Source organism: Bradyrhizobium sp. 25ACV, from assembly GCF_054863005.1.
Genome location: NZ_JAVAYO010000003.1, coordinates 565636 through 651180 on the forward strand (window position 1 = coordinate 565636; position 85545 = coordinate 651180).

Consider the following 85545-nt stretch of genomic DNA (forward strand, 5'->3'; position numbering starts at 1 on the left):
ATGCCCGTGCGCCAGCGCGCCGCATTGCACCAGCTGTTCGCGACGAATTTCAGCAACAGTTCGACAGCATGCCGGGCGTTATAGAGGATCGGCAGCGCCAGCGTGTCGCGCTTGCGGAGCATGTTCTTCTGTAAGACCGCGTCAGCGAGTTCCCACGCCACCTCGATGTAACCGTCGAGATAGTGCAGCTCATCGCCCTGGCGACCGATGCAGGCGTTCCAGGTGCCGTCGCCCGACAAGGTCCGTGAGGATAGACATTTTGGCTTGCAAGTTGAGGCCGAACTTCGGCCGAGACGCCCACGGAGCCCACAAAGCTCGCGTCATCCTGCTTCTTCGTATTTGGCTTGCGTTTTCGGGCGCTCACTGGGCGCCTGGCAGGCCTTCGGTGCGCCGCCGTGTCTCCCGGTCGATCCACAGGCGCATGCCGTTCGACAGGTCGTTGCGCAGATCGAGCATCAGTTTTGCGCGGACTGCGAGTGCCCAGTCAGGCGTCGATGCGAGGTCGGCGCGGATGCGATCGCGATGAGACGCCATGCTGCTGAAATTTGCGGAGAAAAAGGTTGGCATCAACAGCGCCGGAGTGGCCTGCGCGGCAACATCAACGAGATCGTCACGGAAATCTAGGTAGTCGACCGCGGTCGCACGGATATCCGATTGGGGCGAAGCTAGCCTTTCGGCAACTTGTGCCTTGGTTCCAAACAAAGTGATGAGCGCGGTGCGCCGGGCCTCGTCCGAGACCGCACCCGTCAAGGCGCGCATGATGAGGGAGCGCGAGTTTGCGTCCGTGTCCAACAGCGTCAACAATCCGGGTAGGAACTCGGCTGCCGGATCATTCAACCGCGCAAGCGCTGTGCGCAGCGCCCCATCGTGGTCGCTCGCCGCCTGCCACAGATAGGCCTCGACCTGAAGCTCCACCTCGCCGCGGCTGAAGAAGGGTTCGATGGGCGCGGCAGGTATCTTCAAGAGGCGCAGCTTTCGTACGATCCGCGACTTCCAGTAGCCGTCGAGATTGCCAGTAGCCAACTGCAGAAGCGGCGTTGCCTGATCCGGCGCCGTGATGAACTCGGCCAATTGAACGGCATCAATCGGTATGTTGCCGGCATCGAGGGCAAATTGTGTAACGATATGCCGTTCCATTCCTTGCACGAGCGCTATCGACCATTGGGCGCCGGCTTGCTCTGCGGGTATCAGGACCACCGTGACACCTTTGCAGGTCGCAGCCAGGTACGCAGCCAAACGCGTGCGCTCGTGGCGGAATGACGTCGGACTGGAAACCTTGTCGAGAACCGCCATGAGTTGGCGGAAACGGCCAACGACGCTGGCACCGCCCGGTGCGGCCGTCGCATCCACGGCAGGTACGGGACAAGCAGTCGTTGGCAAGGCAAGCCCCATCTCGACGAGGCGCTCCAAGATTGAGAAATCTTTCTGCGCCGCCCCGGCTTCGTCGGCAGCGATCCGTGTAATCGCGGTCCCGATCTCGCCCTGAATAGTCCGGGCAAGCGCCGCTGGGGTCTCGCCACCCTGCGTCGCCCAGTACGTTGCGACCGCGCCGAGATAGGCCAGGTCCGCGGCCAGTAGCGGGTCGAGGTCGACGACGCAATGCGCCTCAAAGGCCGTCACGAGTGTTGCGCGTACGAACTGCGAATAGCTGCGAGCCCGCTCGAATTTGTTCAGATAGTCGCGTAGCGCGTCGTCGCAGGGCCGATCCCAAAGCTTCAGTGCTTCGAGATGGATGCCAACTTGGTTCATCTCAAAGCCGCGCCGGGACAAGGCCTTGAGCGCTTCGGTCCGATCCATGCGGACCAGCGCCTGCAGCGCGGCCTGGACCACTGAGGGATTCTGATGCCCGCTCAGCTGGTCCAGCTGCGTCAGGTCTGCAGAGGTTGCGTTTGCAGCGAAGAGCTGCGCCAGCTCCGCCCACTCATTCGGTCGACCCGCACCGACGCTATCCATTCCTGCCTTGGCGCGTTGCCTTGCGTCTTCCTTCCGGCCAGCCCACACCCACATTAGCGACTGGCCGGCCGGAGATAGTTCATTGAAGAGCGTCGCGAAGACAGGCTGAGTGCGCCTTGCAACGACGACCTCGCCGTTGGCCAGCGTGCTGTCAGGTTTTATGAAATTGCGCTGCACCTCGGCTGCCCAAAGTAGCTTGGGATAGCCGAGCCCGCTCAAGCCCGGATAGCCGTGATAGACGGCCGTCGAACGGTCGCCCGCCTGAAGATAGTAATGTTGATCGAGCACGAGCCAGAAGCCTCCAAGGCCGATCAGCAAGAGGCTGGCGATAGCGAGAACGGTGAAGCGAATGCGCGCGCGCACGTAGGATTGCGAATAGCGTTGAACCTTCACCCGGATCTGCTTCAGCGTCTCACCGGTGTGAACGAAGATCAGCGGGTCGTCGACGTAGCCGCCGTTGAACACTGGCTCCTGCGGCGGCAAGCTCCCGCCTGCGTTGGCAATCTCCTCACCCACAGAATTGCGCAAGTGGCGCAGCAGATCGTTGAAATAGACTTGGCCGGGCGTGGCGGATATCTGCGCGGTGCCTTCCACAACATCGATCAAATGCGTGGTAAACACCGACCCGCGGGAGGTCTCCCACGACGACTGATCGGCGCGCGAAGCGCTCAGCAGGATACGAAAATCATGCTGGCCGACCTGCTGCATGAAGGCAGGTGCATTTTCTGCCAGCGCTGCGCCACCGCAGCAATCCAGGACCATCAGCAGGCCGCGCGCCTTGCAGCCCGAAAAAATGCCGTCTAGCTGCGCGCTGGTCAGCGCCGTCCGGGAGAGGTCGACCTGTCGCGTGTCATGCAGAATCAGCGCAAACCCACCTTCGATCTTCTCACCGTGCCCTGCAAAATAGACAATGAGGATTTGATCCGGGGTCGCGGCCGAGCTCGCCGCCTGCAACAACGGGATGACTCGATCGACGGTGGCGTCGTCGTCAACGACGACATCGACGTTGCGATCGGGTATGCGGCATCCAGACGGGTCCTTAAGCGCCGCGCCAAGACGTTCCGTCTCCGGCGCGCAAGCCTTGAGTTCTCGAAACGCGACGTCTTCAAAATGGCTGACGCCGACAAGGACGGCGCGCGTTAGATCCCCGAACGCCGTTGCCTGGACGGACCCACTTACCACGCTGGTCAGAACCAGGGCGTGAGAAGCTGCCGGTGACCAGGGGCCGGTGCGGCCTCGCGCGCAACGTTGCCTGATCGCGCGCTTGCATCACGCGCAGGCGCCGCCCCCGAGGCCGCACCGGCCGCGCCGGTGGCTCCGGCGGCTGAACAATAGACCAGGAAACCGTTGATCACGCCGATCACATAGTCGCTGCCGACGCCATGCGATTGATACACCACGCCGAGACAGACCAGCTGCGCGATCAGGAGCGCGAGCCAACGCGGATTGTAGTCGAAGGCGCGTTGAATGCCGTTCGCAACGACAAAGGTTGCACCCGTGGCGCCGCCGAGCGTCATCATGCTCTGCAGCGTAAAAAAAGCGTTCGTAGACGCACCGACTGGATCTGCCACACACCCTCCTGTACTTTCGCGAGCAGACCCGACGACCACAACAGTCCACCGTCGCCCGCCCGCCTAGCGTAACCAGCAATATAGCCGCTTGACCGGCCGCCGGTATCGTCAGAGCAGACGGTGCACAGCTAGTTCGAGCAGCTATATCCTGGGGGGCCGCACTTGCAGGTCACTTTCTGGTTGCCCGGGCAGCTCGCCTGGAAAGGGATCCCATCACATATGCAGGTCGCCGTATCGACCCGCGTATAGGGTACTGGCGTCGCGTTCTCGAGGGTTTTCGGCGGTAACAACAGTGCCTCGCGTAGCCGCTGCGTCCCGCTGCCGTCTGCAGCGCAAGCTGGCGACAGCGCCCCAGCGACAAGAACCGTGAGCAACAAACTTCCGGATCGCTTCCACATCTTAAGCCTCCCGAAACGTATGGCCTGACGATCAATTTAGAATTGTATCAGGCGACTTCAGCTCGCGTCAACTTCCGGATGTGCCGTCGAAGGGTAGCCTTGGAAGTCGCTAGCGGCCCTCATTCCGCCCCCGTCGGTAACGATCCGTTCGCTTGTGATGCGTCCGGATCACGCCGCGAGACAGCCCAGGATGTTTGCTAGTTCGAGCGACTTGCGGAGAGCATCGTCGGACACGTGGGTGTAGATTTCGGTCGTGGCAATCGTCGAATGTCTGAGAAGCCTCTGGACGATCCTGATGTCCACTCCGTTTTCGATCAGCAGAGTTGCCGCCGTATGGCGCAGCACGTGCGTGGTTAGATCAACCACCACGAGAAAGGCAGTCACCATCGTTGCCGCTCGGATCGTGAAGAGTGCATTCGTGCGCGAGTGACAGCGCGGCAAATCGGTTGGCCAGCGCGTCGGAAGCAACGATCTCTCAACGGTGGAAGAACGCGATGAAAAGCGCGCGGCTGAGCCGATTGACCGGCGACGTTAGTTCGCCCACGTTCGCCAATGCTTATTCGACGGATATTCGACGACTTTCGGAACGCGGAAATAAGTCATTGATATCATTGGCGCTCCCTAGGGGAATCGAACCCCTGTTTCAGCCTTGAGAGGGCCGCGTCCTAACCGCTAGACGAAGGGAGCGTGGGGGCTAGCCAATAGCCTCGAAATTTGTCCGCCGCAAGGACCCCGAGGAGCCTTTTACGGCTCATTGGCGAATTTCAGCCGTCCGGCCGGCTTGAGGGTATGGGCGTCGAAGGTGCGGATCTCGATGACACCGCCGACATCCAGGCTGACCACGAGGCGGTCGCCGGCGAGGCCGGTCGAGACGATTTTGGCGCCCTTCGGCAGGATGGCGGTGACGTCACTGGCCGCCTCGGCCGCCCTTCCCTCGGACTTGAAAAGGCGGTAGCCCACCGCGATCAGCACGGCGCAGATCGCCAGCGCCGTGGTCAACCCCGCGATCAGCATCATCCGCCGCACCCGCGCGAACAGCGCGGCCTGCTCGGGGCTCGGTTCGGGAACAGCGGTATCAGTCGTCGTCATGGAAAATTCTGGCTCTGCGCAAAGGTTGGAGGTTGTCGTCGACGGCAACGAGGGCTCGGCCCGGCTCGACCGCGTGCTGGCGGCCCACCTCACCGACCTGTCGCGATCGAGGCTGAAAGCCCTGATCCTGGCGGGCGCGGTGAGCCTGAAGGCCTCCGCGGTCCGCGACCCCGCTTATCACGTCACATCCGGCGATACGATCACAATCGACGTGCCGGAAGCGGCCGCGCCGGAGCCGAAGGGGGAGGACATCGCCCTCGATATCGTGTTCGAGGACGATGACATCGTCGTCCTCAACAAGCCAAAGGGGCTGGTGGTGCACCCCGCGGCCGGCCACGAGACCGGCACGCTGGTGAACGCGCTGATCGCCCATTGCGGCTCTTCGCTGTCGGGCATCGGCGGGGTGCGCCGGCCCGGCATCGTGCACCGGCTCGACAAGGACACCACGGGGCTGATGGTGGTCGCCAAGAACGACCTCGCCCATGCCTCGCTGACCGCGCAATTCGCCGACCACGGCCGCACCGGTGCGATGCGCCGCGGCTACATGGCCTTTGCCTGGGGCGTCCCTGGCCGCCATCGCGGCACCGTCGACGCGCCGATCGACCGCCATCCGCATGCGCGCGAGAAGATGGCGGTGCGCCAGGGCGGCCGCGAGGCGGTGACGCATTGGGAGATCCTGGAGAGTTTTAACGGACGCGACGGCAAGCCGATCGCGACACTGCTGGCCTGCGAGCTCGAGACCGGGCGCACCCACCAAATCCGCGTCCACCTCGCCCATGTCGGTCATCCCCTGATGGGCGATGCCGTCTATGGCCCGCATTTCAAGACCAAGGCGAACCAGCTGGCGCCCTCGTCGCAGGCCGCTCTGGCCGCGCTTGGGCGGCAGGCCCTGCATGCGTATTTGCTGGTATTAGAGCATCCGAGGACTGGAGAATTACTCCACTGGGAGGCGCCTTTGCCAGAGGATTTGCTTCTCCTCCAGAGCACCCTGAAAGCGGCGGTATGACGCAGGCCCTTTAAGAAAAGCGTTACATTACAAAACATTATAGCTGCCACACGGGGTCGTGACGTCAGCAATCCTTCCCTTTTTGCCCCCCCATGGGGTATATTGCGCCTGCGTTGGAAATGACCAACGGAACATCGCAGCTACGGCCGGCTTTAACACAGCGGTCGTCTGCCTGGCCCGCCGCTATCGGGGGCCTGAACCTTTGGAGGGCTTCAGTATGGCCCGTACCGCTGCTTTGCCGGTCCTCAATGGAGAATCCGGCCTTTCCCGTTACCTCGCCGAGATCCGCAAGTTCCCGATGCTGGAACCCCAGCAGGAATACATGCTCGCCAAGCGTTGGCGCGAGCATGACGATCGCGACGCGGCGCACCAACTCGTCACCAGCCATCTCCGGCTCGTGGCCAAGATCGCCATGGGCTATCGCGGCTACGGCCTGCCGATCTCCGAGGTCGTCTCGGAAGGCAATGTCGGCCTGATGCAGGCGGTGAAACGTTTCGAACCCGAGAAGGGGTTCCGTCTCGCCACCTACGCGATGTGGTGGATCAAGGCGTCGATTCAAGAGTACATTCTGCGTTCCTGGTCGCTCGTGAAGATGGGCACCACCGCGAACCAGAAGAAGCTGTTCTTCAACCTGCGCAAGGCGAAGAGCAAGATCAACGCGCTGGACGAGGGCGATCTGCGCCCCGACCAGGTGAAGATCATTGCCAAGCGCCTCGGCGTCACCGATCAGGACGTGATCGACATGAACCGCCGCCTCGGTGGCGACGCGTCGCTCAACGCACCGATCCGCGACGACGGCGAAGCCGGCGAATGGCAGGACTGGCTGGTCGACAATACGCCCAACCAGGAAGCCATGCTGGCCGAGCACGAGGAGTATGACGAACGCCGTGACGCGCTGAACGGCGCCATGGGCGTGCTCAACCCGCGCGAACGTCGCATCTTCGAGGCGCGCCGCCTCGCCGATGAGCCGATGACGCTGGAAGACCTCGCTGCCGAGTTCGGCGTGTCGCGCGAGCGCGTCCGCCAGATCGAGGTCCGCGCCTTCGAGAAGGTGCAGTCCGCGGTCAAGGGCACGATCGCAAGGGCCGAACAGGCCGCGCTGGAAGCCGCGCACTAAGCGGGGCTTCGCCACGAACAGAGATTGGTGGATCGAAAGAGACAGAAAGCCGGCGGCAACGCCGGCTTTTTTGTATGTATGAGCTGCGGCACGTTCGTAAAGCCGCCGGCGGGGCACCTTGAACGCGTGTGAGGGTTCGCCCGACACATGATGGTCGGGTCACATCCTCAAGAACGGACACGCATCGTGTCGATCATCCTGCAATCCACCGTCGGTGGCTTCTCTCCCCAGTTCATGCGCAAGCTGCCGCTGGTCGAGCAGGCGATGCGCGAGCATGGGCTGGAGCCGTCGGAGTTCGTGATCTCCAAGGACTATGCGTCGACCGCGACCATCCCGCTGATGGGGCCGTTCTTCTTCAGTTACAGCGTGTTCTTCGGCGAGGAGACATTCACCGTCACCGAGCCGAACGACATGGTGTTTTTGGATTACTTCTTCAAACGCGTGCTGGCTGTCGATGATCCGCCGGAATTGCCGCAGCGGCCGGGATTGATGCGACGGTTCTTCGGTTGGATGGCGCAGGCGGTCTAGCTCGTCGCTCGCGCGCGGCACGCGGACTCTCGTGCTTGCCGCGGAACGCTTGCGGGTGTATGTGCTGCGGCCCCGGCGCACTATCGCGCCGATTTGTTCACGCTCTCGAGGGAGGCGGCATGAAGTTGACATCGACACGTTCCGACCGCCGCCCACCGATGACCGGCGACCGGTCATGAGCTGAACGCCGCTCCGCGGCTGTTCCTCCATTCATCCTATCTGATTACGAGGAGCGCGACGCAAGACCGCGTCGCGCCGTGCGTCATGTATTTGCGGTTCGTTACGCCGCTCATCCACCCGCGCAGTCGCGTGGAGAGCGGATTCTTCCGCGCGTCCTGGTACATCCAGCGGACCAACTGTCCCGGTTGGATTCGGCAGGAGCTCTCGGACCAGTTCGACTGGTTCGCGGAGCATCTGCCGCTGCCCGGTCGCATCGCGCGGCACTTCAAGCGGCGTGACTCGATCTGGGGCATTTGCTGGTTCGATGCCCGAGCCCGCGAGGCGATCAGCCGCGCGCGTTACTGCGCCTGGCTGCTCGAAGAGGGCGGCCTGCCGGTGCGCACGATCACGACCTCGCACCAGCGCGAAGTGATCTGGCGCGATGCGCATCAGATCGTCACGAAGCCTTCGGCTGACCTGCCCAAGGCCTTCTCCTGAAAGGAGACAAGCCTGCTAAAGCGCGACGGGATTCGATCAATCGTCGTCGCGCTTTAGCCCTATTCCCCCCACATCCGCGCAAGCGTTGCGAGCCAGCAACCTTCGCAATAGCGCGCATCCTTGTAGTCGATCCAGTTGTGCGCATAGACGCGGTCGAGCGGGATGTCGTAGCGCGCGCGCAGGACCTGGACGAGCACGCGCCACGCTGCGACCTGCGCGTCGGTCGGACCAGTCGCGACGTCGGGATAATTGCCGGCGAACTCGACGCCGATGGAATTGTCGCGCACCACTTGCCGATAGGTCGCGCTGTTGTCGATGTACTTGTTGTCGTTGCGGTTGGCGCCGTCGCCATGGGTCGGCACCAGGTTTTCCGCGACCGCCCAATAGACGGTGCCGTCGGTCTCCACCCACACGGTGACGCCGCGCCGCGTCGGGGTCTTCGCTTGCGCTTGCGCACCGCCGCGCGCCGAGCCCGCCGGCCCTTCGGTCTGGTGCACGATGATATTGCGCCAGGGTCTTGCGCTCCGGACGTCCCCCCATGGCGCCAGCCAGACCATCTTCAGGCCGGGAATGTCGGGCGTGCCGGAGGCGCGTGCGAGCTTTGCGAGCTCGGCATCCTCGGCAGCGGCGGGGGCGATCAGAAAGAAAGCAGCCAGAACGGCCGCGAGCAGGCGAGCGATCATCATGCGGGTCCAACAGAGACCAAACCTAGCATGGCCTCAGGCGAAATGGCGCGCGGTCTCGCCCCGGCCGATCGGCTCAGGCGAGAGCGGCGGCGACGGATCGTAGACGGCAAAATCGTTCTTGCCGTTCTTCTTGGCGGCATAGAGGGCGTGGTCGGCATTGGCCATCAGGCGATCCGGGAATTCTCCGATGCCGCGATCCCACTGCGCGACGCCGATCGAGATCGCGATCGGGATCTCGCTGCCGGTGCAGGTCTCGGCATCCTGACGGCAGACCTCGAGCACGCGGCGGGCGATCGCGGCGGCCTCGCGCAAGGACGAGGACGGCAGCACGACGCAGAACTCGTCGCCACCGGTGCGGGCCAGCATGTCGCCGGGCCGAAGCCGCGTCTGCGCCATCAGGGTGAAGTGCTGCAGGCAGGCATCGCCGGCGGCATGGCCGTGGGTGTCGTTGATGGTCTTGAAGCCGTCGAGATCGATCACCAGCAGCGAGAACGGCCCGCCGCTGCGCTCCGAGCGGGCGCATTCCTCGGTCAGGCGCTGCAACAGATGGCGCCGGTTGGCGACGCCGGTGAGATCGTCGAGCAGCGCGAGGTCGGCGACCTCGCCCCGCAGCCGGTCCATCGCCATCAGCAGGAAGCCGAAATTGAGCGTCATCGACAGGAACAGGAGTCCCAGCACCATGACGGCATGGGGCTGGCCGCCGGCCTTCGCCGAGAGATCGTGGCCGAGCAGATTGCCGATCGTGCGGGCAATGAGGATCGCGATGATGGTGAGGATGACGATGCTGGACAGCCGCGCGCCCGGGCTGACGCGCCCTTCCGGCGGCGACAGCAGCAGACGCAGCGCCAGCACCAGCGGCAGGGCCTGACCGAGCGTGTAGCTGAGCATGCGCAGCTGCATGTGCTCGAAGCCGACCATGAAGACCACGACGCCGGCAAGGCTCAAGCCTCCCGTCGCCGTCATGAGGCGCCAAGAGACCGGCCGGCCATAGAAGCGCTCAATGCCCATCGCGGCGAGGCAGCTCGCGGCGATCACGCCGGCCGCGCCGAGCAGAAGGGGCAGAGGAGAGGCCACGAACAGGCGGACCAGCGCCGTCATCGCCCCGATCGCACCGACAAAGGACGATGCCATCCAGAACCGCGCGGCGGCGAATTTCGGATAGGAGCGCGTCACGTAGGCCCAGATCACGCCGAGGGCCAGGAAGTTGACGACGAAGACGGTCCAGAGCGTCGGTACGTTCAGCATGACGCGCGCGGCATGCGCAGCCTCGCGCCCCCCGTCCCTGGCAGCCGTCCGTCCATGACCCATCCCCGTTTTCTTGCGGAGAAGAATGCGGCCTTCGCGCTTAATGGAGTCTCACCGCGTTCCGGCAAAACGCGCCTTTGGTTTTGGATTCATGAACGGCGCCGCTCCGTTGTCGGATCGTTAGGGATGTCGGCGGCGACGCTGCTTCGATGCCGCGATGCGGATTCGCGCACCAAAATCACCCGAAAATGCATCTGAGCTGTGGATAACGCGATGACACGGATGTGACAGCGCGGGGCAGGAAGGCGCGAATCTGCTGAGTTTGTCGTCGAGGATGTTGCGAGGCTGGCCCTCCGCCGAGCATCCCTCGTGTCGCGTTCCACCATTAACCCTTAAGAGGATCCTATGGCTAAGAAAGCGAAGAAGGCGACGAAGAAGAAGGCGAAGAAGGCCAAGAAGGCGAAGAAGAAGTAACGAGGCTTCTGTTTCTTTGCCCGGGTGGAGCTCGCTCCGCCCGGGCTTCGGGTCAGCGTTGAGAGAGTATGAAGATGGCGGGCGCGAGGCCCGCTTTTTTATTGGCTTGCTCTCTCAATCGTACGACCGAGCAATGGCCAATAGCGGCTGCACCTGAACGCACGCCTCGTCCTTCGAGACGACCGCCTCCGGCGGTATCCTCAGGATGAGGCTAAGCGGCACTGTGCCCGTTGAAGCAGCCGCTACGCACTCCGTCCTCATCCTGAGGAGCCCGCCTAAAGCGGGCGTCTCGAAGGATGGCGGCAAGTGCAAATGCCCTAGCCACGAGCGACCTGAAGAAGAAGCTATCGCTCCGCGAAGGCCAGCTTGGCGCCGAGCGCAGCGAAACCGGCGGCGAAGCTGCGGCGCAGCCAGGCCATGATGCGCGGGCGGGAGATGACGTGCTCGCGCACCGAGGCGGCGCAGAGGCCGTAGACCACGAACACCGTAAGGGTCATCGCCATGAGGGCGCCGCTCAACTCAAGCATGCGCGCCAGCACATGGGCCTCGTCCGCGGCAATGAACTGCGGCAGGAAGGCGAGGAAGAAGATCGACAGTTTTGGATTGAGGATGTTGATCAGAAAGCCGGTCACGATGACGCGGCCCACCGAACGCTCGCGGATCTCGCCCTCGACCGCCAGCGCCCCGCTCTCGCGCAGCGCCTGCCAGGACATGTAGAGCAGATAAAGCACCCCGCCCCATTTCAGCGCGGCGAAGGCGAGCGCGCTGGTGTGGAGCACGGCGGCGAGCCCGAGCATAGCCGCCATCATGTGCGGCACGATCCCAAGCGTGCAGCCGAAGGCGGCCGCCAGGCTGGCGCGCGAGCCGCGCGTCAGCGCCGCAGCCAGCGTGTAGAGCACGCCGGTGCCGGGGGACGCGACGACGATGAGCGAGGTGAGCAGGAAGGACCAGGACATGGGCGGACTGTATCAGCCCGCCTCGCGGCGAGAAAGCGAGACCTTCCGCATTCGGTGCCTGACACCGTCACCCTGAGGTGCTCGCCCTCTGGGGCGAGTCTCGAGGGGCGACGGGCGGAGGAGCGGACTGCGTTGCAAGCAAAGCAACTTAGTCGCCCTTACGCCAGTTGCGCGAGCTCGGCTTCGCGCAGCACGTCGAGCGGCGCCCAGGGTTTGGCCCAGAACTTTGCACCGTCGGGCAAGGGCTGCATCAACGGACGGCCGGAGGTGACGACGACGTCGAGCCTGGGATTGCGGTCCTTGGCGACGTGCGCGAGCTCGACGCCGTTCATGCGCCCCGCGAGCTGGACGTCGGTCATCATCAGGCAGAGCGCGCCGGCGCTCTTGTCGAGGACGCGCTCGGCGGCCTCGGCACTTTCGCACTGGATGACCTGGTAGCCGCTCTCCTCCAGCAGCAGGCTCAGCATCTCCCGCTGCATGACGTCGTCTTCAACGATCAACGCAGTTGCACGAAATGGCTGTGCTTGTCCCATCGGCGTCTCCCAACGATCGCTTGCGTAACGTATGTTAAGGAGCCAATGCGCCTGCGGTTCAGTTCCATTCTGAAAAAATGTAAAGCATAGTTCCCGCAGCAGAGGCTTGACGGGGAACATCATGACCACGATTCGCGGCGCCGCCGCCATCACGGGAGCCGCCAGCGGCATCGGACGCGCGCTGGCGATCGAGCTTGCACAGCGCGGCTGCGATCTTGCGCTCGCCGATCGCGACGAGGCCGGGCTGAAGACGCTCGCGGCCGAGATCGGTGCGGGCCGCAAGGTCAGCGTGCACCGCGTCGACGTTGGCGAACCCGACGACATCGCGCAATTCGCGAATGCGGCGATCTCCGCGCATCCCGCGCTCGGCATCGTCGTCAACAATGCCGGCGTGGCGCTGATGGGCTCGTTCGAGGAGATCGACCAGGCGCAGATGGACTGGCTGTTCGACATCAATTTCTGGGGCGTGGTGCATGGCACGCGCGCCTTCCTGCCGCATCTGAAGACGAGGCCGGAGGCGCACATCGTCAACCTCTCTTCGATCTTCGGCATCATCGCGCCGCCGGGGCAATCGGCTTACGCGGCGGCGAAATTCGCGGTGCGCGGCTTCTCCGAGAGCGTGCGGCACGAGCTCGCGGTGGCGGGCAGCCCGATCAGGCTGTCGGTCGTGCATCCCGGCGGCGTCGCCACCGCCATCGCGCGCAACTCGCGCACCGGGGTCGGCCTCACCGACAATGCCCGCCGCGCGCAGTCGATCGAGCGGTTCGAGAACGCGGCGAACACCACGCCGAAGGACGCTGCGCTGCGCATCATCAGGGGTATCGAGAAGAACGAACCGCGCATCCTGATCGGCAACGACGCCCGTTTCATGGACCTGTTGCAGCGCTTCCGCCCGGCAACGTATTGGGCGCCGCTGCAGCGGCGGCTGGAGAAGATGGCGAAGGGAACGTGAATTCGTAGGATGGGTAGAGCGCAGCGAAACCCATCCTACAAGCGATGCGCCCTTTACTGCCCCGGCTGTCGTAGGGTGGGCAAAGAGAAGCGTGCCCACGACTTCGTACGACGACGCAAAGGTCGTGGGCACGGCGCGTTGCGCCTTTGCCCACCCTAAGAGACTGAGTATGTGGTCACTGCCCCGCCAGGCGATCGGCGAAATACCCGATCGTCTTGCGATACACCACCGCCCTGTTCCACTCGCGCATCGCCTCGAAATTGGCGGTGCCTTCGCCGTAGGGCTGGCCCATCTTGAAGCCGCTGGTGTGGAGCAAATTCGCGGTCGAGGCGAGCACGTCGGGGACGCTGTGGCGGAGATCGACATGGCCGTCGCCGTCGAAATCGACGCCGTATTTGATGTAGGACGACGGCAGGAACTGGGTCTGGCCGATCTCGCCGGCAAAGGCGCCGATCAGGTCGCGCAGTGGCAGGTCGCCGCGCTGCACGATCTTCAGCGCGGCGAGCAGCTCGCCCTGGAACAGGTCGGTGCGGCGGCAATCATGCGCGAGCGTTGCCAGTGTACGGACCACCGGCATCTTGCCGATGTCGCCCTTGCCGAAATCGCTCTCCAGTCCCCAGATCGCGACCAGGATATAACGCGGCACGCCGAACTGCTGCTCGATGCGCGAGAGCAGCGCGGCGTGGCGCTGCAAGAGGGCGCGGCCGCCATTGATGCGGCCGGGGCCGACGCGGGTCGAGACATACTGCTCAAAACTCTTGTTGAAGGTGTGGCGCTGGCGCCGGTCGAAGGCGAGCACCGCGCCATCGGGGGTGACGCCGCTGAGCGCCGCGTTGGTCACGCTTGCCGAGACGCCGGCTGCTTGCGCTTCCTGGGCCATGGTGGCGACGAAACTGTTGAAGTCGCCGCCGCAGCGCGCGGCCTGCGCCGACCCGCCGGCCAGACAAATGACGGACGCGGCGGCGAGAAGCAGTCTCAGCATGTGGAGCAATCCCCTTAAAAATCCTGGCTGCGAAGCAGCGCGCGGATCATGCCCGGGAAAGAAGCGAGCGTCAAAGCGCAGGGCTGGAAAGCACAAGGCTTGCACATCAAACTGTCTCACCGCCCAGATAGCAGCGAACGGGAGGTCATCACCTCGCTCGGCCTTGCGGCGCACGCGATTTCCGGGACAATCGGATCGGGAATGCTCCGTCGGTTAGAACCGGCAGGACGCCGCGCGAGACTAACGTCTTGCGACCCGTCCCCGCAACCGACAGCCCGCAACCGAGAGAGTGCCGATGTCCGTGCCGCAGAACATCCCGGGAATGCTCGTCCTTGCCGCCCTGCTCTTCCTGCACGCGATCCCCGCCTCCGCACAGACGCGCGACGTGGCGGGCGCGCGCGACTATCCCGGCATCGGCCGCTTCGCCGGCAGCATCGTCACCGGTTATGTCGTGAAGGATTTTGACGCGACACGGATGCAGGCGGCAAGCTTCAGGGACGGCCAGCCGACCGATGCGCGGCGGCTCGAGGGCCGCATCGTCCGCATCGCCTATCGCACCAATCCCGGCCCCTCGATCCTGGAAGTGTCGCGCAATTTCGAGACGCAGCTCGCCAAGGCCGGCTTCGAGACCTTGCTGGCCTGCGACACCGACGCCTGCGGCGCGATTCCCTTCACCGAAAGCATCGACACGCTGCCGATGCCGCAGATGTGGGTCGACGGCTTCAACTACCGCTATGTTGCCGGCCGCAAGGCCGAGGGCGGACGCGAGACCTATGCCAGCGTCATCGTCAGCCAGAACAACCAGGACATCACCGCGCAGGTCACGATCGCCGAGTTGGGAGCCATCGCGAACAAGATGGTCGACGCCGCCGCGATGGCGAAGGGCCTGGGGGAGACCGGCCACATCGCGCTCTATGGCATCTATTTCGACACCGACAAGGCGGTGCTGAAGCCGGAAAGCCGCCCGACGCTGGAGCAGATCGCAAAACTGCTCGCGAGCCAACCGCAGCTGAGCGTCTTCATCGTCGGCCACACCGACAGCCAGGGCGCCTACGAGTACAATCTCGACCTCTCCAAGCGCCGCGCGGAGGCGGTCGCAGCCGAGCTGGTGAAGAGCTTTCGGATCGTGCCGACACGCCTGCGCACCGCCGGCGTCGGATTGCTGGCGCCGGTCGGCCCGAACGCGACGGATGCCGGCCGCGCGCTGAACCGGCGCGTGGAGCTGGTGGCGCCGTGAAACGTCGCGCGGGAGTTTGATGCGGGTCAATATCGGAGCTTGGACGGCGTGAGATGGATGCCGCAGACATCCTCTCTCTCGTCATTCCCGGGCGCGACAAAGTCTGAGGCAACCAGCCATGCCCGACCAGCAGAACAAGCCGGCCCGCCCCCCGCTCCTCCGCATTCCCCTGTTTCGCCTGCTCGCCATCAACTTCGCGATCGGCGCCTGCGCCGCGACGCTTCTCGTCGGCGGGCTGCTCTGGCTCAACCCCGGACATCTGCGCGAGCTGATCTTCGCCGACAGTTCGCCCGGCATCGCGCTCGCGCTGCTGCTGGCATCCTTCCTCATCACCTTCGGCTCGGCTGCGATGGGCAGCGCGATCATGGCCCAGGGACTTGAGGAGCACAGCGACAAGGGCGGCGGACACGGATCGCGGCTCGCGGTGCAGGAGCCGGCGCGGCGCAGGCGCGCGCATTGAGACATGAGCGGCGAACGATGGAACTCGCTTTTACAAATCGAGATCACACTGTCTGCACGCAGGCGGGAAGAAGTGCAGGTTGGCGCGCCTCCCGACATAGTGCGCCACGCGCGTTGCATCGCGAAGGCCGGCAAGATGAACAAATTGGTTTGACGGTCTAAACAATTGCTTCGATGTGAATCGAAACCACATGTCGCGACCATCGCATATCTGATCCGCTCGCTGCGACATCAACGCCGTCACGATTTGCCTTGCCATCGCAGGGCGCCTTCTATAGCCTTCTATTTTAGGTTGTCGCCCTGCCAGCCCCGGGCGACACTGAAGACCAAAAATAAACGGCGGGCTTTGGCCCGCCGTTTATTGAGGCAAGCGTTGCCTGAACAAGGGTTGTTGAGCAAGGGTCCCCTCGAAGGGCCGCCGCAGATCGCAGGCAGGCGCCTGCCCCTCTCCAGCAGCCGGATTTCGACCAGCCGCATCTAGTGCCGTCGCGTTCGGGGCAGGACTGGCGTCGGTGAGCGCCAAAGTCATTTGACTGCGGCCCGCCAATCGACGACAAGCCGCCATGGCCAAAAAACCCGGAACCAATCCCAAAGGCGAATTCGCCTTTTTCAACGTCTTCTATGAAGACGATTCCCAGCGCTCCAACCGCCGCGTGCCCTCAGAGCTGCTCGGCGGCCTCGACGGCGACGAACCCGCCCGCGCCTTCATCATGGAGCAGGACCGCGAGATCGCGGAAAAGAGCGGCCGCCCGGCGCTCGAGATCAAGCGGATCGAGCGGGTCGGGGTGAAGAAGAAGTAGGACGACATAAGCAGGCGCTCACCAGCGCCCGCTCCTCTTATTCCAGGCAAACAGCAGATCGGCAAACCTGTCATAGACAAACCGCGTGAACGGCAGCGCCACGCGATTGCCGAACAGCGCCGCAAGCCACCCCTCCCCCGGCGTCAGCCTCCACAACGCAATCGCGACATCCGCGCCGACGATGAGCCTGCCGGCCTCATCGGTCGCATGCAGGCGGCGCCTGACGTCGTCGAGCGAAGCACCAAACTGCGCCAGCGCGTCGGGCTGCTCGTTGATGTCCCTGAACTCAACCGTCCCCGCACGCACCAGCGCCAGCAGCTTGTTGCGCTGCCAGTCGATGCCAGCGTCACACACGGGACAGCGGGTGTTGTACCAGACGGTGAGGTGATAGTCGGGCATAGCTGGCGGGGTTGAAAAAAGCGGAAGAGCACGGAGATGGAATGAGCAAACCAACGGCATCCGCTTCGCAATTTACTATCCGACGCAATCCGGGCGCCAGCACAAAGAAAAACGGCGAGCTTTTCAGCCCGCCGTCTTCGTTACGATGGATGCCCGGGTCGGGCCCGGGCATTACAATCCCGATTAATTATCCAAGAAGCTCCGCAGCTTCCTCGACCGCGACGGATGCTTCAGCTTCCGCAGCGCTTTCGCCTCGATCTGGCGGATACGCTCGCGCGTCACGCTGAACTGCTGGCCGACTTCTTCCAGCGTGTGGTCGGTGTTCATGCCGATGCCGAAGCGCATGCGGAGCACGCGTTCCTCGCGCGGGGTGAGCGAGGCCAGCACGCGCGTGGTGGTCTCGCGCAGGTTGGACTGGATCGCGGCGTCGATCGGGAGGATCGCGTTCTTGTCCTCGATGAAATCGCCGAGATGTGAATCCTCTTCGTCACCGACCGGCGTCTCCAGCGAGAGCGGCTCTTTGGCGATCTTGAGGACCTTGCGGACCTTCTCCAAGGGCATGCCGAGCTTTTCGGCGAGCTCTTCCGGGGTCGGCTCGCGGCCGATCTCGTTGAGCATCTGGCGGGACGTGCGCACGATCTTGTTGATCGTCTCGATCATGTGCACGGGGATGCGGATGGTGCGGGCCTGGTCCGCAATGCTGCGGGTGATCGCCTGCCGGATCCACCACGTCGCGTAGGTCGAGAACTTGTAGCCGCGGCGGTACTCGAACTTGTCGACCGCCTTCATCAGGCCGATGTTGCCTTCCTGGATCAGGTCGAGGAATTGCAGGCCGCGGTTGGTGTATTTCTTGGCGATCGAGATCACGAGACGGAGGTTGGCTTCCACCATCTCCTTCTTGGCCTGGCGTGCTTCGCGCTCGCCCTTCTGCACGGAGTGCACGATCTTGCGGAATTCGACGATCTCGAGGCCGGTCAGCGCGGCGAGCTGATGCACCTCGTGACGGAGGTCCTTGATGCGGTCCTTCTCGTGATGGACGAAGTTCTTCCAGCCCTTGGCCGAGAGCTTCGAGACGCGGTTGAGCCAACGCGGATCGAGCTCCGAGCCGGTGTAGTTGCGCAAGAAGTCCTCGCGCGCGACGCCGTGGCTGTCGGCAAGGCGCATCAGGCGGCCCTCATGCGAGACGAGGCGCTTGTTGATGTCGTAGAGCTGCTCGACGAGTGAGTCGATACGGGCCTGGTTGAGGCGCAGCGACTTCACCTCGACGATGATCTCGTCCTTCAGCTTCTTGTACTTGCGCTCCTGGTGCGGCGAGAGCGACTCGTTCTGAAGCTGGTTCTGGATGTCCTGCTCCTGAAGCTTGCGCAGCTTCTTGTAGCTGTCGGCGATCTTGTCGAAGATCTCGACCACCTTCGGCTTGAGCTCGGCCTCGATGGCCGCGAGCGACATCTGGTTCTCGAACTCGTCGTCGTCCATGTCGGACTCGGCCGCAGCCTCGCCCGGATCCTTCTCCTCGCCGGCCTCGGCGCCGCCCGGCGCAGGCGCGGCACGGAACGGGGTCGGCGACGGCGGCGCGGCGGGCGGGGCGACATGCGCGGGGGCGCCGACCGCAGCAGCGGCCTGGCCACCCTCGGCGGGCGCTTCACCGTTCTCGCCGGTGGGACCTGATATCATCGCATTGTTCATGCCGGCCTTGGCGTCGGGGCCGGCATAGGTGGCTTCGAGATCGATGATGTCGCGGAGGAAAATCTTGCCTTCGTTGAGCTCGTCGCGCCAGATGATGATGGCCTGGAAGGTCAGCGGGCTTTCGCAAAGCCCTGCGATCATCGCCTCGCGGCCGGCCTCGATGCGCTTGGCGATGGCGATTTCGCCTTCGCGGGAGAGCAGCTCGACCGTGCCCATCTCGCGCAGATACATGCGCACGGGGTCGTCGGTGCGCTCGCCCGGCTCGCTCTTCTTGACCTCGGTGACGGCCTTCTGGGTGACCTCGACGAGCTCGTTGTCGGTCTCGTCCTCGCCGCCCTCGTCCTTGTCCTCCTCGCCTTCGCTATCGTCGGCTTCGGTGACGTTGATGCCCATGTCCGAGAGCATCGACATGATGTCCTCGATCTGTTCGGGCGAGGTCTGGTCGGACGGCAAGACTTCGTTGAGCTGATCGAAGGTCACGAAGCCGCGCTTCTTGGCCTGCTTGATCATCTTCTTTACGGCGGCGTCGGACAGGTCGAGCAAGGGCGAGGGCGCGTCCTGGGAATCCTTTTCCGGCGCGTCCGCTGCCTTGTCGTCTTTTTCCTTGTCCTTCGCCTGCAGCGTCTTTGCCTTGGTGGCCATCCATTGCTCCTAAACGCGCTTCAATGCAGTCGGCTCGCCGCGTCTGCCTGAATTCACATGAACCTGTTGCCCGACGCTCTCGCTTCGGCAGCTCTCGACACGGAAAGGGCGGCGCACATATCTCTCGCCACCCCCAACTCTCTCTCGCCGGAAATGCCTAACGCTTCGTCAGCCTCTTTGTCGCAGCGGATGCAGGTGTAGTGCCAACAGCAATGCGCGGATTCATTCCTGACGCGTCTGTTCTGCCTGCGGCCGCCTGGTGGCCAAAGTGCTACAAGACCGTTAAGCCTCGATTAACCCTGTTTTTGCCGCCAAACCTTGGATTTGGCGAGTCTTTTAGCGGTTCCGGCTCCGGCCGTCCGCATGATTCTTTCATCACACGCTCTTCTGGAACCGACCCGACAGCTCGCCAAAACCCTCGATCAGGGCTTCGGTGCCGTCGACCTCGGCCATCCGGGCCTTGACGTCACGCAGCCATGCCAAATTGGCCTCGCTGGGGTCCTCCCCCAAGGCCAGCTCGGCGTCTTTCAGCTCTCTAAGTAGTGAATGCCATTGCCGATGCAAGGCAACGAGCTGATGCCAGGTGGAGAGAACGTCGTCGGGGGCGGCGCCTTCGCGGGCGCCCCACACCGCCGCGGTCGTGATGCCGTTCTCAACCCTTTGAAGGACTTGCGAAAATCCGCCCTTGGCGAGATCTCCGCGCATCTTTTCGGCCTGCTCGCCGGGGTCCGGGGAGTGGTGGTGGTCGTTGGCAAAGGCGGCGATGATGCCGGCCCTGAGCTTGTGGGCCTCGGGATGGGCCAGCTCCAGGGCGGCGACCTCCTCGAGGTGGTCGTGCAGCAGCCAGGGGTGGTTGATCAGGCATTGCAGGATCAGGGCCTCCCGGCGGGAGATGGCGCTGCGCTGGCCGCGCATGATCGGGCTTGCCGCCAGCTGCGGGCTCGCCGCCTGGTAGGGACCTGACGGTAGCGGGATGGGACCCGGCGGGCCGCGGCGCCCTCCACCGAATCCCTGGCCGCCGAATCGATTCGCGCCTCCCGCGGCCCGGGGCTGGAATTGGCGGCCGGAATTGCCTTGAAAATTACCTTGGAAATTTCCTTGGAAATTGCCCCGGCCGGCAAAGCCGCCGCGGCCACCCTCAGGCGCGAAAGTGCGCCGAAGCCGCTCGGCAAAATCATCGCGGTAATAGCGCCGCACCACCTCGTCGCGGATGCCGTTGGAGAGCTCCTTGACGCGCGCCTCCAGCGCAGCGCGGCGCTCGGGGGTGGCAAAGTTGCCGCCTTCGAGCTCGCGCGACCAGATCATCTCGGCAAGCGGCTTCGCCGCCGCGATGACTTCCTCGATCGCGCCGCGGCCGCCGGAGCGCGCGAGATCGTCGGGGTCCTGGCCTTCCGGCAGCAGCGCGAAACGAAGACTCTTTCCGGGCGCGAGGAATGGCAGCGCGAGATCGGCAGCACGATACGCCGCCTTCTGGCCGGCGCGGTCGCCGTCGAAGCAGAGGATCGGCTCGTCCGCCATCTTCCAGAGCAGCGCCAGCTGGCTTTCGGTGAGCGCGGTGCCGAGCGGCGCGACGGCCCCCGCAAAGCCCGCAGTGACCATGGCGATGACGTCGACATAGCCCTCGACCACGATCAGCGCGCTGCCGTCATGGGTGGCTTTGCGCGCGGTCTGGTGGTTGTAGAGATTGTCGCCCTTGTGGAAGAGCGGCGTCTCCGGCGAGTTGAGGTACTTTGCCGGAACGTCCTTCTCCAGCGCGCGCCCGCCGAAGGCGATGACGCGGCCGCGCAGATCGGTGATCGGAAACATCACGCGATCGCGGAAGCGGTCGTAGGGAACGGGGATGTCGTTGCCCGCCACCAGCAGCCCGGTCTCGACCATGTCGTCGACGGAGACACCGAGCTTGCCGAGATGCTCCTTCAGCGCGAAGCGATCGGGCGAGGCATAGCCGAGGCGGAACTGCAATTGCGTCGCCGGCGAGATCGCGCGGTCGGCGAGATAGCCGCGCGCCTTGGCGCCGACGCGCGAGGCCAGCGTCTCCGCAAAATAGGTCGCGGCGAGATCCATGACATCATGCAGCGTGCGGCGGCGCTGCTCCTGCCGCGCCGCATCCGGCGTCACCGCCGGCAGCGCCAGGCCCGCCATGCTGGCGAGCCGCTCGACGGCCTCGGCAAACGGCAGGCCGTCGGTCTCCATCACGAAAGAGATGATGTCGCCGTGCTTGCCGGAGGAGAAGTCGTGGTAAAAACCCTTCTGGTCGTTGACGTAGAAGGACGGCGTCTTCTCCTGCTGGAACGGCGACAGCCCCTTCCACTCCCGCCCGGCCTTCTTCAGCTTGACGCGCTTGCCCACGACCTCGGAAACCGAAAGCCGGGCACGGAGCTCGTCGAGGAATTGGGGCGTGAAGCGCATGGGGCTCTGTAGCGCGAACCGGGGTGAGTCGGGCGAAAGATCAGGGATATAGGGGCGCGCCGACCAAAGGCCAGGTTTGTCGGGCTTATCCGGGTTATTCGACCTATGCACAGGGCTCCGCCACGCGTCATTCCGGGGCGGCCGCAGGGCGAACTACGGTGCGCAATTGCGCACCTGAGAATCTCGAGATTCCAGGTTCGATGCTGCGCATCGCCCCGGAATGACGGGAAAGCCTTGAACCCGCCCCGGTTCCACGCTTCCATATCCCCATGTTCAGGACCTTTCGGGGCGGCCACAGCGGGGGCTGGCGTGTGATCTCGATCGCACCCGTGACCGGCGAGCCCCTGCCCTTCATGCCGGCGCTGTCGGTGACGGACAGCGAGGCCGTCTCATTGCCGCTGGTGCCCTCGCGCAATGCGTGGCGGCTGGTCGGCGCCCCGAGCAATTTGCGCTACACCGAGCGGCCTGAGAAGGAGCAGCTCACGGCCGTGCAGGCCGGGCTCGGCCGGATGGAAGCAACCAGCGCGGCACTGATCCCGATTCGCAAATCGCAGGCCTGGTGGGATCTGACCCAGGAAGAGCGCCGCAAGATCTTCGAGGACAAGTCGCACCACATTGCAAGCAGCCTTCGTTTCCTGCCCGCGGTCGCGCGGCAGCTCTATCACTGCCGCGACCTCGGCGAGCCCTTCGATTTCCTGACCTGGTTCGAATTCGCCCCCGCGCACGCCTCGCTGTTCGAGGAGCTGGTGGCGATGCTCCGGGAAACCGAGGAATGGAGTTACGTCGAGCGCGAGGTCGACGTGCGCGTGGTGAAGGAAGTGCTGTCGGCTTAGAGCATGATCCGGAAAAGTGCGAAGCGGTTTTCCGAGAAGATCATGCTCGAAAACAACTAATGCGCCAAGAACCGCCCGGACTCGATGAGTGGCAGACCCGTGACAGGCCAGTTGTAGACATAGGTCCAGGCCTTCTCCGTGGTGCCGTCAGCCAGCGTCACGTCGATCAGGCGGCGCAGATATTCGGTCGGCTCCGGAAAACCCTCGCCGCAGGCCTCGTACATGTCGAGCTCGCCCAGGAGCTCGTCAGGCACGCGCATCCGGAAGAGCTCGCCATGAACGATGTCGGAGGCAGTATTCGACAGCAGCAATCCCGGATAATGCTTCACCAGAACGAGCCGGCCGCGGCAGGTCGCTTCACCCACAAAATCCGCGTGTCCCGCAAGCAGCCGTGCCATCGGATGGTCGAAGCCGCGCATCAGGGTGCCGTAGACGAAAAGGCGATCGGAGGTCATGCTGCTCTAAAGTTGCGACGTCGGTGCAATATCGTTACTCCGTTTAGACACGTAATCGTTTCATAGGCAATCAGGATGGATCTGCACACGGCCGAGGCCGCCGATCAACTGCTCGGCGAGGGCGATATTTTGCCCGTGCATGAGGTGAATGCCGAAGGGACTTCGCCCTTTCTGCTCACCTCGGATCATTACGGACGGGTGCTGCCGCATGCGCTCGGCGATCTCGGTGTTACTGAGGCCGAGCTTGTCAGGCACATCGCCTGGGACATCGGCATCGCCGGCGTCGCCGACCGCCTAGCCAAGATGCTCGACGCGCACCTGATCGCGCAGCGCTATTCGCGGCTCGTGATCGACTGCAACCGCCCGCCGGCCGCGGTGAGCTCGATCCCCGTGATCTCCGAGGCGACCGCGATCCCGCGCAACGAAGGGATTTCGGAGGGCGAGCGCGAGGCACGGCGGCGCGGGATTTTCGAGCCCTATCATGATCGCATCGATGCCGCGATCGACGCCCGCCTGCACGACAAGCGGCCGACGGTGCTGGTGTCGCTGCACAGCTTCACGCCCGTCTATGCCGGCGTCGCGCGGCCCTGGCACATCGCCGCGCTCTACAACCGCGACACCGTGCTGCCGCAGCTGCTGTTGAAACATCTGCGCAGCGAAGGCGAACTCGTCGTCGGCGACAACGAGCCTTACGCGGTCAGCGACCTCACCGACTACACCATCCCCGTCCACGGCGAAGGGCGCGGCCTCGTCAACACCGGCATCGAGATCCGGCAGGATCTGATCGCCGACCACGCGGGCCAGCAGCAATGGGCCGAACGGCTGGCGCGGATCCTTGCCGAGGTCGAGATGGAGCTGAAGGCGGAGCTGCTGGTGTAAGCCTCACTTCGCCCTGGTCAGCGCCAGCCAGATGCCGCCGCCGATCATGAAGCCGCCGGAGATGCGCGACATCATCCGCGTGCGGCGGGCCGAGAAGAATTTTCGCGCGCGGCCTGCGGCGATGGCGTAGAGCGCATCGGTCACCACGGCGGTGACCATGAAGGTCGCGCCCAGCAGCGCGACTTGCGGAAAGTGCGGCTGGTTCATGTCCATGAACTGCGGGATGAAGGCGCCGAAGAACACCAGCACCTTCGGGTTCGACAGCAGCACCAGAAAACCCTGCAGGAAGAAGCCGCCGCGCGGCGGCGGAGGCGGTGTGTCGACATCGACGCCCTCGACCGGCGCCCAGATCAGCTTGATGCCGAGCCAGACGAGATAAGCGGCGCCCGCAAAGCGCACCCAGTCGAACCAGTAGCCCATGGTCGCCATCAGCGAGGTCAGGCCGACCGCGACGATGCCGATGACGATGGCAAGGCCGGCCTGCGCGCCGGCCACGTTGGTCAGCGCGGCACGCGTGCCGTGGCGCAGGCCGTTGGCGATGACGAGGGTGACGATCGGCCCCGGCAGCAGCGCCAGCGCAATGCAGGCGGCGACGAAGGCGAAATAGGCTTGCATGGACATCATGGGGGAGACTCGGCTGATGGCGGCTTGTGGGTATTAATGCACGGGATGAGCGCAGAGGGAAGTGAGATGAGCGCAAGGTACGCGCTCAACCGGCAGCGTCATCCTCCGCGAAAGCGGGGATCCAGTACGCCGCAGCTTCTCCGTATCCCACCAGCGTCTCTGGAATACTGGGTCCCCCGCCTTCGCGGGGGACGACAGCGTAGAAGGTGGAAGCCGGCGTACCAACATCGACGCCGACATCGCTCCTCGCCGCACCGTCAGTTCTTCGGCAGGCCGGCGGCATTGCGCGCCGGGCCGGTCAGCTCCAGGATATGCAGGCCGGTATTGGCGCGGTCGACGATGTAGATGTAGCCGCGATCATCCGTCTCGACATTGTTGGTCTGGATCGCGACCTTGCAGCGCTCGCCGCCCTCGATCGGGATGCAGCGCTTGTCGGTCGCAGCCGTGATCGACGGAATGAAGTAGCCGACTTCCTTCGGGTGATAGGGATCGCGGATGTCGAGCGCGCGTACGCCGGCATTGAAGAAGGCGATGAAGGCCATCTTCTTGTAATAGACCGGCGCCATGCTCTCGTTGGAGGAATGCGAGCCGAACCGCCCGCCGCGCTGACAGAACTGCCCGCTCGCCTCCGGCACGGTGTAGCTCGAGATCATCATCGGCCGCGTCTCGGTGGTGACGTCGGCGAACCACACCATCTGCCGCGCCTCGCCGCATTCGTTGAGGATCGCTTCATTCACGATCATGACGATGTCGCGGGTCTTGCCGTCCTTGTCCTCGGCGAATTCGGCGATCGGCATATCGAGCATCGGAAACGTCGTATGCGCGCCGTTGAAGGCCGACATCGGCATGCGCGAAATCTCGGGATAGCGCAGATTGTCCGGCGTCGGCTCTTTCGGCCCGTTCAGGAGCTTGTCGCGATCGACGATCTGCAAAATGCCGCCCTTGTTGGTGCCGTAACCGAAATAGACGCGGTTGCCATCGGGCCCGGTCGAGATCGGCCCGTGCAATTCGGTCGGCACCGCGCCGGTCGAACCGGGCTCCTGACCGGGCAGACCGAAGTCGCGGATCTTCTGCGGATGCGCGGGATCGGAGAGATCGTAGATCTGCGTCATGCGCCGCGTGCGCCAGTCCGGCGCGCCCGAGACGAGATAGGCAATGCCGGTGTCGCATTCCCACCAGCTCTTGTGGGTGTCCTTCAGGCCGCCGATGCGCGTGATGAGCACTGGGCTCGCGGGATCAGTGACGTTCCATATCTCATGCGCCTCGCCGCCGAACGTCCGCAGCATGTAGACCGCGTTGGGATCACCCTTCGGCAAGGTCTTGCCATCGCAGACCCGCACCATCTGCGCGCCGCCGGATTCGTACTTGCCCTCCTGCCCCGGCAGATGCCGCAGATATTTCGGACGCGCGGGATCGGTGACGTCAACGATCGAGGTTCCGTTCGGCTCGGCCTTGCCCGTCATCGGATTGACGGGCGCGGGCACATCATCAGTGCCGCCGTGATGGCCGATATAGGCGATCCAGCGATCGCCCTGGTGATGGATGGTCGGCTGATAGGCGCTGCGGGCCTGGAGATCGTTGCTGCCGACGAGCTTCATGTTGGACGCTTCAGGCGGCGCGCCGATGGTCTGCTTCTGCGCCTGGGCCGCGGTGCTGCACGCTAAAAGGACGAGGACGGCAACAAGTGAAACGCGACGGAACATCAACGTCCTCCCGGAACCAATCTGTGTCGGCTGAGCCTCGAGGCTAGCACGGCCGATTGCGCACGCCAAAGACTCCATCTTGACATGCAACCATTTGGTTGCATATTATCGGTGCCATGGACGAGGTCTTCAAAGCGCTCGCCGATGCGTCACGACGGTCGCTGCTCGATAGGCTTCACGCCAGGAACGGCCAGACGCTGAACGAGCTCTGCGAGGGCCTTGCGATGACGCGGCAGGCCGTGACCAAGCACCTTGTCATTCTGGAAGAGGCCAATCTGGTCACCACCATCAGGCATGGCCGCGAGAAGCTGCACTATCTCAACCCGGTGCCGATCCATCAGATCGGCGAACGCTGGATCAAAAAATTCGAGCGCGGCAAGCTCGCCGCACTCAGCGAGTTGAAACGCCAGTTGGAGAAGCGCGATGAGTAAGCCGGAGTTCGTCTACGTGACCTATATCGAGACCACGCCGGAAAAGCTGTGGGAAGCGCTGACGTCGAGCGAATTCACCAGGCAGTACTGGTTCGGCGCCGAGGTCCGCTCCGACTGGAAGGTCGGCTCGCCCTTTGCGCTCACGCTCGACGGCGAAGTCACCGATTCCGGCGAGATCCTGGAATCCGATCCGCCGCGCCGCCTGTCCTACAGCTTCAAGCACCAGAAATTCGAAGAGCTGCGCGGCGAGCCGACCTCACGCGTCGTCTTCACCATCGAACCGTTCGGCGCGCTCGTGCGTTTGACCGTGTTACATGACGGCTTCGTCGAGGGCGGCAAATATCTCGGCGCCGTCTCCAATGGCTGGCCGGCGATCCTGTCCGGGCTCAAGAGCCTGCTGGAGAGGGGCAAAGTCCTCGCCATCCCGCGCACGGCGCTCAACAAGGGATTCGACCCAAAATGAACCTCGATCAATTCAAGCCGCTGACGGTCTACACCATCTACATCGCCTCGACGCCGGAGAAGGTGTGGGAGGCGCTGACCTCGGCCGAGTTCAGCAAGCAGTATTTCTCCGGCTTTGCGGTGGAGATGGAGCCGAAGCTCGGCGGCAGTTTCATCGTGCACGCACCCGACGGCTCCGAACACATCCGCGGCGAAGTGTTCGAATACGATCCGTCGAGGAGGCTCACGGTGAGCTGGAACGTCAATTGGCCCGACCTCGTGGAAAAGCTCGGCACCACCATTGTCACCTACGAGATCGAGCCAGCCGGCGAAGCCGTTCGCCTCACCTTGAGCCAACGCCACGACCGCGAGCTCAGCGACGATATTCTTTCCGGCGGCCGCACCGGCTGGCCCGCGATCCTCTCCGGATTGAAGAGCCTGCTGGAGACAGGCAAGGCGCCGCAGATCGAGATGTCCCCGCCGGTGAGATTGCTGGAAGCGCTGAAGGCGATGGGGATCAAGACCCCGTAAGTGAGACGGGGTCTGTCTCCGCGAACTCGGTATCGTAGGGTGGGCAAAGGCGCACTTGCGCCGTGCCCACGACCGAGTCGACAACGCAACAGACGCGTGGGCACGCTTCCGCCTTCGCTCTGCGAGCTACGGCGGACAAGTCGCTTTGGCCACCCTACGGCACTGCCAAAGGGCAAAAGGAAAGCAACTAGCTACACCGGCACCACCAGCCGCCGGTAGAGATGCCAGGTCGCATGCCCGAGCACGGGCAGTGTCACGATCAGCCCGAGAAAGTAAGGCAGCGCCGAGACGATCAGCAGCATCACGATCACGGCGGCCCATGTGATCATCGGCAGCGGGCTCGTCACCACCGCGCGCACGCTCGTCACCATCGCCGTGACGAAATCGACCTCGCGGTCGAGCAGCAGCGGAAACGACACCACGGTCAGCGAGAACAGGATCAGCGACAGCACCGCACCGACCGCATTGCCGATGCCGAGGAACAGCAGGCCTTCATTCGTGGTCAGCACCACGGTCATGAATTCCTGAAGGCTCGAGAACGAAGCGTGCAGGCCGAGCAGCAGCGCGATCAAAAGCCGCACCTGGTACATCCAGATCACGAACACGAACAGCGTGACGAACGCCATCCAGCCGATCTCGCTGCGCGCGCGCACGGCCGACCAGATCGCGCTGAAGGAGACCGGCTCGCCGCGCTCGCGGCGGCGGCTGACCTCATAGAGCCCGATCGCCACGAACGGCCCGATCAACGCGAAGCCTGCCGCAAGGGGATAGACGAGATAGACCATACCGAAGGCGGTGAGGCACAGCATGATGGCGATCCCGCCGGCGGCGTAGAGCGTGCCGAAGCAGAGACCGTAGAACGGCAGCGCCTGGAAATCGCGCAGACCCTCGACCAGCGCCTCGGCGATATCGGTCGCCGCGACGCGACGTACCACCGGATCGACCTTGCCGGAGATGGACATCAGCTCCCTCCACACATCGACGCGATCTTTCGTCGCGCGCATGCTGCGATACTAGCGCCGCCGCGCGCAGGCGCAACTTGATGCGAGCCGGCGCGAAGAGCAGCGGCGAGGTAACAATGCTCGCGGTGTGAAATCCTTCACCATCGGTGCGATTTTCGCGCCAATGCTATGGACTGGGCAGACGATCGTCCGCAAATTGTACCTCCGAGCAGATGCGCGCCTGAGAGCGGACCGCCCCACCGATGAGCCTGCGTACCCGGTTACTGATCCTCGTCATCGCCGCCATGCTGGTGCCGGCGATCCTGGTCGGGCTGCGCTTTGTGCAGAACCGGGCCAGCGAGATCGACGCGGCGCTGGCCAATCTGGCCGCATCCGCCGACGACATCGCGAGCGATCTGAACGAGAAGATCCAGGGCACCGCCCAGCTCCACTACGGTCTGGCCCGCGCCCGCGACCTCGACACGCGCGACAAGGCGGCGTGCTCGGCGTTTCTGTCGGAAGTGCGCGAGGAATACCCGCAGTTCACGGGCATCTTGACCATCGATCCCGACGGCAGCCTGTTCTGCGACTCGCTTCGGACCAACCGCACCCTCGACCTGAACGACCGCGGCTATTTCAAACAGGTCAAGGGTCTTCAAGGCGTCGTTGCCGCGGAGCCGGTGTTCGGCCGCCTCACCGGGCTATCGGTGCTCCAGATCGCCTATCCCGTGCGATCGGAGACGGGCGCGCTTAAGTTCGTGCTGCTCGCGTCCTTCAACCTGAACAAATTCGCGGAATTTCACGACAAGCGGCTGCTCGCCGAGAAGGACATCCTGTTCGTCGACGCCAAAGGTACGGTCCTGGTCGCCCCCAAGGGCGGCGGCTGGAGCGAGCCCGTCGGCGGGACCATTGCGGGCTCCGATCTGTTCCGCTTTGCCGCAGCGCCCGATGGCGAGCCATTTCGGGAGGTCACCGACCGCGGGGGCCGCACGCAGATCTGGGGCGTTGCCCGCTCGCCCTCGATGCGCAAGGCCGGCCTCACCATCATGGTCGGACGCTCCAAGGACGGACTGGTCGCGGCGGCGAATCGCCGGCTTTACGAGGACATGGCGATTCTCGCGGTGGCCTTGCTGCTGCTCCTGGCCGGCTTATGGATCCTCACGACCGTGAGCATCGGCCGCCAGGTCGGGCGGCTCGCCACCATGGCGAAGAGGCTCGGGCGCGGCGATCTCAGCGCGCGCATTCCGGAGCCCCATCCGGGCGGCGAGCTCGGCGGATTGATGACCCTGCTCAACGGCACCGCCCAATCGCTGCAGCAGCAGCGCGCCGCGATCGCGGATCTCAACCAGAAGCTCAGCCAATCCCAGAAGATGGAAGCCATGGGCCAGCTCACTGGCGGCGTGGCGCATGACTTCAACAATCTCCTGACTGTCATTCTCGGCAACTCGGAGCATCTCGCCGACAGGCTTGCGGGAAACAAGGAATTGCACCGCATCGCCGGCGACATCGCGACCGCCGCCGAGCGCGGCTCTGACCTGACGCGGAGCCTGCTCGCCTTCGCGCGCAAGCAGCCGCTGCGGCCGAGAGAGATCGACATCGCCGAGAAGGTGCTCGGCATGGAGCAGCTTCTGCGTCGGACGCTGGGCGAGCACATCGAGTGCCGCTTCGCGTTCGATCGGGATTTATGGCCGACCAGCGTCGATCCCGGCCAGCTGACGACGGCCCTGCTCAACCTCGTACTCAACGCGCGCGACGCGATGCCGGAGGGCGGCAAGCTGACGGTCGAGGTCCATAACAGCTCGCTCGCCGAATCCGACCTCGACGTCAACGGCGAGCCGCGGCCCGGCGACTATGTGATGGTGGCCGTCACCGATACCGGCAGCGGCATGAGCGCCGAGGTGGTCAGCCGCGCGTTCGAGCCGTTCTTCACGACCAAGGAGGTCGGCAAGGGAACCGGCCTCGGCCTGAGCATGGTCTACGGATTTGCACAACAGTCCGGCGGACTTGTGCAGATGCAGTCCGAGCCGGGACGAGGCAGTGTCGTCAGGCTATTCTTTCCCCGTCTCGCAACACCACCAGGCGAGGACCTGCGCCCAGCGGAAGCGACGGTCACACAAGCGGGACACGAGACCATTCTCCTCGTCGAAGACGACGACATGGTGCGGGCCTATGTCGAGAACGAGCTCAGGACGCTGGGCTACCGGGTCATCGCCACGTCGAACGGACCCGCAGCGCTGGAGGTGCTGCGCCAGCCCGGGGACATCCAGTTGCTGTTCACCGACGTCGTCATGCCCGGCGGCATGTTCGGGCCGGAGCTTGCGAGGCAGGCAACCGAGCTGCGGCCTGATCTCAAGGTGCTCTTCACCTCCGGTTACAGCCAGACGCCCGTCAAGACACCGGACGGGGTCGGTGACGCCCGCATTCTGACCAAGCCGTTCCGGCGAAAGGATCTTGCGGCGATGCTGCGGGCCGCGCTCTCGGAGCCGTCGCGGTAGATCAGGACGCTATCGCGAGCTGGAGCGCCACTGCGAGATTGGCCGCGAACAGGCCCGCGTCGATGACAAAGATCCGGAGCATCGGACCCTTCAACACCGGCCAGTAGGCGACCCCGACGCGTCCGCCACGCATCAGCACCGGGAGGTTATAGGCGAACTGGCTGAAATGGCAGGCCGAAAAGAACAGGAACAGCGTGAGCTGCGCCTCGACCGGCTGGAAGAAGAGCGGACGCGCAACCAGAAGGTAGAACGACAACAACCCTATCGGCAGGTTCATCCCGCCCAGGAACGCAACGCTGGCCGCCAGGGTCGGCGCGATCGGATTGCTGCGCTCTTCCCTCGGCAGCAAGATCTTCAGCGTGTTGGCCTGCGCAATGCTGAACTGGATGAAGGCGCCGCCGAACCACAGCGTGTTGAGGAGCAGGACGATATCCGAAAGGCGCATGGTCATTTTCCGTAAAAGGCTTCGCTGCGCACGACGCGCCCCGTATCGTCGAAATCCATGAACTCGCTGGCGCGCGTGTCGCCGAGCTGCCACCACACCGTCAGGCGCGCGATGGTGTCGTCCCAGCTCCAGCTCAGGATCTTCAGGTCCGCGCCTTCGATGTGGCCATAGGCTTTGCGCCAATAGCTGCGGATATTCTCGATGCCGGCGACGACAGGAGAACCGGTCAGCGTCAGCGCCAGAGGGCTGCGCATCTGCGCATTCTCGGCAAAATGCGCGACGACCGCGTCTATATCGACCTTGCACCAGTTCGCGCACCATGCCGCGACGAAGCGTTCGGCGGCCGCGCGAGTCATCTTCTGCGCGCTCAATGGAGTCTGTCCGCTCATGACACGGGCCCTCCCCGGCCTGTTGCCAGGACAGTGGCAAAGCCCGCCTCTCATGTCAACTACATTGACTTTAAGAACCGTCAATTGTTGTCGGCGATCGTCCCCATGACCGCCATCCATGCCGCCGCCCCGGATGCGCCGACGCGATCGAACGCCTCGCGCAAAACCTTGCGCTCGTGGTCCGAGGCCCGTTGCTCGATGCGCTGCCCGGCGGACGTCAGGCGCAGCAGCTTCGAGCGATGCTGCTCGGGCGAGCGCTTCGACGTCACCAGCTTGCGCTCCAGCAGCAGACTGAGCGGCCGGCTCAAGGCCTGCTTGGAAATGCCGAGGACCTCGAGCAGCGAGCCGATCGCAATATCGGGCCGCCGCGCCACCACGTAGAGAATGCGATGATGCGGACGCGACAGGCCCTGCTTTGCGAGATATTCGTCCGCTTCCAGCGTCATGCCGCGCCAGCCGTAATACATGAGCTCCAGCGCCGCATCGAGATCGTGCAGCTTGTCGAGCGAGGCGCGGTGAAGTCCCGCGGCTTGAGACGTCTTGGCCATGGTCGGAAGTCAGCCCTTGTAAGAAGTCAGCCCTTTTAAGAAATCAGCCCTTGGCCCGCAGCTCGCGCCGCAGCACCTTGCCCGTCGCCGTCATCGGCAGCGTCTCGGCGAATTCGACGAAGCGCGGATATTCATGGGCGGCGAGCTGCACCTTGACGAACTCCTGGATCTCGCGCGCCAGCGCGTCGGTGCCGGTAAAGCCCGGACGCAGCACGATCCAGGCCTTGATCGATTCGGTGCGGATCGGATCGGGGATGCCGACCACCGCGGCCATCGCCACCGAGGGATGCTTCATCAGCGTGTGCTCGATCTCGGAGGGACCGACGCGATAGCCGGCGGTGGTGATGACGTCGTCCTCGCGGCTGACATACCAGAAATAGCCATCCTCGTCCTGCACGCCGAGATCGCCGGTGAGCAGGAATTCGCCGGCATATTTCTTCGCCGTCGCCTCCGGATTTCGCCAATATTCGAGCATGGTGACGGGGCATGGCTGGCGCACGCCGATGATGCCGCGCTGGCCGCGCGGTAACTCCTCGCCCTTGTCGTTGACGATGCGGACGTCGAAGCCCGGCGTCGCCTTGCCCATCGAACCCGGGCGGATCGGAAACAGGTTGGAGTTGCTGCCGATCACGAGATTGCACTCGGTCTGGCCGAACACCTCATGCGCGTCGATGCCGAAGGTCTCGCGCACCCAGCCGAGCAGCTCGCCGCCGAGCGATTCCCCGCCGGTGAATATGCTGCGGAGCTTGACGCCCGCGTGCTTCACCCCGGCCTGCCGCATCAGCTTGAGCGCAGTCGGCGGCAGGAAGACGTTGCGGACGCCGAGATCGGCCATCATCTGCATCGCCGCCTGCGGCTCGAATTTGCGCGCGCGGTGCCCGACCAGAGGAATGCCGTGATACCAGAATGCGAGCAGGCCGTTGACGAGGCCGCCGATCCAGGCCCAGTCCGCTGGCGTCCACATGAGATCGCCGGGGCGCGGCAGGAAGTTGTGGCACATCTCGACATTGGGGAGATGGCCTAGCACGACGCGGTGCCCATGCAGCGCGCCTTTGGGATTTCCTGTCGTGCCCGAGGTGTAGATGATCAGCGCGGGATCGTCGGCGGCGGTGTCGACGGTCGCAAAGTCCTCGGACGCGGTTTCGATCGCCGGCCAGAATGGCTTTGCGCCGGCGTGGACGGCGCCGCTCGTGATGTAGATGTCCTGCAAATAGGGCAGCCGCTCGCGGATCTTCGTGAGCTTCTCCCAGCCCGCCTCATCAGTGATGATTGCCCTCGCCTGTGAATTCGACAGGCGGAATTCCAGCGCGTCCTCGCCGAACAGGGCGAACAGCGGGATCGAGACCAGGCCGGAGCGGAACGCCGCCATATGCGCGATCGGCAGCGCCAGCGATTGCGACAGGAACACCGCGACGCGATCGCCGCGCGAAAGCCCATCGCCCTTCAGCACATTGGCAAAGCGGCGCGACATGTCCGCGACCTCGTCGAAGGAGGTCCGCGTGGTGGCGCCGTTCTCGTCGACATAGATCAGCGCGAGCCGGCCGGTGCCGTCGGCATGCCGATCGCAGCACGCTTCCGCCATGTTGAAGCGCGCCGGGATGTCCCAGCGGAAGTTGCGAGTGAGTTCGTCGTAGGTCTTGGCTTCGGTCAGCATGGGCTTGGATCGTTTCCGTCAGTCTCGGTCATGGCCGGGCAAAAGCGCGAAGCGCGTCTTCGTGATCAAGTCCCGGCCATCCACGTTCTTCTTACTTCACCGCCAGTCTAAGGCCGTGGATGCCCGGGACAAGCCCGGGCATGACGGAGAGTGCACTTCACCTTACCGTCGCAAAGAACTTCCCGACATCGCGCACGAACAGCTCCGGCTGCTCGAACGCGGCGAAATGGCCGCCCCTCTCCATCTCGCTCCAATGCGTGATGTCATGGAAGTTCGGTTCCATCCAGCGCCGCACCGGCGTGATGATCTCCTTGGGGAACGCGGCGACGCCCGTCGGCACCTTGACGACAGGCGTGGTGCGGCGCTTGCCAAAACTTTCCCAGTAGAGCCGTGCCGAGGAGGTCGCCGTCTCCGTCACCCAATACAGCATGACGTTGTCGAGCAGCTCGTCTCGGGTGAAGATGTTCTCGGGATGGCCGTTGCAATCGGTCCAGGCCGAGAATTTTTCCAGAATCCAGGCCGCCTGTCCGCTCGGCGAATCCGTGAGGCCATAACCGAGCGTCTGCGGGCGCGTCGATTGCTGCTTGGAATAGCCGGAGTCGAGATCGACGTAGTGCTTGAGGCCGGCGAGCGCCCGCTTCTCCTCCGCTGTCGGCTCGCCCTCGACCTTCGGCGCTGCGTTGAAGGCCAGCGTGATGTGAATGCCGGCGCAGTGCGCCGCATCCTGCGCACCGAGCGAGGCCGTCACCGCCGAGCCCCAGTCGCCGCCTTGCGCGCCGTAGCGGGCATAGCCCAGCCGCTCCATCAGCTGCGCCCAGGTCGCGGCGATGCGATCGACGCCCCATCCGGTCGCCTTCGGCTTGGCGGAGAAGCCGAAGCCCGGCAGCGAAGGACAGACGACGTGAAACGCGTCCGCGGGATTGCCGCCATGCGCGATGGGATCGGTGAGCGGCGCGATCACCTTCTGGAATTCAACGATCGAGCCCGGCCAGCCATGGGTGATGATCAGCGGCAGCGCGTTTGGTTCTTTCGAGCGCACATGCAGGAAATGAATGTCGAGCCCGTCGATCTCGGTGGTGAACTGATCGAAGCGGTTGAGCTTTGCCTCGCGGGCCCGCCAGTCGTACTCGCTCGCCCAGTAGGCACAGACCTCTCGGATCCATTGCAACGGCGCGCCCTGGCTCCAGTCGTCGACGAGCTCGGCCTCCGGCCAGCGCGTGCGGGCGAGGCGAGACTTGAGATCGGAGAGGATGTCGTCGCTGATGGCGATGCGGAACGGTTTGATGGCGGTCATCGGGCCTCCCGATTTTTCTTATCGAGAGAGAGTAGACCGGATCGCAGCCGCAACAAAGGTGCCCCTTCTCCCCTGGAGGGGAGGATGGGTTCGCATGAAGCGAAGCGGCATGCGAACCGAGGTGGGGTGACAGTCTTTCCGCGGAAGCGCTGCCCGAGCGGAGAGATCACCCCACCCCGCTCGCGCTTCGCGCGATCGACCCTCCCCCTCCAGGGGAGGGTAAGCGGCTAGCCTGACAGCGCGGCCTTCACCAAGCCGGACGCCTTGCCGAAATCCATCTGTCCCGCGTACTTCGCGCGCAAGACCGCGATCACCTTGCCCATGTCCTTCATGCCGGCAGCGCCGGTCTCGCCGATCGCATCCGCGATCGCCTTCTTCACCTCGTCGTCGGCCATCTGCTTCGGCAGATACGCCGAGATCACCGCGATCTCGTCGCGCTCCTGGGCCGCGAGCTCGGCGCGGCCGCCTTTTTCGTAGAGCTCGACCGACTCCTGCCGCTGCTTGATCATCTTCTGAAAGACGCCGAGCAGATCGGCGTCGGACAACGGCGGCTTGCCCTGCCCGCGCGCGTCGATGTCGGCGTTCTTGATGGTCGAATTGACCATGCGCAGCGTGGACAGCTTGCGCTCGTCCTTGGCCTTCATGGCCTCCTTGACCGCATTGTTGATGTCGTCGCGCAACATGATCGTGATCCCTTCGAATATCTGACGCCTGATCTAGGCCGTTCGCGGCCCCTAGACAACCTCGGTTCCGAGCCATTCGGTCAGGGCCCGCATTGTCGCTCCCGGCTGCTCGGCTTGCGGCAAGTGCCCGCAGCGATCGAGGACTTTGAGCTTTGCGCCGGCGATGCCCTCGGCCATCTCCTTCGAGAGCGCATTCGGGATGGTGTTGTCGGCATCGCCCGTCAACACCAGCGTCGGGCATTTGATGGCTGCAAGCGTCGGGCGCGAATCCACCCGTGCGATGATCGCGGTCTGCTGCCGCAGATAGCCCTCGACACCGACATCCTCGTCCTGCGCATGGACGAGCTTGAGAATATCGGCATCATTGCGCCGCGACGGATGCACCAGCTCCGGAAAACTCTCCTCGCGGACGGCGCGGAGCTCGCCGCGCCCGGCGCGCTCCATCAGGCCGCGGCGGCGCGCGGTCGCCTCCGGCGTGTCGGGTCGCGCCTGGGTGTTGATCAACGCGAGCTTGACCACCCGCTCGGGCGCCTGGCGCATGATCTCGAACGCGATGTAGCCGCCCATGGAATGGCCCGCGAGCGCGAAGCGCGGCGGGGCCTCGCTCAGCACGCAGGCGGCGATCGCCGCCATGCTGTCGTCGCGGATATGGTTGGCAACCATGACCGGGCCGAAGCGCCAGAGCGCCGGGATGACAGGGGCATAGATCCGGGCCGAGGAGGCCAGCCCCGGAACCAACAGAATCGGGGTGGTCTGGTCCATTATTGCCTCGCAAGCCCGGGAATTTGCCGGAAATTGTGCGGCCAAGCTTAGGAGCCCGAGACGGGCTGTCAAATATGCAAAAACGCATGTGAATCGGCGCATCTGCGCTTTGACGGGGGCGTCCGGCAGGCTTATGAAACGCGCTCATGACACAACATGACAACGATCCCGCCTGGCCGGACCATAAACCGACCGCGCTCCTCGTGCTCGCCGATGGCACGGTGCTCGAAGGCTTTGGTCTCGGCGCCGAAGGCCACGCCGTTGGTGAAGTCTGCTTCAACACCGCGATGACCGGCTATGAGGAGATCCTCACCGATCCCTCCTATGCCGGCCAGCTCATTACCTTCACCTTCCCGCATATCGGCAATGTCGGTACCAACGAGGAAGACATCGAGACGGTGAACATGGCGGCAACGCCGGGCGCCCGCGGCGTGATCCTGCGCACCGCGATCACCGATCCCTCGAATTACCGCGCCACCAAGCATCTCGACCAGTGGCTGAAGGCGCGCGGCATCATCGGCCTCTCCGGCATCGACACCCGTGCGCTGACCGCGCTGATCCGCAGCAAGGGCATGCCCAACGCCGTGATCGCGCATGCGAAAAACGGCGAGTTCGACCTGCATGGGTTGAAGGAAGAGGCGCGCGAATGGCCCGGCCTCGAGGGCATGGACCTTGTGCCGATGGTCACAAGCGGCCAGCGCTTCACCTGGGACGAGACGCCATGGCTGTGGGACAAGGGCTTTGGCCGCCAGGACAAGGTGGAGTTCAACGTCGTCGCCATCGACTACGGCATCAAGCGCAACATCCTGCGCCTGCTCGCCGGCGTCGGCTGCAAGGTGACGGTGGTGCCGGCGACGACCTCGTCCGAAGACATTCTGGCGATGAAGCCGGACGGCGTGTTCCTGTCGAACGGTCCGGGCGATCCGGCCGCCACCGGCAAATATGCCGTGCCTGTGATCCGGGACGTCATCAAGTCCGGCACCCCGACCTTCGGTATTTGCCTTGGCCACCAGATGCTCGGCCTCGCCGTCGGCGCGAAGACGAAGAAGATGCATCAGGGCCATCACGGCGCCAACCACCCCGTGAAGGACGAGACCACCGGCAAGGTCGAGATCACCTCGATGAACCACGGCTTTGCGGTGGACGAGACCACGCTGCCGAAGGGCGCCACGCAGACCCACATCTCGCTGTTCGACGGATCCAATTGCGGCATCCAGCTCGACGGCAAGCCGGTGTTCTCAGTGCAGTACCACCCGGAAGCATCGCCCGGCCCGCGCGACTCGCACTATCTGTTCCAGCGTTTTGCGGATCTGATGCGGCAGAAGAAGAGCGCGTAAGACGCGCGCTCTCATGCCCTGCTGAACCGGGGCCCACCACTCGCGGCTCTCTGGCTCCCGGCTCTGCGCCGCAGCGTTGCACGCTGCAGCGCGTCCCGGGACAGGTGACCTGTTGAGGAACACCTCCACACGATAGAATGTTGTCCCGCTGTCTTTTGCAGCCGGAGCCCCGCCATGTCCGTCGTCCGCGACAAGGCCGAGCCGCTCGCCATCGTGTTCGAAGATGACGGGCTCGTGCCAAACAACATCCTTCCGTTTCTGGTCTACCAGGGTGCGGTGAAGCTCGACCCGAAGCAGCCGGAAGAGACCATCGAGAACCTGTTCGAAGCGAACGGCTGGGGCGGGACGTGGCGCAACGGTGTCTACGATTATCTGCATTATCACGCGACGGTGCATGAGGTGCTCGGCGTGGCGCGTGGTAGTGCCCGCGTCCGGTTCGGCGGCGACCATGGCCAGGAGCTCGAGATCAAGGCGGGTGATGTCGCGATCCTGCCGGCCGGCACCGGACATCAACGCATCAGGGCGAGCGACGATTTCTGCGTGATCGGGGCCTATCCGCCGGGCAGCAAGATGGAGATCACGCGCGCGACGCCGGAGAACCACGCCAAGGCGCTGAAGACGATTCCAGAGGTCGCACTGCCGCCGGCCGATCCGGTGACGGGCAAGGATGGGGCGTTGATGCGGTTGTGGCGGTAGACAAAAGGGAAGGTGCGTAGGGTGGATTAGCGAAGCGTAATCCAACCACGTCTGTCTCCGCTGAAACAGGAGAGGTGGGTTACGCCTGCGGCTAACCCACCCTACGGCAGAGCGTCCTACGCCTCGTTGCCGCCTTCCTGCCGCGTCGCTTCGAACAGGAACCACGTCCGGCGCTCGGTCTCGTCGATGAACACTTCCAAAATGCTGGCGCTGGCGACATCGCCGGCGTCGTCGCAGACCTCGTGCGCTTTGCGCATGGCGGCCGCGACGTGCTTGTTGTCCTGCATCAGTTCGCGCAGCATCTCGCGCGGCGGGACATAGTCCTCGTTGTTGTCCTTGATGGTCTGGAGCTTTGCGACCTGGCCGATCGACTTCAGCGTGGTGCCGCCGATCTTGCGGACGCGCTCGGCGAGCTGATCGGTGGTGGCGAAGATCTGGTCGGACTGCTCGTCGAGCAGCAGATGATAGTCGCGGAAGTGCCGGCCGCTGATGTGCCAGTGGAAATTCTTGGTCTTCAGATACAGCGCGAAGGCGTCGGCCAAAAGCACGTTGAGCGCCTCCGAAACCTTCTTGACCCCGTCGGGCGACAGGTCGGTGGGGGTATCGAGATCGGGCGAGACCTTGTTGTTGGTTTTGCTCACGGGAAGCCTTCCTGTTAGGACGCGGACATTGACGGCGCGCCGTCGCACCCCTAACGCAAGGCGGGCAGCGCCGGTTCCTTGACGGGAACCGTTTGGCCGGGACCATCGAATACCATGGACGATTGGATCGATTATTACGACTCGACGCATACGATCTATGTCAGCAAGCTGCATCGCGACTTGCACTTCCAGATCATCGCGCGGGACATCATCGGCTACATCCCCTCGCCGGACGCGACGGTGCTGGACTATGCCTGCGGCGAGGCGCTGTCGGCGAGCCAGGTGGCTGCTAGCTGCGGCCAGCTGATCCTCGCCGAGCCCGCGCCGGGCGTGCGCGGCCGGCTGATCGCGCGGTTTGCCCCGAACACCAGGATCCGCGTCCGCTCGCTCGACGATGTCCGCAAGATGCAGGACCAGTCGATCGACCTCGTCGTGATGAACTCAGTCGCGCAATACATGGCGCCGGACGAGCTCGATGCCGCGCTCCTCACCATCCGCCGCATCCTGAAGCCCTCCGGCAAGCTGGTGCTGGGGGACATCCTCCAGCCCAATGTCGGCATGTTCAGGGACGTCATGGCGCTGCTCGGCTTCGGCCTGCGCCACGGTTTCTTGAAAGACGCGCTGATCGGGCTGATCAGCACCGCGCTGTCCGACTACCGTCATCTGCGCACGCGCATCGGGCTCCAGCGCTACAGCGAGGAGGAGGTCACCGCCAAGCTGAGAGCGGCCGGGTTCGCGGTCCAGCGCGCCCACACCAATATCGGCCATAATCGCTGGCGCATGACCTTCATCGCGCGTCCCCCACTGGTTCGTTAAGCATAACAATTAGCCGTTGTAGCTTGTCGCACTGCAATCGGTAATGATCGCCGCGGCCCGGTGGCGGAAGCGTCTACGCGAGGGCGGTGCAACGCTCTACATCCTGGTTCAAATCCAGGCCGGGTCTCCACGCTTCGCCCCTGCGGGGCTACGCGTGGCGCAGCCACGCAAGACCCGCAAGGGCGAAGCGTGTCCGGCGTAGCTGGAGCGAAGCGGAAGCGAAGACGGACGAGGTCTCGCAGCTCGCCCCAACCTCAATCCGCCGCAACCACTTCACCCTCGGGCAACAACTGAAGCCGCTCGGCATCCTTGCTTGCGGAACTGATCACGGCATCGAGCAGGCCGGGAAAACGCGCGTCCAGATCCTCGCGGCGCAGCCGCATGAAGCGGTTGGTGCCGGCCACGCGCGTCTGCATCAGGCCGCATTCGCGCAGCTTGGCGAAGTGGTAGGCGAGGTTGGACTTGCCCGCGAGCCCGTTGAAGTCGCCGCAGCAGAGCTCGCTGCTGACACGTTCCTGCTGGGCAAGCTGGTAGACGATGGCGAGCCGGATCGGATCGCTCAGGCAATCCAGCACCATCGGCAACTCGATCTGCTCGCGGGTCGGGTGGAGAGGTGTGCGGCTCATGACCCGTGAATGATAGCGAAGCGGCCGCGATGTTCAATAGTTCTTGAACCAATTGACTTACAAACCAACGCATTCAATAGTTCAATAAACGTTGAACATAGGGATATCGTCCAATGAGCGTGTTCTGGCTGGCCCTGGCGGCCTTTGCGATCGGCACCGAAGGCTTTGTTATCGCAGGTCTTTTGCCCGGCATCGCCGCCGATTTGCAGATTTCGGTCTCCGCCGCCGGCCAATTGGTCACGGCCTACGCCCTCACCTATGCCGTGGGCTCGCCGATCCTGGCCGTCGCGCTGAACAATATCGACCGCCGAACCGTACTGGCCCTGGCGCTGGCGACCTTCATCGCCGGAAATCTCGCCGCGATGGTGGCTTCCAGCTACGCCCTGCTGCTGGCCTCGCGGATGCTGATGGCGCTGGGCTCCGGGCTTTGCATGCCGACGGCGCTCGCGGTGTCCGTGGCGGTCGCCTCGCCCGAACGGCGCGGCCGAGCGGTGGCGCTGGTCACGTCGGGCCTGACGGTCGCGACCGTCATTGGCGTTCCCCTCGGCAACCTCGTCGGCAGCCTGCTCGGCTGGCGCGCGACCTTTGCCATGGTCGCCTTGATCGGCACTGTTGCGCTCGCCGGCCTTCTGCTCGGCCTGCCCCGCGGCCTGCCACGCAACACAGCCTCGCTCGGCGAACGGCTGGCGGTGGCGCGTCACAGCACTGTCCTGCTCGCGCTCGTGATCACGATCCTATGGGCGCTCGGCGGCTTCACCGTGTTCACCTATTTCGCGGTTCCGCTGCGCGGCCTCGGCTTCGATGCGTCGCAAATCAGCCTTGCGTTGCTGGTGTTTGGCGGCGCGGCCGCGATCGGGAACATGTTCGGCGGCCTACTTGCCGACCGGCTCGGTACGCTCGCCACCGTGGGCCTCGGGCTCGCCGGCATGGCCGCTGCGCTGATCCTGCACTCAGTGGTCCTGAAGCTGATGCCGGGCCAGGCGCACTATGCGGTGCTGGGCACGATCTTTCTCTGGGGCATCTCGGGCTGGGCATTCTACCCGGCCCAGGTCGCCAGCATCATCCGGATCGAGCCGCAGGCCTCGATGATCGCGCTCTCGCTCAACGCCTCCGCCATGTATCTCGGCTTCGCCATCGGCGGGGCGCTCGGAGGGGCGGTGCTGGCGACCCTCTCGCCGAACGACCTCGGCTGGATCGGTGGAATGAGCGTTGCGGCCTCACTTCTGGTGCATCTCGCCCGTGGTTGGCAGGCTAGGCCAAAACCCGTCAAAATTGCCGGTTGATGGGCGTTTTTCGGGGTTTCGCCGCCCCGGAATCTGGTCTAAGACCCACCCGCGCGCGAGGGAGACCACCGCGCTCTCGGCCAAAGGGACGCGCAGGAGCGCGCCCTTTTTTTGTGCCCAAATTCCAGTCCGGCGAGAGTTGATGCCCAAACGTACAGACATCACCACCATCCTGATCATCGGCGCCGGTCCCATCGTGATCGGCCAGGCCTGCGAGTTCGACTATTCGGGCACCCAGGCGGTGAAGACGTTGAAGGAAGAGGGCTATCGCATCGTCCTCGTCAATTCCAACCCGGCCACCATCATGACCGACCCGGAATTGGCCGATGCGACCTATATCGAGCCGATCACGCCCGAGATCGTCGCCAAGATCATCGAGAAGGAACGTCACGTCATTCCCGGCGGCTTCGCGCTGCTGCCGACCATGGGTGGACAGACCGCGCTGAACTGCGCGCTGTCGCTGCGCCAGCAGGGTACGCTGGAGAAGTTCGACGTCGAGATGATCGGCGCCACCGCCGACGCGATCGACAAGGCCGAGGATCGCCAGCTTTTCCGCGAGGCCATGACCAAGATCGGTCTCGAGACGCCGAAGTCGCGGCTCGCCAATGCCTCCGCCCTGAAGAAGTCCTTCCGCGACAAGCGTCAGGCTGAACGCGAAAAGCTCTCGGGCGCGGCGCTCGAAGAGCACGATCGGCAGTGGACGCTGGGCGAGAGCGAGCGCCGCAAGCGCTACCAGGAATACGCCTTTGGCCAGGCCATGATGGCGCTGTCCGAGATCGGCCTGCCCGCGATCATCCGCCCCTCCTTCACGATGGGCGGCACCGGCGGCGGCATCGCCTACAACAAGGAAGAGTTCCTCGACATCATCGAGCGCGGCCTCGATGCGTCTCCAACCAACGAAGTGCTGATCGAAGAATCCGTGCTCGGCTGGAAAGAGTACGAGATGGAGGTGGTGCGCGACAAGAAGGACAATTGCATCATCGTCTGCTCGATCGAGAACCTCGATCCGATGGGCGTGCACACCGGCGATTCCATCACGGTGGCGCCGGCGCTGACGCTGACCGACAAGGAATACCAGATCATGCGCGACGCCTCGCTAGCGGTGCTGCGCGAGATCGGGGTGGAGACCGGCGGCTCCAACGTGCAGTTCGGCGTCAATCCCGAGGACGGCCGCATGGTCGTCATCGAGATGAACCCGCGCGTGTCGCGCTCATCCGCTCTGGCTTCGAAGGCCACCGGCTTTCCGATCGCCAAGGTCGCGGCCAAGCTTGCGGTCGGCTACACGCTCGACGAGATCGCCAACGACATCACCGGCGGCGCCACGCCGGCCTCGTTCGAGCCGACCATCGACTACGTCGTCACCAAGGTGCCGCGCTTCGCCTTCGAGAAATTCCCCGGCGCCTCCACCACGCTGACCACGTCGATGAAGTCGGTCGGCGAAGTCATGGCGATCGGCCGCACCTTCCAGGAAAGCCTCCAGAAGGCGCTGCGCGGGCTCGAGACCGGACTGACCGGCCTCGACGAGATCGAGATCGAAGGTCTCGGCCGCGACGACGACAAGAATGCGATCCGCGCCGCGCTCGGCACGCCGACGCCGAACCGGCTGCTCCAGGTCGCCCAGGCGATGCGGCTCGGCTGGTCGAACGAGGAGATATTCAACTCCTGCAAGATCGACCCGTGGTTCCTCAGCGAGATGCGCGGCATCGTCGACATGGAGGAGAAGGTCCGCAAGAACGGCCTGCCGGGCAATGCCTTCGGCATGCGCACGCTCAAGGCCATGGGCTTCTCCGATGCGCGGCTCGCGGTGCTCGCCGAGACGACGGAGGCCGAGGTCACCGCGAAGCGCCACGCGCTCGACGTTCGTCCGGTGTACAAGCGCATCGACACCTGCGCGGCCGAATTCGCATCGCCGACCGCCTATATGTATTCGACCTATGAGGCGCTGTTCGCGGGCGCGCCGGCGGACGAGAGCACGCCGTCCGACAAGAAGAAGGTCATCATTCTCGGCGGCGGACCGAACCGCATCGGCCAGGGCATCGAGTTCGACTATTGCTGCTGTCACGCCTGCTTCGCGCTGCACGATGCCGGCTACGAATCCATCATGGTCAACTGCAACCCGGAGACGGTGTCGACCGACTACGACACCGCCGACCGGCTCTATTTCGAGCCGCTCACCGCCGAGGACGTGCTGGAGATCATCGCCAAGGAGCGCACCAACGGCACGCTGCACGGCGTGATCGTGCAGTTCGGCGGCCAGACCCCGCTGAAGCTCGCGCGCGCCCTGGAAGCCGCCGAAGTGCCGATCCTCGGCACCTCGCCTGATGCCATCGACCTTGCCGAAGACCGCGACCGCTTCAAGCGCGTGCTCGACAAGCTCCGTCTCAAGCAGCCGAAGAACGGCATCGCCTATTCGGTCGAGCAGGCAAGGCTCGTCTCCGCCGATCTCGGCCTGCCGCTGGTGGTGCGCCCGTCCTACGTGCTCGGCGGCCGCGCGATGCAGATCATCCGCGAGGAGAACCAGCTCAACGATTACCTGCTCGGCACGCTGCCGGAGCTGGTGCCGGCGGACGTCAAGGCGCGCTATCCGAACGACAAGACCGGGCAGATCAACACCGTGCTCGGCAAGAACCCGCTGCTGTTCGACCGTTATCTCTCGGACGCAATCGAGATCGACGTCGACTGCCTCTGCGACGGCAAGGACACCTTCATCGTCGGCATCATGGAGCACATCGAGGAAGCCGGCATCCATTCCGGCGACAGCGCCTGCTCGCTACCGGCGCACTCGCTCGAGCCTGAGATGATCGAGGAGCTGGAGCGGCAGACCCGCGAGCTCGCGCTCGGCCTCGACGTCGTCGGCCTGATGAACGTGCAGTACGCCATCAAGGACGGCGAGATCTACGTGCTAGAGGTCAATCCGCGCGCCTCGCGCACCGTGCCCTTCGTCGCCAAGGTGGTCGGAACGCCGGTCGCGAAGATAGCCGCGCGCATCATGGCAGGCGAGAAGCTCGCCGATTTCAAGCTGAAGAAGGCAAAGCTCAAGCACGTCGGCGTCAAGGAATCGGTCTTCCCGTTCGCGCGCTTCCCCGGCGTCGACACGGTGCTCGGCCCCGAGATGCGCTCGACCGGCGAGGTCATGGGCATCGACCGCAATTTCGAGGTCGCCTTCGCCAAGAGCCAGCTCGGCGGCGGCACGCGAGTACCACGCAAGGGCACGGTGTTCGTCTCGGTGCGCGAGAGCGACAAGACGCGCATCGCCGAGGCGGTCCGCGAACTGCATTCGCTCGGCTTCAAGGTGCTGGCGACCTCGGGCACCCAGCGCTTCCTGACCGACCAAGGCATCCCGACCGAGAAGGTGAACAAGGTGCTGGAGGGCCGGCCGCACATCGTCGACGCCATCACCAATGGCGACGTCCAGCTCGTCTTCAACACTACCGAAGGCCCGCAGGCGCTCGCCGACAGCCGTTCGCTGCGGCGCGCGGCCCTCTTGCATAAAGTGCCGTATTACACCACTCTTTCCGGGGCCGTGGCGGCCGCGCAGGGCATCCGCGCCTATCTCGGCGGGGACCTTGAGGTTCGTACCCTGCAGAGCTACTTTTCGGAAACCTGATCGCGAGCGGAAGGCCGAGCCTTTAGGGTTAAGCCATCCGCTAAGTGATTGGCAATGAAGCCACAATGGCCGGAGGAACTGTCCGGCCATGGTGGTTGTTCTGTTCCGGCGCCAGCCCACATAACGTTCCGGTGGCCGCGTGTTCAGCGCCGGGAATACCGACGAATCAAGGTTGCCGCGCCCGCTGTTGTAGGGGCGCGGGATCGAAGGACGAGAGAAGAGATGGAAAAGGTTCCGATGACCCAGGCCGGCTTTGTCGCGCTCGGGGAAGAATTGAAGAAGCGCCAGTCCGAGGATCGTCCGCGGATCATCGAGCATATTGCCGAGGCGCGCTCGCACGGAGACCTGTCGGAGAACGCGGAATATCATGCCGCGAAGGAAGAGCAGTCCCACAACGAAGGCCGCATCGCCGAGCTCGAGGACAAGCTCGCGCGCGCCGACATCATCGACATCTCGAAACTGTCCGGCGACACCATCAAGTTCGGCGCCACCGTGACCTTGGTCGACGAGGACACCGAGAAGAAGACGGTGTGGCAGATCGTCGGCGAGGTCGAGGCCGACGCCAAGAAGGGCCGCATCTCCATCACCTCACCGCTGGCCCGCGCACTGATCGGCAAGAAGAAGGGTTCGACCGTCGAGGTCAACGCCCCCGGCGGCGCCAAGGCGTATGAAATTACCAAGGTGGAATGGCGGTAAGCATTTGCCGCTGCGGTGACGTTTGAAAAAAGGCCGCGCTCAGCGCGGCCTTTTTGTTTCGGCGTGGTGCTTGCGCTCAATGAACACATGCCTTGACCACACGTCATTGCGAGCGTGGAGCAACAGCATACACCGCTCTCGTGTCCCGGACGCGCTGCAACGCCCTTAGCGTTGCTGCGCAGAGCCGGGACCCAGAAAGCAACACGGGAAGGCGCGGTGAGATGGGCCCCGGCTCTGCAGCGCACCGCACCGGACGATGCTTCGCATCGCCGGGAGCGCTGCGCTGCGTCCGGGGCACGAGACCGGAGAGCTACCTCCGCCCCTTCACGTCCAGCGGCACCGCCGCCTCGTATTTCGAATTGTGCAGCACCAGTGACGTTCGCACGTTGCGCACATGCGGCGCGGCGGTGAGGTGGGTGACGAAATCCTGGAAGGTCGCCATGTCGGGGGCGACGCATTTGAGGATGAAATCGACCTCGCCCGACAGCATCCAGCATTCGCGCACCAGAGGCTCGGCGCGGACGAACTCCTCGAAGGCGCGTAAATCCGCCTCGGCCTGGCTGGACAGGTGCACGGCGGCGAACACGGTGACGTCGAAGCCGAGCTTGCGGGCGTCCAGCAGGCCGCGATAGCCGTGGATATAGCCCTCCTCCTCCAGCGCCCGGACGCGGCGCAGGCAGGGCGGCGGCGAGATGCCGACTCGCTTGGCCAGCTCGACATTCGTGATTCGACCGTCGGCCTGAATCTCGGAGAGAATTTTCAGGTCGATGTCGTCTAGGTTCCACGACACTTGATTGGAACTCCTGGCCTTTGCGGCTTTATTGGTGGGTTTGCCGCAATCCTCATAGCCCAGTCCACACGGCTAGCGCAATTTTATTGCGCGTGCACCGCAATCGACTTTTGTTCCTTGTTGGAAAAATCCGCCGAGAGGGAATGCAATTCTTGCATAGCTCACCAGAAGGCTTAGATTAGCTCTGATATTTCAGCGTCTCCGCGAGGCCTCCCGGCATGTTCCGCGCCCGCGCTGCGAATCCCCCGTGAAAGGCGTCCGTCAATATGTCCGCCCCTGTCCATGCAAAGGTCGTCATTATCGGCTCCGGCCCCGCCGGCTACACGGCGGCGATCTACGCCGCGCGCGCGATGCTCGAGCCGATCCTGATCCAGGGCATCCAGCCGGGCGGCCAGCTCACCATCACCACCGACGTCGAGAACTATCCCGGCTTCGCCGACGTGATCCAGGGCCCCTGGCTGATGGAGCAGATGGAGAAGCAGGCCGTCCATGTCGGCACCAAGATCATTTCCGACCTGGTGATCAAGCTCGACAGCTCGCAGCGGCCGTTCCGCCTCACCTGCGACTCCGGCGACGTCTATCTCGCCGACGCCGTGATCCTGGCCACCGGCGCGCAGGCGCGCTGGCTTGGGTTGCCGTCCGAATTAAAGTTCCAGGGCGGCGGCGTGTCGGCCTGCGCCACCTGCGACGGCTTCTTCTATCGCAACAAGGAGGTCGTGGTGGTCGGCGGTGGCAACACCGCGGTCGAGGAAGCCCTGTACCTCACCAACCATGCCTCGCAGGTCACCATCGTGCATCGCCGCGACCATTTCCGCGCCGAGCGCATCCTGCAGGAGCGCCTATTCAAGCACCCGAAGATCAGGGTGATCTGGGACAGCGCCGTCGATGAGATCTGCGGCACCGAGAACCCGAACAAGGTCACCCATGTGCGCCTGAAGAACGTCAAGACCGGCGCCCTGACGGACGTGAAGACCGACGGTGTCTTCATCGCCATCGGCCACGCGCCGGCGACCGAGCTCGTGAAAGACCAGATCAAGCTCAAACCGTCGGGCTATGTCGAGGTCGCCCCGAACTCGACCGCCACCTCGATGCCCGGCCTGTTCGCCGCCGGCGACGTCGCCGACGAGACCTATCGCCAGGCTGTCACTGCCGCCGGCCTCGGCTGCATGGCAGCTCTCGAAGCCGAACGTTTCTTGGCCCTGCGCGCCAGCGAGCGCGCGGCAGCGGAATAAAGATCATGCCCCGAACACGCGACGGATTTACGGATATGGACTGGGATAAGCTGAAGGTGTTTCACGCAGCGGCGGAAGCTGGCAGCTTCACGCATGCGGGCGAGCAGCTCGGCCTGTCGCAATCGGCGGTGTCGCGCCAGGTCTCGGCGCTGGAGCAGGAGCTTTCGGTCTCGCTGTTCCACCGCCATGCCCGCGGCCTGATCCTGACCGAGCAGGGCGATTTGCTGTTCCGCACCGCGCATGACGTGTTCATGCAGCTCCAGGCGGCGCGCGCCAAGCTGACCGACAGCCGCGAGCGGCCGAGCGGCGACCTCAAGATCACCACCACGCCCGGCGTCGGCATCAACTGGCTGATCCCGCGGCTCGGCGAGTTCACCGCGCTCTATCCGGAAATCCGGATCTCGCTGATCGTCACCGACGAGGAGCTCGACCTGTCGATGCGCGAGGCCGACGTCGCGATCCGCACCCGCAAGCCGACGCAACCGGATCTCATCCAGCGCAAGCTGTTCGCGATGGGCTTCCACGCCTATTGCTCGCCGGAATACATCAAGCGCTTCGGCACGCCGCGCACGCTGGAGGAGCTCGACTCCCACCGCATCATCACGCTCTCGGACGGCAACTTCGCGCCGCATTTGCAGAACCGCAACTGGCTGGTCGAAGCCGGCCGCAACGGCTCGGGTCCGCGCGAAGCCTATTTCAGGGTCAACAACATCCTCGGCCTGGTGCGCGCCTGTCAGCAGGGCCTCGGCATCGCGGCGCTGCCCGACTACCTCGTCGAGGAACAGAGCAAACTCGTGCAGTTGTTCGGCGAGTCGGATTCGATCCAGCTCGATACGTATTTTGTCTATCCCGAAGAGTTGAAGACGGTCGCGCGCGTGCAGGTGTTCCGCGACTTCGTGGTGAGCAAGGCGCAGCGCTGGCCTTCCTGATTTCCGCATGACTGACATGCGGCCTCGGCTGTTGCTGCATGGCGCTCGTCAAGCTCATACTGCTTGCACGCTGAGCCTTCGCGTTGCGCATTTGTCCCCCTCCTCCAGTGGCGCGGGAGTTCAGTAATCCCTCTTGGAAGGTGATTGTGTCGGCCTCACGTGGCCAATACCTTAAGCCGGGCTCGTTCGAGCCCGGCTTTTTTTCGGTCAGATCGGCCCTCGCCTTCCGCGTGTATTGACAGTTCCAGGCATACCCCGCATCATTTGCAGATGATCACGAAGTCGTGCGCAATCTCGTCGAAGGCGATCGCCTCGAAAAAAGGCCCCCATCCGGGGACCTCGGAGTTTTGCGCGCGCTAGACCGGCTTCGTCATCGCTGCAATCCCGAAAACCCCGCCGCCTGGACGGGGTTTTTTCATGTGCCCTCCGTCTCAGGTTTCCCGAGAAGGAGATGGAAACATGACCGGACTTGAACATCATTTGCACGGGCTGTGGCTGCCGCTGGTGACGCCGTTTCAGGGCGGCGCGCTCGACGAGCGGTCGCTGCGGCGGCTGACGCGACATTACAGCGCGCAAGGCATCGACGGCTTCATCCTGGGGGCGACCTCGGGTGAAGGCATGACGCTGCGCGAGGCCGAGCTCGAAAGTCTCGTCGCCATCGTGCGCGACGAGATGGCGGCGGGCCGGCGCACCTTGCCGATCTGCCTCGGACTGTCAGGCGCGGACACCGCGCGGCTGAAGGACCGTCTCGACGAGACCGCGGACTGGCCGATCGACGGTTATCTGATCGCAAGCCCTTATTACGTGCGCCCCTCGCAGCGCGGCCTCTTGGCGCATTTCGAGACGCTCGCCGATCACGCCGCTTGGCCGATTGCGCTCTACAACATTCCCTATCGCACCTCGGTGAACATCACCAACCAGACCATGCTGCGGCTCGCCGAGCATCCCAACATCATAGGCTTGAAGGATTGCGGCGCGAGCCGCGAGCAATCGATCGCGCTGCTGCGCGACCGGCCGAAGGAATTTCGCGTGCTCACCGGCGAGGACGCCAACTATTTCGAGGCGCTCAGCGACGGCGCCGACGGCGGCATCGTGCTGTCCGCCCATGTCGAGACCGCGACGTTTGCGGCGGTGTATGCGGAAGCGAAGCGCGGCAACCACGACGCGGCGCTGGCGCGCTGGCACGAGGTCGCCGATCTGACGCGGCTGCTGTTCACCGAGCCGAGCCCGGCGCCGGCGAAGTACTGGCTGTGGCGGTGCGGCCTGATCGACAGCCCCGAGGTGCGCCTGCCGATGGTGGAAGTGAGCAGCGAGCTCGCAGCCGCGATCGATCGCGAGATCGAGCGACGGACGAAGGTGGCGGCGTAGTTTCTCGTTCACCCTCCCCTGGAGGGGGAGGGTCGATCGCGCGAAGCGCGAGCGGGGTGGGGTGATCTCGCAACTCCGGCACGTCGGATGGGGCGAGCCCGTCACCCCACCCCGTCTCACATTTCGCTGCGCTCATGTGAGCCGACCCACGGGCGAGCTTCGCTCGTCCCGGACCCCTCCAGGGGAGGGTAAGAGCGCCGCCCCTTGGTTAACCGCGCCCCAACGGCCTTCGCTGCTGCCGCATGGCGCATCCACGTCTCGTTTACGCATCCGTCCCTATCGTTGCACTCCAGGAACTTCCAGAGGGGGAATGACCATGGGACATCGCACCCGGCCTACGGCCGCGAGCCAATACGCGCCGGCCGATCTTTTGCAGGGAATTCTCGTCGTTTCGTCGTTCGGGTTCTGGGCCGTGATGCTCGGCCTGATGCCGGTGCTGCTGTATCGGATCTGGCTCGCCTGAAGGCGGCACGTCGCGCGGATGGTTAAGCGGCCGTCACAAATGCGCTCAAAATGCGCAGCGGCTTGCAAGCCGGAATCTTAAAACATCCCGCGTATCGTTCACGCCCATAAGCGAAGAAATCGCGGGGGCGTTTATGAATAGTCATAATGAGATGGCGTCGCATTTCGGCGCCGGACAGGAGCAGCTGTCCACCGAGCAGAGCTTTACCACCGAGGACATTCTCTGGGCCGCCGGCATCTGGTCGGTGATCCTGACGATGTCGCCGGTCATCGTGTTCTACATGCTGATGGTGGCGTAATCCGCCTTCAGCAGATCCCGAAAACGCAAAACGCGCGGACGTTCCCGCGCGTTTTTCGTCGGGGGAAATGAACAATGAAATTAAGCAGCTTGCTTGTGCATTGCGCCGGACGCCGACGCCGTGCCGCGAATAGCCTTGACTGAACGCTCGATCGCCGCCCACAGCCTTGCGATTTCCTGAGCGGCACGGCTCTCGGCCTGATATTCCCGCGCTCCCTCGCCGTGGCTCAGTGCCATCAGCAGATCCGAACGGTTGGTGATCTGGCCGCCCCACACCGGAGCCCGGAATTTCGCCAGCGCTTCGCGGGCGATGGTGACGATCGGGCTTTCGGCTTCGTCGCGCTTGGCCGGCGCACCGTTGAGCACGACCGCGTAAGGCTTGCGCGCGGCGCGGCACATCTGGATGGTTTCCTGCACCGCGTTGACGTCGAACACGCCGGGACGCGCCGGAATGACCACCATCGTCGCGTTCTTGATCGCGTCGTCGACGACGGCCGAGAGGTTCGGCGGCGTGTCGATCAACACCCATTCATAACCGTCGCGCTTGGCAGCGGAGACGATGCCGCTGACGGAGTTCACGGCCGCCTTGATCGGCGGTTCGTTGGTGCCACGCAGCTTGTGCCACAGCGTGAGCGAGCCCTGCGGGTCCGCGTCCACGAGCATGACCTGCTTGCTCGCCTTGATCTGCGCGGCGAGATGCGCGGCTAGGGTACTCTTGCCCGAGCCGCCTTTACGCGATGCAAAAACAATAACGTTCATACCTTCGGCCTCCAGATTGACCCTAGGCCGCGAAAATGAATCACCGCGCTGATTCGTGAAAGAAAAATTTATCGAGGGTTGCGTTACAGCCACGAAATAACAAGGCGTGTTGGCTTTTGAGTCACACTGCGTCGCAGGACGAGAGACCAACTGCAGCGAAACACCGCCCGCGCGCGCGTCTGTGCGTTCTTTGAGCAACCGAGCGGGACCAAACGGAATGCAACCTTCCCGCGCAAGCCCTTACCCGTGTCTTTTCCATCGCGCGTTGGTAATTGCCATCAGCGCGGCCTGCGCGAACAAAAGGAGTCCACGGGAACGCGGCTGTCCCGCGCTCAGCCGTCGCTGGTCTTTTTCTTCTTGGGCTTGGTGCTCTTCTTCGCGGTTTTGGGCGCGATGTTGGTCGGCCTGCCGGCGCGGACCTCGCCCGGCTCCGGTCCGCGGCGGAAGAACACCGCGCATTGCGGCGAGAGCTGCGCCTTCTTCTTGATCATGCAGGCGGTGATGGCATCCACGTTCGGAACGAACTCGCCGCACAGCCGCATCGCATCCGGCGTGCAGGCCTGCTGCTCCTCGGGGGTGTAGGCAAAGCCGGTACCGGGCTGGATCAGCACGGCCAGGGCCATTCCGAGGGTTGCAGCAGCCAAGGATGTCTTGAAGCGAAACGCCGGCATCGATCCCCCCACATGTCGAGTCGGAGGGAATAGTGGGTGAACGGCGGTTCGTTGGCAACGAGGGGGGATGCGAAAGGTCGGACCTGTGCGGTCTCGGCAACAGGCGGGCGGCGGCCATCTCCACCGCTGTCGTCACCCGCGAAGGCGGGTGATCTAGTATTCCAGAGACATCGGACGTTCCCTGAGGAGCCGCGGCGTACTGGATCCCCCGCTCCAGTGCGCAATTGCGCACAAGGCGGGGGATGACAGCTGTGTGCGGGGGAAGCGCTAAACACAAAACTGCGAAAACAACCCCATGCACAGTAGCCAAGCCACGGTAATCCCAGAACATTTCGCAACTTAGGATTTAGCGAAGTCGAATTTGACTCGTCGGGCAAAACAGGGGCATCATGTCCCATCCAAGAAGATGCGCGTGGGGTGATCGGCCTGTCTCCCGCGCTGGTCGAAAAGCGCACGAGAGGAAGCGATCTCATGGAAGGGAATGAAGCGGAGCTGCCGCTGTCGGGCATCACGGTGGTCTCGCTGGAGCAGGCGATCGCAGCACCGCTGGCGAGCCGGCACCTCGCCGACTGGGGCGCGCGGGTGATCAAGATCGAGCGGCCGGACGCTGGCGATTTCTGCCGGGACTACGACCACGTGATGAACGGCATGTCGAGCCAGTTCGTCTGGACCAACCGTTCCAAGGAAAGCCTCGCCATCGACATCAAGAGCGAGGACGGCCGCAGGGTGCTCGACGCCCTGCTGCCGCAAGCCGACGTGTTCATCCAGAACCTTGCGCCGGGTGCGGCGGAGCGGCTCGGCCTCGATGCGGCTTCGCTCCTCAAGAAGCATCCGCGCATCATCGCCTGCGACGTCTCGGGCTACGGCACTGGCGGTCCCTACAGCGACAAGAAGGCCTATGATCTGCTGGTCCAGTGCGAGGCCGGTGTTCTCGCCATCAACGGCACCGAGGCGGAGCCGGCCAAGGTCGGGCTGTCGGTGGTCGATATCGCCACCGGCATGTACATCCTCAACGGCGTGCTGATGGCGCTGTACCGCCGCGAGCGGACCGGCAAGGGCACCGCTTTCCAGGCCTCGCTGTTCGACTCCATTACCGATTGGATGAGCTATCCCGCCTTCTACACGCAAAGCACGGGCCGGCCGCTGCCGCGAACCGGCGCCAGGCATGCGACGATCGCGCCCTACGGGCCGTTCCGGGTCGGCGACGGCAACACCATCTTCTTCGGCATCCAGAACGATCGGGAGTGGCGATCGCTGTGCAGCATCGTCCTCGGCGATGCCGGCCTCGCCGATCATCCGAGCTTCCGCACCAATCCGCTGCGCATGCAGAACCGCGACGAGCTGCAAGGACATATCGAGCAGCGCTTTGCATCCATGACCAGCGAGCAGGTGCTGCGACTGCTGGATGAGGCCTCGATCGCCAACGCGCATCTGAACTCGGTCGAGGCTTTCCTGGAGCACGAGCAGCTCCGCGCGCGGTCCCGGGTGCACAACGTCGGCTCGCCGTGCGGACCGGTGATGAGCTTCCTGCCCGCGCTGACCATTCCAGGCATCAAGCCGCGGATGGATCCGGTGCCGGATGTGGGACAGCACAACCAAGCCATCCTCAGCGAACTCGGTCTGGCGAAGGACATTTGACGATGGCGCAACAACGGCCAACGCGGGCCTACCTCGCCGTCCCCGCGCATCGCTCCCGTCTTGTCGCCAAGGCCGCGGCATCAGTTGCGGACGCGGTGTTCATGGATCTCGAAGACGCGGTGCCGCCATCGGAGAAAAGCCTCGCACTGGATGAGGCCGTCCGCTCCCTCGCCTCGCTCGACTGGGGCAATAAGCGCGTCACGGTGAGAATCAACACCGTCGACAGCCCCTTCATCGCCCAGGAGATCCGCGCGCTGGCGGCACTTCCGCGGCTGGATGCGGTGATCGTGCCGAAGGCGGAGCGCGCCAGCGACATCGCCGGCATTGCCGAGCAGTTGCGGGCAGCCAACCCTGATCGCCCCGCGCCGGTCGCGCTGGAATTGCTGATCGAGACGGCGCTGGGTCTCGTCAATGTCGACACGCTCGCCGCATGTCACGACAGCGTCGCCGCGCTGCATCTCGGCGTCGGCGATTTCGCGGCATCGATCGGCGCCCGCTCCTCCGACATCGGAGTGTCGCCGGACGGCTATCGGCACGTGGGATCGGCGCAAAGCGGCTATGCCTCGGCCCCGCTCGACCTCTTTGCCTATCCGATGATGCGCGTCCTGGTGGCCGCCCGCGCGCACGGTCTCATCGCCATCGACGGCCCCTGCGGCGCGTTCCGCGATGCCAGGCTGACCGAAAGCAGCGCGCAAAAGGCCGCGGCGATGGGTTTTGACGGCAAGCAGGTCATTCATCCCGACCAGATCGAGCCGACGCTGCGCGCGTTCATGCCGTCCGAGCAGGAGCTGGCGCAGGCGCGGCGGATCGTCGACGCCATGGAGCAAGCGGAGGCACAGGGCCAGGGCGCGGTGACCCTGGACGGCAAGATGATCGACTATGCCAATGTGCGGATGGCGCGCAGGATCATCGAGCTGGGGTCGTAGCGGCACATGGCCACCTTGCTGATCGTCGCGCCGGTGTTTGCGCTGATCGCGGCCGGCTATGCCGCGGTGCTGTTTCGCTTCGTCTCCGAGAGCGCGCACAAGGGCATCTCCGAATTCGCCTTCAGCATCGCGATCCCGGCGCTGCTGTTCCGCACCATCGTCGTGTCGGAATTCCCCGACGTCAGCCCCTACCGGATGTGGGGCGCCTATTACGGCGCACTGGCCGTCATCTGGATCGCGGCGCTGGCGATCTCGGCGCTGCTGCGCGCGCGGCGCGAAGACCGCGAGGACGGCGTCGTGTTCGCGATCGGCTCGGTCTACGGCAACATCGTGATGCTCGGCATTTCCCTGACGCTCTCGGCGCTGGGCAATGAGGCCGCAGGGCCGATGGCGCTGATCCTGTCGGTGAACACGCCGCTGCTCTGGCTGTGCGGCATCCTGCAGATGGAGCTGGTCAACCGCAAGCGGACCGGCTCGGCGCTGTCGGTGATCTGGCCCGTGCTCACAGATCTCGCCCGCAACCCGCTGATGCTCGCGATCGGCTTCGGCGTGGTCTGGCGCTTCACCGGCCTCGGCCTCACCCCCGTCGTCGACCGCACCATCGAGCTCCTGGCGCAGGCGGGATCGCCGACCGCGCTGATCGCGCTCGGCATCAATCTGTTTCGCTTCGAGGTGAAGGGCGAGAAGCTGAGCATCCTGGTGATATGCGCGCTGAAGCTAGCGGTGATGCCGGCAGCCGCATTCGTGCTGGCTAGACTGCTCGACCTGCCGCCGATTGCGGCCGGCGTCGTCGTGCTGTTCGCGGCAATGCCGACCGGCGCCAACGCCTACATCTTCGCGGTGCAGTATCAGCGGCTGGTGAACCCGGTCTCGGGCGCGGTGGCGCTGGGCACGCTGCTGGCGGCGGTGACGTTGCCGGTGGTGGTGTGGGTGGTGGCGCGCTGAGCATACGCAACATCGTCGCGAAGATTTTGCCTTTACACGCAAAGGTCGCTAGGCTGCCCTGATACGTGCTGCAGGGAGGGTGACATGGCACAGCGCGAAGAGATGCTTGCATTGATCAGGACCGCCTACGCCGCGCGCGGTGAGGGCGACGTCGAAGGCCTGGTGGCGGCTTTTCATCCCGAGGGCCACTTCACCTTGATGGGCGACAAGGGCGCGCTCGAACTGACGGGACGCATGGAGGGGCACCCGACCCTGCGCGGGGCTTTCGCTCAGTTCACTGCCACCTTCGGCTTCGAAAGCCGCGAGATCCTGGCTGAGCTGGTCGACGGTGACCGTGTCGCAGTCCATTCCCGGGTTCTCGTTCGATACAATCCGAGCGGAAAGACTTTCAGCACCGAGATCCTGGACCTGTTCAGATTTCAGGACGGCAAGATCGCCGAGCTGATCGAGTTTGCGGATACTGCGCAGATCAAGGCGATGATCGCCTGACATGCGATGAGATGGATTGGAGCGTCGCACGAGCTACGCCAGAAGATGAAGGTCCGTCGGCTCTGGTTCTGCACCCGCTGCCGTCAACATCGCGTGGACCTGACCTCTATGGTGCGTCTGGTGATTGAAGAGTTGAATAGCAACGAGCGTCTTTGGCTTCTCGATCCGAGTTGAACCGTCCCCCGGATACCAAACAAGCATCCCGTTCAGGTCCGCATCGACCAATCGAGCCGACCACGCTTCGATTTCCTCGTTCCGTTGCAAGCGGAGCGCCTTGAAGGCCTCCCAATCTGTGGGATCCGTGAGGGAGTGCTTGATGGTTGCCTCTGGACGCTCGTTCCCCTTTAGCCGCTCCAGTATCAGGGCATCAGCCCAATAAAGATGGTTCAATGTAGCTGCGATCGACTGGAAGAACGCACCTCGATCCTTCCAGCGATCCTCGTTGGTAAGCCCGTCGGCGGCCGTTACCAAAGAGGCGTTCTGCCAAGTGTTGTAACGGGCCATAAGTCGGCAGTATTCGGCTGAGATCATTTTCTCAGGCTCCAAAAGTTATTGATGTTGGCTGGTTTCGGGATGTAGCCCGTGAGGGGATGCAGCTCCGTAGGAGTTTCGCGCACTGTTACCGTAATTCGGCAACACGCTGGCCCTCGCGCCAGGCCATCTCCCAGAAGTCTGCCTCGAGCCGGGTGGCTTCCTTGAAGATCGCAGTCAGCTCGGCCTCGCGGGCCGGCGTGGCGTAGAGATCGGCGAGATGGTCGAGGTGCGCACGGGCTTTGGCAGCGACCTCCTGGTACGGCAGGCCGGCGTACTCGGCGATCCAGACGCGATAGGCGTTCGTCGCGGCGTCCGCATGGGGTCGCGAGGCGAGCCGCGTTGCGATCTCCGCGTACCCGATCACACAGGGAGCAAGCGCCACCTTGAGTGCCAGCAGATCGCCGCGCATTCCCGCGTCGAGCACGTAGCGTGTATAGGCCAGCATCTCGGCCGCCGGGGGGGCCTGTTCAAGGTCAGCCGGAGATAGACCCCAATCGGCACAGAGCTTCACATGCAGGTTCATCTCGACATCGAGGATGGCCGACAGGCCTGCCGCTGCCTCGCGCATGTCGGCAAGCCTGGGCGACTTGTAGACCGCGAGCGCGTAGGCGCGCGCAAACTCGATGAGGAACAAATAGTCCTGAACGAGATAATGACGAAACGCAGCTTCAGGGAGCGAGCCGTCCGCCAATCCGTTCGTAAAGGGATGTTCGGTGTAGGCCCGCCACTCAACGGATGCTGCTGTCTTGAGACGCTCGAAGAAACTCACGATCTTTTCCGCCCGCTTGCTTGTCCATGAACGGCTTTGGCTCGCTACCGATATCGCATTGCGAACCGAGGAGCTACGGTGACCGCGCACAAGATTGGCTTTGAGCGGCGTTGCGGAGAGGGTCCTCCCCGTGTCGAAAGGGTGGTGCACCGTCGCCACAATTCGCACCATCGCGCTGCTGCAGCAGGCAGCATCGCCGGCCGCGCTGATTGCACTCGGCATCAACCGGTTCCGCTTCGAGGTGAAGAGCGAGAAGCTCAGCATTTTTGTGGCGCGCGCACTCAAGCTCGTGGCGATGCCGGCCCCCGCCCTCCTGCTCGCAGGGCTACAGTGCCTGCCGCCGGCCCCCGATTTTCTTCCTCGCTACATCCGTTCATTGGGGGCGATGGGTGCACCGCATGCCATGCCGCTTCCTCAAGGCCCTCGCAACACGAGCCGGCCGAGCAGCGCCGCGAGTTCGCTTTGCCTGGATATGCCGAGCTTTTGGAATACGCGCTTCAGCACATTGCGCGCGGTGTCTTCGGCAATTCCGAGCCGGCCTGCAGCTTGCTTCGGCGGAACGCCCGAGCCCACCAGCGAGGCGATCCTGGCTTCCCCGAGCGTCAGGCCCAGGATGTCTCGCACGATGGCGGGATCCGGAGGCTCGGCAGATTTCTGCTCGATTGCGAGCACGATCGCTCGCGTGCGGGTCAGGAAGTGGTCGTCTGAAAGTGCGCCGGCGGTGATCGGGAGCAGGTAGATGACGAAGCGCCGGCCTGTTGCACTCGACTCCACGAGAATGGGTCTCGGCTCGGCCAGCAGGTCGCGCGCCTCGGCGCGAAGCGTGCGCGTCATTGCGGTCTCGAATGGAGTCCGGCTCGCCGCGATGCGAACACGCAGACGATCGTTCGCGAGGTCGAACACCTCGCCGACAAGACTTTCGCCGACCGGATTGGCGAACAGCAGGCGCGCCGACCAGTCCAGCGCGAACACGCCGATGCCGACCCGCGCGAGGGCGTCGCCAAGGCCGAGATTGGCCAGCTCGGTATCAAGCAGCCTGATCGATAGGCGCAGCGATTTCTCCGCATGGCGCCCGAGCGTCGCGATGAGGTCCAGCTCGGCGTCGGAGAATTGCGGCTTGGCGAAAGCGCGCTGCACGCTGAGCGCCACGATGATCCGCGGATCGGGCGACACGCCTATCGATCCGAACCAGCCCAAGCCGTGCCTTGCAAGGAAGTCCGTACTGAACGGATGGTTGAGGTAGGAATCGTCGATCGGGCCGATGTGCCGGTCGGTGAAGGGCTCGCCGCTGACGTAAAGGCCGGCCGAGACACACCGCTCGGCCTTGAAATCGTGCTGCGCCCAACGCCCCCCATAGTCGCCGAGCGCCGGCCCGAGGCTTTCGGAGGCGATGGCTCCGAACGCCCCGTCGTCCCTCCGCCATTGCAGGATCGCGCCCGCGTCTTCGAAGCAGTCCGCGATCTTGCCAAGTGCGGATGGCCACAATGACGGGCTCGCTGCCGTATCGTAGATCGCTTCGACGGCGGCGAGGAGACGCTCGGTGGCTGCGGGCATGAGGGTCCGATCGATCAGAGAACTCGTTCAGGTTACACGAGATTCCCTTCCAGCAAGCGCGGCCGGGCCGCTTTTACCGGGTTTTGCCCCCCGAGTTCTACGGACAGCCAGCTGTGGGGGTTGGTTGCAGCAGGAGCGAAGCGGCCGGGCGCGGCCTCGGATTTTCGGGGCGAGCGCCGCCACCAGACCCGTTTGGGTCATGCGACGGTCTGGCGAGGTCTATTGGATAAATAGTCGCTGGCTGGAAGTCCTTTCAATGACATCGCTGTTCGTATTGCCTCACGCCGTGATGCGGCCGCGCCGAAGCGGCGAGGCTGTGTTCAACCTGCACTCGGCCGCGCCATGACCAACGACCGCAAAGAAGACGTGCGGTGTTTCTGCTGCGGGGAGACATCGGAGCAATTGGTCCTTTCGCGCTCCAGCCAGCTCGGCGTCAGGGATCTCGATCTACGTTCCGGAATGATGCCGTCCACCATGGGCAGCTGGCTGCAGGAATGTCCGAACTGCGGCTACGTAGCGACCGACCTGGCGAAAGGAGACGAGTGCGACCGCCTATTTGTTCAGACGGAGCAGTATGCAGCGCTATGCGAGCTTCCTCAATTTTCGCGGCGATCGTCCCGCTTTCTGCTCCGCGCCGCGATCGAGCTCGCGCGGGAGGATTTCGAGCGAGCATTCGACTCCACGCTGTGCGCGGCAGGGGATGCGGATGACTGCAATCTCCCGGACATTGCGCGCGGGTTACGAAAGATTGCGAGTCGCTATCTTGCCGGCCGTCCGCTGACCGTCGACTTGCGCGTGAGCTTGCTGGATGTGCTTCGCCGCGTGTCCGACTGGGCCGCTGCGGCCGCGCTCGCTGTGGAATTGATGGGCGAAAATTTGGGGCATCCGCGTGCCGCAATTGTCTGCTTTCAGCTCGGCAGGATCGAAGCACGAGATGACCGCTGTTACACGCTCAGCCAGGTTTTGCGTTCGAACCACGATCCGGAGGCTTCCAACGATGACGCCGAACATCTGGAGCATGTCGTGCACGTGTTGGGCCGACTGAAGCGTCGATGATCGTCCGTAATCTAAAGAGAGGTGGTACAGTTGGGTGGGCTCGAACCACCGACCTCCTGTTCCACAGACAGGCGCTCTAACCAACTGAGCTACAACTGCATCCTGGCGAGCCGCGCCTTGGAGTGCCCTGAAAAGGGCCGGTCACCGAGGGGGCTGGACGGAGCGGAAACTAGGTGCAACGGGCGTTTTTGGCAAGGCCGCAAGACCCCCAAATCGTCCCCTAAGCGACGTTATTTGCAAAGCAAAACCCGGGCCTCGCGGCCCGGGTTTGTTATCGAGAACCAACCGGCCGGATCAGGCGGCGGGCTTGTAGAACTTCGAGGCCGAGGCCTTGATCGGCTCGGCGGTCTCGGCGGCGACGCGCTGGGTCAGCTCGACCAGCTCCTTGGCCTGAGACTGGAAGGTCTCGAGCTGGGTGCGGGTGTGGCCGGTCCACAGCTCCATCGCTTCGGCCGGCGACTTCAGGCCGAACAGCTGCTGGGCGAAGTCCAGCTGGGCGTTGCTGTTGGCCTTCATGAATTCCACCAGCTTGGCGGTGTATTCGCTCGCGCCCTTGCTGGCGCAGGTGAACACGGCCTCGACGGTGCCGTTGTGGGTTTCGGCGGCGTCCTTGAACTTGGCGTAGCTCTCACGGGCCTGCGACACGCCCTTTTCGGCGAACGCACGCATCTGCTCGGGCACCTCGAACGGAATGATCGAGGCAGAAAACGGATCAGTCGCACCTGTCATGGTTGTCCCTCACGATAATGAAAAATGGAGTGAGCCTTCTGGCGCGCCCGCCGGCCCCCGGTCTGGGCCGTCACACATTGAGCGGGTACGAAAGACTGGAAACGCGAAACAAACGAGATGGCTCGCCCAGCGCCCAGCATTATGGCTGCCTATCATGTCAACATTGTGCAGCGCAATGCAGCCGCAGGGTGCGTCGCGATAATTTAATCTAGGTTAGGGCGAGGTTCCGGGTTGGGGGAACCGGGGGTTGAGGTAAGGGGGTGGGTGGTTTGCCCGGCGGGTCTTTCTTACCCTCCCCTGGAGGGGAAGGGTCGGTCGCGCGTAGCGCGAGCGGGGTGGGGTGATCTCTCCCCTCGGGCAGTGTGCGATGTGGAGAGACTGTCACCCCACCTCGGCTCGCATTTCGCTTCGCTCCATGCGAACCGATCCTCCCCCTCCAGGGGAGGATGGGGACCTTTGATGCCGCGCGGCCTGTGACCGCTCCTCCCTTCGAATCCCTTGGATGAAGCGGGCTGCGGCTTGCGGGTTCGGGCTGATTAAGGTTATCGCGGCTTAGGGCCGCCGCCGGGGACCGGGGCCGTGGACCTGCCCGCGGGCGCGGGCGATACTAACCCTTTCTTAAGGCTGTCATTCCCGGCAGCCGCCAGCTTCAAGCGCGAGACACAGCCGGTCGGATGACGAGTTCGGATTTCCAGTTGCGAGGTGTGGGCGATCCCCGGCTGGCCGTGCATGCGACCTCGCCGCTCGCGACCTGGCTGTGGTCCACCGACGGCGCGCGCGTGCTGTGGGCCAATCCGGTCGGCGCAAAGCTGTTCGGCGCGGCCAATGGCGCAGCGCTCGCGGAGCGGATTTTTGGCCCGGCGGACAGCCATCGCCGCCAGGTTGCCCGGCTCGCCCGGCAGCTGCCGGCGAACGGCAATGTGCGGCTCGAACGGCTGCGCGGCTTCGGCGCCCGGCTCGGCACGCTGATGACCTGCGCCTGCGCCCGGCTCGACTTTGCCGATGGCGGACACGCCGTGCTCGTCACGGCGATGGACCCGACCTTGCGCACCATGCCGCTGGTCGAGCGGCTGCATCGCCTGGTCGAGGGCGCGAAGATGCCGATGGCGGCGTTCGCGCCCGACGGACTGTTCGTCGGCGCCAGCGAGGCCGCCCGCTCCCTGCTTGGCTTTCGCGATCTCGGCGAGGCCGGCCTCGAACAGGCGCGCAGCGATGCGCTTCGCGAGGGCCGCGTCGAGACGCCGATCGGCATCGGCCAGATGGTGCTGCAACGGGTCGGCATCGGCGCCGATGTCGGCCTGATCGCGCTGATCGAGCCGGCCACGCAAGCAGCGCCCGCGGCGGCCGTGCCCGAGAGCACGGCGGAAACCGCAAACGAGACGCCGGCTGAACCCGCGCAGCAGGCCGCGGCCATGCCGTGCGAGCCGCCACCGCCGCAGCATGGATCGGCCGGGATCTCGTTGTTCGATGCGTTCGCCGAGCCGGTCGAGGCCGAAGAGCCCGTTCGAGAACCAGCTCACGAAACGCCGGACCAGACCGCCGACATCGCGCCAAAGACTCCGGTTGAAAACCCGCATCAAGCCATCGTCTCGCCGCAGGCTGCGCCGATCACTCCCGGCATGGTCGATCCACCGTCGAGCCAGCAATCGTCTGGCCGGGAATCGTCGGGCCAAGAGCCGCCCGCACCGCGTCAGCATCCGCTGCGCTTCCTCTGGCAGATGGATGCGGAGGGCCGCTTTGTGCTTCTCTCCGACGAATTCATCCGCCTGATCGGCGCGCGCACCGCCGCCGGCTTCGGCCGTCCCTGGCGCGAGATCGCCGAGGAATTCTCACTCGATCCTGAGGAGCGCGTCGCGGAGGCGCTTGCGCGCCACGACACCTGGGCCGGGATCACCGTGAACTGGCAGGCTGACGGCGGCGAGCATCTGCCGGTCGAGCTCGCGGGGCTGCCAGTCTACGACCAGGAGCGCAACTTTGCCGGCTTCAAGGGCTTTGGCGTCTGCCGCGATCTCGACGGCCTCAACCGCCTGGAAGCACTCAGGCGCTTCGAGACGGTGACCGAACCGCCGGCGCAGCACGGCCTTTCGGCCGAACTGGTCGCGCCCGAGTCCGAGGCCGAGCCGGTCGCGGAGGCGCCGCCTCCGCCAATCGAGCTGCCCGCAGCCGAGCCTGAGCCGACAGTCGAACCTGAACTGCCCGAACCCACCAGCGACGCGAATTCACACCCAACCGATCCGGAAACGTCAGTGGAAACGCCAGTCGAAACCCCTCCGAATGTCGTGCCGTTCCGCCCGCACGGCGATGTCAGATCACCCGGTGATCAGAGATCGCCGACGCTGACGCCGGTCGAGAACAGCGCGTTCAACGAGCTCGCCCGGCAATTGTCCGAACGGCTCGAACGCGAGCGCGAGACGATCGCGGCAGAAGCTTCCGAGCCTGTCGCGGAGATCACCACCGAGCCACCGGCGCCGGAGCCCTCACCGCCGCAAGCTGCGGCCGAATGGCTGAGCGAGCCCGCGCCGCCGGCACGCGGTGCCAGCGCGCGCGACCGCACCCTGCTCGACCTGTTGCCGACAGGCATCCTGATCTACCGGTTCGACCGCCTGCTCTATGCCAACCCCGCCTTCCTCGCGCGCATGGGCTATGCCGGCATCAACGCGCTGGAGAATGCCGGCGGGCTCGATGCGCTCTATGTCGAGCCCGGCGTGTCCTCGGCCAGCAGCACCTCGCAAGCCGGCACGCCTGTCACGATCAGCGCGACGCTCGCGAACGGCGAGCAGCCGCTTGCGACCACCGAAGCGCATCTGCACACGATCGACTGGGACGGCGAGAGCGCGCATGCGCTGATCTGCGCGCTGCCGCAGGCGCCCATCGTCGCGGCGGCTTCGATCGCACAGACCGTCGTCGTCGAGCCCATCGTCGCCGAATCCTTCCCCTACGCGCCCGAGCTCGAATCCGCGGCCGGCGATGCCGATGCCGAGGATCTCGCCGCGATCCTCGACACCACGGCCGAGGGCATCGTCATGTTCGATGCCGAAGGCAACATCCACGCCTGCAACCGCAGCGCGGAGGCGCTGTTCGGCTATGACGGCACTGAGCTGCTCGAGCAGAATTTGACGACGCTGTTCGCGCCGGAGAGCCGGCAGATCGTCGCCGACTATCTCGAAAGCCTCAAGAGCCAGGACATTTCGAGCCTGCTCGACCACGGCCGCGAGGTGCTGGGACGCGAGAAGAAGGGCGGCGTCATTCCGCTCGCGATGATCATGGGCCGCACGCGGCCGGACGGCCCGAACTTCTTCGCCGTGTTCCGCGACCTGTCGCAGAGCAAGAAGGGCGAGAGCGAGCTGACGCAGGCCCGCCACCTCGTCCACAGCGCGGCCAATGCCAAGGCCGACATGCTGGCGCGGATCAGCCACGAGATCCGCACGCCGCTCAACGCCATCATCGGCTTTGCCGAGGTGATGATCTCCGAACGCTTCGGCACGCTCGGCAACGAGCGCTACGGCGAATACATGAAGGATATCCGCGCCTCCGGCGAGCGCGTCATCGCGATCATCGACGATCTGCTGGAACTATCACGGATCGAAACCGGCAAGCTCGATCTCAATTTCGCCAACCTCAGCCTCAACGACCTCGTCGAAGCCTGCGTGACGGTGATGCAACCGCAGGCCAATCGCGAGCGCATCATCATCCGCACCTCGCTCGCGCATGCGCTGCCGCAGGTCACGGCGGACGCGCGCGCGATGCGGCAGATCACCATGAATCTGGTCTCGAACTCGATCCGGCTGGCCAGCGCCGGCGGCCAGGTCATCGTCTCCACCGCGCTGTCCGACCGCGGCGAGATTGCGCTTCGCATCCGCGACACCGGCCATGGCCTCTCCGAGCGCGAAGTCGCCGCCGCGATGGAGCCGTTCCGCACCCCGCCGCCCGGGGACGCCGCGGACAATTCGGCGCTGAGCCTGTCGCTGACCAAGGCCCTGGTCGAAGCCAACCGCGCCCGCTTCAACATCAAGAGCTCGGGGAATTCCGGCACGCTGATCGAAGTGGTGTTCGCACCGGTGGTGGCGGGGGCTTAGCAGTCACCACAAGCTCATCATGCCCGGGCTTGTCCGGGCATGACGACACGGAGGCATCACGCCGCGCGCACGGTGTCCAAGAACCTGCTGACCTCGAGCTTCAGCCGGCTGCTGTCGTTCGACAGCGACTGCGCCGCGGAGAGCACCTGCGCGGAGGCAGATCCCGTCTCGGTCGCGCCCTGGCGCACACTGCTGATATTGGCGCTCACCTGCGTGGTGCCGGCAGCGGCATTCTGGACGTTGCGCGAGATCTCGCCGGTCGCGGCACCCTGCTCTTCCACGGCGGCGGCGATGGTGGACGATATCTCGGACAGGCGCTCGATGGTGCCGCCGATGGTCTTGATGGCGCCGACCGAATCCGCCGTCGCAACCTGGATGCTGGAGATCTGCTGACCGATATCGCCGGTGGCCTTCGCGGTCTGCTCGGCCAACGCCTTCACTTCCGAGGCCACCACGGCAAAGCCGCGCCCGGCTTCGCCGGCACGCGCGGCCTCGATGGTGGCGTTCAGCGCCAGCAAATTGGTCTGACCCGCGATGGCGTTGATGAGCTCGACCACGTCGCCGATGCGCGCGGCCGCCTTCGACAATTCGCTGACGCGGTCGTTGGTCTGCCCGGCCTGGCTGACGGCTTCGCCGGCCATGCGCGCGGAGGCCTGCACCTGGCGGCTGATCTCGTGGACCGAGGCGGTCAGCTCCTCCGCTGCGGAGGCCACCGACTGCACATTGGTCGCAGCCTCTTCGGAAGCCGCCTCGACGAGCGTGGCAAGCTCGGTCGAGCGGCTGGCGGTGGTGGTCAGCGAGGTCGCCGACGCCTCGAGCTCGTTGGCGGCGGACGACACGGTCTCGACGATCTCGCCGATCGCGCCTTCGAAATCGTCGGCCATCCTGATCATGTCGGCGCGACGGCGCTCGGCGGCGAGCTTGTCCTGCCTGATCTTCTCTTCCGCCTCTTCCTGCGCCTTGCGCTCGGCATTGACCTTGAACGTCTCGACGGCCTGCGCGATCTCGCCGATCTCGTCGGGACGGCCGAGCCCGGGCAGCACGATGGCGAAATTACCGTTGGCGAGCTCGATCATCGCCGCGCGCATGGCCGACAGCGGCTTGGAGACCGAGCGGCCGATGAAGATGCCGAGGCCGAGCACGCCGGATGCGATCAGCGCGATCGCAACGCCGATCCACCATTGGATGCTGTCGCGCTGGGCATCGTTCAGCCGGTCGGCTTCGACCCGGATCTGGTCGACCGATTTCGACACCTGCTCGATGACGGGCTCGACCGCGGAGAAGGCCTCCGACATCGCCTTGAGTTCGCTCGCCAGAGTCAGCGCGGTCTCCATCCAGGCGAAGAAGTCACGCTGGTAATCAGCGAGCTTCTGGCGCAACTCGGCCTTCGCATCGCCGGGAATGGAGGGCTCGTCGAGGCCGGCGACAAACTCGGCCGCGCGCTTTTTCATGTCGTCGCCGTATCTGGCGTCGCGACGCAGCATGAAGTCCTTCTCGTGCCGGCGCATCATCAGCATGGTCACCTTGAGCGACGGATTCCGGAGCTCGCCGACCTTGGTCTCGATGTCGTGGACCGAGGCCCGCAAGCGGCCTTCGAGACCGGACTTTTCATCGAGCCCGAGCCGCTGTCTCTGCTCGACCACCGCGGCGAAACGGGCCTGATAGGTCTTCAGCGACGCGGTCATCGCGTCGATCCTTGCGACCAGCTCGGGCTTGCCGAGCGCTGAAATCCTGGCGCGAAGCTTCTCGATATCGAGCGAAACCTGCTGGCTGATCTCGGCCTGGCGTTGCGCCCTGGCCGGCTCGCTGCGCAAGAGGAAGTCCTTCTCGGCGCGGCGTCCCTCGAGCAGCTCGACGGCGATCCTGTTGTTCAGCTCGAAGATGGTGCGCGCGTTCTCGGCGGCGCCCCGATAGAACGCCATCGCGTTCTCGCCATAGAGATGGATGCCGCCGATCAGGACGACACCGATGACACCGATGACGCCGATCGCGGTGATCTTGTGGGTGAGACGAAGGGAGAGCAATCGCATCTTGGTTTCAAAAATCGGTTGTGGCTGATGCGAATATGAAACGTCAGGGCGAGGAAACTTCCGTTAATTTACAGGCACGTATGAATACGTACTTATTCACGATACACGTCATACGAGAGGTAACAGAGTCCAACGCCAGGTTCATGCTGGCATGTTATGCACGGTGAGATGCACAGGCGCGGACAAAAAAACACGGCGCTCGTGGCGCCGTGCTGTCATGTCTTCGAGCGACTTTGGCGGCCCGGATCAGCTGTAGATCTCGAACAGGCCGGCGCCGCCCTGGCCGCCGCCGATGCACATCGTCACCACGCCCCACTTGGCCTTGCGGCGCGCGCCTTCCTGCAGCAGGTGGCCGGTGAGACGGGCGCCGGTCATGCCGAAGGGATGGCCGATCGCGATCGAGCCGCCGTTGACGTTGTACTTGGCGGGATCGATGCCGAGCTGGTCGCGGCAGTACAGGCACTGGCTGGCGAAGGCTTCGTTGAGCTCCCACAGGTCGATGTCGTCGACCTTCAGGCCGGTGCGCTTGAGCAGCTTGGGGATCGCGAACACCGGGCCAATGCCCATTTCGTCGGGCTCGCAGCCCGCGGTCGCCCAGGCGACGAAGCGGCCGAGCGGCTTGAGGCCGCGCTTCTCGGCGTCCTTGGCTTCCATCAGCACCACGGCGGCGGCGCCGTCCGAGAGCTGGCTGGCATTGCCGGCGGTGACGAACTTGCCGGGACCCTTCACCGGCTCGAGCTTGGCGAGACCTTCCATCGTGGTCTCGGGCCGGTTGCACTCGTCGCGATCGACGACGTAGTCGACGATGCTCTCGGCCTTGGTCGCCTTGTCGACGACCTTCATCCTGGTCTTCATCGGGACGATCTCGTCCTTGTACTTGCCCGCCTGCTGCGACGCCGCCATGCGGCGCTGCGATTCCAGCGAGAACTCGTCCTGATATTCGCGGCTGAGCTTGTAGCGCTCGGCGACGATGTCGGCGGTGTCGATCATCGCCATGAAGATGTCGGGCGCGACCTTGAGCAATTCAGGATCGATCGATTCCTTCGGCGTGCCGCCGCCCGGCATCGAGATGCTCTCGACCCCGCCGGCGACGATGCAGTCGGCGCCGTCCGAGCGGATCGAGTTGGCGGCCATCGCGATGGTCTGCAGTCCCGAGGAGCAGAACCGGTTCACCGAGACGCCGGCGGTGGTCTTCGGCAGGCCGGCGAGCAGCGCGGCCTGGCGGCCGATGTTGGGCGCGCCATGGGCGCAATTGCCGAGATAGCAGTCCTCGACATAGTCCTTGTCGACGCCGGCGCGCTTCACCGCGTGCTGGATGGCGTGCGCCGCGAGCGACATCGGCGGCGTGATGTTGAACCCGCCGCGGCCGGATTTTGCGAGGCCCGTGCGCGCATAGGAAACGATGACGGCTTCACGCATGTGTTTCTCCCTTGTCGAGCGATTTTGAACGGAGCGCTCTTTGAACGAGTTGTCCTGGCGCCATTGGTACACAAAGTTTGGCAGGCTGCGGAAAATAAAAACGCCGCCTCCGGTGACGGAGGCGGCGTTGTTCCGCGCGTCGGAATATGTCAGCGTCTCAGAACGTCAGCGCCTTGACCTGCTTGACCTGCGGCAGGGCCTGCACCTTGGCGAGCACGTCCGCCGGGACCGCGCCATCGACCTCGACCAGCGCGATAGCGTCGCCGCCCTGCTCGACGCGGCCGAGATGGAAGGTCGCGATGTTGATCTTGGCGTCGCCCAGCAGACCAGCGAAACTGCCGATGAAGCCCGGCTTGTCCTCGTTGGTGACATAGATCATCGACTTGCCGAACTCGGCGTCGACGCGGATGCCCTTGATGTCGACCAGGCGCGGCTTGCCGTCGTGATAGACGGTGCCGGAGACCGAGCGCTCCTGGCGTTCGGTCGCGACCGTCACGGTGATCAGGCTCTCATAGTCGCTCTGGGCGGCGCGCACGATCTCGTCCACCACCATGCCGCGCTCCTTGGCGACGACGGGCGCGGACACCACGTTGACCTCGCCCAGCATCGGCCGCAGCAGGCCCGACAGCACGGCGGAGGTGATCGCCTTGATCTTCATCTCGGCGACGTGGCCCTCATAGGTGATCTCGACCTTGAGGATGCCGGTCTCGGTGAGCTGGCCGGCGAACGAGCCGAGCTTCTCGGCGAGCGAGATGAACGGCTTCAGCTTCGGCGCTTCTTCCGCCGTGATCGAGGGGAAGTTGACCGCGTTCGAGATCGCGCCGGTGAGCAGGTAATCCGACATCTGCTCGGCGACCTGGAGCGCGACGTTCTCCTGCGCTTCGGTGGTGGAGGCGCCGAGATGCGGCGTGCAGATCACGTTGGGATGGCCGAACAGCACGTTGGCGTTCGCGGGCTCCTCGACGAAGACGTCGAACGCGGCGCCGGCGATGTGCTTGGAATTGAGTGCATCGACCACCGCCTGCTCGTCGACGAGACCGCCGCGCGCGCAGTTGATCAGGCGCACGCCCTTCTTCATCTTGGCGATTGCGGCAGCGTCGATGATGTTCTTCGTCTTCTCGGTCAGCGGCGTGTGCAGCGTGATGAAATCGGCGCGCTTGAGCAGGTCGTCGAGCTCGACCTTCTCGACGCCGATGTCCTTGGCGCGCTCCGGCGACAGGAACGGATCGAACGCGATCACCTTCATGCGCAGGCCGAGCGCGCGGTCGGCGACGATCGAGCCGATGTTGCCGCAGCCGACGACGCCGAGCACCTTGCCGGTGATCTCGACGCCCATGAAGCGGTTCTTCTCCCACTTGCCGGCCTGGGTCGAGGCATCGGCCTGCGGGATTTCGCGCGCGAGCGCCAGCATCAGGGTGACGGCATGCTCGGCGGTCGTGATCGAATTGCCGAACGGCGTGTTCATCACGATAATGCCCTTGGCCGTGGCGGCGGGGATCTCGACATTGTCGACGCCGATGCCGGCGCGGCCGATCACCTTGAGGTTGGTCGCCTTGTCGAGGATCTTTGCGGTCGCCTTGGTCGCGGAGCGGATCGCAAGGCCGTCGTAATTGCCGATGATCTCGGCCAGCTTGTCCTTGTCCTTGCCGAGATTGGGCTGGAAGTCGACCTCGACGCCGCGGTCTTTGAAGATCTGCACGGCAGCGGGCGAGAGCGCGTCGGAAATGAGAACTTTGGGTTTGGTCATGGGGATGTCTTCCTTCACACCCTCCCCTGGAGGGGGAGGGTCGGCGCAAGGCGCCGGGGTGGGGTGAAGCTGCGAATTCGAAATCCGCCAGTGCGCCGTGTGGAGAGATCACCCCACCCCGCCGCACCTGACGGTGCGTCGACCCTCCCCCTCCAGGGGAGGGTCAGAACTCAGGCCGCCTTGGCGAGCGTGGCCTTGGTCTCGGCAAAAGCCCAGTCGATCCACTGCGTCAGCAGCTCGACGTCCTTGGCCTCGACGGTGGCGCCGCACCAGATGCGCAGGCCGGCCGGCGCATCGCGATAATACGCGAAGTCGTAGCCGGCACCTTCCTTCTCCACCAGCGCCACCAGCTTCTTGGAGAAGTCGGCTTGCGCATCCTCGGACAGCGAGGTGATCGCGGGATCGGTGAACTTCAGGCACACCGAGGTGTTGGAGCGGATCGAAGCGTCCTTGGCGAGGAAGTCGATCCACGGCGTCTTCGCCTTCCAGTCGGCGAGCACCTTGGTGTTGGCGTCGGCACGCGCGATCAGCGCCTTGAGGCCGCCGATCGACTTGGCCCAGTTCAGCGCATCGAGATAATCCTCGACGCAGAGCATCGACGGCGTGTTGATGGTCTCGCCGACGAATATGCCTTCATTGATCTTGCCGCCCTTGGTCATGCGGAAGATCTTCGGCAGCGGCCAGGCCGGCTTGTAGGTTTCCAACCGTTCCACCGCACGGGGCGACAGGATCAGCATGCCGTGCGCGGCTTCGCCGCCGAGCGCCTTCTGCCAGGAGAAGGTGACGACATCGAGCTTGGCCCAGTCCAGCGGCTGCGCAAACGCGGCCGAGGTGGCGTCGCAGATGGTCAGGCCTTCGCGGGTCGCGCTGATCCAGTCCGCGTTCGGCACACGCACGCCTGACGTGGTGCCGTTCCAGGTGAAGACGACGTCGCTCTTGGGATCGACCTTGGAGAGGTCGGGGATCTCACCGTAAGCCGCATTCAGCTTGGTGACGTCCTTGAGCTTCAATTCCTTGACGATATCGCTGACCCAACCCTCGCCGAAGGATTCCCAGGCGAGCGTGGTGACGGGGCGCGCACCGAGCAGCGACCACAGCGCCATCTCGACTGCGCCGGTATCGGAGGCCGGCACGATGCCGATGCGATAATCGGCGGGCACTTCGAGCACCTCGCGCGTGAGATCGATCGCGAGCTTGAGCTTGGTCTTGCCGACCTTCGCGCGATGCGACCGGCCGAGTGCTGCGTCCTTGAGATTTTGGGCGTTCCAGCCGGGGCGCTTGGCGCAGGGGCCGGAGGAGAAATGCGGCACGTTCGGCCGCGAAGCGGGCTTCGCTACAGTCATAATATCTACCCTTCCAGATAGTCAGCCTCCCGTTGGGGGGAGGTGTCCCGCCGCGGCTGATACGGGAAACAGGAAGAGTCGTCAAGGAAGTTCCGGCGTCTCACGGCGGCGTGATGGTGCTTCCGGTGCGATATCAGGGGATTCGACGACCGCGAGCGCATTCAGCAAGTCCGTGGCCTCGCTGATCAATTGCGCGGCTCTGCGGCGGCTGCCGACTTTCAAAATGCACTTGTCATTGGCCTGCACGACGTAATCGTTGCCGACCTTGATCATTGAATAGCTTGTCATCGAAATCCCCGAACCGACAGAGCCCGGTGTCTGAAGCTGCCGTAGCACCGTTCGTTCCCGGATCAACGTGAACGACGGCTGGGTAGTTTATCAGCTGTTAAGATGAACGAACGCGCGATCCGAATTCGCTGATCGCGCAAGGCTCGCGAGGAGCTGCCTCAAAAGCGGACAGTCATACCAACATGGCTCGCCGCGAATCCCAGCCGCTTGTAGAAGCGCTGGGCATCGACGCGGCTCGCATGCGTCAGCAACTCGACCAGATTGCAGCCGCGCGCCTTCGCTTCCGCGATCGCCCATTGCACCAATCGCTCGCCGATGCCGCGGCTGCGACAATCCGAAGCAACGCGAACGTCTTCCAGCAGGCCGCGCACGCCGCCTTGCGAGCTGATGCCCGGCAGGATCGCGAGTTGCAGGCAGCCGACCACCCTGCCCTCGCTCTCGGCAACCACGAGCGTGAGGTTCGGATCGCGCTCGACCCGCGCGAAGGCATCGTAATAGGCGGCAGGCAACGGATCCTCGACGCGCTCGCGCGCGCGGCCGAGATGATCGTCGGCGAGCATCGCCACGATCGCAGGAACGTCGTCGCGGCGCGCGCGGCGAATGGAGACGGATTCGGCGTTCATGTCAGACAACTCCAACCTCAGCGCGGGAGGCCAAGAAACGCTTCGACCTCGCCGATCCAGCGGCGGAGGGCGGCATAGCGGCCGAGATCGAAGCCGCCTTCATGCGCCACGCGGGTATAGGCGAGCAGCGAGACGTCGGCGAGCGAAACCTCTTCGCCGGCGAAGAAGCGGGAGGCCAAAAGATGCTGCTCCATGCGGTCGAGCGCCGCATAGCCGCGCTTGACCTTTTCGGGGTCGAGCTCGGATGCGTCCTTGCCGAGATAAACGAGGAGGAAGCGGCACACCGCGATATAGGGCTCGTGGCTGTACTGTTCCCAGAACAGCCATTCGTCCATCTTGGCCGCAACGAAGGCGTCGCGCGGAACGAGCGCGCTGTCGCGAGCGAGATAGCGGATGATGGCATTGGACTGCGCCAGCGTGCGGCCGTCGTCGAATGCGACGGTGGGCACCTGGCCTGCGCCGTTCATCTCAAGGAATTGCGGCGTGCGCGTCTCGCCCTTGCGCGTGTCGATCTCGATCCATTGGTAGGGCAATGCGAGCTTGTCGCAGACCCACTTCACCTTCAGGCAATTGCCGGAATTGCTGTCGCCGTAGATATTCATCGCTGCCGCCCCGCGTTGGAGCGACAGAGCATCAGGACACGGGAAAGTTGTCAACCAGACGGCACAAGCTCAAAATTTGTAGCCAAGTCCGACATGCGCGTTGTTCAGAACCACCGATGTGTTCATGATCGGAGAGAATTGCACGTACTCGTATTCGACGCGCGCGAACAAGCCTGCCCACAGGCAATATTCAAACCCGATGCCGGCGGTCCAGCCAGGCACGAACGCGTTGGTCTTGTGCTGACCCTGCGTCTGCGAGTGGCTCGGAACGGGGTTCGTCGTTCCCGGCACGATCACGGTATTGCCGAATAGATCGATGGTCGTCGTGTCGGTACGCAGCGTTACGTTGCTGGAAACGGTCCGGGAAACGTCCATGCGTCCGACGGCTGCGCCGCCGAAGACGTACGGCATGAAGTCACCGCCATCCCAACCCATGCGCGCGCGCAACGTGACCACATCCTTGACCTGGGCCGTGGCGGCGCCGGTCAGAGTCACGTTCCAATGGTTGTAGGCACCCGGAGGCACGGTGTCGCCAGGGGGATTGATGATGTCGAGAGCGTTGGAGCCCGTCGAGACGGACTTGAGGTTGTTGAAATAGGTGTAGGTGCCTTCGAGACCGAGAACGGCGTCGTACCATTGCCAGTTGCGGCCGACGAAGCCGCCGAAATTCGTGCCTTGCGCGGTGTTCTTGGACAGGAGCGACCACGACGAGGTCGGCCCCTGAAGCACGCTGTCGCGGAAGATATAGTTGGTCAGGCCGACGACGCTCTGGCCGAAATCAGTTGCGTCGGTCGTGTAGCCGAAGTGTCCGCCGGCGTAGAAGCCATCCCAATTATGGCTCGTCTTCGACAGACCGTCCGTGATGCCGCCGCGCAGGATCGGCAGATCCGGCATGTCGGCCGCGTGCGCGGCAGACACCGTCCCCAACATCACCGCGGCCAAAAAAAGCCTACGCATTGCAACGCTCCATCGAACTCGAACTTTCGCTCGTGATCATGGCTCGTTAACCTTAACCAATGGTTGCGTCAGACGCCTTCATCGCTCCTCGCCATGAAAAATACGCAAAGCAAAACGGCGCGGGATGATCCCGCGCCGTTAAGAAGTCCTAACCGATCGAAGTGTCGATCAGCCCTTGGTGACGAGCGGCGCCGGCATGTAGGCCGGCGGGCTGTCGAGATTCCAGCGCACTCCGAACTTCAGGTCGTGCGAGGTGATATCCTTGAACTTGAAGACGTTGCCGGTGGTCCCTCCGGTGTAGTCCGACAGGACACCGGTTTGTCCTGGACCCAGGTCGACATAGCTGTAGGCGAGTTCGAGGACGAGGTTGGGATTGACCTTGTAAGCAAGACCGGCATGGGCCGCCCAGGCAAAATTCCACTTCGAACCGGTCGGCGCACTGGCGAAGCTCGTATTTCCGACTGCGAGGTTGTTGATGCCCGTGTCGGTGAAGTTCGCGATCGAAACGCGCGCGCCGCCGACGCCGGCGCCAATGAACGGCGTGATGCACCACCACGTACCCAGGTCAACGTACGCGTTCGCCAAGACCAGCCATTCGGACTTGCTTGCACCGTAATTGTCGATGCCGCTGTAAGGCACGCCGCCCGCGGTTCCGGTGAAACGATCCGTTCCCTTGAAGTTCGAATTGCCGCGGTACTGCCCGGTCACGTCGGTACGGAACCAGTTGTTGAACCGGTAGCCGACGCCGACACCGTAGATGCCGGCCGCGTCGAACGAAGTCTGCTGATCAAACGAGGTGAGCTGCGAATAAGCCGACTCGCGACCGTAGCGCAGATCCTTCGTCTTCTGATTGCTGAAGCCGATGTCGCCGCGCAGATACCAGCCACCGAAATCGGCGGGCGGGGCCGGCGGCGCGTACATCGGAGGGGGCGCCGCGATCGGCATATCGGCAGCAAACGCCATCGACGAGATCAGGGTTGCCGCACCCGCGGCAAGGAGAGACTTAACGCTACGCATTGGCTTCGTCCTTTTGGCCGGTGAGGCAAATACGCAGGCCTCACGTTCTGGAAACTCACGGAGCGGACGATGCCAGCAAATGCTTAAGCGCCACTTAACCCTAATTTTTAAGGTTGATTTTTCCTGACTGCTCGCGCGCACGGACGAGAAGCGTTGCAAAATTGCAGCGCCTCGCGCCGCAATTGCTAACGATGTGTAAAGCCGCAGTGCAGCGGGAGAGAATCCGTTAACGCGCGTGCCGCGGCAGCTTGGGCAAGAACACGGCAAGCAGGCCGATCGCCGGCAGGTAGGCGCAGACCTGGTAGACGAACTCGATCGAGGTGTGGTCGGCGAGCTTGCCGAGCACGGCGGCGCCCAGGCCCCCGATACCGAACGCAACGCCGAAGAACACGCCGGAGATCATGCCGAATCTGTGCGGCACCAGCTCCTGGGCGAACACGATGATCGACGACGTCGTCGAGGAGATGATCAGGCCGATGATGACTGACAGCACCGCGCTGCCGACGAGCCCGGCATAGGGCAGCGCCAGCGTGAAGGGCAGCGCGCCCAGGATCGAGATCCAGATCACGATCTTGCGGCCGAAGCGATCGCCCAAGGGACCGCCCAGAAACGCGCCGACCGCATTCGCAGCGAGGAAGATGAAGAGATAGATCTGCGCTGCCTGCGTCGACACGCCGAACCGGTCGATCAGGTAGAAGATGTAATAGCTGGACAGGCTCGAGACGTAGAGCTGTTTTGAGAAAAGCAGCGCGACCAGCACGAGCAGCGCAACGGCGACGCGGCGCGAGCTCGGCGCCTCGGGATGGGCCTGAGCGGCCGCCATCTTCTTCGCCTTGATCTGCGGCGCGTACCAGCGGCCGATGCGCCAGAGGATGAGGATCGCGAGGAAGGCGATCGAGGAGAACCAGGCGATGCTGCCCTGCCCGAACGGCACGACGATCAGCGCCGCCAGCACCGGCCCCATCGAGGTGCCGAAACTGCCGCCAAGTTGGAACACCGATTGCGCAAATCCGTAGCGGCCGCCGGAGGCGAGCCGCGCGATGCGCGCGGATTCGGGGTGAAACACCGCCGAGCCGAGACCGACCAGCGCGGCGGCGACCAGGATGACGAGATATTGGTGCGCGGCACTGAGCAGCAGGAGGCCGAAGAAGGTCGAGGCCATGCCGATCGCCAGCGAATAAGGTTGCGCCTTCTTGTCGGTGTAATGCCCGACCACCGGCTGCAGCAGCGAGGCCGTGAACTGAAAGGCCAGCGTGATCATGCCGATCTGCGCGAAGTCGAGCGCGTAGGTATCCTTCAGGATCGGATACACCGAGGCGATCAGCGACTGCATGGTGTCGTTGAGGAAGTGCGAGAAGCTGATGCCGGCGAGCACGACATAGGCCGGCCCGGCCGCTTTTGCGGCGGGTGCCACGTCAGCCACGACGACGGGCTCGGTCAGGGTTTCCTCTGAGACGACGACAGGCTTGTTCAATGCAGCGGTCCCGGCAGGCGCGGCAGATCGCCGCGACCTCGTAGGTACGATGCAACGCGCGGTGGAACCACCGCCAATCGCAAATGGCTGGGATGCACGCGCTCGGATTCAGTGCGAGGCTCGTAGCCCGAATGGAGCAGAGCGCAATCCGGGGCCTTTATCGCCTGTCGCACGAATCCCGGATTTCGCTGCGCTCCATCCGGGCTACGATCGTGCCTCGCGCAGGAATCGTAGGGTGGGCAAAGGCGCCCTTGCGCCGTGCCCACGATCTTTCGATACGGCAACAGGAGTGTGGGCACGCTTCGCTTTGCCCACCCTACGGCACTGTGCTTGGGACCTCAGGCCGCCGCCTGGCCGAGCGCGGAGACGATGGTGTCGACGACGTCCTCGACCAGGATGCGGTCTTCGCCCTCGCCCATGACGCGGATCACCGGCTCGGTGCCGGAGGAGCGGATCAAGAGGCGGCCGTGGCCGTTGAGCCGCTTCTCGCCGTCGGAGATCGCCGACTTGACGTCGGAATCGTCGAGCGGCTTGCCGCCCTTGTGGCGGACGTTCTTGAGGATCTGCGGCAGCGGATCGAAGCGGTGGCAGACTTCCGACACGGGCCGGCGCAGCTTCTGCACCACCGCCAGCACCTGCAGCGCAGCGACAAAACCGTCGCCGGTGGTGGCGTAGTCGGACAGGATGATGTGGCCCGATTGCTCGCCGCCGAGATTGTAGCCGCCGTTCAGCATCTGCTCGAGCACGTAGCGGTCGCCGACCGGCGTGCGCACCAGATCGAGCCCCTGCCCTTTCAGGAAGCGCTCGAGCCCGAGGTTGGACATCACGGTGGCGACGATGCCGGGACGCGACAGGCGGCCGTCTTCCTTCCAGCTCTGCGCGATCACCGCGAGCAGCTGGTCGCCGTCGACGACATGACCGCGCTCGTCGACCAGGATGACGCGATCGGCGTCGCCGTCGAGCGCGATGCCGATGTCGGCGCGCATCTCGCGCACCTTCCGCGACAGTGCTTCCGGCGAGGTCGAGCCGCAATCCTTGTTGATGTTGAAGCCGTCGGGCTCGACCCCGATCGGCACGACGTCGGCGCCCAACTCCCACAGCGCTTCCGGCACCACCTTGTAGGCGGCGCCGTTGGCGCAATCGATCACGACGCGCAGGCCGTCGAGCGAGAGGTCGCGCGGCAACGTGCGCTTGGCGAATTCGATGTAGCGGTCATGCACGCCGTCGATGCGGCGGGCGCGGCCGAGGCTCGCGCTCTGCGCCAGCCGCTTGTCGATGGGCTCGTCGAGCAGCTGCTCGATCTGCCGCTCGACGTCGTCGGAGAGCTTGAAGCCCTGCGGGCCGAACAGCTTGATGCCATTGTCCTCGAACAGATTGTGCGAGGCCGAGATCATGACGCCGAGATCGGCGCGCATCGACTTGGTCAGCATCGCAACCGCCGGCGTCGGCATCGGGCCGACCAGCAGCACGTCCATGCCGACCGAGGTGAAGCCCGCGACCATCGCGTATTCGATCATGTAGCCGGACAGGCGGGTGTCCTTGCCGATCACGACCCGGTGGCGGTGGTCACCGCGCTGAAACGCAAGGCCTGCGGCCTGGCCGACCTTGAGCGCGAGCTCCGGCGTGATCAGTCCGTTGGCGCGGCCCCGAATCCCGTCCGTCCCGAAATATTTGCGACTCATATCGTCCCCCGAGCAACAACCAGGGGATCCCCTCTACAACTACGGGCTGCCCGAACGGGGCCCGCATCCCTGATTTGCTAGGCGTGTTATAATGCCTGTGAGGCTAACTTGGCTTCAAAAAATATGATGAATCATTACGGAACCGGGGCGCCGCCGTTCCGACAACCTCTTGTTAACATTATATTTCCTGCCCATGGCGCCGGAATAGGATGGAACCCGTTTAATCGCTGCGCTTCACATGGCCATCGCCGCGGCTCGGCGCCGGCTGGGTGACGTTGACGGGATCGGAGCCGGGAAAGGTCTCTTCCAGACCCTCTTCCAAGGCTTCCTCGAGATCACGCTTCTCCTTGATCTCTTCCGGCGAAGGTCCAGCGTGCGGCTTCGTCATGGCGCCCTCCTGCAAAACGGTCTGCAAACGGATTTGGCTGTGCATCCAACCATGCTAGATGACCCCGAAATCTTCCGATGCAAGACTCTTGGTAGAAGACGGGCCGGGAACGATCATGAAACATATCACCTGTATCGACGATCTTCGCACGCTGCATAAGCGCCGCGTGCCGAAGGCGTTCTTCGACTATTGCGACCGCGGCTCCTATGCCGAGGAGACGCTGCGCGCCAACCGCGAGGATATGCAGGCGATCAAGTTCCGCCAGCGCATCCTGGTCGATGTCTCCAAGCGCGACACTTCGACAACGATCCTCGGCGAGCCCTCGACCATGCCGCTGATGCTCGCCCCCGTCGGCCTGCTCGGCATGCAGCATGGCGACGGCGAAATTTATGCCTGCCGCGCCGCGCAGGCCGCCGGTATCCCGTTCACGCAATCGACCATGTCGATCTGCTCGATCGAGGACATCGCCGCCAATGTCGAGAAGCCGTTCTGGTTCCAGCTCTACGTCATGAAGGACCGCGGCTTTATCAAGGAATTGATTCAGCGCGCGATCGCGGCCAAGTGCAGCGCGCTGGTGCTCACCGTGGACCTCCAGGTGATCGGGCAGCGCCACGCCGACATCAAGAATGGCATGACCGTGCCCCCCGAATGGTCGCTGTCGAAGCTGCTGGATTTCGCCAGCAAGCCCGGCTGGGTCTCCGGCGTGCTGCAGGGCAAGCGCCGCACCTTCGGCAACATCGCCGGCCACGTGAAGAACACCGAGGATCTCAATCGCCTCGCCGAATGGACGGCCTCGCAGTTCGACACCTCGCTGAACTGGAAGGACGTTGAGTGGGTCCGCAGCATCTGGCCGGGCAAGCTCGTCATCAAGGGCATCCTCGACGTCGAGGACGCCGAGGAAGCCGCCAAGACCGGCGCGCAGGCCCTCGTCGTCTCCAACCATGGCGGCCGGCAGCTCGACGGCGCGCCGTCCTCGATCGAGGTGCTGCCCGAGATCGCCGATGCGGTCGGTGACAGGATGGAGATCATGTTCGACGGCGGCATCCGCTCCGGCCAGGACGTGATGCGCGCGCTTGCGCTCGGCGCAAAGTCCTGCATGCTCGGCCGCGCCTATGCCTACGGCCTGGGTGCCGGCGGCCAGGCCGGCGTCGCCAAGGCGATCGACATCATCCAGAAAGAGCTGCTCACCACCATGGGCCTGTGCGGCGTCAACCGGATCGACGAGATCGACGATCATGTCATTGCGATGTGAGGCGCATGCCGGGACGCAGCAGCAACAACGGCTGTCGTCCCGGACAAGCGCAGCGCTCGACAACGCGTAGCGTTGTCGGGAGAGGAGCGCTGATCCGGGACCCATAGCCACAGGAAGGTGTGGTTACGGGGACTCGGGGTTACCAATCTTCGCCAAACTCCGCCCTGTGATTATGGATCCCGGATCTGCGCTTACGCTTGTCCGGGATGACACCGAGAATGCATCGGCGACTCTAGCCTCACATCGGCGGCGTAATTCCATCCCGTCCGACATTCACCCGGTTCGCCTCCAGCGAGCCGTCGTCCTTCTTCGCCGCGCCGAAGATGATCAGCTTGGCGCCCGGCTTCACGTCCGACTTGTCGGTGGCGATGAAGGTGACGATCGGCGTGTCCGGCGGCACCACGACTTTCTTCTCGCCGTCCTTGTATTTGACCGTGATGTTCTGGCCGTCGGTGCCCTTCACCGTCTGCGCCACGGTGGCATTGGTCATGGTCGAATTGGCACGCGCGTCCCAAGGACGAAAGCCCTCGGCTGCGCCGCGCTGGTTCTCCGGGAAGATGTGCACCGCGATCGCCTTCTGCGTGCCGTCCGGTTCAGGCATGCCGGTGACGCCGATATAGGAGCCTTCCTTGATTTCCGCGAGCTGGGTCTTCACTACGGCGAAGACGGCGACTTTGTCGGTCATGCGCACCTTCACGTCGCTGCCTTCGCGCGTCTTGATGCCGAGCATGTTGCCGTCGACACTCTCGATGGTGCCGCGGAGGCGGACCGTCGGCGCCTGCTGCGCCGAGGCCGCGAACGATGCGAGGGTGAGGACCGCTGCGAGCAGGCCGGATTTCATCGTCGAAGTCAGCATGATCCGGTCCTTTCTCACATCGGCGGCGTCAGGCCGTCACGGCCGACGCTGACGCGGTTGGTCTCGAACGAGCCGTCCGGCAGTTGCTTCATGAAGGCGATGACCTTGGCGCCGGCCTTGAGGTCGGATTTGTCGCCGGGCACGAAGGTCACCACCGGCGTGTTGTCGGCGACGAATACCTTCTTCTCGCCGTCCTTGTACTTGACCAGCAGCGTATGGCCGTCATTGCCGACCACGCTCTCCGACACCGTGGCGTTGGTCATGCTCGAATTCGGCTTGAGGTCATAGGGCCGCGAGCCCTCACCGGTGCCGCGCATGCTCTCCGGAAACACGTGGACCTCGACCGCGTTCTGGCCGCCGTCCGGTCCGGGCACCGTGGTGGCGCCGACGAAGGAGCCGACCTTGATGTCGGCGAGTGAAATTTTGGTAATCCCCGATACGTTCACGTCGGGAGCGATGCGTAGCTTGACGTCCTCGCCGCTGCGCGATTTGACCTGCATCGTGTCACCATTGACACTTTCGATCGTGCCGCGCACGCGCGTCGGCACCGGTGCCCGCTGCGCGTAGGCATAGAGGGTGGAAGCGGCCACCATCGCGACGGCGATGAGCGGACGTGTGAAAGTTGCACGTTGAACAGACATGACGGTCTCCGATTGTCCCCACGGATGGAGAACTCCGGACGACGCGCGCTATTCTCTCAAGTCTTTGTGAGATCGGCCTCGACCAGCGCCCGCAGCTCGGCCGTGACCTCCGGCCGCCGGCCGAACCACAGCTCGAAGCCGCGCACTGCCTGGTGCAGCAGCATGCCGAGCCCGTCTGCCGTCTTCAGGCCGCGCGCCGTTGCGGCGGCGAGCAGCGGCGTCACCAGCGGGACATAGACGAGGTCGGCGACCACCGCCGCCTGCGGCAGGCGCGCGACATCAACATCGAGTGAAGGCTGGCCGTGCATGCCGAGCGAGGTCGTGTTCACGAGAAGTTTTGCGCGCGGCAGCACATCGTCGATCCCGTCCCACGTCACGGGATGCACGTTCGGCCCGAACTGTCTTGCCAGCGTCTCAGCCCGCGCGATGGTGCGATTGGCCAGATGGATGCGCTTGATCCCACGCTCGAGCAGACCGAACACGACCGCCCGCGAGGAGCCGCCGGCGCCGAGCACCAGCGCCTCCTCGGCGGCATCCCAGCCGGGCGCGCTGGCGTCGAGATTGCCGATGAAACCTTCGACGTCGGTGTTGGTCGAGCGCAGCTCGCCGTCGGCAAACCACAGCGTGTTCGCCGCGCCGACGGCCTTGGCGCGCGCATCGGGCGCCGACAGCGCCAGCACCTCTTCCTTGTGCGGGATGGTGACGTTGGCGCCGACGAAGCCGCGCAGCGACAGCCGCAGCACGAAATCCCTGAGATCCTCGGGCGGAACCGCTTCGATGACATAGCCGCCGGCAATGCCGAGCGTGCGCAGCCAGTAATGATGAATCAGCGGCGAGCGCGAATGCGCGGCCGGCCATCCGATCAGACAGGCTGCGGGAGTTTTGGGCGCGGTCATCTTTCCCTCGGGTCGTTTCCGAGGCGATCCATTTCGCGTCCCGTGGGGCCTGTCAAGCGTGCGGAGGTCGCTAGTCCGCCGCAGCCTCGTCGGCCGCCCGGCCCTTGATGTCGGCAATCGCCCGTTCAAGGCTCTGGCGATATCGCGCCCGCGGCGGCGTCACGCCATGGGTGAGCAGCGCGCGGCGGACCGCGGGCGAAGCCCCTGTGATGAACAGCCGGATGCCCTGGCGGTGGGCCTTGGCGGCGACGCGGCCGAGCACGTTGGCCGCCGTCGAATCCAGGAACGGCACCGCGGCGAAATCGACCACGAAGGCCCTGCGCTTGTCGGCGACCTCGTCGAGCACGCCGCCGATGGCAGAGGCCGCGCCGAAGAAGAACGCGCCGGTGATGCGATAGACCAGCACGTCGCGATCGACCGCAAGCGCAGGATCGTAGCGAACGCGATCGCCGTTGCCGTCGTCGGGACGATCGCCGGCGACCAGAGGCGAGCGTTCCTCGATGCCCGTCATCTCCGCCATGCGATGGATGAACAGCACGGCGCCGAGCGCAAAGCCGACCAGGATGCCTTCGGTCAGATCGCGGAAGATCGTCAGCAGGAAGGTCGCAAGCAGCACGACGGCGTCGCCCCACGACGAACGCAGGAGCGTGGCGAATTCGTGCTTCTCCGCCATGGTCCAGGCCACCACGACCAGCACCGAGGCGAGCGCGGCCAGCGGAATGTAGCTTGCGAGCGGCGCCGCGATCAGCATGAACAGCAGCAGGAACACGGAGTGCAGCATGCCTGCCAGCGGCCCGCGCGCGCCGGCGCGGATGTTGGTCGCGGTGCGCGCGATCAGGCCGGTGACGCAGATGCCGCCGAACAGCGCCGAGCCGACATTGGCGGCGCCTTGCGCCACCAGCTCGCAATTGGAGCGGTGACGGCGTCCGGTCATGCCGTCGGCCACCACCGCCGACAGCAGCGATTCGATGGCGGCCAGCAGGGCGAATGAGATCGCATCCGGCAGCACGGCGCTCGCCTTCGCAACCGAGAACGCCGGCAGCGCCGGTGACGGCAATTCGCGCGGAATGCCGCCGAAGCGCGACCCGATGGTTTCCACCGGCAGCGACAGCACGGCACACGCAACGGCGGCGAGCACGACCGCGATCAGGATGCCGGGCCAGGACGGCCGCCAGATCCGCAAGGCCGCGATGATGGCGATGCTGACGATCGCGACCACGACGGCGGATGGATTGATGGTGTTGAGACCGCCGGCGAGCGCGACCAGCTTTGGAACGAACTCGCTGGGCTCTTTGCCCGCAAGCGTGATCCCGCCGAGATCGCGGAGCTGGCTGGCGAAGATGATCACGGCGATGCCGGCGGTGAATCCGACCGTCACCGGATAGGGAATGAACTTGATGTAGGTGCCGACCCGGAGCAGGCCCGCGGCGATAAGGAACACGCCCGCCATCAGGGTGGCGAGGATGACGCCATCGACGCCGTGACGTTCCGCGGTCGCTGCGACCAATACGATGAAGGCGCCGGCGGGTCCGCCGATCTGGAACCGGCTGCCGCCGAGCAGCGAGGCGATGAAGCCGCCGACGACAGCGGTGTAGAGGCCGCGGTCCGGCGTCACGCCCGAGGCGATCGCGATCGCCATCGACAGCGGCAGCGCCACGATCGCAACCGTCAGGCCCGCGAAGACATCGGCGCGGAAGTCCGCGACGCCGTAGCCTTCACGGTAGACGGTGACGAGCTTTGGCAAATACAGTTCGGCAAAGGTCGGCTGACGCAGCTGCTGCAGCCGGCTTGCGTGATCGCTTGTGATGCTCATGCTCCGCTGCCCCACGATGCTCCACTGCATCGTGCGGCCGCGATTCGGACGCGACGGTGCGTTGGTTCAGTCTGCTCCGGGCATGACCCGCAAGATCACGCCCCCACCCGACGCGGCGGCCCGGGCTCCTTCAGGCGGACACCACGCCCGCCGCTGTCGCTGCGGACCTGCTCGCCGATCAGCTCGACACCGGCCCGGTCGAACGCCTCGACCACCTTGATCAGGGTCTCGACCACGCCACGCACATTGCCGGTGCTGGCCTCCATCCGCTGGATGGTCGGCAGCGAAACGCCGGCGAGCTCGGCCAGGGTTTTCTGGTCAATGCCCAGCAGCGCGCGGGCTGCCCGCATCTGGAACGACGTGATCACCTTGGCCTCACTTACCAGAACTTATAAATGATATCTGAGACGTGTACAATGATGTAAAATACATCATCTGTGGGTGAGCGCAAGGGGGCTTGCGCTATCTCCTCCGTCATTGCGAGGAGCTCTTGCGACGAAGCAATCCAGGCTGCCTCCGCAGAGACAGTCTGGATTGCTTTGCTACGCACGAAATGACGAGTGGAGAGAGGGCGCGGCCTAAATGAAGCGCCGCACCCGTGGAGACAGCCCTCACCCAACCCTCTCCCCGTAGATTCCATGGGGTGGTGAGCGTGGCCTTTCCGGTAGGTTTGGGTTTCCACACTCGAACCCCCGGAGAGTCA

At 64.4% G+C, this 85545-nt stretch carries 82 protein-coding genes and 3 tRNA genes (1 of these 85 only partly in view); 34 read left to right on the forward strand and 51 right to left on the reverse strand.

What is annotated here, in order from left to right; genetic code table 11:
* Positions 1-84 carry the 3' portion of a helix-turn-helix transcriptional regulator gene (locus RAD04_RS09810; RefSeq protein WP_461623598.1) on the forward strand. The gene continues 621 nt to the left of window position 1, outside the view, so only the last 84 of its 705 coding nucleotides appear in the window; the start codon falls outside the window, past its left edge; it ends in the stop codon at positions 82-84.
* A gap of 276 nt (positions 85-360) precedes the next feature.
* Here the strand turns inward: RAD04_RS09810 and RAD04_RS09815 are convergent, their stop codons facing one another.
* The 5 genes from RAD04_RS09815 to RAD04_RS09835 form a co-directional block, all read right to left on the reverse strand.
* Complete coding sequence (locus tag RAD04_RS09815; protein ID WP_461623599.1) at positions 361-3135, reverse strand: caspase family protein; 2775 nt, start codon at positions 3133-3135, stop codon at positions 361-363.
* Positions 3136-3140: 5 nt separating this feature from the next.
* A complete protein-coding gene (locus RAD04_RS09820) occupies positions 3141-3473 on the reverse strand; it encodes a hypothetical protein (protein WP_461623600.1) in 333 nt (110 codons plus the stop codon).
* A 617-nt stretch (positions 3474-4090) separates the two neighbouring features.
* Positions 4091-4309 (reverse strand): tyrosine-type recombinase/integrase, encoded by a 219-nt coding sequence (locus RAD04_RS09825; RefSeq protein ID WP_461623601.1) that lies wholly within the window; start codon positions 4307-4309, stop codon positions 4091-4093.
* 225 nt (positions 4310-4534) lie between these two features.
* Positions 4535-4609 (reverse strand) — tRNA-Glu (locus RAD04_RS09830).
* A 57-nt stretch (positions 4610-4666) separates the two neighbouring features.
* Positions 4667-5011, reverse strand: coding sequence for a hypothetical protein (locus RAD04_RS09835; protein ID WP_028140457.1), 345 nt, complete (start codon positions 5009-5011; stop codon positions 4667-4669).
* Here RAD04_RS09835 and RAD04_RS09840 point away from each other — a divergent pair.
* From RAD04_RS09840 to RAD04_RS09855, 4 genes are all read left to right on the forward strand, one after another.
* Complete coding sequence (locus tag RAD04_RS09840; protein ID WP_461623602.1) at positions 5010-6017, forward strand: RluA family pseudouridine synthase; 1008 nt, start codon at positions 5010-5012, stop codon at positions 6015-6017. The genes RAD04_RS09835 and RAD04_RS09840 overlap by 2 nt on opposite strands.
* Before the next feature lie 217 nt (positions 6018-6234).
* Complete coding sequence (gene rpoH, locus RAD04_RS09845; RefSeq protein ID WP_018318222.1) at positions 6235-7134, forward strand: RNA polymerase sigma factor RpoH; 900 nt, start codon at positions 6235-6237, stop codon at positions 7132-7134.
* Positions 7135-7320: 186 nt separating this feature from the next.
* Complete coding sequence (locus RAD04_RS09850; RefSeq protein ID WP_461616735.1) at positions 7321-7662, forward strand: hypothetical protein; 342 nt, start codon at positions 7321-7323, stop codon at positions 7660-7662.
* Positions 7663-7926: 264 nt separating this feature from the next.
* Complete coding sequence (locus tag RAD04_RS09855) at positions 7927-8319, forward strand: hypothetical protein (protein WP_461623603.1); 393 nt, start codon at positions 7927-7929, stop codon at positions 8317-8319.
* Positions 8320-8378: 59 nt separating this feature from the next.
* On the opposite strand, the gene RAD04_RS09860 is transcribed toward RAD04_RS09855, so the two are convergent.
* The 4 genes from RAD04_RS09860 to RAD04_RS09875 form a co-directional block, all read right to left on the reverse strand.
* Positions 8379-9005: a peptidoglycan recognition protein family protein gene (locus RAD04_RS09860; protein WP_461623604.1), complete on the reverse strand. Its 627-nt coding sequence runs from the start codon at positions 9003-9005 to the stop codon at positions 8379-8381.
* Positions 9006-9038: 33 nt separating this feature from the next.
* Positions 9039-10250: a GGDEF domain-containing protein gene (locus tag RAD04_RS09865; protein ID WP_461623674.1), complete on the reverse strand. Its 1212-nt coding sequence runs from the start codon at positions 10248-10250 to the stop codon at positions 9039-9041.
* A gap of 818 nt (positions 10251-11068) precedes the next feature.
* A complete protein-coding gene (locus tag RAD04_RS09870) occupies positions 11069-11680 on the reverse strand; it encodes a LysE family translocator (protein ID WP_461623605.1) in 612 nt (203 codons plus the stop codon).
* Between the two features lie 158 nt (positions 11681-11838).
* Positions 11839-12213, reverse strand: a complete 375-nt coding sequence (locus tag RAD04_RS09875) for a response regulator (RefSeq protein WP_461623606.1) — start codon at positions 12211-12213, stop codon at positions 11839-11841.
* 121 nt (positions 12214-12334) lie between these two features.
* On the opposite strand from RAD04_RS09875, the gene RAD04_RS09880 reads away from it, so the two are divergent.
* Positions 12335-13165: an SDR family NAD(P)-dependent oxidoreductase gene (locus tag RAD04_RS09880; RefSeq protein WP_461623607.1), complete on the forward strand. Its 831-nt coding sequence runs from the start codon at positions 12335-12337 to the stop codon at positions 13163-13165.
* A gap of 175 nt (positions 13166-13340) precedes the next feature.
* Here RAD04_RS09880 and RAD04_RS09885 read toward each other — a convergent pair whose 3' ends face one another.
* The gene (locus RAD04_RS09885) at positions 13341-14147 is read right to left on the reverse strand and encodes a lytic murein transglycosylase (RefSeq protein ID WP_183236876.1); all 807 of its coding nucleotides are present in this window, start codon (positions 14145-14147) and stop codon (positions 13341-13343) included.
* A gap of 289 nt (positions 14148-14436) precedes the next feature.
* Between RAD04_RS09885 and RAD04_RS09890 the strand changes: the two genes are divergently transcribed.
* The 3 genes from RAD04_RS09890 to RAD04_RS09900 all read left to right on the forward strand — a co-directional run bounded on the left by RAD04_RS09890 (position 14437) and on the right by RAD04_RS09900 (position 16643).
* Complete coding sequence (locus RAD04_RS09890) at positions 14437-15384, forward strand: OmpA family protein (RefSeq protein ID WP_461623608.1); 948 nt, start codon at positions 14437-14439, stop codon at positions 15382-15384.
* 118 nt (positions 15385-15502) lie between these two features.
* Positions 15503-15844 carry a hypothetical protein gene (locus RAD04_RS09895; RefSeq protein ID WP_461623609.1) on the forward strand — a complete coding sequence of 114 codons (342 nt, stop codon included), beginning with the start codon at positions 15503-15505 and terminating at the stop codon, positions 15842-15844.
* Positions 15845-16406: 562 nt separating this feature from the next.
* Positions 16407-16643: a hypothetical protein gene (locus tag RAD04_RS09900; protein WP_018318231.1), complete on the forward strand. Its 237-nt coding sequence runs from the start codon at positions 16407-16409 to the stop codon at positions 16641-16643.
* Between the two features lie 18 nt (positions 16644-16661).
* Here RAD04_RS09900 and RAD04_RS09905 read toward each other — a convergent pair whose 3' ends face one another.
* The 3 genes from RAD04_RS09905 to dnaG all read right to left on the reverse strand — a co-directional run bounded on the left by RAD04_RS09905 (position 16662) and on the right by dnaG (position 21779).
* The gene (locus RAD04_RS09905) at positions 16662-17042 is read right to left on the reverse strand and encodes a thiol-disulfide oxidoreductase DCC family protein (RefSeq protein WP_461623610.1); all 381 of its coding nucleotides are present in this window, start codon (positions 17040-17042) and stop codon (positions 16662-16664) included.
* Between the two features lie 183 nt (positions 17043-17225).
* Positions 17226-19370: an RNA polymerase sigma factor RpoD gene (gene rpoD / locus RAD04_RS09910; RefSeq protein ID WP_461623611.1), complete on the reverse strand. Its 2145-nt coding sequence runs from the start codon at positions 19368-19370 to the stop codon at positions 17226-17228.
* A gap of 375 nt (positions 19371-19745) precedes the next feature.
* Positions 19746-21779, reverse strand: a complete 2034-nt coding sequence (gene dnaG, locus RAD04_RS09915; protein WP_461623612.1) for a DNA primase — start codon at positions 21777-21779, stop codon at positions 19746-19748.
* Positions 21780-22048: 269 nt separating this feature from the next.
* On the opposite strand from dnaG, the gene RAD04_RS09920 reads away from it, so the two are divergent.
* The gene (locus tag RAD04_RS09920) at positions 22049-22612 is read left to right on the forward strand and encodes a chlorite dismutase family protein (protein WP_461623613.1); all 564 of its coding nucleotides are present in this window, start codon (positions 22049-22051) and stop codon (positions 22610-22612) included.
* A gap of 56 nt (positions 22613-22668) precedes the next feature.
* Here the strand turns inward: RAD04_RS09920 and RAD04_RS09925 are convergent, their stop codons facing one another.
* Positions 22669-23067 (reverse strand): gamma-glutamylcyclotransferase family protein, encoded by a 399-nt coding sequence (locus RAD04_RS09925; RefSeq protein WP_461623614.1) that lies wholly within the window; start codon positions 23065-23067, stop codon positions 22669-22671.
* Positions 23068-23142: 75 nt separating this feature from the next.
* On the opposite strand from RAD04_RS09925, the gene RAD04_RS09930 reads away from it, so the two are divergent.
* Complete coding sequence (locus RAD04_RS09930; RefSeq protein ID WP_461623615.1) at positions 23143-23946, forward strand: N-formylglutamate amidohydrolase; 804 nt, start codon at positions 23143-23145, stop codon at positions 23944-23946.
* 3 nt (positions 23947-23949) lie between these two features.
* On the opposite strand, the gene RAD04_RS09935 is transcribed toward RAD04_RS09930, so the two are convergent.
* Both RAD04_RS09935 and RAD04_RS09940 read right to left on the reverse strand, forming a co-directional pair.
* Positions 23950-24570, reverse strand: coding sequence for a LysE family translocator (locus RAD04_RS09935; RefSeq protein ID WP_080670083.1), 621 nt, complete (start codon positions 24568-24570; stop codon positions 23950-23952).
* Positions 24571-24827: 257 nt separating this feature from the next.
* The gene (locus RAD04_RS09940) at positions 24828-26273 is read right to left on the reverse strand and encodes an LVIVD repeat-containing protein (protein ID WP_461623616.1); all 1446 of its coding nucleotides are present in this window, start codon (positions 26271-26273) and stop codon (positions 24828-24830) included.
* 116 nt (positions 26274-26389) lie between these two features.
* Here RAD04_RS09940 and RAD04_RS09945 point away from each other — a divergent pair, with 116 nt between their 5' ends.
* Genes RAD04_RS09945 through RAD04_RS09955 form a run of 3 tightly spaced genes read left to right on the forward strand, consistent with a single transcriptional unit; the run spans position 26390 to position 27676 of the window.
* Complete coding sequence (locus tag RAD04_RS09945; RefSeq protein WP_084809905.1) at positions 26390-26704, forward strand: ArsR/SmtB family transcription factor; 315 nt, start codon at positions 26390-26392, stop codon at positions 26702-26704.
* Positions 26697-27167, forward strand: coding sequence for an SRPBCC family protein (locus RAD04_RS09950; RefSeq protein ID WP_461623617.1), 471 nt, complete (start codon positions 26697-26699; stop codon positions 27165-27167). The genes RAD04_RS09945 and RAD04_RS09950 overlap by 8 nt, the downstream gene beginning before the upstream one ends.
* Complete coding sequence (locus tag RAD04_RS09955; RefSeq protein ID WP_461623618.1) at positions 27164-27676, forward strand: SRPBCC family protein; 513 nt, start codon at positions 27164-27166, stop codon at positions 27674-27676. Before RAD04_RS09950 ends, RAD04_RS09955 begins: the two co-directional genes overlap by 4 nt.
* Positions 27677-27867: 191 nt before the next feature.
* Here the strand turns inward: RAD04_RS09955 and RAD04_RS09960 are convergent, their stop codons facing one another.
* Positions 27868-28638: a DUF2189 domain-containing protein gene (locus RAD04_RS09960; RefSeq protein ID WP_461623619.1), complete on the reverse strand. Its 771-nt coding sequence runs from the start codon at positions 28636-28638 to the stop codon at positions 27868-27870.
* A 242-nt stretch (positions 28639-28880) separates the two neighbouring features.
* On the opposite strand from RAD04_RS09960, the gene RAD04_RS09965 reads away from it, so the two are divergent.
* On the forward strand, positions 28881-31112 hold the full coding sequence (locus RAD04_RS09965) for an ATP-binding protein (RefSeq protein ID WP_461623620.1): 2232 nt from the start codon (positions 28881-28883) through the stop codon (positions 31110-31112).
* A gap of 1 nt (position 31113) precedes the next feature.
* On the opposite strand, the gene RAD04_RS09970 is transcribed toward RAD04_RS09965, so the two are convergent.
* The 7 genes from RAD04_RS09970 to RAD04_RS10000 form a co-directional block, all read right to left on the reverse strand.
* Entirely contained in the window at positions 31114-31557 is a 444-nt protein-coding gene (locus RAD04_RS09970; RefSeq protein WP_104465320.1) for a hypothetical protein, read from the reverse strand.
* 2 nt (positions 31558-31559) lie between these two features.
* The gene (locus tag RAD04_RS09975) at positions 31560-31946 is read right to left on the reverse strand and encodes a nuclear transport factor 2 family protein (protein WP_461623621.1); all 387 of its coding nucleotides are present in this window, start codon (positions 31944-31946) and stop codon (positions 31560-31562) included.
* A gap of 80 nt (positions 31947-32026) precedes the next feature.
* Positions 32027-32494, reverse strand: coding sequence for a MarR family winged helix-turn-helix transcriptional regulator (locus RAD04_RS09980; RefSeq protein ID WP_461616715.1), 468 nt, complete (start codon positions 32492-32494; stop codon positions 32027-32029).
* A 43-nt stretch (positions 32495-32537) separates the two neighbouring features.
* Positions 32538-34148 carry an acyl-CoA synthetase gene (locus RAD04_RS09985; protein ID WP_461623622.1) on the reverse strand — a complete coding sequence of 537 codons (1611 nt, stop codon included), beginning with the start codon at positions 34146-34148 and terminating at the stop codon, positions 32538-32540.
* Positions 34149-34305: 157 nt separating this feature from the next.
* Positions 34306-35442 carry an epoxide hydrolase family protein gene (locus tag RAD04_RS09990; protein WP_461623623.1) on the reverse strand — a complete coding sequence of 379 codons (1137 nt, stop codon included), beginning with the start codon at positions 35440-35442 and terminating at the stop codon, positions 34306-34308.
* Between the two features lie 227 nt (positions 35443-35669).
* Positions 35670-36125 (reverse strand): GatB/YqeY domain-containing protein, encoded by a 456-nt coding sequence (locus tag RAD04_RS09995; protein ID WP_461623624.1) that lies wholly within the window; start codon positions 36123-36125, stop codon positions 35670-35672.
* A gap of 51 nt (positions 36126-36176) precedes the next feature.
* Positions 36177-36887 carry an alpha/beta fold hydrolase gene (locus RAD04_RS10000; RefSeq protein ID WP_461623625.1) on the reverse strand — a complete coding sequence of 237 codons (711 nt, stop codon included), beginning with the start codon at positions 36885-36887 and terminating at the stop codon, positions 36177-36179.
* A 146-nt stretch (positions 36888-37033) separates the two neighbouring features.
* Between RAD04_RS10000 and carA the strand changes: the two genes are divergently transcribed.
* Both carA and RAD04_RS10010 read left to right on the forward strand, forming a co-directional pair.
* A complete protein-coding gene (gene carA, locus RAD04_RS10005; RefSeq protein ID WP_461623626.1) occupies positions 37034-38224 on the forward strand; it encodes a glutamine-hydrolyzing carbamoyl-phosphate synthase small subunit in 1191 nt (396 codons plus the stop codon).
* Positions 38225-38398: 174 nt separating this feature from the next.
* On the forward strand, positions 38399-38920 hold the full coding sequence (locus RAD04_RS10010) for a hypothetical protein (RefSeq protein WP_461623627.1): 522 nt from the start codon (positions 38399-38401) through the stop codon (positions 38918-38920).
* Between the two features lie 116 nt (positions 38921-39036).
* On the opposite strand, the gene RAD04_RS10015 is transcribed toward RAD04_RS10010, so the two are convergent.
* Positions 39037-39561 carry a Dps family protein gene (locus RAD04_RS10015; RefSeq protein ID WP_018318252.1) on the reverse strand — a complete coding sequence of 175 codons (525 nt, stop codon included), beginning with the start codon at positions 39559-39561 and terminating at the stop codon, positions 39037-39039.
* 114 nt (positions 39562-39675) lie between these two features.
* Between RAD04_RS10015 and RAD04_RS10020 the strand changes: the two genes are divergently transcribed.
* Positions 39676-40377: a class I SAM-dependent methyltransferase gene (locus RAD04_RS10020; RefSeq protein WP_461623628.1), complete on the forward strand. Its 702-nt coding sequence runs from the start codon at positions 39676-39678 to the stop codon at positions 40375-40377.
* Between the two features lie 54 nt (positions 40378-40431).
* Positions 40432-40507: transfer RNA gene (locus RAD04_RS10025), tRNA-OTHER, on the forward strand.
* A 124-nt stretch (positions 40508-40631) separates the two neighbouring features.
* On the opposite strand, the gene RAD04_RS10030 is transcribed toward RAD04_RS10025, so the two are convergent.
* Positions 40632-41003: an ArsR/SmtB family transcription factor gene (locus RAD04_RS10030; protein WP_461623629.1), complete on the reverse strand. Its 372-nt coding sequence runs from the start codon at positions 41001-41003 to the stop codon at positions 40632-40634.
* Between the two features lie 113 nt (positions 41004-41116).
* Between RAD04_RS10030 and RAD04_RS10035 the strand changes: the two genes are divergently transcribed.
* The 3 genes from RAD04_RS10035 to greA all read left to right on the forward strand — a co-directional run bounded on the left by RAD04_RS10035 (position 41117) and on the right by greA (position 46589).
* A complete protein-coding gene (locus RAD04_RS10035) occupies positions 41117-42286 on the forward strand; it encodes an MFS transporter (RefSeq protein ID WP_461623630.1) in 1170 nt (389 codons plus the stop codon).
* Positions 42287-42428: 142 nt separating this feature from the next.
* Positions 42429-45893 (forward strand): carbamoyl-phosphate synthase large subunit, encoded by a 3465-nt coding sequence (gene carB / locus RAD04_RS10040; protein ID WP_461623631.1) that lies wholly within the window; start codon positions 42429-42431, stop codon positions 45891-45893.
* 222 nt (positions 45894-46115) lie between these two features.
* The gene (greA, locus tag RAD04_RS10045; RefSeq protein ID WP_018643807.1) at positions 46116-46589 is read left to right on the forward strand and encodes a transcription elongation factor GreA; all 474 of its coding nucleotides are present in this window, start codon (positions 46116-46118) and stop codon (positions 46587-46589) included.
* A gap of 310 nt (positions 46590-46899) precedes the next feature.
* On the opposite strand, the gene RAD04_RS10050 is transcribed toward greA, so the two are convergent.
* Complete coding sequence (locus tag RAD04_RS10050; RefSeq protein ID WP_461623632.1) at positions 46900-47379, reverse strand: Lrp/AsnC family transcriptional regulator; 480 nt, start codon at positions 47377-47379, stop codon at positions 46900-46902.
* 266 nt (positions 47380-47645) lie between these two features.
* Here RAD04_RS10050 and trxB point away from each other — a divergent pair, with 266 nt between their 5' ends.
* The 5 genes from trxB to RAD04_RS10075 all read left to right on the forward strand — a co-directional run bounded on the left by trxB (position 47646) and on the right by RAD04_RS10075 (position 51669).
* Positions 47646-48611 (forward strand): thioredoxin-disulfide reductase, encoded by a 966-nt coding sequence (gene trxB, locus RAD04_RS10055; RefSeq protein WP_461623633.1) that lies wholly within the window; start codon positions 47646-47648, stop codon positions 48609-48611.
* Between the two features lie 5 nt (positions 48612-48616).
* Positions 48617-49540, forward strand: a complete 924-nt coding sequence (locus RAD04_RS10060) for a LysR family transcriptional regulator (RefSeq protein ID WP_026201990.1) — start codon at positions 48617-48619, stop codon at positions 49538-49540.
* 459 nt (positions 49541-49999) lie between these two features.
* The gene (locus RAD04_RS10065) at positions 50000-50908 is read left to right on the forward strand and encodes a 4-hydroxy-tetrahydrodipicolinate synthase family protein (RefSeq protein WP_461623634.1); all 909 of its coding nucleotides are present in this window, start codon (positions 50000-50002) and stop codon (positions 50906-50908) included.
* Between the two features lie 316 nt (positions 50909-51224).
* The gene (locus RAD04_RS10070) at positions 51225-51371 is read left to right on the forward strand and encodes a hypothetical protein (protein WP_165637427.1); all 147 of its coding nucleotides are present in this window, start codon (positions 51225-51227) and stop codon (positions 51369-51371) included.
* A 133-nt stretch (positions 51372-51504) separates the two neighbouring features.
* The gene (locus RAD04_RS10075) at positions 51505-51669 is read left to right on the forward strand and encodes a hypothetical protein (RefSeq protein ID WP_461616703.1); all 165 of its coding nucleotides are present in this window, start codon (positions 51505-51507) and stop codon (positions 51667-51669) included.
* 80 nt (positions 51670-51749) lie between these two features.
* On the opposite strand, the gene RAD04_RS10080 is transcribed toward RAD04_RS10075, so the two are convergent.
* Together RAD04_RS10080 and RAD04_RS10085 are read right to left on the reverse strand one after the other, a co-directional pair.
* On the reverse strand, positions 51750-52427 hold the full coding sequence (locus RAD04_RS10080; RefSeq protein WP_025032179.1) for a ParA family protein: 678 nt from the start codon (positions 52425-52427) through the stop codon (positions 51750-51752).
* A gap of 332 nt (positions 52428-52759) precedes the next feature.
* Entirely contained in the window at positions 52760-53098 is a 339-nt protein-coding gene (locus RAD04_RS10085) for a hypothetical protein (RefSeq protein ID WP_461623635.1), read from the reverse strand.
* 471 nt (positions 53099-53569) lie between these two features.
* Between RAD04_RS10085 and RAD04_RS10090 the strand changes: the two genes are divergently transcribed.
* From RAD04_RS10090 to RAD04_RS10105, 4 genes are all read left to right on the forward strand, one after another.
* Positions 53570-54736 (forward strand): CaiB/BaiF CoA transferase family protein, encoded by a 1167-nt coding sequence (locus RAD04_RS10090; RefSeq protein WP_461623636.1) that lies wholly within the window; start codon positions 53570-53572, stop codon positions 54734-54736.
* 2 nt (positions 54737-54738) lie between these two features.
* Complete coding sequence (locus tag RAD04_RS10095) at positions 54739-55662, forward strand: HpcH/HpaI aldolase/citrate lyase family protein (protein ID WP_461623637.1); 924 nt, start codon at positions 54739-54741, stop codon at positions 55660-55662.
* 6 nt (positions 55663-55668) lie between these two features.
* Complete coding sequence (locus RAD04_RS10100; RefSeq protein WP_461623638.1) at positions 55669-56607, forward strand: AEC family transporter; 939 nt, start codon at positions 55669-55671, stop codon at positions 56605-56607.
* Positions 56608-56691: 84 nt separating this feature from the next.
* Complete coding sequence (locus RAD04_RS10105) at positions 56692-57096, forward strand: nuclear transport factor 2 family protein (RefSeq protein WP_461623639.1); 405 nt, start codon at positions 56692-56694, stop codon at positions 57094-57096.
* Positions 57097-57129: 33 nt separating this feature from the next.
* Here the strand turns inward: RAD04_RS10105 and RAD04_RS10110 are convergent, their stop codons facing one another.
* The 3 genes from RAD04_RS10110 to RAD04_RS10120 all read right to left on the reverse strand — a co-directional run bounded on the left by RAD04_RS10110 (position 57130) and on the right by RAD04_RS10120 (position 59953).
* Entirely contained in the window at positions 57130-57627 is a 498-nt protein-coding gene (locus RAD04_RS10110; protein ID WP_461623640.1) for a DinB family protein, read from the reverse strand.
* An 88-nt stretch (positions 57628-57715) separates the two neighbouring features.
* Complete coding sequence (tenA, locus tag RAD04_RS10115; protein ID WP_461623675.1) at positions 57716-58399, reverse strand: thiaminase II; 684 nt, start codon at positions 58397-58399, stop codon at positions 57716-57718.
* Between the two features lie 414 nt (positions 58400-58813).
* Positions 58814-59953 (reverse strand): helix-turn-helix transcriptional regulator, encoded by a 1140-nt coding sequence (locus RAD04_RS10120; RefSeq protein ID WP_461623641.1) that lies wholly within the window; start codon positions 59951-59953, stop codon positions 58814-58816.
* A gap of 342 nt (positions 59954-60295) precedes the next feature.
* Here RAD04_RS10120 and RAD04_RS10125 point away from each other — a divergent pair, with 342 nt between their 5' ends.
* On the forward strand, positions 60296-61009 hold the full coding sequence (locus RAD04_RS10125; RefSeq protein ID WP_461623642.1) for a hypothetical protein: 714 nt from the start codon (positions 60296-60298) through the stop codon (positions 61007-61009).
* Positions 61010-61031: 22 nt separating this feature from the next.
* Here the strand turns inward: RAD04_RS10125 and RAD04_RS10130 are convergent.
* Positions 61032-61108: transfer RNA gene (locus tag RAD04_RS10130), tRNA-His, on the reverse strand.
* 195 nt (positions 61109-61303) lie between these two features.
* Entirely contained in the window at positions 61304-61738 is a 435-nt protein-coding gene (locus RAD04_RS10135; protein ID WP_461616695.1) for a phasin, read from the reverse strand.
* A gap of 674 nt (positions 61739-62412) precedes the next feature.
* Between RAD04_RS10135 and RAD04_RS10140 the strand changes: the two genes are divergently transcribed.
* Entirely contained in the window at positions 62413-65814 is a 3402-nt protein-coding gene (locus RAD04_RS10140; RefSeq protein ID WP_461623643.1) for a PAS domain-containing sensor histidine kinase, read from the forward strand.
* A 56-nt stretch (positions 65815-65870) separates the two neighbouring features.
* Here RAD04_RS10140 and RAD04_RS10145 read toward each other — a convergent pair whose 3' ends face one another.
* The 12 genes from RAD04_RS10145 to RAD04_RS10200 form a co-directional block, all read right to left on the reverse strand.
* Positions 65871-67844: a methyl-accepting chemotaxis protein gene (locus tag RAD04_RS10145; protein ID WP_461623644.1), complete on the reverse strand. Its 1974-nt coding sequence runs from the start codon at positions 67842-67844 to the stop codon at positions 65871-65873.
* A 246-nt stretch (positions 67845-68090) separates the two neighbouring features.
* Complete coding sequence (locus tag RAD04_RS10150) at positions 68091-69263, reverse strand: thiolase family protein (protein ID WP_018318278.1); 1173 nt, start codon at positions 69261-69263, stop codon at positions 68091-68093.
* Positions 69264-69420: 157 nt separating this feature from the next.
* Complete coding sequence (serA, locus tag RAD04_RS10155; protein WP_018318279.1) at positions 69421-71010, reverse strand: phosphoglycerate dehydrogenase; 1590 nt, start codon at positions 71008-71010, stop codon at positions 69421-69423.
* Between the two features lie 170 nt (positions 71011-71180).
* Complete coding sequence (locus RAD04_RS10160) at positions 71181-72353, reverse strand: phosphoserine transaminase (RefSeq protein ID WP_461623645.1); 1173 nt, start codon at positions 72351-72353, stop codon at positions 71181-71183.
* Positions 72354-72434: 81 nt separating this feature from the next.
* A complete protein-coding gene (locus tag RAD04_RS10165; RefSeq protein ID WP_240536301.1) occupies positions 72435-72626 on the reverse strand; it encodes a hypothetical protein in 192 nt (63 codons plus the stop codon).
* A 173-nt stretch (positions 72627-72799) separates the two neighbouring features.
* A complete protein-coding gene (locus tag RAD04_RS10170) occupies positions 72800-73264 on the reverse strand; it encodes a GNAT family N-acetyltransferase (protein WP_461623646.1) in 465 nt (154 codons plus the stop codon).
* Positions 73265-73281: 17 nt separating this feature from the next.
* On the reverse strand, positions 73282-73866 hold the full coding sequence (locus tag RAD04_RS10175; RefSeq protein ID WP_461623647.1) for a glutathione S-transferase family protein: 585 nt from the start codon (positions 73864-73866) through the stop codon (positions 73282-73284).
* Positions 73867-73935: 69 nt separating this feature from the next.
* The gene (locus RAD04_RS10180) at positions 73936-74823 is read right to left on the reverse strand and encodes an outer membrane protein (RefSeq protein ID WP_461623648.1); all 888 of its coding nucleotides are present in this window, start codon (positions 74821-74823) and stop codon (positions 73936-73938) included.
* A 168-nt stretch (positions 74824-74991) separates the two neighbouring features.
* Positions 74992-75840, reverse strand: coding sequence for an outer membrane protein (locus tag RAD04_RS10185; protein WP_245453891.1), 849 nt, complete (start codon positions 75838-75840; stop codon positions 74992-74994).
* A 226-nt stretch (positions 75841-76066) separates the two neighbouring features.
* The gene (locus RAD04_RS10190) at positions 76067-77314 is read right to left on the reverse strand and encodes an MFS transporter (RefSeq protein WP_461623649.1); all 1248 of its coding nucleotides are present in this window, start codon (positions 77312-77314) and stop codon (positions 76067-76069) included.
* Between the two features lie 338 nt (positions 77315-77652).
* Entirely contained in the window at positions 77653-78996 is a 1344-nt protein-coding gene (glmM, locus tag RAD04_RS10195; protein ID WP_461616686.1) for a phosphoglucosamine mutase, read from the reverse strand.
* A gap of 220 nt (positions 78997-79216) precedes the next feature.
* A complete protein-coding gene (locus tag RAD04_RS10200) occupies positions 79217-79384 on the reverse strand; it encodes a hypothetical protein (RefSeq protein WP_162832259.1) in 168 nt (55 codons plus the stop codon).
* A gap of 115 nt (positions 79385-79499) precedes the next feature.
* Here RAD04_RS10200 and RAD04_RS10205 point away from each other — a divergent pair, with 115 nt between their 5' ends.
* Positions 79500-80636, forward strand: coding sequence for an alpha-hydroxy acid oxidase (locus RAD04_RS10205; RefSeq protein ID WP_461623650.1), 1137 nt, complete (start codon positions 79500-79502; stop codon positions 80634-80636).
* Positions 80637-80874: 238 nt separating this feature from the next.
* On the opposite strand, the gene RAD04_RS10210 is transcribed toward RAD04_RS10205, so the two are convergent.
* The 5 genes from RAD04_RS10210 to RAD04_RS10230 all read right to left on the reverse strand — a co-directional run bounded on the left by RAD04_RS10210 (position 80875) and on the right by RAD04_RS10230 (position 85210).
* Positions 80875-81477, reverse strand: coding sequence for a single stranded DNA-binding domain-containing protein (locus RAD04_RS10210; protein WP_461623676.1), 603 nt, complete (start codon positions 81475-81477; stop codon positions 80875-80877).
* Between the two features lie 29 nt (positions 81478-81506).
* Positions 81507-82133: a hypothetical protein gene (locus tag RAD04_RS10215; RefSeq protein WP_018318290.1), complete on the reverse strand. Its 627-nt coding sequence runs from the start codon at positions 82131-82133 to the stop codon at positions 81507-81509.
* 56 nt (positions 82134-82189) lie between these two features.
* Positions 82190-83029, reverse strand: a complete 840-nt coding sequence (locus tag RAD04_RS10220) for a shikimate dehydrogenase (protein WP_461623651.1) — start codon at positions 83027-83029, stop codon at positions 82190-82192.
* Between the two features lie 70 nt (positions 83030-83099).
* Positions 83100-84842 (reverse strand): SulP family inorganic anion transporter, encoded by a 1743-nt coding sequence (locus RAD04_RS10225; RefSeq protein ID WP_461623652.1) that lies wholly within the window; start codon positions 84840-84842, stop codon positions 83100-83102.
* A 95-nt stretch (positions 84843-84937) separates the two neighbouring features.
* Entirely contained in the window at positions 84938-85210 is a 273-nt protein-coding gene (locus RAD04_RS10230) for a helix-turn-helix domain-containing protein (RefSeq protein WP_026201995.1), read from the reverse strand.
* Positions 85211-85545 lie beyond the last annotated feature (335 nt).

Coding starts and splice junctions, on each gene's coding strand:
- RAD04_RS09820 (WP_461623600.1), bottom strand. CDS start 3,473: ATGATGACGCTCGGCGGCGCCACGGGTGCAACCTTTGTCGTTGCGAAC.
- RAD04_RS09825 (WP_461623601.1), bottom strand. CDS start 4,309: ATGGTGACTGCCTTTCTCGTGGTGGTTGATCTAACCACGCACGTGCTG.
- RAD04_RS09840 (WP_461623602.1), top strand. CDS start 5,010: ATGGAAAATTCTGGCTCTGCGCAAAGGTTGGAGGTTGTCGTCGACGGC.
- RAD04_RS09835 (WP_028140457.1), bottom strand. CDS start 5,011: ATGACGACGACTGATACCGCTGTTCCCGAACCGAGCCCCGAGCAGGCC.
- rpoH (WP_018318222.1), top strand. CDS start 6,235: ATGGCCCGTACCGCTGCTTTGCCGGTCCTCAATGGAGAATCCGGCCTT.
- RAD04_RS09855 (WP_461623603.1), top strand. CDS start 7,927: ATGTATTTGCGGTTCGTTACGCCGCTCATCCACCCGCGCAGTCGCGTG.
- RAD04_RS09860 (WP_461623604.1), bottom strand. CDS start 9,005: ATGATGATCGCTCGCCTGCTCGCGGCCGTTCTGGCTGCTTTCTTTCTG.
- RAD04_RS09865 (WP_461623674.1), bottom strand. CDS start 10,250: ATGCTGAACGTACCGACGCTCTGGACCGTCTTCGTCGTCAACTTCCTG.
- RAD04_RS09870 (WP_461623605.1), bottom strand. CDS start 11,680: ATGTCCTGGTCCTTCCTGCTCACCTCGCTCATCGTCGTCGCGTCCCCC.
- RAD04_RS09875 (WP_461623606.1), bottom strand. CDS start 12,213: ATGGGACAAGCACAGCCATTTCGTGCAACTGCGTTGATCGTTGAAGAC.
- RAD04_RS09880 (WP_461623607.1), top strand. CDS start 12,335: ATGACCACGATTCGCGGCGCCGCCGCCATCACGGGAGCCGCCAGCGGC.
- RAD04_RS09885 (WP_183236876.1), bottom strand. CDS start 14,147: ATGCTGAGACTGCTTCTCGCCGCCGCGTCCGTCATTTGTCTGGCCGGC.
- RAD04_RS09895 (WP_461623609.1), top strand. CDS start 15,503: ATGCCCGACCAGCAGAACAAGCCGGCCCGCCCCCCGCTCCTCCGCATT.
- RAD04_RS09900 (WP_018318231.1), top strand. CDS start 16,407: ATGGCCAAAAAACCCGGAACCAATCCCAAAGGCGAATTCGCCTTTTTC.
- RAD04_RS09905 (WP_461623610.1), bottom strand. CDS start 17,042: ATGCCCGACTATCACCTCACCGTCTGGTACAACACCCGCTGTCCCGTG.
- rpoD (WP_461623611.1), bottom strand. CDS start 19,370: ATGGCCACCAAGGCAAAGACGCTGCAGGCGAAGGACAAGGAAAAAGAC.
- dnaG (WP_461623612.1), bottom strand. CDS start 21,779: ATGCGCTTCACGCCCCAATTCCTCGACGAGCTCCGTGCCCGGCTTTCG.
- RAD04_RS09920 (WP_461623613.1), top strand. CDS start 22,049: ATGTTCAGGACCTTTCGGGGCGGCCACAGCGGGGGCTGGCGTGTGATC.
- RAD04_RS09925 (WP_461623614.1), bottom strand. CDS start 23,067: ATGACCTCCGATCGCCTTTTCGTCTACGGCACCCTGATGCGCGGCTTC.
- RAD04_RS09930 (WP_461623615.1), top strand. CDS start 23,143: ATGGATCTGCACACGGCCGAGGCCGCCGATCAACTGCTCGGCGAGGGC.
- RAD04_RS09935 (WP_080670083.1), bottom strand. CDS start 24,570: ATGATGTCCATGCAAGCCTATTTCGCCTTCGTCGCCGCCTGCATTGCG.
- RAD04_RS09940 (WP_461623616.1), bottom strand. CDS start 26,273: ATGTTCCGTCGCGTTTCACTTGTTGCCGTCCTCGTCCTTTTAGCGTGC.
- RAD04_RS09945 (WP_084809905.1), top strand. CDS start 26,390: ATGGACGAGGTCTTCAAAGCGCTCGCCGATGCGTCACGACGGTCGCTG.
- RAD04_RS09950 (WP_461623617.1), top strand. CDS start 26,697: ATGAGTAAGCCGGAGTTCGTCTACGTGACCTATATCGAGACCACGCCG.
- RAD04_RS09955 (WP_461623618.1), top strand. CDS start 27,164: ATGAACCTCGATCAATTCAAGCCGCTGACGGTCTACACCATCTACATC.
- RAD04_RS09960 (WP_461623619.1), bottom strand. CDS start 28,638: ATGTCCATCTCCGGCAAGGTCGATCCGGTGGTACGTCGCGTCGCGGCG.
- RAD04_RS09965 (WP_461623620.1), top strand. CDS start 28,881: ATGAGCCTGCGTACCCGGTTACTGATCCTCGTCATCGCCGCCATGCTG.
- RAD04_RS09970 (WP_104465320.1), bottom strand. CDS start 31,557: ATGCGCCTTTCGGATATCGTCCTGCTCCTCAACACGCTGTGGTTCGGC.
- RAD04_RS09975 (WP_461623621.1), bottom strand. CDS start 31,946: ATGAGCGGACAGACTCCATTGAGCGCGCAGAAGATGACTCGCGCGGCC.
- RAD04_RS09980 (WP_461616715.1), bottom strand. CDS start 32,494: ATGGCCAAGACGTCTCAAGCCGCGGGACTTCACCGCGCCTCGCTCGAC.
- RAD04_RS09985 (WP_461623622.1), bottom strand. CDS start 34,148: ATGCTGACCGAAGCCAAGACCTACGACGAACTCACTCGCAACTTCCGC.
- RAD04_RS09990 (WP_461623623.1), bottom strand. CDS start 35,442: ATGACCGCCATCAAACCGTTCCGCATCGCCATCAGCGACGACATCCTC.
- RAD04_RS09995 (WP_461623624.1), bottom strand. CDS start 36,125: ATGTTGCGCGACGACATCAACAATGCGGTCAAGGAGGCCATGAAGGCC.
- RAD04_RS10000 (WP_461623625.1), bottom strand. CDS start 36,887: ATGGACCAGACCACCCCGATTCTGTTGGTTCCGGGGCTGGCCTCCTCG.
- carA (WP_461623626.1), top strand. CDS start 37,034: ATGACACAACATGACAACGATCCCGCCTGGCCGGACCATAAACCGACC.
- RAD04_RS10010 (WP_461623627.1), top strand. CDS start 38,399: ATGTCCGTCGTCCGCGACAAGGCCGAGCCGCTCGCCATCGTGTTCGAA.
- RAD04_RS10020 (WP_461623628.1), top strand. CDS start 39,676: ATGGACGATTGGATCGATTATTACGACTCGACGCATACGATCTATGTC.
- RAD04_RS10030 (WP_461623629.1), bottom strand. CDS start 41,003: ATGAGCCGCACACCTCTCCACCCGACCCGCGAGCAGATCGAGTTGCCG.
- RAD04_RS10035 (WP_461623630.1), top strand. CDS start 41,117: ATGAGCGTGTTCTGGCTGGCCCTGGCGGCCTTTGCGATCGGCACCGAA.
- carB (WP_461623631.1), top strand. CDS start 42,429: ATGCCCAAACGTACAGACATCACCACCATCCTGATCATCGGCGCCGGT.
- greA (WP_018643807.1), top strand. CDS start 46,116: ATGGAAAAGGTTCCGATGACCCAGGCCGGCTTTGTCGCGCTCGGGGAA.
- trxB (WP_461623633.1), top strand. CDS start 47,646: ATGTCCGCCCCTGTCCATGCAAAGGTCGTCATTATCGGCTCCGGCCCC.
- RAD04_RS10060 (WP_026201990.1), top strand. CDS start 48,617: ATGCCCCGAACACGCGACGGATTTACGGATATGGACTGGGATAAGCTG.
- RAD04_RS10065 (WP_461623634.1), top strand. CDS start 50,000: ATGACCGGACTTGAACATCATTTGCACGGGCTGTGGCTGCCGCTGGTG.
- RAD04_RS10070 (WP_165637427.1), top strand. CDS start 51,225: ATGGGACATCGCACCCGGCCTACGGCCGCGAGCCAATACGCGCCGGCC.
- RAD04_RS10075 (WP_461616703.1), top strand. CDS start 51,505: ATGAATAGTCATAATGAGATGGCGTCGCATTTCGGCGCCGGACAGGAG.
- RAD04_RS10080 (WP_025032179.1), bottom strand. CDS start 52,427: ATGAACGTTATTGTTTTTGCATCGCGTAAAGGCGGCTCGGGCAAGAGT.
- RAD04_RS10085 (WP_461623635.1), bottom strand. CDS start 53,098: ATGCCGGCGTTTCGCTTCAAGACATCCTTGGCTGCTGCAACCCTCGGA.
- RAD04_RS10090 (WP_461623636.1), top strand. CDS start 53,570: ATGGAAGGGAATGAAGCGGAGCTGCCGCTGTCGGGCATCACGGTGGTC.
- RAD04_RS10095 (WP_461623637.1), top strand. CDS start 54,739: ATGGCGCAACAACGGCCAACGCGGGCCTACCTCGCCGTCCCCGCGCAT.
- RAD04_RS10100 (WP_461623638.1), top strand. CDS start 55,669: ATGGCCACCTTGCTGATCGTCGCGCCGGTGTTTGCGCTGATCGCGGCC.
- RAD04_RS10105 (WP_461623639.1), top strand. CDS start 56,692: ATGGCACAGCGCGAAGAGATGCTTGCATTGATCAGGACCGCCTACGCC.
- RAD04_RS10110 (WP_461623640.1), bottom strand. CDS start 57,627: ATGATCTCAGCCGAATACTGCCGACTTATGGCCCGTTACAACACTTGG.
- RAD04_RS10120 (WP_461623641.1), bottom strand. CDS start 59,953: ATGCCCGCAGCCACCGAGCGTCTCCTCGCCGCCGTCGAAGCGATCTAC.
- RAD04_RS10125 (WP_461623642.1), top strand. CDS start 60,296: ATGACCAACGACCGCAAAGAAGACGTGCGGTGTTTCTGCTGCGGGGAG.
- RAD04_RS10135 (WP_461616695.1), bottom strand. CDS start 61,738: ATGACAGGTGCGACTGATCCGTTTTCTGCCTCGATCATTCCGTTCGAG.
- RAD04_RS10140 (WP_461623643.1), top strand. CDS start 62,413: ATGACGAGTTCGGATTTCCAGTTGCGAGGTGTGGGCGATCCCCGGCTG.
- RAD04_RS10145 (WP_461623644.1), bottom strand. CDS start 67,844: ATGCGATTGCTCTCCCTTCGTCTCACCCACAAGATCACCGCGATCGGC.
- RAD04_RS10150 (WP_018318278.1), bottom strand. CDS start 69,263: ATGCGTGAAGCCGTCATCGTTTCCTATGCGCGCACGGGCCTCGCAAAA.
- serA (WP_018318279.1), bottom strand. CDS start 71,010: ATGACCAAACCCAAAGTTCTCATTTCCGACGCGCTCTCGCCCGCTGCC.
- RAD04_RS10160 (WP_461623645.1), bottom strand. CDS start 72,353: ATGACTGTAGCGAAGCCCGCTTCGCGGCCGAACGTGCCGCATTTCTCC.
- RAD04_RS10165 (WP_240536301.1), bottom strand. CDS start 72,626: ATGATCAAGGTCGGCAACGATTACGTCGTGCAGGCCAATGACAAGTGC.
- RAD04_RS10170 (WP_461623646.1), bottom strand. CDS start 73,264: ATGAACGCCGAATCCGTCTCCATTCGCCGCGCGCGCCGCGACGACGTT.
- RAD04_RS10175 (WP_461623647.1), bottom strand. CDS start 73,866: ATGAATATCTACGGCGACAGCAATTCCGGCAATTGCCTGAAGGTGAAG.
- RAD04_RS10180 (WP_461623648.1), bottom strand. CDS start 74,823: ATGCGTAGGCTTTTTTTGGCCGCGGTGATGTTGGGGACGGTGTCTGCC.
- RAD04_RS10185 (WP_245453891.1), bottom strand. CDS start 75,840: ATGCGTAGCGTTAAGTCTCTCCTTGCCGCGGGTGCGGCAACCCTGATC.
- glmM (WP_461616686.1), bottom strand. CDS start 78,996: ATGAGTCGCAAATATTTCGGGACGGACGGGATTCGGGGCCGCGCCAAC.
- RAD04_RS10200 (WP_162832259.1), bottom strand. CDS start 79,384: ATGACGAAGCCGCACGCTGGACCTTCGCCGGAAGAGATCAAGGAGAAG.
- RAD04_RS10205 (WP_461623650.1), top strand. CDS start 79,500: ATGAAACATATCACCTGTATCGACGATCTTCGCACGCTGCATAAGCGC.
- RAD04_RS10210 (WP_461623676.1), bottom strand. CDS start 81,477: ATGAAATCCGGCCTGCTCGCAGCGGTCCTCACCCTCGCATCGTTCGCG.
- RAD04_RS10215 (WP_018318290.1), bottom strand. CDS start 82,133: ATGTCTGTTCAACGTGCAACTTTCACACGTCCGCTCATCGCCGTCGCG.
- RAD04_RS10220 (WP_461623651.1), bottom strand. CDS start 83,029: ATGACCGCGCCCAAAACTCCCGCAGCCTGTCTGATCGGATGGCCGGCC.
- RAD04_RS10225 (WP_461623652.1), bottom strand. CDS start 84,842: ATGAGCATCACAAGCGATCACGCAAGCCGGCTGCAGCAGCTGCGTCAG.